This window comes from Xanthomonas sp. F4 (assembly GCF_011761895.1).
Genome location: NZ_JAASQX010000003.1, coordinates 343,358 through 457,283, shown reverse-complemented (window position 1 = coordinate 457,283; position 113,926 = coordinate 343,358). Strand labels below are relative to the sequence as shown.

The following is a 113,926-nucleotide window of genomic DNA, read 5'->3' as shown; positions in this document are numbered from 1 at the left end:
CCAACACCATGGATCTCGACCCATCCTCATTGACGATATTGATGCGTTTGACATCGATCTCGGAAAATACCTGCTTGCCGGCAGGGCTTCGGGCACCCATCAGCATTAGCCCCAAAGGAAGAGCGAACGCCACAGCCGAAAAGATCTTCAGAATTCTATTTTGCCTGCGCAACTGCGCGATGACGCCAGCGGCCCCCACATCACTATCCTTGCCTTCCATCATAGACACGCGAGCCTCCTGATTGGCGATAAGTGCACGACCCAGCATAAGTACTTAATTCTTCTTTCTACAAGCAAGACGGACATGAGCAAACCATCGTTCTTGCCAGAGAAAATGCCTCGGACTTCCTTTCGTTTCTTTAAGCAACAAACGGCCGACTGCCCGCAATGCGAGGTTGCGATAGCCCCAGGAACAATGCAGTCGCATTCGACGCGTGCAATCGTCCACGCGGCTGCGTCGCTCCGAATGCCGCCCCGCAGCGGCAACTCCTTCATTTCTGGAGCGATCCCTGCTCCACCTGGTCCATGCGGATGCGGTTGGCGAACAGCGAGAACGCCAGCATCCCGGCCAGGCCGCTCGCCCGTGCCACCCACGTCGGCAACCACCGCGGCGGCGACAGCACCCCGGACTCGAACAGCGGCGCGAACGCGGCTACATCCTCCAGCGCCATCTTGCCGGCGAACAGCCAGCGGCACAGCGGCAGCCGATCGCGCTGCAGCGCCTGGCGGAAGAAGGTATGCACCGACACCAGCCCGCGCAGGTACACGGTGTCCTTGGTGAAGGCAGCGCCGCCGGTGGTCGGCACGCCGCGGAACACCCGCTGCGCCGAGGAGAAACTCTCCGCCGGCGACTGGCCGGCCGCATCGAAATAGCGGAACACCTCGATGAAGTCGGCACCGTCGCGGGCCAGCGCGATCGCCTCGATGCGTAGGCTGATCCGCTTCATCCGCGCGATGTCGATGCTGCCGGTGATCTGCTCGGCGAACGTCGCCAGCCCCTCCTGCGTGGCGGTCGTGCGCGGCGAGGATAGCGCCAGGCTCGGCAACTGCGCCTGTTGCCGGCCGTTGAGCGCGGTCAGCGAATGCACCAGCGCCTCGTGGTGGAACAGTTGCGCGCGGTCGTAGTCGCTGAAGTGCGCGCCGGAGCGCAGGCGGATGCGCTGCGCGCCGGCGGCGGCCTTGGCCAGCAGGTCCGGATCCAGTTCCACCGTGATCACCCGCGTGCCGAAGAACTCATCCAGGTCGCGCTGCAGCAGCAGGCGCAACGCGGTGGCCGAGACCGGCACCTGTTCCTCGGCCGAGAACAGCTCGCGGTCCAGCTCTTGGGCGATGCGGATGAAGTGGCCGGCGGCCTCGCGGGTGGTGGGACCGTGACCAGGCATCGGGTCGTCCGGCACCCCGAACAACTGTGCCGAGTACGTGCCCACCGCCGGCGTGCCGAGCGCTTCCAGCAGGGCCGCGGCCAGATCCCAGCTGTGCACCGAGGCCTGCAGGTAGGCACCGAGCGGATGCGCCGGATCGGCGGCCTGGGCGATCGCCGCCAACTCGCGGCGGGTGTCGGTGAAATCCAGCCTGGGGTAGTCCACCTGCGGCAACTGCGGCTGCCCGCGCGCCACGCTCTCCAGGAACGGCGCCTGCAACGCCACCGGCCAACTGGCCAGGGCCAACAGCCGGATGCCGCGCACCGCCTTGACCAGCCGCACATCGAGCGCGGCGTGGTGGCGGATCTCGGTGGGCAGTGCGCGCTTGGCCACGACTGGCGTCAGCGGCGCAGGGTGCGTGGTGGCGGCCGCTTGCCACCTGGTTTGCCGCCACCCGGTTTGCCGCCGCTGGGCTTGCCGCTGCGGCCGGCGGCCGCGTTCTGCGCCTGGCGCTGCGCCAGCTTGCCGGCGGCGCCAGCGACCTCGTCGCGCAGCTTCAGGTAATTGGCCAACCGCGCCTCCTCGATCTCGCCGCGCTCGATCGCAGCCTGCACCGCACAGCCCGGTTCGGCCAGGTGCGCGCAGTCGTTGAAGCGGCACTGCGCGGCCAGCGCCTCGATGTCGGCGAAACCGCCTTCGGCCAGGTCTTCCTCGCCGGTGGGCTTGAGTTCGCGCATCCCGGGCGTGTCGATCAGGCAGGCGCCGGACGGCAGCGGCAGCAGCGCGCGATGGGTGGTGGTGTGGCGGCCGCGCGAGTCGGTGGCGCGCACCGCCGCAGTGCGCATCTTCTGCACGCCGAGCAAGGTGTTGGTGAGGGTGGACTTGCCGGCACCGGACGAGCCCACCAGCACCGCGGTCTGCCCTGGCCCCAGCCACGGCCGCAGCGCGTCGACGCTGTCGGCCTGGCGCGCGTTGACCGTGAGCAGCGGAATCGACTGCGCCGCCAGTTCCTCCAGCACCGCCAGCGCGTCGTCTGCGTATTCGGTGAGATCGGCCTTGGTCAGCACCACCACCGGCGCCGCACCGCCGCCGCCGACCAGCAGCAGATAGCGCTCGATCCGGCGCGGGTTGAAGTCCGCATCCAGGCCGCAGACGATGAAGACCGTATCGATGTTGGCCGCGATCACCTGCTGGTGGTAGTGCTCGCCGGCGGCGCCGCGCTTGATCGCGGTGCGCCGCGGCAGCAACGCGACGATGCGCGTGTCCTCCAGCAACACCCAGTCGCCGACCGCGGCGCGTTCGTGGCTGGGAAAGCGCGGCCGCTGCCAGTCCGGCAGCGATTCGACCTTGAAGCCGGTGTCCACCGCGTCGGCGACCACGTAGCCGGTGCGGTGCTGCTCCACCACCCGCGCCGGCCGCGCCTGCGGATGCGCGTCGAACAACGCGCGCCAGGCCGGCTCCTCGGGCATTCCGGGCCAGGGCCAGCCGATGGGGCGCAACGCGTCGAAGTCGATCGGGGAGGAGGTCATGCGCGGATTCTAGAGGGTGCGCCACGCTTGAGGTGAGCGCAGTGCGTCCGCCGGCAAACGCGCAGGGTGGCGCCTGGCGTGGCTGACCGCCTCGCCGCGACGATACGGCGCGCGGCAGGGTGGCTTCCCGGGATTGGCCAGCGACAGCGCAGGACCCGCGCGACACGTGTGTTGGCGCCACGCGGGCCAGCCACGCGCCGCGCCCGTTGCAGCGCCGAGCGTGGAGGCCAGTCGCCGTAGACGGCCCGCCACCACGGCGCCCCTCCGCCCCGCCGCGGTGTCACATTTCCGCTACCATGCAGGTCCCACGCCCCACCGGCCAATGCGATGCCCACCCTGCCGATCAAGCCGCTCGCGATCCGCGAACGCCTGTCCGAAGTCCGCTACGAGATCCGCGGCGAACTGGCACGGCGAGCCCGCGAGCTGGAGGCCCAGGGGCGCAAGCTGATCAAGCTCAACATCGGCAATCCCGGCGCGTTCGGCTTCCGTGCCCCGGAACATCTGCAGCGCGCGATCGCCGACGACATGGGTCGCACCGATCCCTACACCCACCAGCAGGGCCTGCCGGAGGCGCGCGAGGCGATCGCCGCGGCCTACGCCCGGCGCCAGCATCCGGACGCGCACCCGGACCGCATCTTCGTCGGCAACGGCGTCAGCGAGCTGATCGATCTGTCGCTGCGCGCGCTGCTCAACCCGGGCGACGAAGTGCTGGTGCCCTCGCCGGACTACCCGCTGTGGTCGGCCGCCACCATCCTCAACGACGGCCGCCCGGTGTACTACCGCTGCGCGCCGGAGAACGGCTTCCAGCCCGACCCGGTGGAGATCGAGACGCTGGTGTCCTCGCGCACCCGCGCCATCGTGCTGATCAACCCGAACAACCCCAGCGGCGCCAGCTATTCGCGCGCGTTGCTGGAGAAGATCGTCGCCATCGCGGTCAAGCACAACCTGCTGCTGATGGTCGACGAGATCTACGACCAGGTGCTGTACGACGCTGCGGAATTCGTGTCGGTGGCGCCGCTGGCCGGCGCGCATCCGTGCATCAGCTTCGGTGGCCTGAGCAAGGTGCACCGCGCCTGCGGCTGGCGCGTGGGCTGGGCGCTGCTGTCCGGCGACGCCGAGCGCGTCGGCGATTTCCGCAACGCCATGGACCTGCTGGGCGCGCTGCGCCTGTGCGCCAACGTCCCCGGCCAGTTCGCGATCGATGCCGCGGTCAACGGCCCGGACACGATTTCGCCGCTGTGCGCACCCGGCGGGCGCCTGTACGAAACCCGCCGCGCGGTGATCGAGGCCTGCGCGGCCAGTGAACACCTGTCGCTGGTGCAGCCGGCCGGCGCGCTGTACGCGTTCCCGGCCGTGGTCGGCGCCGCAGCGCGTGGGTTCGACGATCACGCCTTCGCCCTGGAACTGATGGAACAGGAAGGCGTGCTGGTGGTGCCCGGCTCCAGCTTCAACGTGCCCTACCGGCACCATTTCCGCGTCACCCTGCTGCCGGAGGCGGCCACGATGCGCGAGGTGTTCGCGCGCATCGACCGGGTGCTGGCGCGCCGTGCCGAGGATGCCACCAAGGTGGTGCCGCTGAAGCCGCGGGCGGCTGTGGGGCGGTGAATCGGAAATGGGGAAGCGGGAATGGGCAAGGCGCGCCGGTTGGCGCGGCTGAGCACATGAGCGGCCATGTTTCGACGGTCGCTGCGCGATGAACGCATCCATTTCGGCGCCCCAGCACCACGCGCACTTGCGTTACCTGGCGCTCGGCGATTCCTACACGATCGGCGAAGGCGTTGACGCCGACGGACGCTGGCCGATGCAACTGGCCGCGGCGCTGCGCCGCGACGGCATTGCCCTGGCCGATCCGCAGATCGTCGCCACTACCGGCTGGACCACCGACGAACTGGACGCCGGCATCGATGCAGCCGCGCCGCAGGGACCGTTCGACCTGGTGACGCTGCTGGTCGGCGTCAACAACCAGTACCGCGGCTATCCGCTCGACGACTACCGCGCGCAGTTCGACGCGCTGCTGCAGCGCGCGATTGCCTTCGCCGACGCGCGGCCGCAGCGGGTGCTGGCGGTGTCGATCCCGGACTGGGGCGTGACCGCCTTCGCACAGCCGCCCGCGCACGATCCGGCGCGCATCGCCGTGCAGATCGATGCCTTCAACGCTGCCGCGCAGGCCTGCTGCGCCGCACGCGCGGTGCGCTTCGTCGACATCACCGGTTGCAGCCGCGATGGCGGTGGCGCTCCGGCGATGCTGGCGGCCGACGGGCTGCATCCCTCGACGGCAATGTATGCGCGCTGGACCGCGCTGCTGTTGCCGGCGGCCCGCGATGCGTTAGCCTAACTAGCACACGACGCCCGCTGCCAAGGACCGACATTGCGCGACGCCAGCACCACCCAGCCCATGACCCGCCCGCAGGCCCTGGCCATCGCCCGTGCCTTCCTGCCCACGCATCCGCTGGGCAACCGCTACGACTACTACTACACGCGCACCAAGCTGCGCACCGATCCGCTGTATCCCGGTGTGCTCGCCGCGCTGCGCGGCACCGACGCGCCGGTGCTGGACCTGGGCTGCGGGTTGGGTCTGCTCGCGCACGCGCTGCGCGCCGACGGCCAGCGCCAGCGCTACCACGGCGTGGACATCGATGCGGCCAAGATCCGCCGCGCCGCGGCCATCGCCGCGCGCAACGGGCTGCAGGACACGCAGTTCGCGGTCGTCGACCTGGGCCAGTCCTGGCCCGAGCACCACGGCAGCGTCGCGATCCTGGACGTGCTGCAGTACCTGGACCGCGACATGCAGTCCAACCTGATCCGCAGCGTGGCGCGGATGCTCACGCCCGGCGCCAAGCTGGTGATCCGCAGCGGCCTGGGCGATGCCAGCGGCCGCGGCCGCACCAGCCGCATCACCGACGTGCTCGCGCACCTGGCCGGCTGGATGCAGGAGTTGCCCAAGGCCTACCCCACCCGCGACAGCCTGCAGGCCCAGCTCGACGACGCCGGCCTGCGCGCCAGCTTCGCGCCGCTGTACGGCAATACGCCGTTCAACAACTGGTTGATCGTGGCGGAGCCGCGCTGAGGCGGCCCCTGCCGCGCGCGCAAGCCGCCTCCCCACGCCTGCGCGCCTCGGCGGCGCGACGCTCCTCCCCCCCCACGGAATCCCCATGACATCCCCCACGCTTCCGCCCTATTCCGGGCTCGGCATCGCCGCGTTTGCGGTCAGCCTGATCGCTGCCGTTCTGACCCTGGCCTTGGTCGGCGTCTCCGCCGCGCTGGTGTATTACCAGCCCGCCAGCCTGGACGAAGACGCACCGCTGGCGATGCTGGTCGGCATGGCGATGATGGTCGGCGTGATCGCCGAACTGGCCGCCGCAGCGCTCGGCATCGGCTGCCTGTTCCAACGCGACCGCAGGAAACTGTACGGTGTGCTCGGCCTGGTCTTCGCGGTCGCGACCCTGGTCGGCATCACCGCGCTGATCGTTTTTGGGCTCGTCCAGGGCGGCTGAGTCCCGCGAACCGCACGCCGCGGGCGACGCGGCGCGGGCCTACCGGCATGGTCGGTCGGCGCTCGGCATGGCCATCGCGCCGACTGGCGGCGCTAGCCCGGCAATGCGCTGCCGAGGCCGCGCTCGCGCATCGCCTGCAACACGCCCTCCACGATCGCCGGGTTGTGCCCGTGCGCCGCGCCTTCGTGCAGCAGCACGATGGCGCCGGGCCGCAGGTCGCGGGCGATGCGCGCGACGGTGACCGCGGGGTCGCAGCGCACGCCATCGAATCCGCGCGCGCTCCAGGCCACCCGGGTCAGGCCATGCCGGCGCAGCGGTGCGGCGACGAAGGGATTGGTCATGCCCACCACCGAGCGGTACCAGCGTGGCGCGGTGCCGGCGATCGCCGCCAGCGTCTGCTGCGCCTGGCCGATTTCCTGCGCCATGCGCCGCGGCCCCAGGGCCCAGAACCAGGCTTGCGGATGGTGCTGGCTGTGGTTGCCGATGCCGTGGCCGCGGCGCAGGATCTCGCGCACCAGCTGCGGGCGCGCGGCGGCGCGGGCGCCGACCAGGAAAAAGGTGGCCTTGGCCTGATAGCGATCGAGCAGGTCCAGGATCGCCGCGGTGTCGTCGGAGGGGCCGTCGTCGATGGTCAGCCACACCTGCGGCGCGCTGCCGGGCAGGCGGTCCAGCACCGGCGCGTACAGCCGCGCCCGCGGCAGGAACACCGGCAGCACCAGCGCTGCGTGCGACAGCAGCAGCGCCGGCAGCCCGACCCGCCAACCGTAGGCCCACCACAGCGCCGCTACCAGCACCTGCGAGGCCAGCGCCCAGGGCAGCCAGCGATACGGGTGGCGCGGGATGCGATGCAGCGTTTCCGGAACTGTCATGCCCCATGATGCCATGCGGCGTAGAATGACCGGTCCGACTCTGCGACGACTGCCTGCCATGTCCCTCGACCCCGCCCTGCGCTCCCGTATCGAAACGCTGCTCAGCTCCAACCGCGTCGTGCTGTTCATGAAAGGCCAGCCGAGCATGCCGCAGTGCGGGTTCTCCGCCAAGGCGGTGGGCGCGCTGAACGAGCTCGGCGTCGACTTCGCCCACGTCAACGTGCTGGCCGACCAGGACATCCGCGAGGGCATCAAGGTCTATGGCGACTGGCCGACCATCCCGCAGCTGTACGTGGACGGCGAGCTGGTCGGCGGCAGCGACATCATCCTGCAGATGGCCGGCAGCGGCGAACTGAGCGAACTGCTGGGCGTGGCCGCGCCGGACCGCACTCCGCCCTCGATCACCATCACCGACGCCGCCGCCGAGATGCTGCGCGGCGCGCTGGCCGACGCTCCGGGCGCGAGCCTGGCGCTGGCGATCGACGCGCAGTTCCAGCCGAACTTCCAGCTGGCGCCGACCGATCCCAACGCCATCGCCGCCGAGTCCAACGGTCTGCGCGTGCAGTTCGACCTGGGCAGTGCGCGTCGCGCCGACGGCATCACCATCGACTGGGTGGACGACCTGCGCGGTCGCGGCCTGGCGATCGACAATCCCAACGCGCCCAAGCCGGTGCTGGACCTCAGCCCGCGCGACGCCGACGACCGGGTGCGCGCCGGTGGCCTGATCCTGGTGGATGTGCGCCCGCCGGAAGAGCGCGCGGCGGCGGCGGTCAACGTGCCGTTCCGCACCCTCGACGGCGAGCAGCGTGCGCAACTGGAAGCGCTGCCGAAGGACACCGCCCTGGCCTTCCTGTGCCACCACGGTGGCCGCAGCGGGCAGGCGGCCGAGCATTTCCGTTCGCTTGGCTTCACGAAGGTGCACAACGTGGTCGGCGGCATCGACGCCTGGACCGACCAGGTCGACGGCAGCGTGCCGAAGTACTGAGCCACGCACCTCGTGCTGGTTTGCGTCCAGTGTGGACGCGTCGAAAGGGCGATCGAACGATCGCCCTTTTTTGTGCCCGCGTGCCGCGATCGCCACAGCGCGCAAACACGCAAACACGCAAACACGCACACGCGCGCACGCGTAGGAGCGGCTTCAGCCGCGACCGAGCTTTACCGGTAAGGCCAGGTCGCGGCTGAAGCCGCTCCTACCCTGGGCACACACTCGCCTGGCGTCTTGCGCAAGTGCTGACGGCAGCACCGAAGTCCGGCGCTCCCTGTGGGAGGGACTTCAGTCCCGACTGCAGTGACACCCGACGCGCCATTGGCTTCGTCCGCATGAAGTGGCGAACGCGTAGGTCCTGCTCCCTCAACCAGCGAACCCACCCGCATCCAGGAACGCCTGCTCTTCCGGCGTCGTCATGCGCCCCAGCGCCGCATTGCGGTGCGGGAAGCGGCCGAAGCGCTGGATCACGTCCTCGTGCACCACCGCCCACTGCAGCGACTCCGCGTCGCCGAGCGCGCTGAACAGTTCCACCGCCTGGCGTTGCCGCGCGGCGTCCTCGGCATGTGTGTAGGGAAGATAGAAGAACATCCGCAGTTCCGCTTCGGTCTCCTGGTCGAACCCGGCCGCCAGCGCCCGGTCGGCGTAGCGGCAGGCCAGGCCGTCGGTAGCGAAGGCGTGCGCGCTGCCGCGGAACACGTTGCGCGGCACCTGGTCGAGCAACAGCAGCAGCGCCAGCGCGCCCTCGGCGTCGGCCAGCCAGTCGCCGCGTTCGCCGCGCGCGGCGGCGTGGTGCACCTCCAGCAGGTGTTGGCGGACGTTGGCGTCGAAGGAGTCGTTGGCGGCGAACCAGCGTTCGCGGCCGGCGCTGCGCCAGAAGTCCACGACGGTACGCGCAGGGGTGTCGGTCATCGCAATTTCCATGGGCGGCAATCGGCCTGCATAGCAGGTCCGGCGTCGCGGTCCGGTGCAGCCGGCCACGTCGATGCCGCAGCCGCACTTGGCAAGCGCGCCGGCTCGGGCTAGCGTGCGGGCACGGCCGCAACGGCCGCGTCCATCTTCCGGGGAAAATTCGATGCGTCATCTGTTGCTCGCCTGCCTGGGCGTGGCGTTGTGCGGCCCGGCCGCTGCCGCCTCGCGTTTCGTCGACGATCCCTATCCCAGCACCTACCGTGCGCTGCCCTCGGTGCCGGTGCTGATCGAACACGCCACCGTGCTCACCGGCACCGGCGAGCGCCTGGACGATGCCGACGTGCTGCTGCAGGACGGGCGCGTGCAGGCGGTCGGCCGCGCACTGACCGCGCCGGCCAACGCCACCCGCATCGACGGCCACGGCAAGTGGGTCACGCCCGGCATCATCGACGTGCATTCGCACCTGGGCGTGTATCCCAGCCCGGGCGTCAGCGCGCACAGCGACGGCAACGAGGCGACTGCGCCGGTAACCCCGAACGTATGGGCCGAACATTCGATCTGGCCGCAGGATCCGGGCTTCGGCACCGCGCTGGCCGGCGGCGTCACCGCGCTGCAGGTGCTGCCCGGCTCGGCCAACCTGGTCGGCGGCCGCGGCGTCACCCTCAAGAACGTGCCGGCCACCACCTACCAGGCGATGAAGTTCCCCGGCGCGCCGTGGGGCCTGAAGATGGCCTGCGGCGAGAACCCTAAGCGGGTGTACGGCGAGAAAGGCGGCCCGTCCACGCGCATGGGCAACGTCGCCGGCTACCGCGCGGCCTTCATCGACGCCAGCGAATACCTGCGCAAGAACGCGCCGAAGCAGAAGAGCCCGCCCAAGCGCCACTGGTGGAGCCGCGGCGCCGGCGACAACGACAGCAGCGGCGACAGCGGCGGCAAACGCGACCTGAAGCTGGACACGCTGGCCGGCGCCATCAACGGCGACATCCGCGTGCACATCCACTGCTACCGCGCCGACGAGATGACCACCATGCTCGACCTGGCCAAGGAGTTCGGCTTCAAGATCGCCGCGTTCCACCACGGCGTGGAGGCCTACAAGATCGCCGACCGCCTGGCCCAGGAGAATGTCTGCGGCGCACTGTGGGCCGACTGGTGGGGCTTCAAGATGGAGGCCTTCGACGGCATCCAGGAGAACATCGCCCTGGTCGACCGCCCCGCCAACGGCTGCGCGATCGTGCACTCGGACTCGGAGGAAGGCATCCAGCGGCTCAACCAGGAAGCGGCCAAGGCGGTGGCCGCGGGCCGCCGCGCCGGCATGGACATCCCGCCCGAACGCGCGATCCGCTGGCTGACCAGCAACCCGGCCAAGGCGCTGGGCATCGACAAGCAGACCGGTTCGCTGGAGCCGGGCAAGATGGCCGACGTGGTGGTGTGGAACGGCAACCCCTTCAGCTCCTACGCCCTGGCCGACAAGGTCTACATCGACGGCGCGCAGGTCTACGACCGCGCCGACCGCCGCCTGCAACCCACCTCCGATTTCATGCTCGGCCAGGAGGCTGCCCGATGAGCCGCGCCCTACCCTCGCCCCACCGCCTGGCGCAGCGCCTGGCCCTGGCCGCCTGCCTGCTGCTCGGCAGCGCGCCCGGCTTCGCCCAGGACGTGCTGATCCGCGGCGCCACCGTGCACACCGCCAGCGCCCGCGGCACCCTCGCCAATGCCGACGTGCTGGTCCAGGGCGGGGTGATCCGCGCGGTCGGCCCCGGCCTGAGCGCGCCGGCCGGCGTGGCCGTGGTGGAGGCCAGGGGCCGCCCGCTGACCCCGGCGCTGTTCGGCGGCATCACCGAGATCGGCATCGAGGAGGTCTCCGGCGAGGCCTCCACCGTCGACAGCACGCTGACCCTGCCGCACGACCAGCCGATGCGTCCGGAGTTCGACGTGACCCTGGCCTACAACCCCGAGTCGGTGCTGATTCCGGTCGCGCGGGTGGAAGGCATCGGCTTCACCGCGCTGGGCGCCAACACCGGCGGTGCCTTCGTCGCCGGCCAGGGCGCGGTGATGCGCCTGGACGGCGGCGCCGACCCGATCGGCCCGCGTGCGCTGTACCTGCACCTGGGCAGCGATGCGCTGGAACTGAGCGGCAAGTCGCGCGCGGCGCAGTGGATGCTGCTCGACCAGCTGGTGGCCGAAGCGCGTGGGCGCATGCCCGCCGATTCGCCGCATGCGCTGTTGACCCCGGCCGGACACGCGGTGCTGGCGCGCTACCTTGCCGGCCAGGGCCGCATCGTGGTGACGGTGAACCGGGCGGCCGACATCCGCCAGCTGCTGCGCTGGGCGCAGCGCGAGAAGGTGCGCATCGCCATCGCCGGCGGCGACGAGGCCTGGAAGCTGGCGCCGGAACTGGCAAAGGCGCAGGTACCGGTGTTCGTCAACGCACTGGACGACCTGCCGGCCAGCTTCGACCAGATCGGTGCCACCCTGGAGAACGCCGCACGCCTCAATGCCGCCGGCGTGGCGGTGAGCTTCACCCAGGGCGGCGACGGCGCGCACAACGCGCGCAAGCAGCGGCAGTTGGCCGGCAACGCGGTCGCCCACGGGCTGCCGTGGGATGCCGCCCTGGCCGGCCTGACTCGTGTCCCGGCCGAGGCCTTCGGCGTGGGTGACCGCCTGGGCAGCATCGCCCCCGGCAAGCTCGCCGACCTGGTGCTGTGGGAAGGCGATCCGCTGGACGTGGCGCACTACGCCGAGCAGGTCTGGCTGGGCGGCCGCGCCATCCCGATGCGCTCGCGGCAGACCGAACTGCGCGACCGCTACATGCAGCAGAGCGGCGCGCTGCCGAAGGCCTACAGCCACTAGCGTCGCCGGCGGCGCAGGTGCGGCATTGCCCAGGCGTGCCGCACGTCGCTGGCGACGACGTGCGCGAGCGGCGATGCGCCGTACCATGCCGCATACGCCTGCCGCGCGAAAGACGCACGCGCGACGCACCGACCGCGACAGGCCGCGACCAACCGATGCGCGGATCGATGCGTCGGTCGCGCGAGCGCCGACGCCGTGCGCTCAGTTGGCGCCGATGTTGGCCTGGATCCAGGCCCAGCCGTTGCCGCGCACCACCTCGAAGCCGGCCTCGACCACGTGCAGGTACATCGCGTTGCTGAAGCGCCCGTCCTTCGCGCGGTTGGTGTGCAGCCAGTTGAGGAACGGCTTGATGTCGATGTTGAGATTGCCGTTGCTCGGCAGGGTCGGCTGGCCGGCGGTGTTGTGCGGAATGAAGGTGTAGACGTAGTAGCCGGCGGCGCTGTTCATGCCTTCCCACAGATCGAAGGTGTAGCCGCCGGCGCTGATGACGTTGCTGGCGGTGAGCGTGCCGATCGGATACGAGTTGTGGCCGCCCCAGATCATCACTTCGGCCTGCGGGATCGCGCTGGAGGAGACCGTGCTGTCCCAGCGGAAGAACAGGTCGTAGGCGAAATCGCCGGCCAGGTTGCTGCCGCCGGACGAGTACGCGAAGGTCGCCGGCAAGGAGCGCAAGGCCGAGACCTGCCGCGGGAAAGTGCGGTCGGAGGTGGGATTGAAGCCGTAGTGCGAGCCGCGCAGGATCGCCGGATAGCCGTACAGGCTGGCGTTGGGGAAATTGAAGGTCACGGTCATGCTCGGCGTGCTGCCGCTGTGGAAGGTGCCCTGGATGACGTTGTTGGGATCGTTGAAGTTGTTCACCCAGGCGTACTGGTTGCCGTAGACCTGGTAGGGCCCGGCCAGCGCCATCGGCGCAGCGGCGAACAGGGCCGCGGCGAGCAGCGCGCGCACGGACCGCATGCGGCCGCGCAGTGACGGTGCAACGGTGGCGGGAAGGCGCGGCGAAGCGGCGGCGGCGCAAACGGGAGCGGAAGCGTGCATGGCGGTCTCTCCTGGGCGTGCAGGGGCAGCGAAGGTGCTGCCGCGGCGGACGCTAGCAAGGCATGCGCGCCACGAGCTATGACAAGACCCGCGCGCGCCATGCGCCAGCGCAATAGCGCTACCGCGATCCAGGCCGCGGGCGTGGGGCGCTTCACAGGTATCTCGTGCCGGCGAGATTTTCGCCAGGGCATCGTCTACGCAGCGCTGTCGTCGCGACGCCGAAGCGGCACCAGCATTCCGCACTGCACCATGCGCAGCGAGTCGCAGTGGGCACGACGTCGCGATAAGCTGATGGGTCATTGCGGAGAAGCACGATGACGTTGCGCTGGTACTTCGATTTCATCTCGCCGTTTTCCTATCTGCACTGGCAGCAGGTGAAAACGCTTCCGGAGTTCGACCGGATCCGGCCGGTGCCGATCGTGTTCGGCGCGGTGCTGGCGCAGCTGCAGGCGCGCGGGCCGGCCGAGGTGCCGCACAAGCGCGAGTTCACCTATCGCTTCGTGCAGTGGCAGGCGCAGCAGCAGGGCGTGCCGCTGCGCTTTCCGCCGGCGCACCCGTTCAATCCGCTGACCGCGCTGCGCCTGTGCATTGCTGCCGGGACCACGCCGCAAGCCATCGACGCGATCTTCGACTGGCTGTGGCGCGATGGCCACGCCGGCGACGACGCCACGGCGCTGGCGCCGGTCGGCCAGGCGCTGGGCATCGCCGACGTGGCCGCGGCCACCGCCGAGGCTCAGGTCAAGGCGCAACTGCGCGCCAACACCGAGCAGGCGCTGGCGGCCGGCGTATTCGGCGTGCCGACCCTGCAGATCGACGACACCCTGCTGTGGGGCAACGACGCACACGCGCTGATGCGCGCGGTGCTGGCCGACCCGCAGTTGCTGCAGCGCGGCGAGATGGCGCGCCTGGGCGCCCTGCCGGCCGCGGTGCAGCGCGGCGCCTGAGCCGTCTCCATGTCCATCGACATTTTCCCCTCCCGGAGATCCAGCGGATGCGCATCGGCATCGTCGTAGATTCCGCCTGCGATCTGCCGCAGGACTACATCGCCCGACACGACCTGGTGGTCCTGCCGATCAGCGTGCGTCTCGGCGGCACCGTGCTCGCCGATCGCCGCGACGAAGCAGCGACGCTGGAGTTCCTGCATGCGCAGGTCAGCGCGCACGGCGCCGACGCCGAAACCGTGCCGTACAGCGTGGCGCAGATCCGCGAGCTGTTCCTGGGCCGGCTGGTCATCGACTACGACCACGTGTTCTGCCTGACCATCGCCAAGACCCGCAGCCCGATCCACGACCACGCGCAGCAGGCCGGCTTCGCCATCCTCAACGACTACAAGCCGATTCGTCAGGCCGCCGGCCACGCCTCGCCGTTCGCGCTGCGGGTGATCGACACCCAGAACCTGTTCGCCGCACAGGCGGTGGTGGCGGTCGAGGCGGTGCGGTTGCGTGCCGATGGCGCGGGCGTGCAGGCCATCCGCGAGCGGCTGGAGACGCTGGCCGAACACACCCATGGCTACATGATCGCGCGCGACCTGTATTACCTGCGCAGCCGCGCGCGCAGCAAGGGCGACCGCAGCGTCGGCCTGCTCAGCGCCGCGCTCGGCTCGGCCCTGGACATCAAGCCGGTGCTGCACTGCCACCGCGGCGAGACCGCGCCGGTGGCCAAGCTCAAGGGCTTCGACCACGCCGTGCAGACGCTGTTAGGCCTGGCCGCCAAACGCGTGGCGGCCGGGCTGATGACGCCCACGCTGTGCCTGAGCTATGGCGGCGAGCTGGCGGAACTGCACGCCCTGCCCGGCTACGCGGCGCTGCGCCAGGCCTGCGACACCCACGGCGTGGAGCTGCTGGAAAGCGTGATGAGCCTGACCGGCATGGTCAACGTCGGCAAGGGCGCGCTGGTGCTGGGCTTCGCCGGCGAGGCGCTGCGCTTCGGCTGATCCGCGCGTCGGCCACGTCGACGGCGGCGCGCCGCCGGCTCTGCTAGGCTGCGCCGCTTCGTACCGCCCACAAGAGATGCCCATGGCCGTCACCTACTCGATCAGCCTGCCCGATCCCGCCCGTGCCCGCGGCAGCCAGCCGTCGCTGAGCTTCACCGCGCACGGCGCCGACGCCTTCGCCGAACAGTTGCAGGCCGCCCTGAGCGACCCGGCCTGGTTCGAGCGCTGGCGCGCGATGCAGCCGGAGCCGGACGAGGTGGATCCGGCCCTGGGCGTGACCGATCCGGCGGCACGGGTCAGCGGCCGCCAGGACGATCTGCGCATCGACCTGTCCGCCACCACCAGCATCCCCGGCGACATCCTCAAGCAGCGCCTGCGTCTGCTCGCCGGCAGCGGCTGGGAACTGCGCGACGTGCGCTGAGCCGAACGGCACGGCCGCCGCGCTGCGGTGGCCGACGCGAGCGCTGCGCCGCTAGGGTGCGGCGACCGCGCGGCGGGGCCAGGACCAGCGCAGATTGACCGCCAGCGTCCCCAGCACGATCAGCGCCAGGCCGAGCCACTGCACCGGCACCAGCCGGTGGCCGTACAGCAGGTAGTCCAGCAGCAGCGTCACCAGTGGGTAGACGAAGGCGACCACCGCGATCGCCGCCACGTGCAGGTGCCGGTAGGCGCTGTAGAACAGCACGTACACCACGCCGCTGTGGATCACGCCCAGGCCGACCAGCCAGAACCAGTGCCGTCCGGGATGCAGCGCCGCGCTGCTGGAGAAGCCGGCCAGCATCGCCGCACCGACCCAGCACTGCACCGTCACCACCGCCAACGGCCGCTCGCGGCTGATCCGCCGCGACATCAGCAACGACGCGCCGCACAGCAGCGCGCCGAGCAGGGTCAACGCGATGCCGACCAGGTAGCCGCGGTCGGCGCTGGACCACAGCCGCAGTGGATCGGCCGAACAGGCCACGCCGACGAAGGCCAGCAGCGTCCAGCCCAGGTCCGAGCGCCGGCTGCGCTCGCCCTGCAACAGCGCCGCCAGGATCAGCATGACGAACGGAAACACGTGGTAGACCATGGTCGCCACGCCGATCGACGAGCGCGCCATGCCGGCGAACAGCGCCACCCAGTTGAGCACCAGCAGCACGCCGCTGAGCGCAGCGTCGCGCAGCAACGCGCGCTCGCGCCACAGCCCGCGCAACTGTCCGCCGAGCAGGCCGCACACGGTCAGGAACAGCGCCCCGAACAGGCAGCGGTAGAACACCGCGGTCACCGGGTCCTGGCCGCTCTCGTGCACGAACACGCCGACCGAGCCGATCAGCACCTCGGCCAGCAGCAACTGCCACAGCGCGCGCCGTGCCGCGCCCGCAGGCGCTGCCTGCACCGCGCTCACAGCGCAATGGTCCCGTGCAGGTACTGCACGGCCGCGCCGCGCACCTGCACGTGGTCCGGCGTCACCCGGCAGTCCAGTTCGCCGCCACGCGCCGAGGCCTGCCACGCGCGCAGGTCCTGCTTGCCCAGGCGCTGCGCCCACAGCGGCGCCAGCGCGGCGTGGATCGAGCCGGTCACCGGATCCTCGACGCCGCCGTTGGCCGGCCAGAAATAGCGCGATACGAAATCGTGGAAGCGGCCGGGCGCGGTGACCGCGACATCGCGCGGCGCCAGCGCCAGCATCCGCGCCAGGTCCGGCACCACCGCACGCACCTGGGCTTCGTCCGCGTACACGGCGATGTAGGCCTGGGCGTTGCGGTACGCCGCCTGCGGCGCGATCGACAGCGCCTGCGCGAGTTCCTGCGGCACCGTCGCCAATGCGGTCGGCGCCTGGTTCGGGAAGCGCAGGACGAAACGCCCGTCGGCCTCGCGGTCCACCGCCAACTCGCCGACCGCCGCGGCGCGGAACCGCAAGGGCAGCGGCGCCAGGCCCTGGGTGGCGACGACGAAGGCGCTGGCCAGGGTGGCATGGCCACAGAACGCCACTTCGCGCAGCGGCGAGAACCAGCGGATCGCGAACGCGCCATCGGCCTCGCGCACGAAGAACGCGGTCTCCGACAGATTGTTCTCGCTGGCGATGGCCTGCATCAGCGCATCCGGCAGCCAGGCCTGCAGCGGCACCACCGCGGCCGGGTTGCCGCGGAACCGCACCGTGGTGAACGCATCGACGATGAACAGCGGCAGCTGCACGCGCGGCCTCGCGGGAATCGGAAAGGACGCGGCCAGTGTGCGCCCGGCTGGGCGACCAGCACAGAGTCAGATACGCTGCAAATCGACCGATACAGATGAGGCCCGCGCATGCGCCTGTACGAAGCCCTCGCCAGCCAGTTGCGCGACCAGATCGCGCAAGGCACGCTGCGCGCCGGCGAGCGCCTGCCGTCGATCCGGCAACTGGCCGCCGGCCACGGCATCAGCGCCGCCACCGCGGTGCAGGCCTGCCTGCAGCTGGAACGCGAAGGCCGGGTGCAGGCGCGGCCGCGTTCCGGCTACTTCGTGCGCGCCGCGACGACGCCGTTGCCGACCGGCGCCGGCCCGTCGCGACGACGCGCCCCGGGCACAGTCGCCAATCCCGCGTTGCAAGGCGTGCTGGACATGCTCGCGCGTTCGGACCTGGTGCCGCTGCACACCGCCACGCCGGCGGCGGCGCTGCTGCCCGGCGCGCACCTGGCCAGCGCACTGGCGCGGCAGCTGCGCCGCCAGCGCAGCGCCGCGCTCGACTACGCACCACCGCAGGGCCACGCCGCGCTGCGCCGGCAGATCGCGCAACGCTACGCGCACTGCGCCACCGCCGTGGCCGCCGACGAGGTGGTGGTGACCGCCGGCGCGATGGAGGCGATCAGCCTGGCGCTGCGCACCCTCACCGGGCCCGGCGACGTGGTGCTGGTCGAGACCCCGACCTACCACGGCATCCTGCAAGCGGTGGCGGCGCTGCGGCTGAAAGTGCTGGAGGTGCCCAACCGGCCCGGCCAGGGCATCGACGCCGCGCGCCTGGACGCGCTGCTGCAGCGCACGCCGGCGCGCGCCGCGGTGCTGGTGCCGAACTTCAACAATCCGCTCGGCAGCCTCACGCCCGACAGCGCCAAGCGCAGCCTGCTCGACAGTTGCGCACGCCACGGCACGGTGGTGATCGAGGACGACATCTACGGCGAACTCGACTGGTCGGGACAGCGCCCACGGCCGCTGCGCCATTTCGACACGCACGGCAACGTGATCACCTGCGGCGCCTTCTCCAAGGTGCTGGCGCCCGGCCTGCGCGTGGGCTGGCTGCTCGGCGGCGCCTGGACCGACGCGCTGGTGCGTGCCAAATACTTCTCCACCATCGGCGGCGCCAGCCTGCCGCAACTGGCCCTGGCCGACTACCTGGAGCGGCACGACCTGGAACGCCACCTGCGCAAGCTGCGCCGCACCCTGGCCGACAACGGCCAGCGCCTGCGCGAGGCAGTGCTGCGGCACTGGCCGGCCGGCACCCGCATCGGCGACCCGGCCGGCGGCCTGTCGCTGTGGCTGCAACTGGCCGACGCCGGCAGTGGCCAGGCGCTGTTCGAGGCCGCCCTGGCCGAGGGCATCGGCACCTCGCCCGGGCATCTGTTCTCCAGCCGCGGCGACTACGCCGACCACCTGCGGCTGAGCTGCGGCCAGCCGTGGAGCGAGACCCTGGAACACGCGATGCGGCGGCTGGGCGCGCTGGCTGCACGGCTGTCGCGCTGAACTCGGCGTCCAGCGCTGCGCCGCATTCCACACGCTAGGCACGCGCTGCCAGCGCTTGCCTCCCAATCGACTGCAAGGCGTCCTGCCCCGCCTCCGAGCGAGGCGATGCATCCGAATCCATGCACGAGCGCCGGCCGGTCGCGGCGATCGCCCGCGCAGTGGGACACGACCGTGGTGACGTCATCCGACGCAACGGCGCAACGCGATCGACGGCAGTCAGGAGCGGCTTGCGCTATGGCGTCGCCGCGCCGATCGCCAACGCCACGCAGGCACCAAACAGCGTGCAGGCAAGCATCGCCACCGCGCTGAGCGGGCTACGCCAGCGCTGCCAGGGGAGCAGCAAGATGCGACGGCAAGACATGGCGCGGCTCCGATCCAGGGACGTGGCGAGGGCGAACCCTGCGCAATCTAGCCAGCGCCCGTCTCAGCAGGCGCGAACGCGGTCGCACAACCGCGTGAAGGGCGATTCGCGCCCCCTGTTTGTTTACGAGACCGGCCACGCGGCGCCTGTCGTGGTCACCGGCCTGTCATCTGCGCGCCCGGCAAGGGGCCGGCGGCGCTGCTCGCGTGCCGTCGCGCCGGCACCGTGCAGCACGGCCAGAGGCGACGGCGCGGAAGGCCGGTGCGTCACCGACAGCCCCGCGCGCGGCACCCTGCCCGGCGGTCCGCGTCGTGCGCGACCGCCGGCGGAGCGCGCTCAGCCCTGCAGCGCGCGTGCGTGCAAGGCGATGTGCTCGCCGATGAAGCTGCCGATGAAGTAGTAGCTGTGGTCGTAGCCGGGCTGCACGCGCAGGGTCACCGGATAACCCGCTGCCTCGGCGGCGGCCTGCAGCAGCTGCGGACGCAACTGCTTCTCGAGGAACTCGTCGCCGCCGCCCTGGTCGATCAGCAGCGGCAGGCGCTCGCTGGCGCTGCCGATCAGCACGCTGGCGTCGTATGCCTGCCATTGCGCGCGGTCCTCGCCCAGGTAGGCGGTGAACGCCTTCTCGCCCCACGGCACCTGGGTCGGCGCCACGATCGGCGAGAACGCCGACACGCTGCGGTAGCGGCCGGGATTCTTCAGCGCGATGACCAACGCGCCGTGGCCGCCCATCGAATGCCCGCTGATCGCGCGGCGGCCGTTGTGCGGGAACTGCGCTTCGATCAGCGCCGGCAGTTCCTGCACCACGTAGTCGTACATGCGGTAGTGCGCAGCCCACGGCGCCTGCGTGGCGTTGACGTAGAAGCCGGCGCCCTTGCCCAGGTCGTAGCCCTCGGCATCGGCGACCTGCTCGCCACGCGGACTCGTGTCGGGCGCGACCAGGATCACCCCGTGCTCGGCCGCATAGCGCTGCGCGCCGGCCTTGGTGATGAAGTTCTGCTCGGTGCAGGTGAGGCCGCTGAGCCAGTACAGCACCGGCAGCGTGGCGTGCTCGGCCTGCGGCGGCAGGTACACGGCCACCTGCATGGGGCAGCCGAGCACGGCCGAATCGTGGCGATAGACGTCCTGCCAGCCGCCGCAGCAGGCGTGGTGTTCGATGCGTTCCATGGACAGTTCCGTAGAGAGAGCGCCTGCGGCCGCGACCGGCCGCAGGCGGGGATGCCGCGACGCGCCGAACGGCGACGCGCGCGGCAACGGGCTTCAGTGCAGCACGCCGTTCTTGCGCGCCACGTGGGTGGAGATCGCGTCCATCAGCGGCGGCGACAGGCAGTCGTACGGTTCCAGCTGCAGTTCGCGCAGGCGCTTGCGTACCCCGTCCATCGCCTCCGGGGGCGTGCCGCTCTCGATGATCGACGACACGAACGCGGCGAAGCCCGGTGCCGACCAGCCCTGCTGCGGCGACAGTTCGGTATGCACGAAATCCAGGCCGTAGAACGGATGCTCGGTGTTCTCGATGCGCCCGTACATGTGCACGCCACAGCCGGTGCAGGCGTGACGACGGATCGTCGCGCTCTCGTCCACCACCTTCAGCTTCTCCGGATGCGCGGTGACCTTGACCTTGTCGCGTGCCACCACCGCCACTACCGAGAAGGTCGCGCCCTTCGGCTTCCAGCACTTGGTACAGCCGCAGGCATGGTTGTGCGCGGTCTGCGCACCCACGTCCACCACCACCTTGTCGCTGGCGCAGTGGCATTCCAGGGTGCCGCCCTGGAACTGCTCCGCGCCGGCACGCACGCCGGCATCCACCGACGGATGAATCGTCACAGTACTCATCTTTCCCCCTCCCGGGTTCGTTGCGTCGCTGCAATGCGCGGAAACGGCCGCGCGCCGGACTGACCTTCGGGTCAGAAGTGGATGACGGTGCGGATCGACTTGCCCTCGTGCATCAGGTGGAAGGCTTCGTTGATCTCGTCCAGCGGCAGGGTGTGGGTGATGAACGGATCGAGGTCGATCTCGCCGTGCATCGCCTGCTCCACCATGCCGGGCAGCTGGGTGCGGCCCTTGACCCCGCCGAACGCGCTACCGCGCCAGACGCGGCCGGTGACCAGCTGGAACGGACGCGTGCTGATTTCCTGGCCGGCGCCGGCCACGCCGATGATGACGCTCTCGCCCCAGCCCTTGTGGCAGCACTCCAGCGCCGAACGCATCACGTGCACGTTGCCGATGCACTCGAAACTGAAGTCCACGCCGCCGTCGGTCAGCTCGACGATGACCTCCTGGATCGGCTTGCTGTAATCCTTCGGGTTGATGCAGTCGGTGGCGCCCATGCTGCGCGCCAGTTCGAACTTGCCCGGATTGGTGTCGATGGCCAGGATGCGCCCGGCCTTGGCCTGCACCGCGCCCTGGATCACCGCCAGGCCGATGCCGCCCAGGCCGAACACCGCGACGCTGTCGCCTTCCTTCACCTTGGCCGTGTTGTGCACCGCGCCGATGCCGGTGGTGACGCCGCAGCCGAGCAAGCACACCTTTTCCAGCGGCGCCTCGGGATTGACCACGGCGAGCGAGATCTCCGGCACCACCGTGTACTCGCTGAAGGTGCTGCAGCCCATGTAGTGGTAGATCGGCTGGCCGTTGTAGGAGAAGCGCGTGGTGCCGTCGGGCATCAGGCCCTTGCCCTGGGTGGCGCGCACCGCCTGGCACAGGTTGGTCTTGCCGGACAGGCAGAACTTGCACTTGCGGCATTCGGCCGTGTACAGCGGGATCACGTGGTCGCCGACCTTGACGCTGGTCACGCCCTCGCCCACCGCTTCGACGATGCCGCCGCCCTCGTGGCCGAGCACCGCCGGGAAGATGCCTTCCGGGTCGTCGCCGGACAGCGTGAACGCGTCGGTATGGCATACGCCGGTGTGGGTGATGCGCACCAGCACCTCGCCCTGGCGCGGCGGCTCGACATCGATCTCCACGATCTGCAGCGGCTGGCCGGCTTCGAAGGCAACGGCGGCTCGGGATTTCATGCGATTTCTCCTGGCTGAGGAAATGGGTGTGGGGTATGGATCACTTGAGATAGGAGCGGACCAGCATGCCCATCTCGCGCACGCGCGCGGCGCGCTGCGCGTCGGAGCTGGCGGGCTGGCCGAATTCTTCGCGAACGTGGGCTTCCATCACCTCGGACATGAGGCCGTTGACCGCACCGCGGATGGCGGCGATCTGCTGCAACACCGCCGCGCACTCGGCGCCGCCCTCGAGCGCGCGCTCCAACGCTTCGGTCTGGCCGCGCAGGCGGCGGATGCGGGCGAGGACGCGCTTCTTCTCGTGCGGGGTATGCGGCATGCGACGGGGAACCCGGGAACTATACTGGGGGATAGTATTCCCGCAGCCGGCAAAAGGGAACGCCCGGACCGCCCCGCAGCCCGTCGGCGCGTCCCCGGCCGCCGCCGGAGACCCCGCCAGCGCAGGTGCCGGCGCATGGCAACGCATGTCGGCACAGGACACGAACCGGCCATGTTCGCGCCCCTGGCGCTGCCTATGATGGCCATGCGTTCAAGCGCGGCCCCCGGCTCCGGCGGCCACGTCCCTGTCCGCCCCAGTTCCAGGCAGCCGCGGCCACGTCTAGACTGGGCGACTCCCCGTGTGGCCGCCCCTCAAGATCGTGGACATGAAATCCTTCATTCTGGTCGTCGACGACGATCCGGATCTGCGCCGACTCATCAGCGAGTTCCTGAGCGACCACGGATATCAGGTGGACACCGCCGAGACCGTGGCGGAAATGCGCCTGCGGATGGCCGAGCGCCAGCCGGACCTGGTGATCCTGGACGTGATGATGCCCGGCGAGGACGGCCTCAGCGCCGCCCGCCAGCTCGCCAGCGAGCGCGGCGCGCCGGCGGTGATCATGCTCAGCGCGCTGGGCAGCGACACCGACCGCATCATCGGCCTGGAAGTGGGCGCCGACGACTACCTGGCCAAGCCGTGCAACCCGCGCGAGCTGCTGGCGCGGGTGCGCGCCCTGCTGCGACGCAGCCAGGCGGCGACGCTGCCGCCGGAAGCGCGCGGCAACGTCTACGAATTCGCCGGCTGGCGGCTGGACGTGATCCGCCGCGACCTGCGCGACCCCACCGGCATCTTCATCAACCTTTCCGACGGCGAGTTCGCGCTGCTGCGCACCTTCGTCGAGCACCCGCAGCGTGTCCTCAGCCGCGACCAGTTGCTCGACTACGCGCGCGGCCGCGACACCGAGGTCTACGACCGCGCCATCGACAGCCAGATCAGCCGCCTGCGCCGCAAGATCAACGAGCGCGTGCAGACCGAACTGATCCGCACCGTACGTAACGAGGGCTACATGCTGCTGCCGAGCGTCGCCCGCCTGTGAGCGGGGCCACGCGCGCCCGCCGCGGCGTGCCGATCTTCGCCCGCGCCTTCCTGCTGCTGGTGGTGGCGCTGCTCACCGCGCAGCTGATCGGCATCGCCCTGGTGCTGCGCACGCCGGTCTACGAGATGCCGGTGCATCCGCCGGAAGTGATCGCCCTGCTCAGCACGCGCATGCCGGCCGGCACCCAGACCCTCAAGGTGCAGGACACGGCGCATGCGCCGCTGCCGGCGCGCGACCAGGTGCGCGACCGCAACGTCGAACGGCTGATGGCGCACTGGCTGGAAGTGGCGCCGGACCAGGTGCGCTTCTACCGCAACAGCGACGGCCGCCTGGAACGCCTGCGCCTGCGCCTGGGCGAACGCCCACCGCCGCCGCCGCATGCCGTCACCGCCGCCGACGACGCCCCCGCACCCGCGCCCGCCGCGATGGCACCGCCAGCCACCGCGCAGCAACCGCCACCGCTGGAGCCGCCGCACGCGCCGGGCGAGGCGCCGCGCAATGGCGCCTTTGGCGCGACCATGCGCGCGGTGGGCTGGCGCGAGCGCGGCTTCGCCCCGGCGGTGCCGCTGCTGGACGGCTTCACCGCAGCGCTGCGCCAGCCCGACGGGCACTGGCGCAGCGTGATGTCGCCGCCGCGGCGGTTCTCCAACGAATTCAAGACCCAGGTGGTGATGCTGTTCCTGGTCGGCATGCTGGCGATGCTGCCGCTGGCCTGGTGGTTCTCGCGGGCGCTGTCGGCACCGATCCGGCGTTTCGCCGAGGCGGCCGACCAGCTCGGCCGCAATCCCGACGCGCAACCACTGCGCCGTAGCGGTCCCAGCGAGATCGTGCAGGCGGCCGATTCGTTCAACGCCATGCAGGCGCGTCTGAACCGGCTGATCAACGAGCGCACGCACATGGTCGCGGCGATCGCCCACGACCTGCGCACGCCATTGGCGCGGCTGGCGTTCCGCCTGGAGACCCTGCAGCCACCGTTGCGCGAGAAGACAATGGCCGACATCGACGAGATGAAGGCGATGATCTCCGCAGCGCTGGACTTCATCCACAACGACAGCCGCCGCGGCACCCGCTCGCCGCTGGATTTCCGCCTGCTGGTGGAAAGCGTGGTCGACGACGCCAGCGACACCGGCGCCGACGTGGTGCTGCTGCTCGGCGAGGCCATCACCCTCGACGGCGACCCGCTGTCGCTGCGGCGCATGGTGATGAACCTGGTGGAGAACGCGCTGAAGTACGGCAAACGCGCGCGCCTGCAGTTGCGTCGCGAGGCCGGCGAGTGCGTGCTGTGGATCGACGACGACGGCCCCGGCATCGATCCCGCGCAGCGCGAGAAGCTGTTCCTGCCGTTCTTCCGCGGCGAGAACTCGCGCAACCGCGATACCGGCGGCATCGGCCTGGGCCTGTCGGTGGCGCACAGCATCGTGCTGGCGCATGGCGGCCAGATCGCCCTGGACAACCGCCCCGAGGGCGGCCTGCGGGTCAGCGTGCGGCTGCCGTGCCAGGCGGTCGGCGGCTGAGCCGGGCGCGCCGCCGTACCGCCTCATGCCGATCGGCTCAGCGCTGGTTCGGCTCGACCACCACCGCAGTGCCGTAACACAACACCTCGGTCAGGCCGGCCATCAACTCGGTGGCGTCGTAGCGCACCGCGACGATGGCATTGCCGCCCATCTGCCGTGCGTGCTGCAGCATGTCCCGGTAGGTCTCCAGGCGTGCCTGCTCGCACAGCTGGGTATAGATGGTGATATTGCCGCCGAAGATGGTCTGCAGCCCGCCGAGGAAATTGCCGACGATGGAGCGCGAGCGCACGGTGATGCCGCGCACGATGCCCAGATTGCGCACGATCCGGTAACCGGGAAGCTCCAGCGCGGTGGTCACCATCGCATCGTTCAGCGGCGAGGCCGCCGCACGCGGCGGCGAGGAATTGTACGGATCGCTCATCGATGTCCCCCTGGTGGCGTGGCCCGTGGCTCCGCGGACCGCAGACCCGGTGCGCGCGCACCGAGGCCGGCAGTGTTAGCACCGCAGGAAGAACGACGCAATCGCCAGGGCCAGGCCGCCACTCCACAGCAGCAGCATCGCCACCACGCCGGCCAGGACGATCGCCGCGCGCCGCCACCGGCGCAGCCCGCGCGAGCGCCGTATCACGTACACGCACAGCCAGCCGCCCAGCACCACGCCGCTGACGATCACGGCCCACCCGAGCAGATCGATGAGCGGATCCTTGGAACCGAACTCGGTGGGGCATTGACTCGTCGCATGCGCGGATGTCACGCATCCGAGCGACGCGGCCACAAGCGCAACTCGTTCGGGAAGACGCCATCGAATGTTCCTGCGCTCTGCGAGCGCCTGCGAACGCGTGCCTTGCGCCATCAAGGCGCGTGCTTGAGATTGGATTTGCGCAGGCCAAGCCCGTTCCAGAACGCCGGCGGATAGCTCAGATCCGGGCGGCCGACCCATCCCCGCACCAGATCGAGTTCGTAGCCATCGTCCAGCTTCCGGTACTGGACGGACGCAATGGCGATCTGGTCCCAATCGCCAGTGAAGGTGAGGTCGGCCAACGACGCGGGATAGGACCCGGTACGCAGCTTGTACAGCTCCACCAGCGATACCACCGTCTTGAAATGCTGGTCGCCGAACTTGGCGTCGGCCTGCTTCTGCACGCCGCAGGCACAGACGGCAAGGGCAACGAGCAACGCCATGCCAACGTTCTTCAGTTTCATGCATCCCCCATGATGATCTCTTCGCCGCCGCTGCACTGTCCGCTCGGACCGCAACGGCGACGCGGACATTCCGCAGCGACAACGGATGCGCAGGCTGCGCAGCTTACCTCGCCAACGGGGCCAGTCGGCTACGGCAAAAGCGGGCACCCGGCCGCGGTCCGGTCCTGCAACGACGCCGCAAGCGGCACGCACTCTCCTCGGCCAGCGCACCCAGATCGCACAGGAACACCGGATGCGCCGGTGCGGCCAGCGCGACCAGCACGCCCTGGCCGCCGCTGTCATCGCCGATCAGCACATGGCCCGCAGATCACGAGCGACCTCGAAGGTCGCATTGCGTTCGGCCAGATCGGCGGCGGCGTACGGCAGCAATCCATCCGTGCGCGGCTGCCCCGCCTGCGACGCAACCAGCGCGCGGATGGGCGGTGGCAAGGCGGCTAGCGCGAGCGGAATAGCCGTCGCCACCACGACGCCGTCTGCGCCGTTGCGGCTCCCGCGTGGCGCTGCGCCAGGGCCGCGGCGTGGCGAGCAAGCAACAGCGGCACGGCGGTCGCCCGCCAGAACGCCAGGCTGACGTACCCCGAGGACATGCCGCCATGGCTGAGGCGCGGCACGAAGACCGACTCCACCGAGGCGTCGTCCAGCGCCGTACCGACCAAGCGCGCGAAGGTCTCGGTGAGCAGCGCCTCGCACTGCGCCGCCGTCGCCGGCAGCGGCACACCGGCCAGGGTCGAGGCCATCTCCTGCCACAGATACGGATCGCCACGTCCGCCCCATCGCATCGGCTCGTCCTGGAACAGGCCCGCCATGTCCTCGATCGCGGTCATCGTCCTGCTGGCCTGGGGGCGTGCGGCGCGACGCTCAGTACGCGAACTCGCGGAACACACGGTCGATGTCGCCCTGCCACGCGCCGTGGTACAGCGCCAGCTTGCGCTCGGCCGCGGTCTCGCCGGCGTGCAGGATCTCCACCAGCGGTTCGAGGAAGCGCGATTCGTCCTGGCCGTCGCGGTTCAGGCGCGCGCGGCGGCGCAGGCCGTCCAGGGCGATCTTCACCGCCTCGGCGGCAAGGTCCTGCACGGTGCCGTTGCGGAACGGCAGCTTCAGCGCCTGCTTCGGCACGCCATCGCGCAGCGCGTGGCGTTCGGCCAGGCTGAAATCCTTGACCAGGTCCCAAGCCGCGTCCAATGCGGCATCGTCGTACAGCAGGCCGACCCAGAACGCCGACAGCGCACACAACCGGCCCCACGGACCGGCGTCGGCGCCGCGCATTTCCAGGTACTTCTTCAAGCGCACTTCCGGGAACGCGGTGGTCATGTGATCGGACCAGTCGCGCAGCGTCGGCAGCGCGCCCGGCAAGGCCGGCAACCTGCCCTGCATGAAATCGCGGAAGCTCTGCCCGCTGGCGTCGACGTAGGTGCCGTCGCGGTAGGAGAAGTACATCGGCACATCGAGCAGGTAGTCGACGTAGCGCTCGTAGCCGAAGCCGTCCTCGAACACGAAGTCGAGCATGCCGGTGCGGTCGGCGTCGGTGTCGGTCCAGATGTGCGAGCGGTAGCTGAGGTAGCCGTTGGGCTTGCCCTCGGCGAACGGCGAGTCAGCGAACAGCGCGGTGGCGATCGGCTGCAGGGCCAGCGACACGCGGAACTTCTTGATCATGTCCGCTTCGCTGGCGTAATCCAGGTTGACCTGTACCGTGCAGGTGCGGGTCATCATGTCCAGGCCGAGCGAACCGACCTTGGGCATGTAATTCTTCATGATCTGGTAGCGGCCCTTGGGCATCCACGGCATCTCGTCGCGGCGCCACTTGGGCTGGAAACCCATGCCGAGGAAGCCCAGGCCCAGCTCGTCGGCGACCTGCTTGACCTCGTTGAGGTGGCTGCCCACTTCCACGCAGGTGTCGTGGATGGTCGGCAGCGGCGCGCCGGACAGTTCCAGTTGCCCGGCCGGCTCCAGCGTCACCGAAGCGCCGTCGCGCAGCAGGGCGATGGTATGCCCGGCTTCGCGTACCGGCTCCCAGCCGAAACGGGTCAGGCCGAGCAGCAGCGCCTCGATGCCGCGCTCGCCCTCGAAGGTCGGCGGCCGCAGGTCGTCCAGACGGAAGCCGAACTTCTCGTGCTCGGTGCCGATGCGCCACTGCGCTTCGGGCTTCTCTCCGGAGGCGAGCACCTGGACCAGTTCGGCCCGGTCGGTGATCGGCGTCTCGGCAACGTAGCTGGGGCTCGACAAGGGCAGGACTCGCACGGCGGGTGAGGCGATGTGGGGACCATGTCCCGCCATCGCAAGGCCCGCACTATAGCGTGACGGGGGCGAGGCCCGTATCGCTACCGGCGGCACTGCAGCATTCCACGGTCGCGCCGCTGGCGGCGTCGAGAGTGAGACGCAGCAAGCGCTCGCGGCACTGACTCGGCTAGGCTGCGGTCTCCTTCCGCTACGCTGCAGGCAGCGCCATGCGCCAGACCCACGCCGAACGCCATCGCACCGACCGCGCCGGCTGGCTGCGCGCGGCCGTGCTCGGCGCCAACGACGGCATCCTCTCCGTCGCCGGCCTGGTGGTCGGCGTCGCCAGCAGCGGCGCGTCGGCGGCCACCGTGCTGACCACCGGCATCGCCGGCCTGGTCGCCGGTGCGATGTCGATGGCCGCCGGCGAATACGTGTCGGTGCAATCCCAGGCCGACACCGAACGCGCCGACCTGGCGCTGGAGCGTCGCGAACTGCACGAGGATCCGCAGAGCGAGCTGGACGAACTCACCGCGATCTATCGCCAGCGCGGGCTCGATCCCATGCTGGCCCGCCAGGTCGCCGAACAGTTGACCGCGCACGATGCGCTGGGCGCGCACGCGCGCGACGAACTCGGCATCACCGAGAGCCTGCGCGCGCGTCCGCTGCAGGCGGCGGCCGCGTCGGCGGCGGCGTTCTGCACTGGTGCGGCGCTACCGATCGTGGCCGCATGGCTGGCGCCGGACGGCCGGCAACTGTGGGTGACCGGCGCGGCGACCCTGGTCGGCCTGTCGCTGACCGGCGCGCTGGCCGCACGCGCCGGTGGCGCCCCGGGCCTGCGCGGCGCGGCGCGCGTGGTGTTCTGGGGCGCGGCGGCGATGCTCGCCAGCGGCGCGATCGGCCATGCGTTCGGCGTGCATGTCTGAGCGGGCGCGGCGCACGCCACGGTCGCATCGCGGTATGGCCGACACCCGATCTCCCGGAGGCTCGCGATCGGCAGGCTGGGCGCCTGACTGACGGCGCCAGGAGAGCGCTGGCCACCCCGACATTGCCGGTGCCTGCGCCTCGAAACCCCGAGGTGGCAGCGACAGGAGCGTCCAGTCCAGCGAGGCGCCATGGGTAGAACACAAGGCCACGACGCGCCTATCCTTCGAACAGAACGGGAAGCAGAGTGATGAATAGCAAGACCGATACCGTCGTCGTCGACCACGCCGGATTCTCCGTTTCCTCATTGGAGGAGGCGATCAAGTTCTGGACCGAGGCCATGGGCTTCGAACTTGTTCGCACGGGCGAAATGGGCGGCGATTTCCTGCAACAGGTGACGGGTGTCGAGGATCCGCGTTGCCGCATGGCACTGGTGGTCTCGCCCGCCGGGTTTCCCATCGAACTTCTCGAGTACTCGACAGCCAGCACGTTGGGCAAGGCACCCGAGAGCGCTGGCGCGATCGGCGCGACCCATCTGGCCGTCACCGTGGCGGATATCGACTTGGTTGTCGCCAGGATCCAGGCGCAGGGCTGGCACCTGAAAGGATCTCCCCGGCCGATCGAGGCCGGGCCACGCGCGGGAACCGTCGTTGCCTACGTCAGCGGGCCCGATGGGATCACGATCGAGGTCATGCAACCTCCCGCGTAGGCCTCATCCGGCGTGGTGCAAGCCGCCGCGGCTCTTTCGATCGCCGATGGCGAGCGCGTGTCGTGGGCGGTGAAGCGAGATGCGTCGGCGGTCCGCAGCGCATCACCGCGCTGTACCCGTTGCCCGGGCAGCGAGCCTGGGGCCACGGCGCACGCCTTGTCTCCCTGGCGCCGCCTCCGGTCTGCATGGCGGGTGCCGGTCCACGGCGCGGCGGCAATGCTGGCCAACAATGCGATCGGCCGGATCCTCGCGTGCAGGTCCGAGTCCGCGCGCAACGCGCTGCGGTAGCATCGGCAGCCATGGCCGACACCACCTCCCCCGACGCCCTGCTGCTGGCGCGCCTGGCCAGCCTGGCCGACTGCGCGCAGGCCGAAGGCTACGCCTGCATCAGCGCGCGCCGCGAACACGGTGCGCGCTCGGTGGAGATCCCGCGGCCGCAACTGGCGATCCTGCTGCAGGGACGCAAGCAGGTGCGCACCGCGACACAGACGCTGGCCTTCGTGCCGGGCGATCTGTTCCTGGTGACGCGGCGCTGCCGCATCGATGTGGTCAACATCCCGGATCCGAACAGCGGCGTGTATCTCAGCGTGCTGGTGCCACTGTGCGAGGAAGCGCTGAGCGCCGCGCGTGTGCTGTGGAACGAACCGCTGCCCGCCGCCGGCGCGGAGCTGGCGCGCCTGCGCGCCGAGGACGTCGGCGGCACCCTGCTGCAATGGCGACAGGCGCTGCAGGACGGCCGTTACACCGAGGCGCGGCTGGCGCTGGCGGCGTTGGTGGTGGCGCTGTGCCGGCGCGGCCATGGCGGCCTGCTGCTGCCGCCGGCGCCGAGCGTGGCCGCGCAGGTGCGCGACCTGGTCGCCGCGCAGCCGCAACGCGCCTGGCGTTCGCGCGACATCGAAGACAGCCTGGGTCTCAGCGGCGCGACCCTGCGCCGGCACCTGGCCAGCGAAGGCACCTCGTTGCGCGAACTGCTCGCCGATGCGCGCCTGGCGCATGCGATGCAGTTGCTCTACACCACGCGCTGGCCGTTGAAGACGGTCGCCGCGCACGCCGGCTACCGCTCGGTGCGCAGCTTCAGCCAACGCTTCCAGCAACGCTACGGCCTGGACCCGGCCAGCATCGGCAACTGAGCCGCGTCGGCATTGAGCGCCACGCGCAGCGGAATGAGCGAATCGCGCAGCGGCGCCGGGGCAGCATGCCGGTACCGCGGCGCCTGCCGCTCTGCCAGGAAGTCCCCATGTCCGTGTTCCCCTTGCGCGCGCTGTGCGCGCTGGCGCTGAGCGCCAGCGCAGCGCTGACGCTGCCGTCCCCCGCCCATGCCGCCGCACCGGAGGCGACCGCCGCGCAGGTGCCCGGCGTCTATCGCCAGGCAATCGGGCGGCTGCGCGTCACCGCCCTGTTCGATGGCACCGTGGCGCTGCCGCGCACGCAATTGCACAACGTTCCACCGGAGGCGATCGCGCGTCTGCTCGACCATCGCTACGTGCCGGAGAACGACAAGGGCCTGCAGACCGCGGTCAACGCCTATCTGATCCAGGACGGCACACACCTGACCCTGGTCGATACCGGCACCGCCACCTGTTTCGGCCCCGGGCTCGGCCAGGTGCTGGCCAACCTGCGCGCGGCCGGCTATGCGCCCGAGCAGGTCGACGACGTGCTGCTCACCCACGCCCATCCCGATCACCTGTGCGGCCTGCTCGACGCGCACGGCCAACCCGCCTATCCCAAGGCGACGGTGTGGCTGAGCAATGCCGACGCCGCGTACTGGCTGGACCCGGCCAGCGAGGCCGGCGCGCCGCAGGCACTGCGCTTCGCCTTCCCGCTGGCGCGTGCGGCGGTGGCGCCGTACCAGGCCACGCAGCGGCTACGCCGTTTCCGCCCCGGCGACGCACTGCCTGGCGGTGCGGTCGCGCTGGATACCCACGGGCACACGCCCGGGCACGTGTCGTACCGCTTCGATGGCAGCGATGGGCAGCACCTGCTGGTGTGGGGCGACCTTGTGCACTACCACGCGGTGCAGTTCGCGCAGCCGCAGGCATCGTATGAGGCAGACAGCGACCGTGATGCGGCGATCGCCGCGCGCAAGCGCATGCTGGCGCAGGCCGCGGACCACGGCTGGTGGGTGGCCGGTGCGCACCTGCCGTTCCCGGGGCTGGGCCACGTGCGCCGCGCGGACACCGCCTTCGCCTGGGTGCCTGCGGAGTTCTCGCCATTGCCGGCGACGCCTTGAGACCGGTCTTCTCCCGTTGGAAGAAAAGAGCCGCTAGCCCCTCTCCCCTCGGGAGAGGGGTTGGGGTGAGGGTACGGCGCGAAGCGTCTCGCAGAGTCCAAGCACACGAGGCTGCGCCCGTACCCTCATCCGCCCCTTCGGGGCACCTTCCCCCCAAAAGGGGGCCATGGTCCCGATGGGAGAAGGGAACGGCCGTAGCCCCTCTCCCTCCGGGAGAGGGGTTGGGGTGAGGGTACGGCGCAAAGCGTCTCGCAGAGTTCAAGCGCACGAGGCTACGCCCGGACCCTCATCCGCCCCTTCGGGGCACCTTCTCCCAAAAAGGGGGCCATGGTCCCGATGGGAGAAGGGAACGGCTGCTAGCCCCTCTCCCCTCGGGAGAGGGGTCGGGGTGAGGGTACGGCGCGAAGCGTCTCGCAGAGTTCAACCGCACGAGGCTACGCCCGGACCCTCATCCGCCCCTTCGGGGCACCTTCCCCCAAAAAGGGGGCCATGGTCCCGATGGGAGAAGGAACGGCCGCTAGCCCCTCTCCCCCCGGGAGAGGGGTTGGGGTGAGGGTACGGCGCGAAGCGTCTCGCAGAGTTCAGGCACGCGAGCTGCGCCCATACCCAGGCCCGCCGCCGCACTCACTCCGCGGCGGGCGGTTGGACGTCAAGCCCCAGCCAGCCGCCGACGATGCCGCGCGCCTCGTCCACGCCCTGGCGGGTCTCGCCGGAGAAGGTCTGCACGCTGACCGTGTCGCCGAACGCGCTGGTCAGTTCCTTGCGCACCTGCAGCAGCACCTGCCCCTGCTGGCCACGGCCGAGCTTGTCGGCCTTGGTCAGCAGCGCGTGCGCGGGCAGGCCGCGCTGGGCGGCGTAGCCGAGCATCTGCCGGTCGTAGTCCTTGAGCGGGTGGCGGATGTCCATCACCACCACCAGTCCGCGCAGGGCCTCGCGGGTGCGGAAATACCTGTCGATGAACGCCTGCCAGTGCGCCTGCAGCTCCTGCGGGACCTTGGCGTAGCCGTAGCCGGGCAGGTCCACCAGGTAGCGCTCGGGCTGGACCTGGAAGAACACCAGTTGCTGGGTGCGGCCGGGCGTCTTGGAGACGCGGGCCAGGGCGTTCTGCCGGGTCAGCGCGTTCAGCGCGCTGGACTTGCCGGCGTTGGAGCGGCCGGCGAACGCCACTTCCCAGCCACCGTCGTCGGGCAACTGGCGGGCGTTGTGGGCGGAAAGGAGATAGTGGGCACGTTCGAGGATCAGCGACATCCCGCTAGGATCGCACGTCCGCGGCCCCGGGCGGGCTTCGTTGACCGCCGGGCCGCGGCATGCCGATAATCGCGCGAGTGCGGTCGCCGTCCGGTAGCCGCGGGGTCGGGTCATACGGAGCTTCAGCTAATGCGCCACGCTCGCGTTCTTGCCTTTGCCGGTCTAGCGGTTTCCGTCGCCGCCGCGGTCGCGTTCGCGCAGACCTCGGTGGTTCCCATTCCCGACCACGCCCCGGTGCGCACCACGCCGCTGGAGGGCGACATCGGCAAGGCCGCCTGGGGCGACCCCAAGGCCGGCCAGGCCAAGGCCGCGGCCTGCGCCGCCTGCCATGGCGCCGACGGCAATCCCGCCATCGCCATGTACCCGCGCATCGCCGGCCAGGTGGAGCGCTACAGCGCGCGGCAGATGGCGCTGATCGCCCACGGCGAGCGCACCAGCGGCGCGGTCGCGGCGATGGTGCCGTTCGTGCAGCCGCTGAGCGCGCAGGACATGCGCGACATCGGCGCCTACTTCGCCACGCAGAAGGCCGGTGCCGGCATCGCCGACGACGCGGTGATCGCCGACGGCCCATACGCGGGCATGAAGTTCTACGAGGTCGGCCAGCAGTTGTATCGCGGCGGCGACGCGACCCGCGGCATCCCCGCCTGCATGGCCTGCCACGGCCCCGCCGGCGCCGGCAACCCAGGTCCGGCCTACCCGCACCTGGGCGGCCAGCACGCCGATTACGTGGCGCGGCGCCTGCAGGAATACCAGGCCGGCACCACCCAGGAGCGCGACCCGACGATGTTCAAGATCATGGCGCAGGTGGCCAAGCCGCTGACCGACCAGGAGATCAAGGCGCTGGGCAGCTATCTGCAGGGCCTGCACGACCGCGCCGACGACGCGGCCGCCGCGCAGGCGGCGCCGGCCACGGCAACGCCACAACAGCCGGCGCCCGCGCAACAATCCTGACCGTGCGCCGCTGCGGCGGCGCCGGCCCGTTTCCCCTTCGCGCCGGTCCAGACGACCGGCGTTCGTTTTTGCCATTGGAGATCGCATGAACCGTTTGCCCCGCCTGCTGTTGTGCCTGCTCGCCCTGCTGCCGTTGAGCGCCTGCGCGCAACCCAAGTCCGCGACCGCGGTGGAAGGCGAGGACTACACGCTGATCGCCGATCCCAAGCCGTTCGCGCCGCTGGCCGGCAAGATCGAGGTGGTGGAAGTGTTCGGCTACACCTGCCCGCACTGCGCGCACTTCGAGCCTCTGCTGGAGGAATGGGCCGGCAAGCAGGCCAAGGACGTGCGCCTGACCCTGGTGCCGGCGGCGTTCGGCGGTTACTGGGACAGCTTCGCCGCCGCCTTCTATGCCGCGCAGCAACTGGGCGTGCAGAGCCGCAGCCACCGCGCCATGTTCGAGGCCATCCACGACAAGCGCAGCGTGCCGGTGCAGAACGTGGCGCCGGAGGAACTGGCCGCGTTCTATGCCGGCTTCGGGGTCAAGCCGCAGGCCTTCATCGCTGCCTACCAGAGCCCGCAGGTCGCCGCGCAGGTGAAGACCGCACGCGATTTCGCCGTGCGCGCGGACATCTCCGGCACCCCGGCGCTGATCGTCAACGGCAAGTACTTGGTCAAGGGCAAGAACTTCGAGGACATGCTGCGCATCGCCGACGCGCTGATCGCCCGCGAGCGCGCAGGCAAGTAATCGGCGCACGGCGCTTCATCCGCGCCATGGCATCATGACGGGGTGGCCGGACCGCGCTTGCGGCGCGTCCGGCATTTTTCCCCCATCCTGCTGGAGATGTCGCCGATGAAGACCCGCTTCGCCCTGACCCTGATGGCCCTGCTGCCGATCCTGGTGGCATGTAAGGCCCAGGACGGCACTGCCGACGCCGTCGCCCCTGCCTCCGGCACCGCCGCGGCTCCGGCTGCCGCGCCCGCGGCCGGCAACGACGCTGCCGCTGCGCCCGCCGAGACGCCGGCCGCTCCCGCGGCCACCAGCGCCGATGCCGCCGCGCAGCCCGCCGCCGAAGGCGACAGCGCCGCCCCGGCCAAGCCGGTCGCGGCCAAGACCCCGAACGGTCCGGAGCCGGTCGCCGGCACCGACTATGTCGACATCGCGGGCGGCCAGCCGTTCCAGCCGACCAACGGCAAGATCGAGGTGGCCGAGGTGTTCGGCTACGTCTGCCCGGCCTGTGCGCGCTTCCAGCCGCTGATCGGCCCGTGGAAGGCCGGCCTGCCGTCCGACGTGCGCTTCGTCTACGTGCCGGCGATGTTCGGCGGCACCTGGGACGACTACGCCCGCGCGTTCTACGCCGCCGAGGCGCTGGGCGTGCAGGAGAAGACCCACGATGCGCTGTACAAGGCGATCCACGTCGACCAGACCCTGAAGGGCGAGCGCGGCCGCGACTCGGTGCAGGACATCGCCAACTTCTACGCCAAGTACGGCGTGGACCCGAAGCAGTTCGCCGACACCATGGGCAGCTTCGCGGTGGCCACCAAGACCAACCGCGCCAAGCAGTTCGCCACCCGCAGCGGCATCAGCGGCACGCCGTCGCTGATCATCAACGGCAAGTACCTGGTCAAGGGCAAGAGCTACGACGACATGCTGCGCATCGCCGATCACCTGATCGCGCGCGAACGCGCGGCGATGGCCAAGTAAGCCGTCCGCCCCGGGCCGCACCGCCGTGACCGCTCCCGCCACCCGCACCCTGCGCGTGCTCACCGCCAACATCCAGGCCGGTTCCAGCACGCGCCGCTACAGTGACTACGTGACCCGCAGCTGGTCGCATGCGCTGCCGGCCGGGCGCAAGCGCAGCAGCCTGGACGCGATCGCGCAGCTGGCCAGCGACCACGACATCGTCGGCCTGCAGGAGGCCGACCCCGGTAGCCTGCGCTCGGGCTTCACCAACCAGACCCACTACCTGGCCGAGCGCGCCGGCTTCAACTACTGGAGCCACCAGCCGAACCGGCGCGTGGGCGGCGTGGCCTCCAGCGCCAACGGCCTGCTCAGCCGGCTGGAGCCGGTGGAAGTGCAGGACCACGCCCTGCCCGGCCGGCTCGGCGGGCGCGGCGTGCTGCTGGCCAAGTTCGGAAACGGCGCCGAAGGCCTGGCGGTGGCGGTGGCGCATCTGTCGCTGGGCGCCAACTCGCGCGCGGCGCAGCTGGCCTTCATCGCCGAACTGCTGTCCGATCATCCCAACGTGGTGCTGATGGGCGACTTCAACTGCGTCGCCGATCGCCCGGAAATGCAGTTCCTCTACCAGCGCACCCGGCTGCAACCGCCGGGCTGCGTGGTCCCGACCTTCCCGAGCTGGCGCCCGCAGCGCGCCATCGACCACATCCTGGTCAGCGACGGCCTGCGCTGCAACGCGCAGCGTGCGGTACCCGCCGCCTTCTCCGACCACCTGGCCGTGGCCACCGAGATCGAAGTGCCGCAGCACTTGTTGCGCTGAGGCGGCGACACCGGTTCTTGCACCACGCGTAGGAGCGGCTTTAGCCGCGACGGGCGTTCCCAGGGAACATCCGTCGCGGCTCCTACAGCATCAAGGTTGCTTCGCCCCCGCATCAGCCGCGCCCTGCGAGAGCGAACGCTCGCTCTCGCAGGGTGCCATCGCGGGCAGCGCCTAGAACTTCAGATCCGCGCGCACGTACAGGTAGCGTCCACCGGGAATGCCGTAGGTGGAGGCGTCGTAGCCGTTGAGCGAGCACGACAGGCAGATCGGCGGGTCCTTGTCGAAGACGTTGTTGACGCCGCCGCTGAGGGTCAGGCCCTTGAGCCAGTCGAAGCGATAGCCGACCTGCAGGTCGTGGTAGGTGATCGCGTCCAGCGTGTTGGTGCCGGCCACCGGATTGCTGCACACCGGGAACGCGACCGCGTCGCCGCACTGTTCGGTCAGCTCGGAGATGTGCCGCAGCGTCCACGACGCATTCCAGCGGCCGCGCGACCAGTCCAGGCTCAGGTTGCTGGTCCACTCGGGAATGGAGCTGTCCACCACTTCCACGCCCGGGCGCTGCGGCTGCACCTGGCCGGCCGCGCCGGTGGCGACGTAGCGGGTGACGAAGGTGTTCTGCCAGCCGATCTTGAAGCGGCCGGCGGCGGTCTCCGGCGAGTTCCAGAACAGGTCCACGTCCCAGCCGTCGGTCTTGATCGAGCCGAGGTTGGTGAGCCGATTGTTGAAGCCGTTGATGCCGCCGGTGGAGGCGCGGGTGATGCCGTCGCAATAGGTGGGCGAGAGCGTGTCCACGCACAGGTCGAGCTGGGTCTGCGCGTTGATCGCCTGGATCGCGCCGTCGATGTCGTGGCGGTAGAAGGTCACCTCCACATCGAAGCGGTCCGACCACGGCACGTTGCTGGCGAACCACGGGCTCCAGACGAAGCCGGCGCTGAAGCTGCGCGCCTTCTCCGGTTCCAGCGCGCGGTTGCCGCCGGTGGTCACCGAGATCTGCGAGTTGGCCTGCTGGTAGCCGGCCGGCACGCCGAGCGTGGCGCAGTTGCTGGCGCTGCCGCGCGGCGCGGTGCCGCCCAGGCCGATCGAGCACGGGTCGGACAGGGTCAGGTCGGCGCGCGCGGCCGAGCCGTACAGTTCGCCGATGCTGGGCGCGCGGAAGCCTTCGGCATAGCTGGCGCGCAGCACGAAGTCCGGCGCCACCTGCCAGCGCAGGCCGTACTTCGGGGTGAACTTGCCGCCGAAGGTGGAGTAGTCGGAATAGCGGCCGGCCAGGCTCAGGTCGAGTTTGTCGCCCAGCGGCGAGTCGGCGAAGATCGGCACGCTCAGTTCGAGGTAGGCCTCCTTGACGTCGTAGCTGCCCTGCGTCGGCAGCGACGGCACGCCGTTGTAGTGGCCGATCACGGTCAGCGGATCGGGGCGATAGAAGCCCTCGTACTTGCGGTACTCGACGCCGGTGGCGAAGGACACCGCGCCGGCCGGCAGCCGGAACAGGTCGCTGCTGAGGTTGGCGGTGAACTGGGTCAGTTCGTTCTGGCTGCGGTCGTGCACCACCGGCTGGATCCAGCGCAGCATGTCCGGGGTGATGCTGCCGGCGCCGCCGAAGATGTTCAGCGGCACGCAGCCGGCCACCGCCGCGCACGCCGCTGGATCGCCCAGCGCCAGGTTGATGTTGTAGATGTTGTAGCTGCCGTAGTTGGTCTGCTCGGCCTTGTTCTTGCTGTAGGCGCCGTTGACGTCCCAGAACCAGGTGCGGTCGGCGCTCTCGAAGCTGCCGATGAAGCCGGTGCCGACGTACTGGGTGTCCACGCGCTGCTCGAACACGCGCGCGCCGCCTTCCACCGGGCGGCGCCCGATCATGATCAGGTTGCTGCCCGAATCCAGCGCGAAGCCGAACGGGTTGTACGGGTTGGCGGCGGAGATGACGATGTTGTCGGCCAGCGGATTGCCGGTGCCGGCATCGGGCCCGAGGAAGATCGGCTCCGGCGCGGCCTGGTTGGTCGATTCGCGGCGGTTGCCGAGCAGCTTCAGGTACCACTGCACGTCGTCGTTGAAGAAGAAGCGGAACTGGCCGAACACGCCCTTGCGCTCGGACGGCGTCAGCAGCAGGTTGGACGCGGCGAAGTTGTAGCGGTCGGCGGTGGTGAAGCAGTGGTAGTCGTCGCTGCGGCTGCAGCCGCCGGCGCCGTCGTAGCGGGGCGTGCCCACGCCACTGTTCGGGGTCAGGTTCTGCTCGGCGCCGGTATTGGGGTCGACGAAGATGAAACGCCCGTCCGGCGTGGCCGAGCTGCCGAAGCTCAGGCCGGTGCCGGGAATCGGATACAGCGACTGCGCGCGGTCGCGCGCGTAGATCGGATCCTGCTTGGTGTAGCTGGCGCCGAGGAACAGGCTGGTGCGCTCGGTGCTGTGGCCCCAGGCCAGGTCCACGCCCTTGCTGGCGCCGTCGCCCTTGTCGTACTCGCCGTAGTTCAGCGTGACCTGGCCGCCTTCGAAATTGCGCCGGGTGATGATGTTGACCACGCCGGCGATGGCGTCGGAGCCGTACAGCGAGGAGGCGCCGTCCTCCAGCACCTCGACGCGTTCGACGATGGCCAGCGGAATGGTGTTGAGGTCGGTGGCCGCGCCCACGCCCGAGGCCGAGGACTCGTTGACCCAGCGCATGCCGTCGACCAGCACCAGCACGCGCTTGGCGCCCAGGTGGCGCAGATCCACCTGCGCCGAGCCGGCGCCGACGCCGCTGCCGTCCGGCGGGAAGCCGAAATTGCCGGAGGAATTGAACTTGGCGTTCAAGGCCGAGCCGGAGGCGGTGAGTTCCTGCAGCACATCGCCGATGGAGGTGAGGCCGGTGCGTTCGATGTCGGCGCGGCTCAACGTCTGCACCGGCACCTGGCCCTCGACTTCGGCGCGGCGGATGCGGGTGCCGGTGACCTGCACGCTGTCCAGGGTCGTGGCATTGCCGGGAGCGGCCGGGGGCGTCTGTTGCTGGGCGCCGGCGATGGCGGGGACACCGCCGAGCAGGGCCAGGGATACCGCGAAGACCAAAGGATGGCGGTGCAGGAAATTCATCCGTCTCTCTCTCCAGAAAGGATGTGGGTCGGCCGCTGCGACCCCCTGCACCGCGACGGCGTGGAATTCTTTGTAAACAAATCGTAAACGGCCTGCAAGCATCCGGCGGGCAAAGCGCGGGCGATCGCGACGACTGGTCGATCTGGTAGACACGGGGGTGCGAGATGTCGTCAATCGGCGACGCAATGCCGAAGCCCCTCTCCCCTCGGGAGAGGGGTTGGGGTGAGGGTACGGAGGCGCAGCGCCCGCGCCGATTTGGCGACACGAGGCTTCGCCCAGACCCTCATCCGCCCCTGCGGGGCACTTCCCCCGAAGAGGGGGCCATGGTCCCGGAGGGAGAAGGGAGAAGCCGAAGCCCCTCTCCCACCGGGAGAGGGGTTGGGGTGAGGGTCCGGCACGCGAAGCGCCCGCGCCGATCTGGCGACACGAGGCTTCGCCCAGACCCTCATCCGCCCCTGCGGGGCACCTTCCCCCGAAAAGGGGGCCATGGTCCCGGAGGGAGAAGGGAGAAGCCGAAGCCCCTCTCCCACCGGGAGAGGGGTTGGGGTGAGGGTCCGGCGCGCGAAGCGCCCACTCCGATCTGGCGACACGAGGCTTCGCCCGCACCCTCATCCGCCCCTGCGGGGCACCTTCCCCCGAAAAGGGGGCCATGGTCCCGAGGGGAGAAGGGAGAAGCCAAAGCCCCTCTCCCACCGGGAGAGGGGTTGGGGTGAGGGTACGGCACGCGAAGCGCCCACGCCGATTCGTGTATCCAGTGCGATCGCCGGCGCGCCGGGACGACGCGGAACGACAGCGCCGCAGCCGCGATGCCGGAACGTACCACTGCGTGCGCCCTCGCCCGATGGCACGGCGATTCATCGGCGTTCGGTATAGTCCCGCGCATGATCCTGCGCACGTCTCTCCTGCTGTTCGCCGCCGCGTTGTGCGGCCCCGTTTCCGCCCTCGCCCAGTCCCTGGACGCGCAACGCCCGGCGATCCGCTCGGCGATCGACGATGCCGAGCAAGGCCGCTTCGATCCGGTCCGCGCGGCCGCGTTCAAGCAGCATCCGCTGTACGGCTGGCTGGAGTACGCCAACCTGCGCCGCAACATCGACAAGGTGTCCGATGCGCAGGCGCAGGACTTCCTCAAGCGCTATGCCGGGCAGCCGGTGGCCGAAAGCTTCCGTGCGCTGTGGCTGCCGGCGCTGGCGCGGCGCGAGGACTGGCCGGCGCTGCTGGCGAACTGGAAACCCACCGAGAACCTCGGCCTGCGCTGCGCCCAGCTCAATGCACGCCAGGCCACCGGCCGCGCCGACGCGCAGTGGGTAGACGAAGCGCAAGCGCTGTGGCGCAACGCCGGCAAGTCGCTGCCCGACGCCTGCGATCCGGTGTTCGCGGTGCTGCAGGCGCGCGGCGGCATGACCGATGCGTTGCGCTGGGCACGGGTGGAAGCGGCTGCGGACGCACAGCAGCCCGCGGTGATGCGCGCCGCCGCCCGCGGCCTGCCCGCGGCCGACCTGGCCCTGGCCAACGACTACGCCGCGTTCCTGGACGCGGTGCATGCGCGCGCGCTGAGCTGGCCCAAGACCGAGCGCAGCCGCAAGGTGGCGGTGGACGGGTTGGAGAAGCTGGCCAAGGCCGATCCCGACGCGGCCGAGCGGCAACTGCCGCAGTTCGCCCAGGCGCTGCAGTTCAGCGAGGCGCAGCGCAACGCGGTGCTGTACCAGATCGCGCTGTGGACGGTGGCCTCGTACGGCCCCGATTCGGCGCGCCGGCTCAACGCCGTGCCCGAGTCCGCCTACGACGAACGCCTGCACGAGTGGCGTGCACGCGAGGCGATGGCGCGCGGCGACTGGCCGGCGGCGCTTGCCGCGATCCGCAAGATGCCGCCGACGCAGCGCAGCGATTCGCGCTGGCAGTACTTCGAAGCGCGGCTGGCGGAGAAGACCGGCAATGCCAGCGAGGCGCAGCGGCTGTACCGCGAAGCTGCCACCTCCGCCACCTTCCACGGCTTCCTGGCCGCCGACCGGCTCAAGCAACCGTACGCGCTGTGCCCGTGGGAACCGAACGACAGCGCGCAGGCGCAGGCGGCGGTGGCACGCGATCCGGCGCTGATCCGCGCGCTGGAGCTGTTCAAGATCGACCGCGCCGGCTGGGCGGTGGCCGAGTGGAACGATGCGCTGAGCCGCTTCGACGACACCCAGCGGCGCCTGGCGGTGGAAGTGGCCAGCGCCAACGGTTGGTTCGACCGCGCGGTGTTCTCGCTGGGCAAGCGCCCGGAGGAACAGCGTCTGTACACGCTGCGCTTCCCGCTGCACCACGATGCCACCATTCGCCGCGAAGCCGGCAAGAACGCCATCGATCCGGCCTGGGTGGCCGCCGAGATCCGCGCCGAGAGCGTGTTCAATCCGAACGCGCGCTCGCCGGCCAACGCGATGGGCCTGATGCAGGTGGTGCCGGCCACCGGCGCCAGCGTCGCCCGCAACCTCGGCCTGGCCGGCTACGGCGGCGCCGCCAGCCTGTACGACCCGGACACCAACATCGCCATCGGCACCGCCTACCTGCGCCAATTGCTCAACACCTACGGCCTGCCTTACCTGACCATCGCCGCCTACAACGCCGGCCCCGGCCCGGCCGCACGCTGGCAGAGCCAGCGCCCGGGCCACGATGCCGACTTCTGGATCGAGACGGTGAGCTACAAGGAAACCCGCGAGTACGTGGCGCGCGTCCTGGCCTTCAGCGTGATCTACGACTGGCGCCTCAACGGCGACGCCCTGCCGCTCAGCGACCGCATGCTCGGCAAGCTGGATGCGCCGCGCAAGAAGTTTGTGTGTGAGGCGGGGAATCGGGATTAGGGATTGGGGATTGGTAAAAGCGCAACGCATCCGTATGCGGTTAGCATTCCTGGAACAGGCCACGGCGGCATCCATTCGCGCGATGTCGCCCTGACCAATCCCCAATCCCCACTCCCGAATCCCCGCCCATGAACACCTACCTCGTCGGCGGCGCCGTCCGCGACGCCCTGCTCGGGCAGCCGCCCGGCGACCGCGACTGGGTGGTGGTCGGCGCCACCCCGCAGCAGATGCTCGACCTGGGCTACAAACAGGTCGGGCGCGATTTCCCGGTGTTCCTGCATCCACACAGCGGCGAGGAATACGCGCTGGCGCGCACCGAGCGCAAGTCGGGGCGTGGCTACCACGGCTTCGTGGTCGATGCCGATCCGTCGGTGACGCTGGAGGAAGACCTGCAGCGCCGCGACTTCACCATCAACGCGATCGCCCGCGACGAGGACAGTGGCGCGCTGGTCGATCCCTACGGCGGCGCGCGCGACATCGAACGCCGCGTGCTGCGCCACATCGGCCCGGCGTTCGGCGAAGACCCGCTGCGCGTACTGCGCGCGGCGCGCTTCATGGCACGACTGGCGCCGCTCGGCTTCAGCGTGGCGCCGGAGACCATGGCCTTGATGCGCGAGATGGCGGCCAGTGGCGAACTGGACACGCTGGTGCCCGAGCGCGTGTGGCAGGAACTGCGCCGCAGCCTCGCCTCGGCGCAACCGTCGGCGTTCCTGCGCACCCTGTACGACGCGGGCGCGCTGCGCAGCGTGCTACCTGAGCTGGACGCGCTGTACGGCGTGCCGCAGCGCGCCGAGTACCACCCCGAGATCGACACCGGCCGCCACCAGGAACTGGTCAGCGACATGGCCGCGCGACTGGCACCGGGCGATGCGCTGATCGGCTTCGCTGCGCTCACTCACGACCTGGGCAAGGCGCTGACGCCACCGGAGGAATGGCCGCGCCACCTGATGCACGAGCAACGCGGCCTGGCGCCGCTGCGCGCACTGTGCGAACGCCTGAAGGTGCCGCAGGAGCACCGGCAACTGGCCGAGATCGCCTGCCGCGAGCATCTGAACGTGCATCGCCTGGACGAGCTGCGCGACCGCACCGTGCACGAACTGCTGCAGCGCTGCGACGGCTTTCGCAAGCCCGAACGCATCGCGCAGCTGGCAACGGTGTGCGAGGCCGACAAACGCGGCCGACTCGGCAGCGAGGATGCCGACTACCCGCAGGGCCGCGCGTTGCAGCGCCTGCACGCAGCGGCCCTGGCGGTCAACGCCCGCGATCTGGCCGCGCAAGGCCTGAGCGGCCCGCAGATCGGCGAGGCCCTGGCCAAGGCGCGGATCGCGGCGATCGCCGCGGCGCGCCGCGCATCCGCAGACTGACGCGGCCGGGCCTTGCGCCGCATGCCGTTCCGCAGGTACGGCGCGGTTTTCGCCTGATGAACGGCGGTTCGAAGCGGCTGCGGGGACGCGAAGCGCTGCGTTTGCAGCGGCTGGCCGAACGCGGCTCGCGCACCTCGACCACTGCGGCTGTTCCAGGCCGCGGGCCTCTGCCCTTGGTCAACGGCCCAGCCCTGACTGACCGGGAAACTGGATCACCACGTCGTTGAGCGGCAACTGCGACCGGCGATCTTCGATGGGCGAGGCGTGCCATGGCTCGCCCTGCCCAAACAGCTGGGCTTCGGATTCGGTGCCGAGATAGCCGAAGCGCTCGAACGCGTACGGCACGCCTTCGGAACCTTCGAACGTAACGGCATTGGACAGCTGAAAGTGCAGATGCGGCGCCGCGGAATTGCCGGACTGTCCCAACTGCGCGAGCACTTGTCCCCGCTGCACCCGCTCGCCCGCTTTCACCTTGAGGCTGCCCCGGCGCAGATGCGCATAGCTTGCGAACGTGCCAGGTGCGATTTCCAGCACCACGTAGTTGCCGAACAGGCCGTCACTGGTGAGCGAGGCGGGTTCCGGTTGCGCACTGAGCGGCTGGTGTTCGGCCTCGCCATCGCGCGCGCTGCGCACGACGCCGTCGGCCACGGCAAGCACGTCCGCGCCGTAGCCGATCCAGTCGGCGTAGCTGGATTTGCGGAGGTCCTTCACGCCGGCTCTCAGCACGTGCCCGGCATCGTCGACACCCACCAGATCCAGGGCGTAGCGCTGCGGAATGGTCAGTTGCCCGTTCACCGCCACCAGGCTGCCCCAATGGTGCGACTGGGCGGCACCGGGGCCTTCGTGGGCCAACCAGCGGCCGCCGCGCAACGGCGCGCCGATGACCATGGGCTGCGCATCGCCGACCTGGACGGTGGCGCCGTCGAGCATGCTGCTCGCATGGGCGTCCGCGGTGAAGTGGATGCGGTGACGCAAGCGGTGCGGCACCGGCACCCCCGCCGGCAGGGTCAACCAGACGAAGAACACCGCGCGCTTGCCGGGGAGGATCGCCACCGGCTCCTGCGCCGCCGGCGCAGGCTTCACCACGTGCGACAGCTGCTTCGCATCCAGTACCAGCAGGGGCGTGGCCGCATCGTCACCGAACACGTCCAGCCCCTGCGGCGCCAGCGCGCCGGAATCGCCATAGAAATTGGTGACGTGCAGCTCATAGGCCAGATGCGTGCGTCCGTCGCTGCCGGTGAACGCAGCGGGCGCGAACGGGACGCGCGCTTCCACCGGCGCCAAGGCGTCCTCGGCACGGGCGGCGGAAATGCCGGCGATTCCTGCAAGCAGGAGCACCAGTGCAGCGCTGCGAGTCATTCGATGCACACTCCTGGCAGATGCATGGAGCGCGGCGAGGACCGTGCGTCCCTGCGCCATCGCTGCGTGGAAACCGATGACCAAGCTTGCCGACGACCCAGGCCGGCCGCAAGGTGTCCTTCGGCATGCCTACCCAAAGCGGGACAGCACCCGCTCCACGCCAGGCAGCGCTTGCACCTGCACGATGCAGCAGCGGCTTCTGCGAGGACTCGCTCGCGCTGCCACTCCCACGAGCGCGCTTCCCGGAGCGAGCAGAGGCGCCTTTCCGCCCCGACCCGCTGGCCATCACCGCCGCCGCAGCCGACATCGCACATCCGGATGACCGGCGCATCGCCGGAAAACGCGGCAACGGCAACTTCGCTGCCGTCGATCGGCGCACCGCCGGCCCAACGACCGCTACGGCACCTGGATCGCCTCTCCGCTGGCCACGACCACCGTGGCGATCTGCGACGCGGCATCGCGGCTGTCCACATCGGCCAGCGTCCCCAACAGCGTGCTGTTTTCCTGCATCTCCAGGGCGTCCCGGTAGCGCGCGTTGGCCACATCGACCAGTTGCAGGCCGAGCTCGCTGGTACGCAGCGCTGCCGCGTCCAGCACACCGTCCAGCAGCTGCGCGCCCTGCAGGGCGACGCGCGCGGCGCGCGCGTTGGCGGTATCGCCCAGGTCGACGACGCCGGTGAATCCCTCCAGCGTGCCCGCCGCGTCGATCACCTCATCCATCAACTCGCCATACACGAGCGACACGCGCTGGGCCGACGCCGACAGCGCGCCGCCGGCGTTCGCGCTGCGCCGCACGCGCAGTTCGGCGCTGGCATCGCGCGCGTCGACCAGGTCCAGCAGTTCATCGACCAGTTCGCCCTCGACAATGTCCAGCGCCTGGACCCGGGCGTTGCCGGCATCGGTCATGTCCAGGCGCAGGTCCGCCTGCGCGAGCAGGCCCTGCAGGTCGAGTGCTTCGTCGATCAGTTCGCCATGGGCGATGGTCAGGGCGTCGCCGGTGACATTGCCGCTGTCCGCGAACGCGATGGTGAGCGTACCGCCGTCGAAGGAGGCGGCATCGATCGCCTCGTCGATCAATTCGCCCTCCTCGATCCGCGCCGTCATCGCATCCAGATTGCCGGCATCCTCGAACCGCACCGCCAAGGCCGCGTCCTGCACCGCACCGACGTCGATCGCTTCGTCGATCAGCTCCCCATCGACGATCAGCGCATCGGCGGCGACGGCGTTGCCGCTGCGCAGCAGCGTCACCGCGACGTCGGAGGCGAGCAGATCGGCGGCATCCAGCGGCTCATCGATGAGCCCGCCATCGCGGATGCGTACGGCGCCGGCGAGGCTGGCATTGCCGGCATCGGTCAGGCGCAGGTCGATCGCCGCGTTCTCCACGCGCTCGGCGTCGACCAGTTCGTCGACCAGCACCGCGTCCTGGATCTCCAGCGCGCGCGCATCGACATTGGCGACGTTGGCCAGCCCGATCGCGATCTGCCCACCCAGCCACGGCCCGGCTTGTAGCGTCTCGTCCAGCAACTGGCCGGCGAACAGACGCACCTCGGTCGCCGCCACGTTGGCCATGTCGTCGGCCTGCACGGCGACGCGGCTGCCGCGCAGCGGATGCGCGACCAGCACGCCCTGCAGGCGGCCACCGCCGATCGTCAGCGTGCCGCGGCCACCGAGGACCCGGTCGCTGCGCTCCACGGCGACCGCGAGACAGGCGCCGTCGGCGGCCGCGACCGCCGCATCGCGTGGCGCGATCAGCCGTTCGCTCAAGCTGCCGCCGCCCAGATGCAGGTGGCTCTGCGGCGTCTGCAGGCTGACGTTGGCCGCATCGCGCAGTTGCAGATCGATACGCGCGCCGGCCGCGATGGGGCCGTCGATCAGCGTGCCGATCAGCGCGGCCTGCACCGGCCCCACCGGCGCGCGCAGCGTGCCATCGGCGGCGAGCGTGTCCTCGCCCAGGGTCAGGCGCCCGTCCAGCGCCACATTGGCGCTGTCCTGCACCAGGATCGCCAGCGTGGCGTCCGCGCCGACGCTATGGACCAGCGTCGGCAACAGCGATGGCTGTGCCAGCCAATGCGCATCCTGCACGGTCTGGTTGGCCTGTCCGCAGATCGCGATGGCCAGGGCCTGCCCTGCCGGCACGTCGAGCGGCTCGGCGAACGCGTAGGGCTGCCAAGGGCCGGCATTGCGGGCGACGAAGCGCCCGACCGCGGTCGGGGCGGCGCAGACCACCGGCAACGCCGGCCGCCGGCACGCTGCCGGTGTCGTCGCGGCCCAGGCCGGCCAGACCGCGGCCCACAGCAGCAGCGCCAACCCGGCTCCGCTGCTGCCAGCACCGAACGGAGTCGGCCCGTTCCTGTGCGAGTGCCGATGCAGCAACTGGCGTGCGCCACGCGGCACGTCGGCGACAGTTCCCCTCCAGCGCAGGCGACAGGCCAAGACAACGCGCGATACCCCGCTGCACCCCTGTTCGCCGCTGCCGCGAAAACGCGGCACGATCGTACGTACGATCCGCATGACGATCCCCCCCTGTGGCGATCGCCTACGAGCCTACCCCATGCAGGCGAGAACATCGCGCCAGGGGAGCAGAAGACTTTTAATCTTTTGGCTGGCAGTACCGCCGCGCGGAGAACCCCGCAGTCGCGCCGACGCACCGCGCCTGGCGCTCAATCCTCGGCGACGAAGAATGCGAAGAAGTCGCGCTTGTGTCGGCGAAGGCGCTGACCAGCTTGCCTGAGAGAATGCGCTCGGCGCCGGCAGGGACTCGGCACAGCGCAGCGCAGCCGCCATCGCTGCGCTGCGCGATGCCGCCTACTCCATCGCGCCGGCGATCCAGGTGTGGCGGACCTGCAGCGCCTCATCCAGCAGCACCAGGTCGGCCTGGTAGCCGGGCGCGATGTGGCCGTAGCGGTGGTCCAGGCCCACGCACTGCGCGGGGTAAAGCGAGGCCATGCGCGCGGCTTCTTCCAACGGCACGCCCAACCACTGCACGCTGTTGCGTACCGCGCTGGCCATGTCCAGCGCCGAGCCGGCCAGGGCGCCGGCGGCATTGCGCACCACGCCGTCGATGGCGGTGATGGTTTCGCCGTACAGGTCGAACGCGGGGCTGTCGGCGCCGACCATCGGCATCGCGTCGGTGACCAGGAACACGGTGCCGCGCGGCTTGGCCGCCAGCGCCACGCGCAGGCTGGCCGGATGCACGTGCACGCCGTCGACGATGACGCCGCACCAGGCGTTGCGGTCTTCCAGCGCCGCGCCGACCACGCCGGGATCGCGCCCCTGCAGCGGGGTCATGGCGTTGTACAGATGGGTGAAGCCGCAGATGCCGGCGTCCAGCCCGGCACGGGTCTCTTCGTAGCTGGCGGCGGTGTGGCCGGCGAACACGCGCGCGCCGGCCGCGGCCAGGGTGTGGATGCTGGCCGGCGGCACGCGTTCCGGTGCCAGGGTGATCAGGGTGACGCCGTTGTCCAGCGAGGTGGCCAGCGCCAGTTCCTCGGCGTCGGGCACGCGGAACTTGTCGGCGTTGTGGGTGCCCTTGCGCGCCGGCGCCAGGTACGGCCCTTCCAGATGGATGCCGAGCACGCCCGGCACGCCGTCGGCGATGGCCTGGCGGGTGGCGGCGATCGCCGCGCGCATCACCTCCAGGTCGTCGCTGATCAGCGTCGGCAGGTAGCCGGTGGTGCCGTAGCGGCGATGGCCCTGGCCGATGCAGCGCAGCGCCTCGACGTCGGTGCGGTTGTTGAACAGCACGCCGCCGCCGCCGTTGACCTGCAGGTCGATGAAGCCCGGCAGCAGGCTGCCGCCGCCCAGGTCGTGCTGCACCGGCGCTGCCGCCACGCGCGGGTCGGCGTCGTCCAGCAGGGCGAGGATGCGCCCGCCCTCCAGCAGCACGCTGACGCCGTCGAGGAAACCGTCCTCGCCGAGCACGCGGGCATTGCGCAGCGCCACCGTGGTCATCAGACGGTCTCCGTCACTTTGTTCAGATGCGGCGGCAGGTCCGGGTTGTAGCCACGGCGCAGCGCCAGGGCGTTGATCGCGCGGTAGAAGCTCTGGATCGCCAGCAGCGGCGCACAGGCCGGATGCGGCGCGGCCACCAGCGGCAGATCGCCGCCGGCGCTGGCCAGCCACACCTGCGCGCCACGGCCGCGGAACTCCTCGGCCAGGCGCCGGGTGCCCTCGCCGGCCTCGTCCGGCTGGTCGAAGGCCAGCACCGGGAAGCCCGGACCCACCAGCGCCATCGGACCGTGCTTCACTTCCGCCGAGCTGTAGGCCTCGGCATGCAGGCCGCAGGTTTCCTTGAACTTCAGTGCCGCTTCCTGCGCCGCCGCCAGGCCCAGGCCGCGGTCGAGCACGAACAGGTTGTGGGCATCGACCAGGCCGTCGGTGAGCGAGCGCCAGTCGGCCTGCCAGGCCGCGCGCAGCGCCTGCGGCAACTCCTGCAGCGCGCCCAGCAGCGCCGGGTCGTTCTTCCAGTGCGCACCGAGCTGCAGGATCGCCGCCAGCGAGGCCAGGTAGCTCTTGGTCGCGGCCACGCTCTTCTCGGGGCCGGCGCCGAGCGGGATCACTGTGTCGGCCAGTTGCGCCAGCGGCGAATCCTCGACGTTGACCAGGGCCACCACGCGCGCGCCGGCATCCTTGGCGGCCTGCGCATTGCGCAGCAGGTCCGGGCTCTTGCCCGATTGCGAGATCACCAGGTACAGCGCCCCGCGCAACTGCAGCGGTGCCTCGTAGACCGAGCCCACCGAGGGCGAGGCCGAGGCGGTGACCACGCCGAGCTGGGTCTCGAACAGGTACTTGGCGTAGGTGGCGGCGTGGTCGGAACTGCCGCGCGCGCAGGTCACCACGAACGGCGGCGGATCGGCGCGCAGCGAGGCGGCCAGTGCGGCCACCGTGGCGTGGTTGCGCTCGAACTGCGCAGCGACGACCGCGGCGGCTTCCGCGGCTTCGCGGAACATCAGGGTTTCGGTTTCGGAGGGCAGCGCCATGGGCAGGGTCATGTGGGGTCGGGGGAGGAGGAACGGCGGGAATGCGGCTGGGAATGCGGCTGCATGGGCGCAGTCGAGCCGCGCACCACCAATTGCGGCACGAAGCCCTGGTTGTGCACCGGCGCCGGATGGTCTTCGTAGGCATCGCTGCGCAACTGGCTGATCAGCAAGCGCGCGGCATGGCGGGCGATGTCCTCGGTGGCCTGCTTGGCGGTGGTCAGCGGCGGCCACGACTGACGCGAGAACGGGCTGTCCTCGAAGCCGGCGATGGACAGGTCGTAGGGCACGTTCATGCCCGCCGACTTGGCCGCCGCCAGCACGCCGGCGGCGATCTCGTCGTTGGAGCCGAAGATCGCCGTCGGCGGTTCGCGCAGCGCCAGCAGGCGCCGCGCGCCGCGGAAGCCGTCGTCGAAGGTGTAGTCGCCGGGGATCACCAGGTGCTTGTCCAGGGTGATGCCGTAGTCCTTCAGCGCCGCCTCGTAGCCGGCATAGCGCTCGCCGCTGGAGCGGTGCGAGGTGCCGCCCCACAGAAAGCCGATGCGCTGGTGGCCGAGCTGGATCAGGTGTTCGGTGATCGCGTAGGCGGCGTCGCGGTCGTCGACGTAGACGCACGGGCCGTCCTGCGGATCCTCGGTGGCGGCGATGATGCGCACGGTCTTGATCCCACGCGCGGCCAGCGCCGCGACCAGGTCGGCGCGCTCGGACATCGGCGCGGTCAGCACCAGCCCGGCCAGGCGCGAGCGCTGGGTCCACTCGGCCAGTTCCTCGGCGAGCATCGGCGCGGTGGAATCGCAGGGGTGGATCTGCAGGCCGAAGCCGGTCTCGCGGCAGGCGGCGAGCACGCCGTTCTGCACGCCGATGATGTGGTACGGATTGGGGTTGTCGTACACCAGCCCGATCACGAACGGGGTGCCGCTGCGCAGGTTGCGCGCCGACGGATCCGGCTCGTAGTCCAGTTCGGCGATGGCATGCAATACGCGCGAGCGCGTGGCCTGCATCACCGACGGTTCGTTGTTGATGACCCGCGAGACGGTCTTCAGCGACACCCGCGCCCGTTCGGCGACGTCTTTGATGGTGGGTCTGCGCATTGGATAGTTTGCCGAGTTGGGGAAAAGCGCGTCAGCTCGCCGCGCCCTGGCCGACGCGGTGACCGCGCAGCGCAAAGAACAAGATGTAGAGGTAGCAGGCGATCATCAAGCCGGCGAAGACCACCTGGAAATCGAAGAACTCCTTCAAATGGGCGAACAGCTGCGGAACCGCGGCGCCGCCCACGATGCCCATGATCAACAATGCAGCGCCCTTTTCGGTGAACTTGCCCAGGCCCTTGATGGCCAGGGGGAAAATGGCCGGCCACATGATGGCATTGGCGAATCCGAGCGCTGCCACGAATGCCACCGACACGTAGCCGCTGGTCAACATGGCACACAGCGAGAAGACGATGCCCAGGCAGGCCGAGAAGGACAGGTACTTTTCCTGGGAGATGTACTTCGGGATCAGCACCAGGCCGAGCAGGTAGCCCGCCAACATGCAGGCGAGCGTGCCGATCGTGAAATATTTCGCGTAGTCGAGCGACAGACCGAGGCTCTTGCCATAGATGCCGATCGCATCGCCCGCCATCACCTCCGCACCGACGTACACGAAGATGCACAACGCGCCCAGCCACACATGCGGAAACGCAAAGATGCTGTCGCGGTTGCGCTCGTCCGATGCCGACGCGTTCGCCTTCTCGGGGCTGATCTCGGGCAAGGGCGAAAACAGGAGGGCGACAGACAGCACGGCGAGGACGCCGGCGATCGCCATGTACGGGCCGTGGATTCGGCCAGCGAACTCCTGCAGCAGGATTTCCTTCTGCGCAGGCAGCACCTGTTCGATCTGGGTCGAAAAATCCTCCATGCCGTGCAGGACCACTTTCGCCAGGCCATAGGTGGCCAGCGCTCCGGCCACCTTGTTGCAGATGCCCATCAGCGCGATACGACGCGCAGCGCCGTCGATCGGCCCGAGAATGCTGATGTACGGATTGACCGCGGTCTGCAGCAAGGCCAGGCCGCCGCCGATGATGAAGATGCCGCTCACTGCGCCCACGTAGGAACGGTCATTGGTGAACTGGCCGAAGATGGCGGCACCGATCGCCATGATCAGCAGGCTCAGGGCCAAGCCCTTCTTCATCCCGGTCAGCTTCAGGATGAACGAAGAAGGCAGCGCCAGGCAGAAGTAGGAAATGTAGAACGCGCTCGGGATGAGGAACGCGAACGCGTCGCTGACGTTGAAGGCGACCTTGGCGAACAGGATCAACGGCCCGTTGATCCAGGTAAAGAAGCCCATGATGAAGAACAACAGGCCGACGATGGCGATGGAGGCGTAGGGACTGGCGGGCCGTGCGGTGGTCATGGGCGGGCGTGCTCCGGGAGGGCGCGGGGTTCGGCGATCAGCGTCGCAGTTCGGCGACGAAGTCGTAGTAGTCGTTGTGGCAATAGGTGTCGGTCAGTTCGATCGCGCTGCCGTCGCGGGTGTAGCCGACCCGCACCACGTGCAGGATCGCCTCGCCTTCCTTCATGCCCAGATGACCGGCCAGCCGCGCCGGCAGGTTGATGGCGCGGAAGTACTGCAGCGCCCGCACCACCGGGGTGCCGCGCTCGTCCAGGTAGGTGTAGAGCGAATCGGCGATGGCGTGCGGATCGGGCACCACGTGCTGCGGCAACACCGCCTTCTCGTAGGCCATCACCCGGCCGTCGGCACTGCGCAGGCGCGTCAGCGCCGCGACCACCGTGTCCGGCGATAGGCCCAGGCGCAGGATTTCCTCGCCGTGCGCCGGGCGCGTGCGCCGCTCCAGCCAGCGCGTGCCCGGCTCCAGCCCCTTCATGCGCAGGGTCTCGCTGAAGCTGGCCAGGCCGCTGAGCTGATGCTGGATGTGCGAAGTGACGAAGGTGCCGGCGCCCTGGCGGCGCGACACCAGGCCTTGTTCGACCAGCGCATCCACGGCCTGGCGCAGGGTCACTCGCGACACCTGCAGGTACTCGCACAGTTGCCGCTCGGCCGGCAGCGCCTCGCCCGGCTTCCACTGCCCGCCCTTGATCGCCTCCACCAGCTTGCTGGCCAGTTGCAGGTACAGCGGGGTCGGCGCGTCCGGATCCACGGCCAGCGCTTGCAGGCGGGGATCGGCCTGCGGCTTGGGCTTGGTCATGGCGCGCTCTCCAGTCCGCATGAATTCGTTATGTCCAATATAGTACCAATTCGCGGTCCGTGCACGCCGGGCTACAGCCGCAGGTACAGCCGCCGTCGATCCATCCACCAGCCCATTCCCCAGCACAGCAAGGTGTAGGCCAGCGCGCAAGCCAGGCTGCCCCAGGGGCCGGGCAGCAGCCGCTGGAACACCTCCACGCCCAGCCACTGGTACAGGTCCATGCCGCTCGCACCGGCCGGGATCAGCCGCAGGCAGACCACGAACAGCTCGGAAAACAGGTAGATCGCCAGCGGATTGCGCCCGAGCACGGTGAAGAAGCCGCTGCCGGCCCGCCAATGGCGCACCTCGATGGCCCACAGCAGTGCGCCCAGCAACAGCAGGTCCAGGCCCACGGTCAGCAGCACGAACGAGCCGGTCCACAGCTTCTTGGCCAGTGGGAACCACGGCTGCCAGGCCAGGGCCAGCAACGTCAGCGCGATCCCGGCCAGCAGCAGCCAGCGCACCGTGCGCGCCTGCTTGCCGGCGTGGCGCACGTACAGCCCGGTCAGGTAGCCGGCGATGACGTTGACCGTGGCCGGCAGCGTGCCGAGCAGGCCTTCCGGATCGAATCCGCCGTCCTTGCGATACAGCTGCGCCGGGTCCAGCAGCCACAGGTCCAGGCGCGTGCCGGCGTTGCCGAGCTTGCTCAGCTCCGCGCCCGGCTGTCCCCACAGGTACAGCGCGCCCCAGTAGCCGAGCAGCAGCGCGACGCAGGCGCCCAGCAGGGCGCGCGGCGACAGCCAGCGGCACAGCAGCGCGGCCAGCGCGTAGCACAAAGCGATGCGCTGCAGCACGCCCGGCACCCGGGTCTGGTCGATCGCGGTGAAGCTCCAGTGGCCGTCGGCGCCCTGGTGCACGAACGGAAACCAGTACATCAGGAAGCCGAGCAGGAAGATCAGCGCGCTGCGCTTGCCGACCCGGCGCAGGAAGGCGCCGAGCGGCTGGCCACGATCCAGCGCGAAGCTCATCGCGTTGCCGACCGCGAACAGGAACGACGGGAACACCAGGTCGGCCGCGGTGAAGCCGAACCACGGCGTGTGCCGCAACTGCACGAAGGCATCGGCGCCGGCGCCCGGCGTGTTGACCAGGATCATCAGGAAGATGGTCAGGCCGCGGAACACGTCCAGCGACAGGAAGCGCTCGCGCGACGGCGCCGCGGCGGAAAGACCAACGGGCACGGCGCTCATGGCGCATCCACCTGTTGCAGCAGCGTGCGCACCGCGGCGACCGGATCGGCCGGCGCCTGCCGCGCGTAGGCCGTGTCGCGCGCCACCCAGTCGCGCTCCCAGGCGCGCAGGCGCTGCTGCAGCTGCGCCTCGTCCACGCTGCCGCCGGCGACCGCCGCGTCACGCAGCATCTGCAGCGCCAACGTCCAGCGCGGCAGGTAGTAGTCGGCGTACATGCCCTGCCAGGCCTTGGACGCGTAGTCGCCGAGATTGCCCTCGCCGCCCCACACGCTGACCTGCGCCTTGGCGTCGCGCCGGTAGTACGCGGCATCCTGCGGCGTCTTGGCATAGTCAGCCGCGGCGTCGAGCCAGCTCGACAGGGTTTCCTGCTGGCCGCCGACCAGACGGTCGAGTTGCGTCACCGCCTCTCGCACCCGCGCCGCCGCGGCGTCGCCGGCCGCGACATCGCCGCGTCGGTAGGCGGCCACCGCCTGCTGCAACTGCGCGTCCACGCGGCCGGTGGCGTAGTGGCGGGCGAAGTCGACCAGGTCGTAGCGATACAACGGCGCGTCGGCGTATTCCGGCGCCAGCGCCAGCAATTGCTGCAGGGCGCGGCGCAACCGTGGCGGATCGCCGGGGCCCCCGTCGAAGTCGCCGATGTCCAGCGTCGGCCGCTTGAACAACAGGTAGGCGCCGGCCCGGCTGCGCCACCAGCGCGGCGTCCAGTAGCGGGTCGACAGCACCGAGGCCTGCAGATCGTCCCAGGCCGCGCGCAAGGCCGGCGAGGTGTGTCCGTAGCGGGCGCGGGTGTAGTCGTCGAGCCAGTCCTGCAACGGGCGCTGCTGTGCGCCCCAGGCCAGCGCGTACATGTATTCGTAGACCACCGAATTGGTGTGCAGCCCTTCCGGGAACGCGCCGAAGCCGACCAGTTGCTGCTTGTCGTTATCGGCGAGCAGTGCGCGCAGGTCCTGCCGGTAGAACGCCAGGTCGCCGTATACCGGATTGCTGCCGCCGTAGTTGTGCACGTAGCCGTAGATCCATTGCTTGCCGTCGAACGCGTCGGAGAGCTTCCAGGTCCCCGGGTAGCGGTCGTTGCCGATGTCCAGCACCAGCAGCTTGTCGTTGGGCACCTCGCGCAGGAACGCGGCGATCGCCTGCGGCGTCCAGAAGTGGCGGTCGGCACCGAACAGCCAGCCCTGCATCACCCACACCGCATCCGGATTGGCGCGATGGATCGAGGCGTACAGCGCGCGGCCGTATTCGGCCAGGCGCTTGTCGCGCTGCGCCGGCGGCACCTCCGGCGGCTGCGCCTTGGCCGTGTTGGCGGTGCTGTCGCCATAGCTGGCCAGGCGCGCGTCGCTGCCGTCGGCGGCGATCGGCGGCAGCATCTCGTTGAACGCATCGGCCAGATAGTAGGTGCCCTTGCCGTAGGTGCGGTCGTAGAGCTGGATGAAGCGTTGCGCGATCTGTGCGAACAGCGGATCGGCCGGATCCAGCCAATAGGTCTCGTGGAAGCCCTCCCACGCGCGCATGCGGTAGATGCGTGCCTGCGGATGCGCCTGCGCAAACGCCTTCGGCACGTAACCGGCGAAGGCCGGCAGCACCGGCTTCATGCCCAGTGCGCGCATGCGCTGCAGGATGCGCAACTGCAGCGCATGCTTGTCCTCGATCCATTGCTGCGGCAGCGGCGCGTCGTAGCCCTCGATGTTGCCCATGCGCTGCCACGGCGCGAACGCCGGGCCGGAGAAGTACTGCGCCAACTCCGCATCGGCCACCCCGAACTCGCGCCACAGCGCCTGCCACACGTACTCCTGGCCTTCCATCGCCAGCGGCATGTCGATGCCGTGCAGGGCCATCCAGTCGATCTCGCGCTCCCAGCGCGCCCAGTCCCACCACGGCGTGGTGTAGCCGTAGGTGCAGACGTTGAGGTAGGCGCGGTGCGCGAACGGGGTGGCCGTCCGCTGCCCGCGGAAGTCCGCATAGGCCGCAGGCAAGGCGATCCGGCTGCCTTCCCAACTCACCGATGCCGCGCCGATCGACTGCAGATAGCTGTAGGCGCCATGCGCCAGCGCCACTTCGGACGACCCGGACACGCGCAGCGCGCCGGCCTCGGCGGCGACCTGGTACCAGTCGTTGCCGCGGCCGCGCGGCTGCCGTTGCAGCTGTAGCTCGGCCGCGCGCGGGCCGAGCGTGCGCAGCAGCACGCCGCGCGCGGCATCGCCCTGCGCGTCCTGCACGTCCTGCGCCGCCGCGGCGGACGCGACCGGCACCAGCAGCGCACAGGCCAGCAGCAACAGCACAGCATGCGTGCGCATCGACAGCGCCTGGACGCGGCGCAGCCCGACATGGCCATGCGGGAAGATCTGGCGGAAAGCACGTTTCATTGGCTCAATACTCCACTGTCGCGACATCGTCGAAGCCGAACGGCGTTCCGGCCGTCACCTGCATCACCACGGCCAGCACGCGTTCGCCGGACGCCGGCGGCAACCGAAGGGACACCGGCTGCCCCGCGGCCACGCTGGCGACCCGCTGCCGGTCCAGATACACCTGGACCGCGCCGGTCGCGCGGCCCAGCCGCAGCCGGCCGCCGCGCTGCTGGATCCCGGCCCAGGGCGTGAACGCGGTCCGATACAGCACGTAGCCGTCGCGCTCGGCGCGCGTCTCCAGGTTGCCCGGCTGGCAGAAGCTCCAGCTATTGTTGTCGTTGGGCGCGCGCGGCAGCGCCGGATCCGGCGGCGCGGCGAACGGCAGGGTATGCCGCCAGCCGCCCACCACCATCGCCGCGGCAGCCGGCGGCAACGACAGCGGCGGCGGCGCCGCCTCCAGCGCGATGCTCGCCTGCGCCGCCCGCAGGCCCGGCGCGCTTGCCTCGATGCGCAGCCGGCGGCGATCGCTGCCGGCCTCGACGATGGCCTGCGCCAGGCCGTTGAACAACTGCACCTGCGGCACGTTGTCGGGCGCATGCCGGTTCGGGTCGCCGTTGCCGACGCCGAGCAGGCGCCCGCCCTCGATCTGCAGCGTGATCTGCGCGTCGGCGAACGGCACGTGGCGGCCTTGCGCGTCCACCGCCTCCAGGGTGATCGGCTGCACGTCGCGGCCATCGCCGCGCATGCGCAGGCGGTCCGGGGTCAGCCGCAGCGCGACCGGCGCGCCGACCGTCTGCACCCGCTGCCGCGCGACCTCGCGCCCGTCGCGGTACGCCACCGCTTCCAGCACGCCGGGCGCGTACACGACCTGCCAGGTGTTCATCGCGATCCGGTCCACCGCCTGCCGCCCCTGCGAGCGGCCGTTGAGCCACAGCTCCACCTGCTGCGCGTTGCAGAACGCCATCACCTTGATCCGGGTGCCCTCGCGGCCCGGCCAGTTCCAGTGCGGCAGCAGCTGCAGCACCGGCGCATCGTCGATCCACTGCGCCTGGCGCAGCCAGTAAGCGCCCTTCGGGAAACCGCACAGGTCCATGATGCCGAAGAACGAGGACACCGAGGGCCATTCGAACGGGGTCGGCTCGCCGCGATAGTCGAAGCCGGTCCACACGAAGCCGCCGGCCAGGTACGGCCGCTCGTCGATCAGTTTCCAAGACTGGCGATGGGTGTTGCCCCAGGGCGCGGCGACCGAATCGTCCTCGGCGATGACGTGCGCCTCCATGTCGGTGAACCAGGCGCCGCGGGTCTGGAATGCGCTGGTGTCCTCGCTGGACAGCAGCGGCGTGTGCGGCATCGCCGCATGCACCCGGTCGTAGTTGAACTGGCGGTAGTTGAAGCCGACCACGTCCACCGCATGGGACGCGTTGCGCTGGGTCAGCATGCCATCGTTCATCGCCGCGGTCACCGGGCGGCTGTCGTCCAAGGTGCGCACCAGCGCCACCGCGCGGCGCACCATCTCGTAGCCGGCGGCGGTGCCCTGCATCGGCTCTTCGTTGAACACCGACCACAGGAACACGCAAGCGCGGTTGCGATCGCGGCGCACCAGCCAGCGCAGTTGCGCCGCATAGTCGGGCGCGGGATTGAACACGCGGTTCTCGGCCATCACCAGCATGCCCAGCCGGTCGCACACGTCGAGCAGTTCGGCGGCCACCGCGTGGTGCAGGCGGATCGCGTTGCAGCCCAGCGCCTTGAGCCGGCGGATGCGGAATTCCAGCAGGCTGTCCGGCACCGCCACGCCGACCCCGGCATGGTCCTGGTGCAGGCAGGCGCCCTTGATCTTGAGCGGCCGCTCGTTGAGGAAGAAGCCTTGCTGCGCATCGAAGCGCAGCGTGCGAAAGCCGATCGCGCATTCGCGGCGGTCGCGCTCGCGGCCTTCGCTGCGCAGCACCGTCGCGAGCCGGTACAGGTGCGGCGCGGCCACGTCCCAGCGCTGCGGCCGCTCTACCTGCAACACCACCTGCGCCTCCGCCTGCGCCAGTGCGCCGGCCTGCAGCGCGGTACTGCCCTGCGCCACCACCGTGCCCCGCGCGTCGTACAGCGTGGTTTCCAGCCGCGCCGCATCGGCCTGTTCACCGACATTGGCGACGGTGACCGTCACCGGCAGCGTCCAGCGATCGTCGGCCCCGGCGCGCGGCACCGCATGCACGCCGTCGCCGACGATATGCAGGGCATCGCGCACCGCCAGCCAGGTATGTCGGTAGAGCCCGGCGCCCTCGTACCACCACCCGTCCATCGCCTCGGCGTCCACGCGCACCGCGATGGTGTTGAGATCCTGGCCATAGCGTGCGATCGCACTGATATCGATGGCGAGGCCGTCGTAGCCGCTCCAGCCGCGCGCCATCAGCAGGCCGTTGACCCACACCGTGGCGCGGCTGGCGATGCCGTCCAGGCGCAGTTCCAGCGCCTTGCCGCGCTGCGCCTCGTCCAGCCGCAGGCTGCGCCGGTACCAGGCGATGCCACGGCGGCGATAGCCCTGCGCCACGTTGGCGCTGGCCTCGATCGGCTGCTCGATGGCGAAATCGTGCGGCAGCCGCAGTTGCCGCCACTGGCTGTCGTCGAAATCGCCGGCGGCCGCACCCCAGGCCTTGCCGGCCTTGGCGTTGTCGTAGCTGGCGTCCTGCCCGGTGATCGGCGGAAACGGGATGTCGCCTTCGTGGAAACGCCAGCCCTCGTCCAGGCAGAACAAGCCGGGATCGGCCGCCAGCGTCAGCCCCGGCACGGCCGCCACCGCGGCGGCGCCGTTGCCGGCGATGCCGGCCGCCGCCGGCGTGCCGGCCCAGCTTCCGCGCGGCAGCGCCAGCAGCAGGCCGGCGCCGGCGCTGCCGGCCAGGAACGTTCTTCGTTGCATGCGCTTGTCCTCATCGGATCGAGCGCCCGGCGCCACCGCGGCGCCGGGCCAGGGTCGCGCTAGCCCGCAGGCGCGTGCGCCGCCGTCACAGGATGTCCCACTGCATCGACACGTAGAAGCTGCGGCCGGTGACCCCGGTCATCTGCCAGCGGCTGCTGATGTCCTTGTACGCCTCTTCCTTCTTGTTGGTCAGGTTGAGCGCGCCGAGTTGGAAGCTGAGTTTGTCGGTGGCTTGGTAGCCGAGCACCGCGTCGACCTGGGTGCGCGCCTTCATGGTATGGCCTTCGCGGGCGAAGAAGCTGTCGCTGCTGTCCTGCTCGTACTCGCTACGGTGGTTCAGCGACAGGCGTGCGGAGAACATCGCGTTCTCCCAGTAGCCGGTGGCGTTCCAGGTCTTCTCCGACAGGTTGCGGATCTTGAAGTCGGTGTCGCGCTGCGGGATCACCCGGGTGAAGTTGGCGGTCAGGCCGAAGCCGGGGATCGGCAGCCAGGCATCGAACGATTGCGTCCAGCCCAGTTCGTATCCCTTGATCTTGACCTTGCTCGGATCGTTGCGGGTGGCGGTGATCTCGTAGATGTTGCCGCCGCCGTCCACGCAGTCGCCGGCGCCATTGGTGGACAGCGCCGTGCCGTTGAACGTGGCCGGGCAGACGATGCTGTTGAAGGTGCCGTTCTTGACGTTCTTCCAGAAGCCGGCCAGGGTCAACCCGCCGCCTTGCCCGTAGTACCACTCCAGGCTGAGGTCGGCCTGGTCGGCGGTCAGCGCCTTCAGGTCGGTCTGGCCCAGCGACACGTCGTAGGTGGTGGTGCCGCCGGTGTTGCTGCCGGAAGAGATGGTCGTGGCGATGGCGGTGTTGCTGTCCAGGATCGGCCGCACCAGCACCTTGCCGGCGGCCAGGCGCAGCAGCAGGTCCTCGCGCATGTCCAGCACCAGGTTCAGGCTGGGCAGCCAGTTGTGGTAGTCGTACGGCGCGCGCTCGGTGCCGACCACCTCGTTGGCATCCTCGCTGTACTGCGAGGCGGTGGTCAGGTAGGTGTCGGTGGTGCGCTTGGTGTTCTCGTAGCGCACGCCGACGTTGCCGCGCAGGCGCATGCTGCCCAGGTCGGTGTCGATCTTGGCCAGCGCATACGCGGAGAAGATGTCGTTGCGGATGTGGTAGCTGGCCTGCGGCGCGAACAGCACCGGCACGGTGATGCCGGAAGCGGCCAACGCCCTGGCGTAGGCGTAGACGTCCGGTGCCACCCAGTCGCTCTGCGAGGCCAGGTTGCCGTCGAGGAAGTTGCTGACGTTGGAACTGGCCGCCGACAGCTCCGGGAACATGCCGTAGCCGGACACCGCGCCGGAGTTGATCAGGTACAGGAAGTCGCGGCGCCAGACGTTGCGGTCGAAGGTCTCGCGGCGGAACTTGGTGCCGACCTTGACCGCGTCGAGAAAGCCGTTGCCGACGTAGCGCTCGGCATCGAATTGCAGCGACCATTCCTTGTTGCGCAGCGCGTTGATCGCACCGTTCGGGTACTCGTCGCGGACCAGGTTGGCCTTGTTCCAGGCGCTGGCGTCGGTGGCGTCGGCATCGGTGGTCAGCGAGATCGCGCCGGGGTTGGACATGTCGAACAGCGTCGCGGTCGGCTTGCGGCCGAGGATCGCCGCGCGCTCGTCCTCGTCGGTCTTGCCTTCGGTGTAGTTGGCCACGCCGCTGAAGGTCCATGCGTCGCCCTTCCAGCGCGCGTCCCAGGTCAGCAGTTGCGAGGTCAGGTCGTGGCGCTCGAGCTGGCGGTTGTTCTCCAGCCAGTAGTTGGACGCCGACACCTTGGTCGCGGTCAGGCCGTCGGTCTGCAGCACGCTCAGGTAATTGCGTTCGAAGGAGTAGACCAACTGGTTCATGTCGTTGTCGGTCTTGTCCTGCGAGTACAGCGCCGTCAGGTTCATCTCCAGCCGGTCGTTGGGTTTCCACTGCAGCCCGGCGGTGAGCATCTTGCGGTCGGTCTCGCGCTCGATCGAGCGGTAGCGCGGACGGCGCGGGATGTACAGCGTGCCGTCCCCGGTGTCCTGGGTGTACCAGCGGTCGATCCACAGGTAGTCGGCGCGATCCTTGAGCTTCTGGTAGCCGGCGTTGACGAACACGCCCAGTTCGCCGCCGTCGGCCAGATGGAACTGGTCGATGTAGGTCAGCACGCCCTTCGGCGTCGGCGCGCCGCCGGCGAATTCGGAATACTGCTCCTTCGCCGAAAAGATCAGCTTGCGCGCCTTGTAGTCCAGCGGCTTGGTGGTCTCGATGTTGACCGTGCCCGACAGCCCGCCGGCGTCCATGTCCGCCGAGGGCGACTTGATCACTTCGATCGCCGCGGCCACTTCCGGCTGGATAATGTCGTAGCGGAAGCCGTCGGTGAAATCGGCGCTCTTGATGGTCTGGCCGTTGATCGTGGTGGCCGAATACTGCGGACCCAGGCCGCGGATGCTGATGGTCGAGCCGCGTCCGTTGATGGTGGAGATCTGCACGCCGGGAATGCGCTGGATCGCCTCGGCGATGTTCTCGGCCGGGAACTTGCCGATGTCCTCCGACGAGATGCCGTCGGTCATGCGCGCGTCTGCGCGTTTGTTGTCCAGCGCGGTGATCAGGCTCTTCTGGTAGGAACTGGTGACGGTCACCGTATCGAGCTGGGAAATCGAATCGGACGCTGGCGCTTCCTGCGCCTGCGCACCGGCGCTGAGCAGGCCGAACGCGATGGCGCTGGCGAGGACGGACAGGGGACAACAATGCGAACGGGAGCGGGCGACATGTGGCATTGGGCTATCCTGGTTGATGGCTGATCGGCACGACGACGGCTGACATCCAGGGCGGCGATCGGCAGGCAGCACCCTCCATCGCGCCCCACGCGACGCGCAGGGCGATGCCGTCCGTGCGGACACGGAATCGATGAAGCGTTCTGTCTGTTTCCTGCGCCCTGTCTTGCGGGAGGCGCGTCCCCGTCCCTTCCCCGGAACGGGCGACTGCATGTGCTGCTGGACGGATCGAGCCCGAATTGGCAAGGACCAATTCCAGGCGCCTCGATTCTTATGGTCTTAGAAAGATTGTGTCAACGCCGTGCCGCACGAAATCGCACAATGACGCCTGGACTCGCGCGCGGATCCCAGTTAATTTCTTATTTATCAATTACATGCGCGGATAAAATATTTCCGGCGCGGCATTTTCCACGCATCGTTGTCACGATACCTATGCCGCACCAATTGTGACAACGAGACCAATTTTGTGCGATGCCACATAACCGCACTGCATTCTCATCTGTGCACGGTTGCGAACCCGCCCGACCGCTCGCACAACCACTTGATAAGTATGCATTTCTCCCCAGCCGCAACATTCTTTCCGGGATCCACTTCCGATTTTTTGTGGCAAAACCAGAACCAGACAAATTTTCCTGCCAAGACTTGACATCGTTGTCATAGCCTCGTAAGAATCGGCGCACACGGGGGTGTAGCCGCGCATGTGCGGCGCGAAAGCGGGGCCAGGGGAGGCATGTGATCGCAATGATCCGGATGCGCGTACCGCGTGTCGCACGCGGCACTTCGTGGCATGAGCAGAGACAGCGGCCCGCCCTGCCCGGCTTGCGGCCGTCGGCGCATGCCGCGCCAAGCCCCCTGTCGCGATGGCTGCGGCATCTCGCTGTCGGTGCGTGGTCCGATCGACCGCCACGGGCGGCGTCGCCGTCATCCGCACCCGATTCACGCCATCTCGCCCTGAACACGCCGGAGCCCTTGAGGAACGCGCGTCTGCGCGACACAGGCAGCACCCGCCGTCCTGCGCAACGCGACACGGCCTCCGCGTTCCGCATCACCCGGCACTCCAGCCCGCTTCCGCACCACAGGCAGTAAGGCAACAGGCAACTCCGGCACGCGGCCCGACGTCCGCGCAATCGCGTTGATTCATTGAATGATGAGGGAGAGACATCATGCAATATCGCCATTCCGTCTTGTCTGCGGCCATCGCCGCCAGCGTCCTCGCCTTCGCCGCGCAGGCGCAGCAGGCCGATTCCGCTGCCACCGACCTGGACGCGGTCCAGGTGGTCGGCATTCGCGCCAGCCTGGAGAAGTCGCTGGACACCAAGCGCAACAACGTCACCGTGTCCGAGGCGATCACCGCCGAGGACATCGGCAAGTTCCCCAGCACCAACGTCGCCGAAGCGTTCGCGCAGGTCCCCGGCGTCACCATCGACCGCCGCTTCGGCCAGGGCGAGCGGGTCAGCATCGACGGCACCGATCCCAGCCTCAACCTGTCGTTCCTGGACGGCCACCCGGTGGCGCAGGCGATCTGGCTGTACGGCGAGCAGCCCAACCGCGGCTTCGACTACACCCTGCTGTCGCCGCAGATCCTGGGCCGCGCGGAGATCGTCAAGTCCACCGAGGCGCGGCTGACCGAGGGCAGCCTCGGCGGCACCGTGCTGATGCACAGCCGCCAGCCGCTGGACCTGAAGGCCAACGAGATCGCCGGCTCGGTGGGTTACAGCTACAGCCAGCAGGCCAGCGAGGGCAAGCCCAACGCCTCGCTGCTGTACAGCTGGAAGAATCCGCAGGAAACCTTCGGCGTCGCGGTCTCCGCGCAGCACTACGAAGAGCGCGTGGACCGCCAAGGCCTGGAGGTATTCGGCTACGCCAAGGCCAGCACCTTCGCCAACGCCGCTGGCGCGCCCGCCGATGCCGACGTGCCCAACTCGATCAACGCCGCCTGGTTCCAGCAGGACCGCAAGCGCGACAGCGCGGTGCTGAACCTGCAGCTCAAGCCCAGCGACGCGCTGGAGTTCAACCTCAGCGGCCTGTACATCAAGGAAGACTTCGACAACTACAACCAGTCGATGTACAGCTTCCTGACCTGGAACCCGGGCACCGTGGCCGCGGTCGACGCGCTGGGCGACGTGCGCAACGGCGTGGTCAACAGCGGCCATTCCAGCGCCAACGCCAGCGCGGGCGGCGGCACGGTGATCTACGACAACAACGTGCGCCAGTCGCAGGTGACCACCAAGGGCCTGGACCTGCGCGGCGCCTACCGCGGCGAACGCTGGACCTTGCGCGGCCAGGTCGGCCAGAGCAAGTCCGACAACGACCACCTGGCACAGTATTTCATCGAGCCGTTCTACAACGGCGGCTTCCGCTGGGACCTGGATCGCGGCATCCGCTTCGACGATGCGGCGGCCGCGCGCAATCCGGCCAACTGGGGTTCGGCCGGCGGCTGGATCGGCAACAACGGCGTGTTCTCCACCCAGAGCAAGGACCGCTACGGCCAACTCGATCTGGACCTGCAGTTCGACGGCGTGTTCAACCAGTTGCTGGTCGGCGTGCGCCAGGGCAAGCACGACGAAGACTTCGCGCTCAACGTGTACGGCGGCGTCACCCCCGCCACGCTGGCCGACATCGGCACCATCGGCCTGACCGACATCCGCGGGTTCTATCCCGATCAGGGCCAGCACGTGCAGGCCGGGCGCGGCAACGTGATCGACTGGATCCGCAACAGCCCGGTCGACTACGCCAATCCCGACCCGTCCAGCTACCTCAACAACACCTGGGCGCTGCAGCAGACCAACAACGCCGCCTACGTGCAGCTGAACTTCTCCAACGCCGGCCTGCGCGGCAACCTGGGCCTGCGCTACGTGAGCTCCAAGACCGAAGGCAGCGGTTTCGTCTACAGCGGCACGCCGACCCTGCAGGATCTGGACAGCAAGTGGCAGACCCGCTCGCAGACCGAGCATTTCCTGCTGCCGTCGCTGAACCTGGCCTACGACACCGACAACGACTGGGTGTTCCGCTTCGGCGCCGGCAAGGTGATCGCCTGGGCGCCGTACAACCAGATGGTCAACAACACCTTCCTCAACGACACCACGCTCACCGGCAGCGGCGGCAATGCCGGGCTCTCGCCCTACGAATCGTGGAACTTCAATCTCTCGGCCGAGTACTACTTCGCGCCGCAGGCGGTGGTGGCGTGGTCCATCTTCTACAAGAAGATCGACAACTACATCGACACCTCGGCCACCATCGAGCGCCAGTACAACGCGATCCGCGACACTTCGCCGCAGACCTGGGCGCAGATGCTCGGCAGCAACGGCTGCACCGCCGACGGCTATTGCGACTACAGCATCCAGCGCCCGCGCAACGCCGGCGACGGCAAGGTCAAGGGCTTCACCCTCGCCTACCAGCAGCCGTTCGGCGAGAGCGGCTTCGGCCTGTCCGCCAACTACACCTACGCCAGCGGCGAGAACAACAGCGGCAACCCGCTGCCATACCAGTCGCGCAACAGCGTCGCGTTCAGCCCGTACTACGAAAAGGGACCATGGAACGCGCGGATCAGCCTGAACTGGCGCGACAGCTACCTGGCCGGCGGCTACGTCGCCGGCGCCGCACCGGCCAGCGTCGACGCCTACACCGACCTGGGCGCGAGCGTGGGCTACGCGATCAATGCGCAGTGGTCGCTGCAGCTGGACGCGCAGAACCTGCTGGACGAGGAATACCTGCAGTACCTGGGCGACAAGGATCACCCGGTCGGGCGCTACCACAACGGCCGCCGCTACATGGCGACGGTGCACTTCAAGTTCTGAGCCAGCAACGCGCCTGCACCGCGGAGCCATCTCCGCGACGCAGGCGCGCGTCTACCGATAGCGCATGCGCGACCGTGCTTCAGCGCGGAAACTGCACGTGCCCGTCGGCGAAGTACACGTCCTTGTCGCCCTGGCTGGGCAGCGCGGCGAGCGTATCGGTGACCACCTGGCCGCGGATGTCGGTGAGGCGGATTTCCAGCAGTTGCGCGCCCATCTGCTCGCCGACGAAATGGTTGTACGCGGTCTTGGGCAGGCTGATCCAGTCGCCGTTCTTCTTGTATTCGAACTTCACCACCGGATAGCGGTGGTTGCGCACCTGGATCGCCGCCCAGTATTGCGAGCTGCCCTCCTTGATCCGGTACACCACGTTGCCGCTGACCGGCGCGGCCACCACCTGCCAGCGGATCGGGATGCGCCCGGCGCTGGTGTCGCCGATCGCGGCGAAGGCATTGGGCGACAGATCCAGCCCGCAGTCGGCGCCTTCCGGATACAGGTCGGTGACGTAGACGGTGACCGTACCCCGCGGTCCCTGCACCTGCAGGTAGGCGCCGGCCAGCGCCGCCTGGATTCCGCCGTAGTTGAGCTGCGTCGGATTCAACGCGGTGATCGGCGCGGTGGGATCGATGGGATCCAGCAGCAGGGCGCCGCCGGAATAGCCGGAGCTGGTGTAGGTGGCGGTGCCGCTGCAGACATCGTTCCAGGCCGCGCTGGCGGGGGTGGCGCTGGCGGCCAGGCACAGCGCGGCGAACAGGCCGGCGCCGCGCGCGGCACGGGGGGAGTGGCGTGCTTGCATGCGTGTTCTCCTGCACAGGCGCGCGGAGTCGCCGCGCGGCGACCGGGCAGTCTGCCCGGCGCCGGCACTCTAGGCTGCCGCGCGCCTGCCGCGCCTTGCGCGCGGCCGGGAATTCCACAACTTGGCCGACGCCGTAGACCGCGCGGCGACCTCGGTCAGCGACGGCGCAGGCTGCCGCGCTCCAGCCGCCACAGCAGATCGCGCCACGGCGTGGCCGCGGTGGCCATGCCGGCGGCCACGCCCAAGGCATCGGCCAGCGCATCCAGCGGATCGGCCGAGCGCGTGGTGGTCCAGGCGCCCTGCGCGAACTCGATGCCCACGCCCAGCGCCAGCAGACCCAGCGCAGCCCAGGCCCAGGCGCGTGGCCCGGCATAGACCTGCACCGCCGCGGCGGCCAGCAGCAGGTAGGCGATGAAGTGCTCGGCCTTGTCGCTGTCGGGCAGGTCCGACAATTGCGGCGGGTGCGGCATCATGCACACGTAGATCAGCACCGCGATGCCCAGCCACCACAGGCCCAGCCACAACCAGGGCCAACGGAAGGCGCGCACCGCCGCCATCAAAGCCGCCAGGTCAGGTCGCCGGACAGGAACGCCGGTGCCAGCGACACGTCGCGCTCGAAGCCCATCACCTGGAAGCGCTCGCCCATCTCGCTGGGCAGGGTCAGCCGCTTCACCTGCTGGCGCAGACGCAGTTGCGCGGCTTCGTCGCCGCGCGCCTCGGCCTCGGCCAGCAGCGCGTCCAGGCCGTTGCCGAGCAGGAAGCTGGCCTGGTTGCAGTAACCGGCCAGATCGAAGCCGGCCCCGGTGCCGGCCTCGGCCAGCGCGGTGAAGTCCACCGACGCGGTCAGGTCCTGCAGGCCCGGCCAGCGGTACGGGTCGGCGTGCGTGCGGTGCCGGTAAAACGCGCGCAAGGTGCCGTCGTCGCGCTCGGGCAGATAGAACTCGCGGCGCGGATAGCCGTAGTCCACGAACAGCATCGCGCCGCTGCGCAGGCCGCCGGCCACCGCCTGGATCCAGTACGGCAACTGCGGCAGCAGCTCGGAGCGGTAGCCGTCGGCGAACGGCACCTGCAGATAGCGCTCGATGTGCCGCACCGCCGCCGCCAGCAGCGGGTCGGCCGGCTGTTCGCCGCGGCGGAAGCGGCCCTCGCCGTCCAGGGTCACGGTCTCCTCGAACACTTCGCCGTCGCGCAGCGCGAAGCGCGGCGTCGGCAAGGCATCGATCACCTCGTTGGCGAACAGCACGCCGTTCCAGTCGTCGTCGAACGGCCGGTCCAGCCACTCCACCAGGTCGAACACCGGCGGGATCAGCGTGCGCGCCAGGCGCTCGCGCTGGCGTTCGCGCAGGTCAGCACTGGGTTCCAGGATCGCGTAGCGCTCGGGCAACGCATCCAGCGCCAGCAGGCGCTTGAGCATGACCTCGGCGAAGGCGCCGCTGCCGCCGCCCACCTCCAGCATGCGTGCCTGCGGCCCCAGTTGTTGCAGCACAGGCGCCAATGCATTGGACACGGTCGCGGCGAACAGCGGCCCCAGTTCCGGCGCCGTGACGAAATCGCCCTCTTCGCCGAACTTGCTGCTGCCGGCGCTGTAGTAGCCGAGGCCGGGCGCGTACAGCGCCAGCTCCATGAAACGCGAGAAGGGAATGGCCCCGCCGGCGGCGGCGATCTCGGCGCGCACATGCGCGGCCAGGCGCTCGCTGTGGGCCAATGCGGTGGCATCGGGCAAAGGAAGGTCGGTGGGCATGCGGTGCCGGATTGCGTGGACAATGCACAGCATAGCCGAGCATGGAACCCGTACATGACCCAGACCAAAGTCGCCCTGATCACCGGCAGCGCGCGGCGCATCGGCGCCGGCATTGCCCGGTGCCTGCATGCGGCCGGCTACGACGTCGCCTTGCATGCGCACACCTCGCAGGCCGAGCTGCACGCACTGGCGCAGGAACTGGAAACCGTGCGCGCCGGCAGCACATTGACCCTGCAGGCCGATCTGCGCGACACCGCACGCCTGCCCGAGCTGGTGACGCAATGCGTGGCACGCTTTGGCCGGCTCGATGCGCTGGTCAACAACGCCTCCAACTTCTATCCCACGCCATTGCATGACGCCACGCCAGCGCAGTGGGACGACCTGTTCGCGGTCAACGCGCGCGCCCCGCTGTTCCTGGCGCAGGCCGCGGCCCCGCAGCTGCGCCAGCATGGCGGCGCGATCGTCAACCTCACCGACCTGCACGCCGAACAGCCGCTGCGCGCGCATCCGCTGTACAGCGCGGCCAAGGCCGCCCTGGCGATGCTGACCCGCTCGCTGGCACTGGAACTGGCACCGCAGGTGCGGGTCAACGCCATCGCCCCCGGCGCGATCCTGTGGCCCGACGCCGGCAAGGACGCCGCCGCGCAACAGGCACTGCTGGCACGCACCCCGCTGGCGCGCACCGGCCAGGTCGAGGAAATCGCCGAGGCCGTGCGTTGGCTGCTCGACGACGCCAGCTTCGTCACCGGACAGACCTTGCGGCTGGATGGGGGGCGCGGGCTGACGTGACGAGCCGGGATTGGGGAGTCGGGATTGGGGATTCGCTGTGAAGCAGGGATTCGGGATGTAGGGATTCGGGATTCGCTTCAGGCAGCAGCAACGGCGAGAGCGCATCGGGTATCCGCTTTTGCGAATCCCCAATCCCGAATCCCCAATCCCCACTACTCAACCAACTCCACCACCTCGAACGCCTTGCCATGCTCCGCATGCGCCTGCCACAGCGCACCAAGGCGTTGGCCGCTGACCGGGTCGACGAAGTCCGCGGCGATGTCGGCCAGCGGCTTGAGCACGAAGGCGTGGCGCAGCTCGGGGCGGGGGATGCGCAGGTGGCCGGGCCCTTCGACGATGCGATCGCCGTAGAACACCACGTCGATGTCCAGGGTGCGGTCGCTGAAGCGCGGGCCGCTGCGGTCGCGGCCGTGCGCATCCTCCAACGCGTGCAGCCAGGCATCCAGCGGCGCCAGCTCCCAATGGGTCTGCAGTGCCACTGCGTTGTTGAGGAACGCCGGCCCATCGAAACCGACCGCTGCGGTGCGATAGGTCGGCGACACGACGATCGCGCCGAACTGCCGGCGCAGCGCCGCGATCGCCGCGGCCAGGTGGTGATGCGGGCGCAGGTTGCTGCCCAGGCTCAGAAGCACAATGGTCATGCACTATTCGCGCATGCCGCGGCCGCGAGCGTCAACCGGCAAATGCGCTCGCCACCACTGCGCCGGGTCGCTGCCGACTGCTTCGCCCGTTGCGCGCGATAGAAGATTCATCGGATGCGCGCTGCGAACATGACGATGCATGCGAAGCGCAGGCCTTCGGACGGTAAAGACGACACGCCCGTCGTCTCACCCTAGAGAACGTCACCCCGGATCGACCGTTCCCGGCGCCAGCACCGACGCTCGCGCCTGTGACCACGCGACAACACGCCCGAGAGTTCAGCGCGCGACCGCGCGTCACGCCGGAACGGATGGCCCGGCCTCGATGCCGAGCGGAATCCTCATCGCCCGTCGCGGCTCCAACGCAGGTCGCGCAGGGCGGGCCTGTCTTCTGCTGCAGCGAATGACCCCACGGGACAGCCCGCGACCATGCCATGGCGTAACCGCGCGGGGCCGATACCCACGCGCTGCAGGTCGCATCACCGACCTCGGCTCATGCCCAACCAGACCAGCGTGCTATCGCAAAACGACACCCTGGCAGCCCATCACACCTTGCTCACAACAGCCCTAAAGGTCTCTGCTTACCCGCCGATACGTGAAGAGTTCGTCAAAAATTGACCTCATTTTGTAAACAAATTGGCTTTACTTCACTAGTGTTTCAGATTTGTTCATAAATGCAGTCAGTCGGCAACTTGTTCATTCAAATCAAACACCTCCATCCTCCCAAGGACCCGTAATGGCACTCGTGAAACATTCCCAGAAGCAAGCCACCAGGGCGTCCGACGGCCCGCGTGCGACCACCACCCGCGATGCCGAAGCGCAACGCAAGCGCGCCCGCACCCTGGCCAAGCAGCAGCAGGCCGCCGAGCGCATCGCCGCGGCGACGACGCAACTGGCCTCGGGAATCAACGAGGCCGCCGCGGCGGCCGAAGAACTGAAGCGGGCCTCCGATCAGATCGCCGCCGGCGCGGAAGAGGCGAGCAGCGGCGCGCAGGAATCATTGGCCGCCTTCAAGCTGATGGACGACGCCATCGCCCGCCAGCGCCACAACGCGGACCTGAGCCAGGCGCGGGTGGAATCCACGCAGGCGCTGGTGGCACGCGCCAACACCGACATCATCAGTCTGGTCGCCAACGTCGGCTTCGTCGCGCAACGCCAGGCCGCCTCGGTGCAGCGGGTGCAGGAACTGGAGCAGCAGGCCGCCAACATCGGCGACATCGTCAAGGCGGTGGTACGCATCGCCGACCAGACCAACCTGCTGGCGCTCAACGCCGCGATCGAGGCGGCCCGTGCCGGCAAGCATGGCAAGGGCTTTGCCGTGGTCGCCGACGAGGTGCGCACGCTGGCCGAGACCTCGGAGAAGAGCGCCAAGCAGATCCAGGACCTGGTCGGACAGATCCAGCAGGAAGTGAAGGTGGTGGCCGAGGGCATCAACACCTCCGCGACCTCCATCGAAAGCGAAGTGGCCAAGGGCCGCACGATCACCGAACAGCTCGAGCAGATCCGCAAGGACGCCATCGAGGTCGCCGCCGGCGCCACCGAGATCGCCAATGGCGCGCAGCAGTCCGCCAGCGCCACCCAGCAGGCGCTGAAGGGGTCGGAGAACATCGCCGCGGCGGCCGAGGAGCAGTCGGCGGCGGCCGAGGAATCGGCCAAGACCGTGGCCGAACAGTCGCGTGCCCTGAGCGAGTGCGAGCAGACCACGCAGGCGCTGTCGGAACTGTCCGAGGACCTGAAGAGTTCCACCGATGTGGCCAAGAGCGCCGAGGAAGTGGCCTCGGCCGCAGAAGAGCTGTCCTCGGCGGTGCAGGAGATCAACCGTTCCAGCGCGCAGATCCTGACCGCGATCGACCAGATCCGCCGCGGTGCGCAGGTGCAGGCGGCCAGCGTCGAAGAAGCGGCCACGGCGGTCGCGCAGATCGAAAGCGGTCTGACGATCGCGCAGAACCGCGCGCAGACCAGCAACGAGCGCGTGATCGCGATCAAGGCGCTGATGGCGGTCAACAAGAGCGCGGTCGATACGCTCATCGCCGGCATCGGCCAGTCGGCCGAAGCCACCCGCATCAGCATCCGCCAGATCACCGAACTGGAGCTGGTGTCGCGGCGCATCGACAAGATCGTCGACGCCATCACCACCGTCTCGATCCAGACCAACATGCTGGCGGTCAACGGTGCGATCGAAGCCGCACGTGCCGGCGAGTTCGGCAAGGGCTTCGTGGTCGTGGCCACCGACATCCGCAACCTGGCCCACGATTCGGCCGAGAACGCCGACCGCATCAAGGACCTGGTGAAGGCGGTGCAGGACCAGATCGGCGTGGTCGGCCGCGACCTCAACGAGATCGTCACCACCACCTTCAACGAAGCCGAAAAGGCCAAGGTCAGCACCGCCAACCTGATCCAGATCGAGACCGACATCACCGCCGCGGAAGCCGGCATCGCCGAGGTGCTGGCCAGCGCCAACGACATCGCCACCGCGATCTCCCAGGTGCGGACCGGCATGACCCAGATCTCGGCGGCGGCGCAGCAGGCCGAAAAAGCCGCCAGCGAGTCCGCCGCCGCCGCCCAGCAGCAGTCGCAAGGCACCGAAGAACTGGCCGCCGCCATCGAGGAGATTTCCTCGCTGGCCGACGAACTGCAAAGCGCGTGAGCGCCAGCGAGGGTCTTATGAGCAACGATCCTTCTTCGCAAGCCGCCGCGGCTGCGCGAATGGACGACGACGCGTCGGACGCCGAGGGCGCCGGCACGTCCAGCGGGCGCCTGTTCGTCACCTTCCTGGTCGGCAGCGAGGTCTTCGCGGTGGACATGGCGCCGGTGCAGGAAATCATCCGCGTCCCGGACATGGTCCGCGTGCCGCTGGCGCCGCCGGCGCTGGACGGCCTGGCCAACCTGCGCGGCCGGGTGCTGCCGATCATCAGCCTGGCGCGCGTGTTCGGTCTGCCCGAACGCCCGGCGGACGACAGCTCGCGCGCGGTGGTGATCGACCTGGGGCAGCCGCTGGGCTTCGTGGTCGACCGCGTCGCCAGCGTGGTGGAGGTGCAGCCGGATTCCATCCAGGACATCGGCGAGATCAGCGCCACCGTCAACAGCGAGCTGCTGTCGGGCCTGCTCAAGGACGTGGGCGGGCACCAGATGGTGATGGTGCTGGATTTCGCCCGCCTGATCGCCAGCCAGTTCGGCACCATCGGCGCGCTGGTCCGGCATGCCGGCAGCGCCGGCTTCGTCGAGGACGCGCGCGACGAGGAAGACGACGCCAGCAACGATCAACTGCAGTTGGTCAGCTTCGAGGTCGCCGGGCAGGAATACGCCATCGGCATCGAGCAGGTGCAGGAAATCGTGCAGGTCCCGGAACACCTGGTCCAGGTCCCGCACTCGCAGCAGCACGTGCTTGGCGTGATGACGCTGCGCCAGCGGCTGCTGCCACTGGTGTCGCTGCGCAGCCTGTTCGGCCTGCCCAGGCAGGGCGTCAACGAACGCAGCCGCATCGTGGTGATCAACAGCGGGCACCTGTCCGTCGGCGTGGTGATGGACAGCGTCAAGGAAGTCCTGCGCGTGCACCGGAGCGCGGTGGACCAGGTCCCGGCGCTGCTGGCGCGCGGCGGCGACATGGCCGAGATCAGCCAGATCTGTCGCCTGGACCAGGGACAGCGCCTGGTGTCGATCATCGAAGCGAGCAAGTTGTTCGACCACTCGAAGATAAAGGAAGCCCTGCACATGGATCTTTCCCGCCAGAACGACGCCGCCGACGAACTGCTCGACGAGGAGATCGACGACGAAGAGCAGGTGGTGGTGTTCCACCTGGACGCGGAAGAGTTCGCCGTGCCGATCGCCAGCGTGCAGGAGATCGTGCGCGTGCCGGCGGAACTGACCCGGGTTCCGCGGACGCCGGCCTTCGTCGAAGGCGTGATCAACCTGCGCGGCGCCGTGCTGCCGGTGATCGACCAGCGCCGGCGGCTGGGCCTGGCCCGCGTGGACCGTGACGACCGGCAGCGGATCATGGTGTTCCTGCTCGGCGGCGTGCGCACCGGCTTCATCGTCGATGCCGTCACCGAAGTGCTGAAGCTGCCGCGCCAGGCGATCGAACCGGCGCCGCAGCTGAGCGAGGAGCAGGCCAACCTGATCACCCGCGTCGCCAACCTGGAGAAGCAGCGCCGCCTGATCCTGCTGATCGAGCCGGAGCGGCTGCTGCCGCACAGCGACCTGCAAGCGCTGGAACACCTGAGCGAGGCGGCGTGATCAAGCTGCTCATCGTCGACGACTCGGCGCTGATGCGGCGCAAGTTGTCCACCCTGTTCGAGCAGGCCGGCGGCTTCGAGATCCGCCTGGCGCGCAACGGCAGGGAAGCGGTCGAGGAAAACCGTGCGTTCCTGCCGGACGTGGTGACCCTGGACATCAACATGCCGGAAATGGACGGACTTACCGCCCTGTCGCTGGTGATGGCCGAGCGCCCCACGCCGGTGGTGATGCTCTCCTCGTTGACGGTGAAAAGCGCGCTGGCCACCTTCGAGGCATTCGCGCTGGGTGCGGTGGACTGCGTCGCCAAGCCGGACGGCACCATTTCGCTGCACCTGGAGCGGATCGAAGAAGAACTGCTGAGCAAGGTCAAGCAGGCCGCGCGCGCGCGGCCGCGGACAGCGCGCGCCACGCCGGCGCCCAAGCCGAAAGCGGCGATGCCGGTGCCCAAGCCGGCCGCCGCACCGCGGCGCGAAGGCGGCCTGGTGCTGATCGGGGTGTCCACCGGCGGGCCGCGCACGCTGGAAGACATCCTGCCGCTGCTGCCGGCGGACTTCCCCTGGCCGGTGCTGATCGCACAGCACATGCCGGCGGCGTTCACTGGCCTGTTCGCGCAACGCCTGGATCGCATCTGCGCACTGCAGGTACACGAAGTGGCCGAACCGATGCCGCTGGTGCCCGGCAACGTCTATATCGCCCGCGGCGGTGGCGATGTAGTGGTGAGCAAGCGCCGCGACCAGCGCGTGGCCCTGCCGCAGCCGGCGCATCCGCAGCACCTGTGGCATCCATCGGTGGAACTGCTCGCGCGCTCAGCCCTGCAGCACTACCCGGCGCGCGAATTGGTCGCGGTGATGCTCACCGGCATGGGCCACGACGGCGCCGAGGCGTTCGCCGAGATCCATCGCGGCGGCGGGCTCACGGTCGCCGAATCGGAGGAGTCGGCCGTCGTGTTCGGGATGCCGGAACGGCTGATCCAGCAAGGCGGCGCCGATCGGGTGCTGCCGGCCAACCGGATCGCCAAGCAACTCGTCGAATGGCTTCACTAACAGGATTCCCCCGATGCCGCTGATTCCTTCCCGCGCCGCCCTCCCCACCGACAGCGGAACCGACTACGCCGACCTGCTGGCGCAACTCGCTGCCGACTCGGCAGCACAGCGCCGTACTGCCGCCCGTGAATTGCAGGCGCACCCCGATGCCGCCGCAGCGCTGGTCGCGCAGTTGCAGAACGAGAGCAGCCCCAGCGTACGCGAAGCGATCCTGCTGACGCTGGCACACCTGCGCGATTCGGTTGCGCTGCAGGGTCTGGTGGACTGCCTGCGCAGCGAAGACGCCGCGCTGCGCAACGAAGCCATCGCGGCGATGCAGCAGTTGCCGGAGGAAGTGGCGCCGCTGATGAGCCAATTGCTGACCGACCCCGATTCGGACGTGCGCATCTTCGCGGTGAACATCCTCGAATCCTTGCGCCATCCGGAGATCGAGGGGTGGCTGCTGCAGGTCATCGAGCAGGACGCGCACAGCAACGTCTGCGCCACCGCGGTCGACCTGCTCGGCGAAGTCGGCAGCGCGCGTGCGCGCGGGCCGCTGCAGCGGCTGAAGCAACGCTTTCCGGACGACCCGTTCATCCGCTTCGCGGCCGACCTCGCCCTGCAACGCCTGGAAGCCCCGTGACATGAGCATGTCGCTGAGCGACGCGGACTTCCACAAGTTCCGCGAATTCTTCTACCGCAAGACCGGCATCCGCTTCGACGACAGCAAGCGCTACTTCGTCGACAAGCGCCTGCTGGACCGTATCCGCGACACCGACAGCGGCGATTTCCGCAACTATTTCGTGACCCTGCGCTTCGAAGCCTCCGGGCAGGAGCTGCAGACGCTGACCAACCTGATGACGGTCAACGAAACGTACTTCTTTCGCGAGGAGTATCAGTTCCGCTGCCTGGTCCGGTCGCTGATGGAGGAGATCGTCGCGCGCAAGACCGATCGCAAGCCGATCCGGATCTGGTCGCTGCCGTCCTCGTCCGGCGAGGAGCCCTACTCCATCGCGCTGTACCTGCTCGAGTACTGGAACCGCATCAACGACTGGGACGTGGAAATCATCGCATCGGACATCGACACCGCGATCCTGCGCCAGGCGCAGCAGGGCCTGTTCAGCGCACGCTCCATCCAGCATCTGCCCCCCAGCGTCCTGCAGCGGTATTTCGAGAAACAGGCCGACGGCTTCCAGCTCTGCGACGACGTGCGCGATGCGGTCCGCTTCACCCGCGTCAACCTGATGGATGCGGACGACGTGCGCGGCCACGACAGCTTCGACGTGGTGTTCTGCCGCAACCTGCTGATCTATTTCGACGACCTGTCGCGACGCCGGGCCGCGGAGACCTTCTACGAGGCGCTGGTGCCGGGCGGCTTCGTCTGCCTGGGGCATTCGGAGTCGATGAGCCGCATCTCGTCCTTGTTCCGCGTTCGCAAGTTCCCCGAAGCGATCGTCTACCAGAAGCCCTTGGAGGACCGGTGAAACGCATCCTGATCATCGACGACGCCGCGACCGTGCGGCTGTATCACCGCAGCATTCTGGAAAGCGCCGGGCACGGCGTGGAAGAAGCGATCAACGGCATCGAGGCGCTGGAGAAGGCCTTGTGTGCGCCCTACGACCTCTACCTGGTCGACGTCAACATGCCCAAGCTCGACGGCTACGGCTTCCTGCGCGAACTGCGCGACCAACCGATTCCGCAGGCGCCGGCGCTGATGATCTCCACCGAGTCCGATCCGATCGACGAGCGCAAGGCCTACGCCGCGGGCGCCAACTTCTATCTGGTCAAGCCGGCCAAGCCGGAAGAACTGCTGATCTATGCCGGCCTGCTGCTCGGGGAGATCGCCGCGTGAATCCCCTGCTCGCCCAGTTCATCGCCGAGTCGCGCGACCTGCTGCAATCGATCGGCCATCATCTGATCGAGATGGAGCTGGCGCCGGACGACGACGCCCTGATGAACGAACTGTTCCGCATGGTGCATACCCTCAAGGGCAACAGCGGCCTGTTCGAACTGCCCGGCATGACCTGGCTGCTGCACGCGGCCGAGGATCTGATGGATGCGGTGCGCCACGGGCGCGTGGCCTACTCGCGCGACCTCGCCGATACGCTGCTCGAGGCGATGGACGAGGTCGCGGCGCAACTGGACCTGCTCGAAGAGGGCGCCGAACGCATCGCCGAGTCCGCGGCCACCCGGCAGCTGGCGGCGGGACTGCGGGCCCTGATGGACACCGACACCGCCCACGCCCGGGTGACGACGGCGCACGACGCGCCACACGTGCAGGGCGCACAGGACACCGAGCCGAGCGTCGATACGCAGCTTCAGGCCGAACTGCAGCAGATGCCCGAAACGCTGCGCATGCAGCTGTTCCGCGAGGCCGGCGCCGGCGCGACGCTGCACTGGGTGGTGTACCAGCCCGAACCGGATTGCTTCTTCAAGGGCGAGGATCCGCTGCACCTGATGCGGCAGATCCCGGACACGCACTGGACGCGCGTGCAGCCGCTGGCGCCCTGGGCGCCGCCGACCGAACTGGACATCTATCGCTGCCAGGTGGTGTTCCAAGCGCTCAGCAGCGCCAGCGCCGAGGCGTTGGACCACCTGTTCCGCTATGTCACCGAGCAAGTCGTGCGGCACCCGGTGCCGGCAGCGGCGCTGGTCGTGGCGCAGGGACAGCCTGGCGCCTGGGCCGACGATGCGGCATTCCAGCAGGACGCGCTGGCGGTGCTGGAGGGCGGCGACCTGTCCGCGTTGCGCCAGCACGTGCAGGCACGCCTGGAGCAGTGCCCGGAAACCTCGTGCAGCGCCTCGGCGTTGCGCTGGCTGGACCTGCTGCTGGACTGCGCCGTGCCCGATGTGGCGCTGTTGCGGCGGGTGCTGCAGCAAGACGATACGGTCGCGCAGAGCGCTGCCGCTGCCGTCGCCCTGTCGCCCGCGCAGCAGGTCGCCTTGCGCAACCTGATCCAGGCGCAACGCCAGATCCTGGGCCAGGCCGATCCGCTGTCGCCGGGCAGTCTGCTCGGCGTCGGCGCGACGCTGTCGGCCTGCTGCGCCGCCAGCGGCCAGACCGCACTGCAGCCGGCGCTGACCGATGCCCTGGACATGAGCCTGGTCAGCCACTCGGCACAACCGCTGCTGGACTGGCTGGAGCGCCATGCCCGGCAGTTGCCCACAGCCGCCGCGGCGACGCAACCCGACACGCCACCCGCTGTGGACGCAACGCCCGTCGTCACCCGCGACGCGACGCCCGCGCTGCCTGCAACGACGACGCAACCCGCCGATACGATCGCCGCGCCAACGGCGCCATCATCGGGTGCCGACGCCGGCGCACGGCGCAGCGAAGAAGGCGGCCAGGGCTCGCGCATCCTGAAAGTCGACCAGGCCCGCATCGATCGGCTGATGGACCTGATCGGCGAGATCGTGGTCGCCAAGAACGGGCTGCCCTACCTGGCATCGCGTGCCGAGGAGCACTACCGCGTGCGCGAACTCGGCCGCGAGATCAAGGCGCAGTACGCGGTCATCAACCGGATCGCCGAGGAGTTGCAGGACGCGATCATGCAGGTGCGCATGCTGCCGCTGTCGTTCATCTTCCAGCGCTTTCCGCGCCTGGTGCGCGACATCTCGCGCAAGCTGGGCAAGGAGGTGGAACTGGTGATCGAGGGCGAAGACACCGAGGCCGACAAGAACATCGTCGAAGCGCTGGCCGATCCGTTGATCCACATCCTGCGCAACAGCCTCGATCATGGACTGGAAACGCCCGAGCAGCGTCGCGCCGCCGGCAAGCCGGCGGTCGGGCGCCTGTTGATCCGCGCCCAGCAGGAAGCCGACCGCGTGCTCATCGAGATCAGCGACGACGGCCGCGGCATCGACCCGCACGTCATCAAGCGCAAGGCGTATGCCAAGGGCCTGATCAGCGAAGCGGCGCTGGACAACCTCAGCGACGTGGACGCGCAACGGCTGATCTTCACACCGGGCTTTTCCACCGCCGAGACGGTGTCCGACCTGTCGGGCCGCGGCGTGGGCATGGACGCGGTCCGCTCGGCGATCGAGAAGGTCAACGGCAGCATCGGCCTGGACAGCACCCCGGGCAAGGGCACGCGCCTGCGCCTGACGCTGCCGCTGTCGATGGCGGTCAGCAACGTGATGGTGATCGAGACCGCCGGACAGATCTTCGGTATCCCCATGGACCAGGTCGTGGAGACCGTGCGCGTGCCGCAGTCGTCGGTGCGCACCATCAAGCAACAGCGCACCGCCACGCTGCGCGACCGCATCGTGCCGTTGGTGGCCCTCAACGACCTGCTGGCGCTGGACGCGCCGCCACGCCCGAACGCCGATGACGCGCTGGCCACCCTGGTGGTGCGCGTGGAAGGCGAAAACGTCGGCATCCTCGTCGACGACTTCCGCGCCACCACCGACATCCTCCTCAAGCCGATGAGCGGCGTGCTTGCCGGACTCGGCGGCTACGCCGGCTCGGCCCTGCTCGGCGACGGCTCGGTGCTGATGGTCCTCAATCCCAAGGAGCTGCTCTGATGCCCATCGCGTATCGCAAGCGCTCCGCCACCCTGGCCGGCGTGGTCAGCGTGGAAGACGCCGAAACGCTGCTGGCGTGGCTACAGGCCAACCGCAATGCCAAGCTCAATTGCGCCGACTGCGAACACCTGCATACCGCGGTGCTGCAGGCGTTGATGGCGACGCAGGCCGGCGTGTCCGCCTGGCCCAAGGACTCCCAATTGCGGCAATGGCTGCATTCCGCCCTCCATCCCTGATTCAAGGAACCCCCACCCAATGTCCAAATCCATCCTCCTTGTCGACGATTCAGCCACGATGCTCATGAGCCTGCGCAGCAGCCTAGAGCTCTCCGGCGGATTGACCGTGGAGACCGCCAGCGACGGCGTGCAGGCGCTCAAGCGCCTGCGCAGCGGGCCGCGCCCGGACCTGATCATCACCGATATCAACATGCCCAACATGGACGGCCTGGAACTGATCCGCCAGGCACGCCAACTGCCTGGCTTGCGCTTCACGCCGCTGCTGGTACTTAGCACGGAAAGCCAGCAGACTCGGCGTGACGAAGCCAAGACCCTGGGCGCGACCGGCTGGCTGGTCAAGCCGGTCGCCCCCACCGAGCTTCTGCAGGTGATCAAACAGGTGCTGCCCGGCGCATAGCCGAAAGGACGCTTCTCCCATGCTAGCTCCCGCTTCCTCTCCCGATCCGCTGGCGCGCTTCCGACGGCACCTGCTGTGCGGCCTCGCCGTGCTGGTGCCCTGGCAATGGCTTGGCTGCTGGCTCCTGCTCGGCCATGCCAGCGGCCGTCCGCTGCTGCAGGCCACGCTCGCCGCCAGCATCGCCGTGCTCGGCGCCGCCGTACTGGCGCTGTGGCTGTTCCGGCTGCCCTTCGCAGGCTGGCGCGAACTGAAAGCGAGCGCGTCGCAAGGCCGCGTGTTGGCGCACAACCAGCGCGTCGACGCCGAGGCCGGGGCGAAACTGGATGTGGCGATGCACGAGCGCCTGCAGGACGTGATCCAGGAAACCGAGCATTCGGCCTTGAACATCCTTCGCAAGCTGGAGTCGCTGCGCAAGCATTCCGATGAACTGCTGCAATACCTGCACAACTCGGCGCACAACAACGTGAGCCTGCAGGACGATATCGTCGCCAGCACCAAGCTGATCGAGGAAACCGGCGAGTTTCTTCTGGCGCTGCCGCAAATGCTGTCCAACGAGTACGCCAATGTGCATCGGCTGGTGGACGAGATCGGCGCGCTCGGCGATCTGGTCAAACTGGTGCGCGAAATCAGTGCGCAGACCAACCTGCTCGCGCTCAACGCGTCGATCGAGGCGGCCCGGGCCGGCGAAGCCGGGCGCGGCTTCGCGGTCGTCGCCGAGGAGGTCCGCAACCTCGCCAACCGCTCGGCCAACGCGGCGCAGTTGGTGCAGAAGAACATCGAGCAGGCACAACGCCTGGCGATGGACAGCTTCGCCCTGGAAAGCCAACTGAAGGAAAGCGTGCCGCTGCGCAACGCCTGCAAGCTGGCGAGCACCGTCGCGGAACTGCGGGCCAGCTATGTCGACCTGCGGTCGTTCCACAACACCCTGACCGCCAACGCCACAACGCACAACCAGGAGCTGGCCAACGGCATCGTCGATCTGCTGGGCGACATCCAGTACCAGGATGTGGTCCGGCAGCGGCTGGAGCGCATCCAGACGGTGCTGCAGCAGCGCAGCAGCGGCGACGTCGGCGACCCCAGCGCCCTGGTCGCGCAGTACCTCAGCCAGGACGGCCACCACGCGCGCTACGGCCAGGCCGGGGTGCAACGCATCGAGCTGTTCTGATGGATGTACAGGGCGCCCTCAGCCCGCTCCGGGCCGCCCGGTTGCCGCCAGCAACGGTAGCCAAGTCAGAGCCACCCCGCATAGAATCGGGACGTACCTGGTTTTTGGCAGCGCCATGACATATTGCGTCGGCATCGAAGTGGACGAAGGCCTGGTCTTCGCCGCTGACACGCGTACCAACGCCTCGCTGGACGACGTCCGCGTGCACCGCAAGCTGCACGTGTTCGAGTATCCGGGCCAGGCGGTGTTCGCCCTGATGTCGGCCGGCAACCTGGCGACCACGCAACTGACCCTCTCGCGCCTGCAGCGCGACGCCGACGATCCCGACGCGCCGCGCAGCCTGCGCACCTTCCGGCATCTGTTCGAGGTCGCCGAGTACGTCGGCGAAGTGCTGGCGTCAAGCCAGATCAAGCTCTCCGAGCAGTCGCAGAACAGCGGCGTCAACGTGCAGTCGACGCTGATCCTGGGCGGGCAGATCGCCGGCGAACGGCCCGGGCTGTACATGATCTATCCGCTCGGCAACGCCATCGCCACCTCGCCGGAGACGCCGTATCTGCAGATCGGCGAATCCAAGTACGGCAAGCCGATCCTGGACCGCATCATCCGCTCGGAAATGCAGTTGGAGGACGCCGCGCGCACTGCGCTGGTGTCGCTGGACTCGACGATCCGTTCCAACCTGTCGGTGGGCATGCCGATCGATGTGGCGCTGATCCGCCGCAACGACCTGCGTGTCACCGAGCGCATGCGCCTGGAAGCCGACACCCCGCTGTACGCCGAGATCCACGACACCTGGTCGCGCAAGCTGGAAAACGCCGTGCGCACCCTGCCGCGCTTCCCCTGGGAACCGGCGCTGGCCGCCGACCACGACGACACCGCCCGCGACACCCTGCCGCCCCTGCCCCCGCGCCGCGCCCCGGCCCGCCGCGACCCGGAAGACCAGTCGGCGCAGCAGTGAAAGGCCGGGAGTCGGGAATCGGGATTGGGGAATCGTAAGCGGAGCGCGACGCCTCCGTTCCGATGTACGGAGTATGCCGGCGCTCATGTCATTGCAAGTTGCAATGCACGGCGGCTGCCTTTCGGCTCGCGGTCCCAACGTCTCGGCCATGAATAGGCAATGAGAAAATCGGGACTCGAGCCCCGACATCCTAGCCCTTGCGCGGGAAGCGCAATGGCCACCGAGGCGACGGCCGCTTGCTGTTGCCTTCCTATTCCCGATTTCTCAGCAACAGCGGGCCACAGTTGCTGTTGCCTTTCCCATTCCCCATTCCCGCATCCCCAATCCCAGCTCCTCAACCGCTTTCAAGGGCATGCGCCACCGCACGGAACACGCGCTGCATTTCCAGCGGCTTGCGTAGGACGTGCACGGCGATGTCGGTGGGGAAGTGGTCGCGTTCCAGGTGGGTGCCGGTGTCCTCAAGCACGATCGCCGGGCCCTGGTAGCCCAGGTCCTGCAGCGCCAGCAGCAGGCGCACCGCCGACAGCAGGATGATGTCGCTGTCGACGATCATCAGATCCGGCAGGCCATGCTCCTCGACGTCGCGCAGCGCGGCGGCGCCGTCGGACGCCAATTGCGGACGATAGCCCTGGCTGGACAGCGCATTGCCGAGCAGCGACAGCCGCGTGGCCTCGCCGTCGACCAGCAGCACGCGCTGGCCCTTGCCCATCGGCAACGACAACTCCGGTTCGGCCGATGGCGCCGTCGCGCGCAGCGGCATCAGCATTTCGAAGCAGGTGCCCTCGCCCGGCGTGCTGTCCACGCCGATCTGGCCGCCGTAGCTCTCGACGATGCGCTTGCACGAGATCAGGCCCAGGCCGGTGCCGTCCGGCTTGGTGGTGAAGAACGGGCTGAACAGCCGCGCCTGAGTCTCCGCGTCCATGCCGATGCCGCTGTCGCGGACCAGGATGCGCACCTGCTCGCTGCCGTCGGCGCCGATCGCCGGCGTCGCCGACAAGCTCAGCTGGCCGCCGTCGGGCATCGCCTGGATCGCGTTGAGGCCGAGGTTGAGCAGGCACTGCTGCAGCTCGGTGTAGTTGGCCTCGATCGACAGTGTCGGATCGGCCACATCCACCTTCAGCGTCACCCGCTCCGGCAGGCTGCTCTTGAGCAGCATCTGCACCGCCTGGAACAGCTCGGCCAGGCGCACCGGCTCGCTGGGCGTGCGCGAGCCGCGCACGAACGACAGCATCGACTCGGCCATCTCATGGCCGCGCCGGCCGCACTCGGCGATGACGTCGGCCAGGTGCCGCAATTGCGGATCGTCGCTGCGCCCGACGATCAGTTCCGGCACGATCAGCAGCGGCTGCAGGATGTTGCGCAGGTCGTGACTGAGACCGGCGGCGAGCAGGGCCAGGCTCTCGAGCCGCTGCGCGCGCATCAGTTCGCGCTCCACCCGCTGCCGCTCGCGTTCGGTGCGGGCCTCGCGGATCGCGCGCGCCACCGCCGACGGCAGACGCGTGGGGTTGTGCTTGATGATGTAGTCGTTGGCGCCGTCGCGCAGCGCCTCCACCGCGGTCTCCTCGCCGATGGTGCCGGAGACGAAGATGAAGGGCACCGCGTTGCCGTCCTCGCGCACCACCCGCAGCGCCTCGTGCCCGGAGAAACCGGGCATGCTCAGGTCCGACAGCACGATGTCCGGGGCGAACTCGCCGAGCGCCTCGCGCAGCGCCGGCTCGCTTTCCACGCGGCGGAACACCGCCTCCAGGCCGGCCTCCAGCAGCTGATCGGACAGCAGCTCGGCATCCTCCGGCGAATCCTCCACCATGAGGATCCGGATCGGGCCAAGCCTGGGGCCGGTGGTGGGCATGCGCGCTTACTCTTTGTCCGGCGCCTGGTTGATCAGCGCCCAGAAGGTCCCCAGGGTCTTCACAGCGGTGAAGAACTGGTCCACGTCCACCGGCTTGACCACATACGCATTCACGCCCAGGTCCCAACTGCGGGCCAGGTCGCTTTCCTCGCGCGAGGACGACAGGATCACCACCGGCAAGCGCTTGAGCGACTCCTCGCTGCGCACCAGCTTGAGCACTTCCAGGCCATCCATGCGCGGCATCTTGATGTCCAGCAGCAGCACCGCCGGCAGGCCTTCCTCGCGGTCGGCGTAGGCGCCGCGGCGCAGCAGGTAGTCCATCGCCTCCACGCCGTCCTCGACGTGCACGATGGGATTGGCCAGGCGCGCGTCGCGCAACGCATCCACCGCCATTTCGGCGTCGGCGGGACTGTCTTCGGCAAGCAGGATGGTGCGGATGGCGGTCATGCGATGAACTCGGTAGTGGGCGCTTCGGGCGCCGGAGGCAGGACGAAATGGAAGGTGGCGCCCTGTTCGGGGGCGGACTCGGCCCAGATATGGCCGCCATGGCGGGTCAGCACGCGACGCACGCTGGCCAGGCCAATGCCGGTACCGGAATACTCGCTGGCCTTGTGCAGGCGCTGGAACACGCCGAACAGCTTGGCCGCGTAGGTCATGTCGAAGCCGGCGCCATTATCGCGCACGCTGAAGTGATGGCTGCCGTCCGGCTGCACCTGATAGTCGACCTGGATCTGCGCGACCTCGCGCTTGGCGCTGTACTTGACCGCATTGCCGAGCAGGTTCAGCCACAGCTGCCGCATCATGTTCTCGTCGGCGACCAGGATCGGCAACGGCGCGATGGTCCACTCGATGCGGTGGCCGCTGTCGCCGTGGTCGGACTGGTAGTTGGCGTCGAGCACCGAGCGCGTCTCCGCCACCAGCGACTGCATGTCCACCGCCTGCAGGCGCAGCGCGCTGCGGCCCAGGCGCGAGTACACCAGCAGGTCGTCGATCAGCGAGGCCATGCGCCGCGCCGAAGTGCCGATCACCTCCAGGTAGTGCCGGCTCTTCTCGTCGGCGCCGTCGCCCAGGTGGCGGGCCAGCTTGTCGGCGAAGCCGGCGACGTGGCGCAACGGCGCGCGCAGGTCGTGCGAGACCGAGTAGCTGAACGCCTCCAGTTCGCGGTTGACTTCCGACACCTGCTCGACCTTGCCCTCCAGCTGCCGGTTCAGCTCCTGGATGCGCTGCTGCGCGGTTTTCTGCAGGGTGATGTCGCTGACCGTCATCAAGACCACTTCGTCCTCGCTGTCCGGCAGCGGCATGCGCCGCGCATTCAGCAGCATGGTCCTTGGTACGCCGTCGGCGCCGACTTGTTCGTGCTCGAAATCCCACAATTCGCGTCCGCGCAACAGCACGTCGGCCAATCGCTGCACGATCACCGGATCTTGCCAGACGCCGTCGCCGACGTCGGCGAGCAGCTTCGGCGGATCCGCCAGGTCCATGCCGTACAGTTCGGCGAAGGCGGTGTTGTGCATCAGCATCCGCTGCCCATTGTCCAGGAGCACGATCGGCTCGCGCACGGTCTGCAGCACCGCCGCGGCGCGGCCGTTGGCGCGCAGCATGTGGCGCTCGGCGTCCAGGCGCCGGCCGATCTGCCGTTGCAGCAGCCAGATCACCAGGCCCAGCAGCAGGAGCTGCACCACCAGCGAGGTCCAGCTCATCATCGAGGCGAGCATCCGACGCTGCTCGGCGTCGGCGGTGCGCTCGCTCAGCAGTTCGTCCTCGCGCCGCTGCAGCTCGGCGATCAGGCCGCGCACCGGATTGTCGGCGGTCATGTCCTGGATCAGCGCGCGGATCCGCTCCGGATCGCGCGCCTGGGCGATGCGCTCGGCCAGCAGGGCGCGCCGTTCCAGCGTGCTCTGCAGGCGGCCGATGCGGATCTGCTGGTCGGGATTGTCGCGGGTCAGTTCGGCCAGGTGGGCCATGGTCGGCTGCAACGACGCGCGCGCCTCCTTGAAGCGCGCGGTCAGGATCGGCGACTGCACGCCATGCGACATCGCCATCGCCGCCGACTCCATGTCGCGCATGTCCGCTTCCATCGCGTTCAGCGTGGCGGTCACCTCCTGGCTGTGGCCGACCCAGTCGGCAGCGCGCAGGGTGCTGGCATTCATTTGCCGCAGCAGCAGCGAGGGCAGGATGACGATCAGGACGACGGCCAGGGCCAGCAGCGGCAGGCGCCAGCGGTCCCAAGCATCGTGTTTGGCGATGGTCTGCATAGCGGTGCGTCAGAAGAAGGAACGGCTGCGGCCATCGCGGGCGCGCATTGTCGCCCATCTTCCCCGGCAGCAGATAAATTGTTCAGCGAGCGCGCGATACCCCGATCGCGCCAGCGGCGTGGACGCGATCCCAGCCAGCACGCACGGCGGTACCGGCGGCAGGCCGCCGCCGAAGCGCCACCCGCGCGCGCCGCTCAGGGCTGGCGCGCCAGTGTAGGGGCGGCGCCGTGGGTGCCGGCCAGGGTCCAGGCCGGCATGCCGGCGCGGACCAGCAGGAAATCGGCGTGGCCACGCAGGCGGCGGCGCTCGGACTGGCTCAGGCCATGATCCAGTTCCTGCATCAGCGTCGTGAACGCCGGCCAGAAACCGGCATCGTCATGGAAAGTCGTCAACAACATGCTCAACTGCACTTCGAGCCTGCGCACCGCGGACAGCAGCGGCGACGTCTGCGTGTCACGGCTGGACAGCGCAGCGCCCAGCGCTTCGGCAGCCGAAGCCGCATACCCCGCGGCCGGGTGGGGTTGGGTGTCCAACATTGCGCGCGATCCGTTGACGAACATGAAGGCATGATGTCTGAGCGGGTGTCAAAACGGCGCGAAATGCGATGCAGGTCGCGAATTTACGCCACTTCGCCCAAAAAAAAACGCACCCCGCAGGGTGCGCCATTGGCCGGTGTCGCGAGTGGGGCGCCTCGTCGCACCCCACCCGCGGCCGCGGATCGCAATGCTTACTTCTTGGCAGCGGCGCTGACCGTCAGGTCGGCCGCATCCACCTTCTTGACTCCCTTGATCTTCTTGGCAACCGCCACGGCCTTGTCCTTCTCCGCCTTGGTCGCGACCGTGCCGGACAGCTTCACCGTGCCGTTGACGGTATCGACCTTGATTTCGGTGCCCGACACGTTCTTGGTGGCCAGCAGATCGGCCTTCACCTTGGTGGTGATCCAGGTGTCGGTGACCGGCTCGTTGGAGTCGTGGTGGCTGGCGTCATGGGCAGTGGTGTCGTGCTGCATCGTGTCCTGCTGGCCCATGGTGCCGTGGTCCTTGGCGCTGGTGGCCTGGCCGGCTGCGAACGCCTGGCCCGCGCCGAACGCGAAACCGGCCACCAGGGTGGCGCCAAGCAGGGTGCGTGCATTGATCGTTTTCATCGTGTCTTCCTCCGCTGAAGGTGTGCGTGCAGTCTCCCCTAGTCCGTTGTACAGGCAACGTGACCGCCGAATCGCCGTAGCGTGAATACGCAAGCCGCCGACGCAGGGCGGGCGATACTGGCGTCCCGTCGCTTCCCGCCCGCGCCCATGTCCGACTTCAATCTCGCCCTGCTCGGCTTCGGCTACGTCGGCCGCACCTTCCATGCGCCGTTGATCGCACACACGCCCGGTCTACGCCTGCATACCGTGGTCTCGCGCCAGGCCGAGGCAGTGAGCGCAGACTGGCCGCAGGCGCGCGTGGTCGCCGATGCAACGCAGGCCTTCGCCGATCCGCAGATCGACGCGGTGGTGATCGCCACGCCCAACCAGACCCACGCGCCGCTGGCGCTGGCCGCGCTGGCGCAGGGCAAGCACGTGCTGGTGGACAAGCCGTTCACCCTGGACGTGGCCGAAGCGCAACAGGTGCTCGCGCAGGCGCAGCGCGTCGGCCGCGTCGTCAGCGTGTTCCAGAACCGGCGCTGGGACGGCGACTTCCTCGGCGTGCGCGCCTTGTTGGAGGCCGGCACCCTGGGCGAGATCGCCGAGTTCCATTCCCATTTCGATCGCCATCGTCCGCAGGTGGGCGACCGCTGGCGCGAGCACGCCTTGCCAGGCTCGGGGCTGTGGTTCGACCTGGGGCCGCATCTGCTCGACCAGGCGCTGCAACTGTTCGGACCACCGCAGGCGCTGCAGGCCGACCTGGCGCTGCAGCGCCCCGGCGCGCAGGCGGTGGACTACGTGCATGCGGTGCTGCGCTATCCGCGATTGCGGGTGGTGCTGCATGCCGGTTCGCTGGTCGCGGCCAACGGCCTGCGCTTCGCGGTGCACGGCACCGGCGGCAGCTACCTCAAGCACGGCCTGGATACGCAGGAAGCGCAGTTGCGCGCCGGCGTCGCGCCGGGCGCGCCCGACTGGGGCGCCGATCCCCTGCCCGGCCAGTTGCGCCTGGTCGGCACCGATGGCACGCACGCGCTGCAGACCTTGCCCGCGCATCGCGGCGACTACCGCGAATGCTACGCGGCCTTTCGCGAGGCGATGGCCGGGCGCGCGCCCGCGCCGGTGGATGCGGCGCAGGCGCTGGCGGTGATGCGCCTGCTGGAGGCGGGCGTGCGCAGCGCCGCCTCCGGGTGCAGCGTGACGCTGGACTGAGGCGTCAGGCTGGACGCGTGCCGCCCGGCGCGGGCGTGTCGCCGCCCTCGTGCTTGATCGCATGGCCGCCGAACTGGTTGCGCATCGCCGCCAGCAACTTGTCGGCGAACGAATCGTCGTCGCGCGAGCGCAACCGCTCCAGCAACGACAGGGTGATCACCGGCGCCGGCACGTCCAGGTCGATCGCCTCGGCGACGGTCCAGCGGCCTTCGCCGGAGTCCTGGACGAACGGCGCGATCCCGGCCAGGGTCGGATTGGCGCCCAGCGCATCCGCGCACAGGTCCAGCAGCCACGAACGCACCACGCTGCCCTGGCGCCAGACCTCGGCCACCTGGTGCAGGTCCAGCGCGAATTCCTGCTTGCGCCCCATCAGCGCGAAGCCCTCGGCATAGGCCTGCATCATTCCGTACTCGATGCCGTTGTGGACCATCTTGGTGAAGTGGCCGGCACCGCTGGGGCCGACATGTCCCCAGCCGGCATCGGCGGCCGGCGCCAGGGTGGCGAACACGTCGTGCAGGCGCTGTACCGCGGCGGTGTCGCCACCGATCATCAGGCTGTAGCCCTCGCGCAATCCCCACACCCCGCCGCTGGTGCCGCAATCGACATAGGCGATGCCGTGCGCGGCCAGTTCGCCGGCGCGGCGCATCGAATCCTTGTAGTAGGAATTGCCGCCGTCGATCACCACATCGCCCTTGTCCAGCAGCGGCAGCAACGCGGCCAGGGTGTCGTCGACGACCTTGCCGGCGGGCACCATCAGCCACACCGCGCGCGGCGCCGGCAACGCCGCGATCAGCGCGGCCATGCTGTCGACCGCTTCCACCCCGCGCTGCTGCGCCGAGTTGCGCGCGGCCTCGCCCAGGTCGAAACCGACCACGCGATGCCCGCCGCGCACCAGCCGCTCGGCCATGTTGGCGCCCATCCGGCCCAAGCCTACAAGTCCCAGTTCCATGCGTCGTTCCCGGTTCGAAAAAAGGAGGATTAGGGTCTCACGAAGCGACGGCGCCGACGTGACGCGCAGCTAAGGCGCTGGTGCGGCGGCGGGCGCCGGCGCTGGCGCCTGCGCGCAATCGCGCAGTTGCAGGTCGCGCCAGCGTTGGTACAGCGTGGTGTGCAGATTGTGCAGGGTCAGCTCGACCGCGAACGGCGTGCGCGGATTGCGATCCAGCAACCGCACCACGTGATAGCCGATCGGCTTGACGCCCTTGGGATGCACATAGACCTGGAAGCCGCGGTAGAACGGATCGTCGAGCAGGGCGTCGAGTTGCGCGAGCGCCGCCTTCTGCGCCGGATCCAGGCGCGCGCGCAGCGCCGGGTCGCGCGCGTACAGCAGCCGTTCGAAGCGTTCGCGGCCCGGGCCGCGCAGCGTCTTCGCCAGTTCCCAGATGCGCCGGTTCTGTGCGTCGTAGTACGCGAAGCCGCCGTGCGCGCGCAGCGCCGCCGCCGCCTCGGCGCTGACCGCGGCGACCACGAAGTTCTCCGCCTGGTTGTTGATGTCGTCCAGATAGCGGCGCTCGAACACATGCACGATGTAGCCCGGCGCGCCGAGGAAGGCGGCACGGCCGCGCTGCGACGTCTTGACCGCCTTGCCGTCGGCGAAGAAGGTGCCGGCATGCGCGCCGAGCAGGATGCTGTCGGTGTCGTGCAGGGTCAGGAAGGTGCCGATCGACAGCTCGTCGGCACTGAACGCACGATCGAATGCGGCATCGCCGTACAGCTCGCGCTGCGTGGCCAATTGCGCGATCTGCCGGCCGACGCCGCATTCCGAGCGCACGTGGCCGCTGTAGAACGCCTCGATCGCCTGCGCATTGCCGCCTGCCGGACGATAGCCGCGGCCGAAGCTGCGGAAGCGCTCCCAGCCCTGCGCCTGCGTCCCGCGCAGGCCGAAGCCGATCCAGCCCAGTTGCAGCGCCGAGAAGCGATAGCCGGGATTGTCCTGCAGCCGTGCGACCGCGCGCGTGGTGGCCGCGCCCAGCTGCAGGAAATAACCGCACTGCGTCGCCGGCGCGTCCAGCAAGGCACGCAGCGCCTGCTGCCGTTGCGCGGCATTCCAGGTCGCGGGCAAGGCCGCCTGCAGATCGCCGTGCGCCTGCGCCTCGGCCAGCGAACCGCGTTCGCATGGCGCGCCGGCCGCAATCTGCGGTTGCGCGGCGGCGGTGCTACCGAGGCGCCAGCCCAACCGCTCCAGCAGTGCCGCCAGGCAAGCCGCGCTGGCCTGGTCGGCCGGCGCGGCCGTGGCCGTGGCCGTGGCCGCGGCACTGGCGAGCAGTGTGGCCAGCATCAGGCCAACGCTGCGGCGCAGACGCGGCATGCGAGCGAAGCGGGGTGGCTGGATCATGGAGCGGGCATCGCGAGCAGGAACGTCCGTTGGCCGCGCCGCGGCGGCGCCCGCGCAGCGTGCCGCATGGCCCGTGCAGGCATCGCGAAACCACCCCGCCGCACCGACGGCCCCGGTATTCACTCTTCCGCCATGCCCAGCGCCCCTACACTGCGGCTCCCTTGGCGCAAGCGACCCCCTGCATGCACGTGCTCGTTACCGGAGGCACCGGATTCATCGGCCGCGCGCTGTGCCCGGCCCTGCTCGCCGCCGGGTACCAGGTCAGCGTGCTCACCCGCGACCCCCCACGCGCGGCGCGGCTGTTGCCGGCGGTGCAGGTGCTGGACGACCTGCAGCGCGCCGCACCGGCCGACGCGGTGATCAACCTGGCTGGCGAACCGCTGGGCGAGGGCCGCTGGAGCGCCACGCGCAAGCGCCGCTTCCGCACCTCACGCATCGGTACCACCCGTGCGCTGATCGACTGGATAGGCAAGCTCGACGCCGCGCAGCGTCCGGGCTGCCTGATCTCCGGCTCGGCGATCGGCTACTACGGCGACCGCGGCGACGAGGTCCTGGATGAAACCAGCACGCCCGGCGACGACTTTTCCGCACAGCTGTGCCGCGACTGGGAAGCCGAGGCGCTGCGCGCGCAGGAACTGGGCGTGCGCACCAGCCTGGTCCGCACCGGCGTGGTGCTGGGCCGCGACGGCGGTGCGCTGGCGCGGATGCTGCTGCCGTTCCGTTTCGGCATGGGCGGGCGCATGGGCGATGGCCGCCAATGGATGAGCTGGATTCACCGCGACGATCAGGTCGGGCTGCTGATGTGGCTGCTGCAGCAAGGCGGCGAAGGCGCCTATGACGCCACGGCGCCGGCGCCGGTGACCAACGCCGCATTCGCGCAGCAGCTCGCCGCGACGCTGCATCGCCCCGCGCTGTTGCCGATGCCGGCGGCGGCGCTGCGCCTGGCCTTCGGCGAGATGGCCGACCTGTTGCTGGGCAGCCAGCGTGTCCTGCCGGCACGCGCGCAGCGCGAGGGCTATGTGTTCCGCTATCCGCAACTGGACATGGCACTGCGCGCCTTGCTTGCCGACTGAGGCACCGCGTCGCCACATCGCGCAACGTCGCACCGCACACCAAAACGAAAACGCCCCGGCGGAGGCCTCCGCCGGGGCGAGCTGCATCAGGTTGCCGCGTCGGCGTCAGGCGCCGATCGGCACGCTGCGGTCGCGCGGCTCAATAGCGCTTGCAGACGGTCTCGACCACGCGATTGCCATTGGCCTGCTGACGCTGACCCTGGATGTAGCGGCCGGTGGCACCGCCGGCCACCGCGCCGCCGACCGTGGCCAGCTTGCGGCCATCGCCCTTGCCGATCTGGTTGCCGAGCAGGCCGCCGATCGCTGCACCCGCCACGGTGCCGCCGATGCGGTCGGGGTCGGTGCTGTTCTTGCGCACCGCGACCTTCTTGCAGTGCACGCGGGTGCCGTCGCTGAAGCGGCGGCCGGCGTCCTCGGGACCGTAGTGGCGTTGCGCCTCGGCCAGCGGCGCAGCGGCCGTGGCGATGGCGAGCACGGAAAGACACAAGGCGGACTTGAGAGTGTTCATGCTGATTGCTCCTGGGTGGCGGAGCCGATGCGCAAGCACCGCGCTCTCGACGGGCGCCACCTTCTCACCGGCTTCGCGAATGGTTCGTGAAGCGAAATTTGCCGCATTCAGCTTCTACAGCTGCACCTGAATCAGTCGGCGCCGCCGGGACCGCTGCTCGGCGGCGCCGTGGTGACCGGCGGCTGCACCGCGGTGGTGGCCGCGGGTGCCGGCGGCGGCGTGGGCGCCGCTGCGGGCGTCGGAGTCGGCGCGGGTGCCGGTGCGGACGGCGTCGGGGCCGGCGCCGTCACGGCCGCGGCCGCGGGCGGATGCGCAGGCGGCTCCGGTGCCGGCTTGCTCTTGGGCAGGTACTCGGTCATCAGCTGGAAGAAGCGCTTGTAGAAGTCGCCGTCCTGCACCGTGCTGCTGGCCACGCGCACCATCGAGTCGTCGCTGCTGCCGATCGGCAGCGACACCGAGCCGAGCACGCCGACGCCGACGCTGGCCGAGGTCGGGCTCTTCTTCAACGCATAGCGGTCCTGCAATGCACTGACGAACACCCAGGACTCGTCCTGCCCGTGCGCCACGCAGGACACGCGCAACTCGAGTTGCTCGTGCAGATCGTCGCTGGGCTGGAAGTTCTTGGTGCCCTCCACCGCATCGGCGGTGGCCTTGGACACCACGTAGCCCTGGCTGAGCAGCGCGCGGCGCGCCGATTCGCAAGCCTGCGCCGGCTGCACCGGGTAGTTGCGCGAATAGGTGTTGTCGGAATTGAAGGTCTCTTTCACCAGGCCGTCCTGCTTGCGGGCGAAGCAGCCGCTCAGGCCGATCGCGATCAGCGCGAGCGCGGGAATGGCGAGAACCTTGGAGGTAGCGGACATAGGCCGTTGACCGAAGAGAGGGAACCGCGGCAAAGGATAGCCGCAAGCGCGTCGGCACGGCCTTGACGCCGCCGCGGCCGCTCATCCCGCGGTTAGCGAGGTGCGCGGCGTGGGGTGCCGCCGCGTCAGGCGGCGGCGGACTCCAGCGCCAGGTCCACGCGCAGCAGGCCGCCGTCGCGGTCGCGGCGTTCGGCGCGCAGGTAATGATGGGCGTCGAGCAGTGCCAGGGTCGGCGGCGTCGCCAGCGGCTCGCCCCACAGGCTCAGCAGGAATCCACGTGCGCGCAGCCAGTCGAGCAGCCGCAGCAGCCTGTCCAGGTCGCGCGGCAGCAGCAGGTCGACGTCGCCGGGCAGGCGCGCCGCCGCCGCCGGATCGGCCAGCCAGCATGCATAACTGCCGTGCACCGCGAAGGCAAACCCGTCGGCACGCAGGGCCGCCAGCAATTGCGCCGTGCCCGGCAGGTCGATGGGCTGGCGCCGGTACTGGAAGATCAGCGCGTACTCGTGGCTGCGGTCGCTGCGGGGATCGCCGGGTGTCAGCGGCTGCGCCGTCTCGCGCGGGTAGCACAGCACGCGCTCGGGACAAGGCGCGAACAGGCTGCCGAGGATCCGCGCCAGGTCCCAGGCCTGCGGCAGCGTGGCCTCGCCGAGTTGCACGTTCTCCACCATCGCGATGCAGAAGCCGTCCTCGCGCAGCAGGCGGCGCACGCCATGGAACACGGCGCGCAGGCCCTGCAGATAAGCGGCGTAGTCGGCGCTGGCGTAGAGCTGGCCAGGCGCCGCCGCGGCCGCGGCCGGCCAGGCGCAGCCGAAATACGGCACGTTGGTCAGGCACAGATCCACCGGTGCGTCGGGCACGCACAGCGGCAAGCCGCCGTCCAGCACTTCGGCCTGTAGCCCGAGCCGTTGCAGCCGTGCGCGCGCCAGCAGCGCGCGCGCCGCGTCGATCTCCAGGCCGATGCCGTGGCGGCCTTCCACTTCGGCCGCGAGCAAGGTGCTGCCGAAGCCGCAGAACGGATCCAGCACGCGCTCGCCTGGCGCGCTGAAGTGACGCACGAACGGACGCATCTGCCCGACCCAGCCGCAGTCGCGCGCGCCCAGCGGATCGCGCTGGCGCAGGTCATCAGGCAAGCGATGCTCCGGCGGATCCTGCACCGGCGTCCACCAACTGCGGCTATCCATGCTCCGCCCGCCACAGCAGATCGCGGTCCGGCTGCCAGCCGGCGCACAGCCGGCCGTCGGCGAAGAACACCAGCTTGTAGATGTCGCCGCTGTCGTGGCGCGCCTGCATCGCGCCGTAATCGGAGGTCTCGAACACCACCTCCATGCCGTCGGCGGTGGCCAGGCGCAGGTTCCAGAAGTAGTAGCCCTCGGTGATCTGCAGCGGCTGCAGGTCGCGCCACCATGGCGCGGCCATGCAGGCGCCGAGCACCTGTTCCACCGCGACCCGTGCCTGGGTCAGATAGCGCGCGGTTCCGCCGTCGCGGTAGCCGTCGCCGAGCCGGGAGAACTCGCGGAAGATCACCGTACGCGCCCCGCAGGCGCGCGCCCAGTCCAGATAGGCCGCGACGCCGTCGGCATCGGCGATGCCGCCGTGCTGCAGGATGCACACCAGGCGCAGCGGCAGCGCGTCGGCGATGCGCTTCGCGGTGGCGACGAAGACACCCGCATCGGCGATCGCCTCGCCGGGGCGAAAACGCATGATCGCGTCGTTGCGCGCCTGTTGCGGATGGTGCCGCGACAACTCCAGCCACGACAGGCCGAAACGCTGCAGCGCCTGCAGCAGCGTCTCGCCCTGGCCGCGGGCGAAGCCGGCGCCATTGCTGTACAGCACCCGCTGTTCGACCAGCAGGCCCTCGCGCTCGGCCGCGCCCAGGGTCTGCAGCAGTTCCACGAACCAGTCTTCGTCGTCGGTCATCTCCAGCCCGGACAGCGAATGCGACAGCGGCAGCCCGCGCAGCTGCGCCAACGCCTGGCGCAACTGCGGGAAGTAGTCCGGCGGCGGCCGCAGGCTGGCCGCGGCGGTGCCGCCGGCCTGCGGCCGCAGGGTTTCCGAGCAGAAGCGGCAGCGCGCCGAACACGGCCGCACCGACGCGTAGGGAGTGAAAGTCACCGGTTGCGCGACGCGGTAGTCGCGCGCACCGATGCGCTGCTGTCGCCAGCGCGACGCATCCGCCGCGGCCGGCACCCGCCATTCCAGATGCGGGGTGCTGGCGCGCAGTGCGGAGAACAGCGGCGAGCCGCCGCTCAACGGCGGCGGACTCGGCAGGGACGCATCCATGGGCGCCTCCTACAGGCGCGCGGCGTTCGCGCGCTCGCGCACCTCGGCGAAGGTCCAGTCGTGCACCAGGCGGCCGTTCTCCCACACGGTGACCATCGCATCGTCGTAGCCGGCCGGACCGGCGACCGCCTCGGCCGACACCGCGTCTGGCGCCACCGGCTCGGTGCGGTAGCTGCCGTACTCGCGGTGCCGCAGCAGGCGCATGCGGCCGCGCTTGCTGAGCTTGCCCTTGTCGGTGACCGGGTCCTTGTAGACGTCGATCCAACGCCCATCGACGCGGGCGGCCGAGCACTTCAACGCGAACTTCTGCGTATCGCGATCGAGCCGCTGCAGCAACGCACCGCCCATGCCGAAGGCCAGGTTGTCGGTGGCGTAGCCGGCGCTGGTGACGCGCTCCAGGATCGCGCGAATGCTGGTCGGGTTGACCCCGTCGCCCTGGATCACCCGCACATGGTTGAGCACCTTGTAGCCCTTGCCGTTGACGGTGTGGCCGAAGGCCTCGTCGAGCAGTTCCAGGCACTGGTGCACCACCGCCACCGGATCGCCGGAGTCGGGGCGGATCACCACGGTGGCGCCGGAGGCGATCACCTCGTCGCGCAGCGTGGTGCCCCAATGCTCGCGGATCGCATGGAAGATGTCGTAGCTGTCCGACACCACCGCGACCACGCCGCCGGGCTTGCCGAACTGCTTGAGCATGTTGCGGTACGCATCGACCTCGCGCTCGCGGCCCCAGCTGGTGATGGTGCTGTGCTCGGCGGCGGGAATCGAATAGCCGGCCATCGGCTCATGGTAGTGCGCGCGCGCCAGCAACAGCCCGGACACGGTGTCGGTGCCGAGGAAGTTGACCAGGTGCGAGGCACCGCCGATCGCCGCCGATTCCAGGCTGGATACGCCGCGCGCGCCGAAGTCGTGCAGCTTGAACGGCAACTGCCCATCCGGATCGTCGCTGGTGCGCTCCAGGAACTGGCGCAGGGTCTGCTTGGCGTGCCAGCTCACCGTGGCCACCGTCACCGGGTACCAGATGCGCAGCAGCAGCGTCTCCAGGTACGACGGCACCCAGTAGGCCTGCGCGTCGGTGGATTCGATGGTCATCAGTGCGTTGTGGGTCGGCACCACGCTGCCCTCGGGCACGGCACGGATGCGGATCGGCAGCTGGCCGCCGAGGCGGTCGACGATGTCGCGCCAGCCGGCCTCGTTGAACGGCTCGCCGTGCGCGGCGAACAGGTCGCGCGCCTCGTCGATGTCGGCATGGGTGACGGGGCGGCCCAGCGCCTCCTTGAGGATCGACTGCAGGCCGAAGAACACGGTCCGGTCATAGACGCCGCCGCGCGATTCCACGTAGAAGAACGTAGCGTCGGTGCCGGGCGGGTACTGCAGCCAGTGGCTGGCTTTGTAGCTATCGGTGTTGAGCAGCAGGTTGTTCAGGCATTGCATGACGGAAGCTCCTTCGCGTCTGGGAAAGCCGGCGGTCTGTCCGCCGGCCGGGAGGCCGCATCAACCGCGGCCCAGGAAGAATTCGAGCAGGTGCAGATGGTCTTCGAACAGTTTCGGGCCCATGCCCAGCATTTCGCTGACCGGCACCCAACGCGCCTTGTCGGCGTCGTCGCCGCCGCGCACCTCGGGCAGTTCGCCGAACACGAACTCGAAGTGGAAGGCGTGGGTGATGGTGCGCCCGCGCAGGCTGCGCTCGGGATGGTCGAACACGTGGCGGTTCTTCAGCGAGCCCTTGAGCACCGGCACCGGGATCTTCAGCCGGGTCTCCTCACGCAGCTCGCGCAGGCAGGCGTCGAGAATGCTCTCGTGCTGGCCGACGAAGCCGCCCGGCAGCGCCCACAGGCCCTTGCCCGGGGCCGCACGGCGGCGCACCAGCAGCACGTGCCCGGAATGCACCACCACCGCGTCGGCGGTGACGAAGGTGGGCGGATACGGCGCCTCCTTCCAGGCGGCGCGGTACTGCTCGATGAACTGGTATTCGGCGAGCAGCTCGGCATACGAGGGCGAGTTCTTGCGGAACGCCTCGAGCATGTCGAACACCGGCGTCGGCACGTTGCCGCGCAGCATCAGCAGCGCGCCGTGGAAATCGATGCTGCCGGCCTCGAACAGGTAACGGCGCAGCTCGGTCGCCGACAGCGTCTCGGTGTGCTGCACGTCGACCAGCGGCCACTGCGGGAACTCGCGCAGGTAATAGCTGCTGGCGTCCTTGTCCATGCCGATCAGGCCGATCCGCGCCTCGGCGCTGCCGCCGTCGCTGCGTACCGCCTCGGCCACCGTTGTCTGCACCGCGGCGATCCACTGGCTTTCGTTGTACAGGTGGTCGCGCAACGGACGCAGGATCAAGCGCTCGCCGGCGCCTTCCAGCGCGGCCTGGATCATCACGCTGCGCTCGGCAACGGTCCAGGGATTGCGGATGGTGCGAGGGGTCTCGGCCGAGCCGATCAGGAAGATGAGTTTCTGTCCACGCGCCAGGGCGTGGCGGGCAACGGCGGCGTGGCCGTTGTGGAAGGGCTCGAAGCGCCCGATGAACACGAGATAGTCGAATTCCATGAGCATCCCTCACGGTTGGGTGGATCGCCGCGGGTCTGTCCCTTGGCGTGAGCGGAATGCTACGCCGATGCGGCATCGCGTCAAGTGACGCACCGCGCAGATTCATCGGCCGTCCAGACAGCGCTTGCGGATGCCGCGCCGGAGCCCCGCTGCAGTGCAGCGCGCGTCGCCACGACGATCGCGCTAGCCTCGTGCGCGCCGCGGCCGCGGGGACGGCCCGGCACGTCCTGCGGGCCGCCGCTCAGGGCCACGCGACGCCCTCCCTCCCCGTTCCCACATCACCGCGAGAATCGCATGAACCGATCGAGCAAGCGCATGTCCGCCTGGCTGCTGTTGTTGCTTGCGTGCCTGTGTGCGCCGGCCATGGCGCAGAGCTTCGCCAAGGGCGCCGATGTCAGTTGGATCGACCAGCAGGAGAGCAGCGGCCGCGTGTTCCGCAACGCCTCCGGTGCCACCACCGACTTCTTCGCGCTGCTCAAGGGCACCGGGGTCAATGCGATCCGGCTGCGCGTGTGGGTCAATCCGCAGGGTGGCTGGAACGACGGCGCCGACACGCTGAACATGGCCAAGCGGGCCAAGGCGCAGGGCATGCGCATCATGATCGACTTCCACTACAGCGACAGCTGGGCCGATCCCGGCAAGCAGACCAAGCCGGCGGCCTGGAACGGCCACGACTTCGCCACGCTGGTCAAGGACGTGTACGCGCACACCAGCGGCATCCTCTCCTATCTCAAGTCCAACGGCATCGACGTGAGCTGGGTGCAGGTAGGCAACGAGATCAACAGCGGCATGCTGTGGCCGGACGGCAAGACGCCCAACTTCGGCAACCTCGCGCAACTGATCGACAGCGGCTACAACGCCAGCAAGTCGGTCTACCCCAATGCCAAGGTGATCGTGCACCTGGCCAACGGCTACGACAACGCGACCTTCCGCTGGTTCTTCGACAGCCTCAAGTCGGCCGGCGGCAAGTGGGACGTGGTCGGCATGTCGCACTATCCCTCCACCAATGCCTGGCAGAGCGCCAACACCCAGATCGCCAGCAACATGCAGGACATGGTGACGCGCTACGGGTCGGACGTGATCGTCAGCGAGGTCGGCATGGACTGGCAGCAGGCCGCCACCACCCGCGCGATGCTGGCCGACCTGCTCACCAAGACCCGCGCGCTCGGCAGCCGCGGCCTGGGCGTGTTCTATTGGGAACCAGACGCGTACCCGGGCTGGCAGGGCTACACGATGGGTGCGGTCGACAACAACGGGAAACTCACCCAGGCGTTGTCGGCGTTCAACTGATCGCCGCTCGGCGGGAGCGCCACGCGGTGGTCACCGACACCACCGCCATGCCACCATCGCGTGCTCCGCTCCTGTCGAGATCTGCCATGTCGCTGTCGCTGTCGTCCGCGCGCAAGCTCGCGCTTCCTCTGCTGCTGGTGTTGGGCGTGTGCATCGCGCCGGCGCAAGCGCGCAAGCCGGCGTCGCCCGCCGCACCGGCCCCGCTCAAGGTGATGAGCTTCAACGTGCGCGTGCCGGTCGACACCGACGGCGACAAGCGCTGGGACGTGCGCCGCAGCGCGATGGCCGCGCTGATCCGCGCGCAGCACCCGGATGTATTCGGCACCCAGGAACTGGTCAAGCGCCAGGCCGACTACCTGGCCGCGCAATTGCCGGAGTACCGCTGGTTCGGCCCCAGCCGCGACGGCAAGGACGACGGCGAACGCATGGGTGTGTTCTACGACAGCCAAAAACTGAAGCTGGTGGAATCGGGACACTTCTGGTTGTCGGACACGCCGGAAGTCATGGGTAGCATCAGCTGGGGCCATCCGCTGCCGCGCATGGTCAACTGGGGGCTGTTCGAGCGCGTCGGCGATGGCCGCCGCTTCTATCTGTTCGACACCCACCTGCCCTATCGCGACGAGGACGAAGCGGCACGCGCCAAGGGCGCGGCGCTGATCGTGTCGCGCCTGAAAGGCCTGCCGGCGGACGTGCCGGTGGTGCTGACCGGCGATTTCAACACGGCGCCGGACTCGCCGACCTACCGCACCCTCACCGCCAGCCTGGCCGATGCGCGCACGCAGGTCGCACAGCCGCAGGGCCCGGAAGCGACCTTCCACGATTTCACCGGCCACCCGGACCGGCGCATCGACTGGATCCTCTCGCGTGGGTTGCAGGCCACCCACTACGCCACGCTCGACGCGCGGCCGCAAGGTCACTGGCCGTCGGACCATTTCCCGGTGATCGCCACATTCGCCTGGCCGCAGTGACGGGATGACGCCTGCGGCATGGACCGCAGGCGCGCGTGCAGGAGCGGCTTCAGTTGCGAAGAGGCGCTAGCGGTAACGCCTGTCGCGGCTGAAGCCGCTCCTACGAGGCAAGATGATGCCAGGCGAAGCAGGCCTTAGCGGTGTTCTGGCCTCCTTCCCAGGGGAGCATGTACGCCTACGAAGGGCCGCTCGTCGTAGGAGCGGCTTCAGCCGCGACGCGCATGACCAGGAAACAGCCATTGCGGGTGATCCGAACAGGCGACACGAACCGCTTCCGCAAGGTAACGACACGTTCCGCCGCACCGCTGAGAAGCACGTCGTCAGAGCCATCCGCAACGCGCCAGCCTGCGGACTTTCACGCCACCGGCGAAGCATGCGCACACAGCCAGTCCAGCACCTGCTGCACCGGCGGCGACGGCACCGGTGTCGGACGCCAGACGATCGACAACTGGCGCAGCGCCCACGGCTCCTGCAGCGGTACCGCGACCAGTTGCGCGCGCACGCTGACCCGCTCCAGCGCCGCCTGCGGCAGGATCGCCACACCGGCGCCACGCGCCAGCATGCGACACAGCGGTTCGATGCCGTGCACCTGCGCGCGGATGCGCAGCTGCCCGCCTGCACGCGTCGCCTGCGTGCGCAGGTGTTGCTGCAGGGCGCTGTCCTCGGCCAGGCCGAGGAACTGCGCATGCCACACCTGCGCGAACCGCAGCTGCGGCGCCTGCGCCAGCGGATGCGCGGCCGCGGCCACCAGTACCAGTCGATCCTGCCGGAACGGATGCGCCTGCAGACCCTGCAGATCGGCATGGTCGGCGATCACCGCCAGATCGGCGCGTTGCTCGCGCAGCGCATCGGCCGCGGCGACGCTGCCCTGCTCGCGCAGCGCCAGATCGATGCGCGGATGCGCCACCAGGAACTCGGCCAGCAGCTCCGGCAGCCATTCCGACAGCGCCGCGGTATTGGCCAGCAGGCGCACGCTGGCCTGGTGGCCGTCGGCGTAGTCGCCCAGTTCGCTGCGCATCGCCTCGGCCTGGCGCAGCAACTGCCGCGCGTGCCGCAACAGCGCGGTGCCGGCCGCAGTGAGGCCGACGCCGCGTGGACCGCGCTCGAACAGCGCGACGCCGAGCTGCGTCTCCAGCGCGCGGATGCGTGCACTGGCGGCGGCCAGCGACAGCGCCGCGCGATCGGCGCCGGCGGTGATGCTGCCGGCCTCGGCCACCGCCAGGAACAGCCGCAGATCGGTAAAATCCAGATGCATCGGCGCTCCCGCCTTCGTCGTTGCCGAAGTCTGCCTGAAGCATTCGCGCATTGTCCGGCCGCCGCGACGCGCCGATGCTCGTCGCCATGGACACGCTCGCACCGCACCTGCTGCCGATCGCCCTGGTCTTCCTGCTCGCCGGCGGCGTCAAGGGCGTGGCCGGCATGGGCCTGCCCACGGTGGCGATGGGCCTGCTGGGGCTGTGGCTGACGCCGACCGAGGCCGCCGCGCTGCTGGCACTGCCTTCGCTGCTGACCAACCTGCAACAGGCCTGGGGCGCGGGCACGGGCGCGCTGTTGCGGCGGCTGTGGCCGTTGCTGGCGTGCATCGTCGTCGGCACCTGGTTCAGCGCTGGCATCCTCGCCGGCGCCGACCCACGGCTGGCGCGCGCCGGCCTGGGCGCGCTGCTGGCGCTGTACGCCACGCTCGGCCTGAGCCAGTGGCAGGCGCGTCTGTCGCCCTCGCAGGCGCGCTGGGCAGGGCCACCGGTGGGCCTGGCGACCGGTCTGCTGACCGGCGCCACCGGCGTGTTCGTGCTGCCGGTGCTGCCCTACCTGGTGGCGTTGGACCTGCCGCGAGACACGCTGATGCGCGCCCTGGGCAGTTGCTTCGCCGCAGCCACCCTGGCGCTGGCTGCGGCACTGGTCGCGCACGGCGCCTTCCCCGCGCAAGCGCTGGGTCCGTCATTGCTGGCGTTGCTGCCCACGGCCGTGGGCATGTGGCTGGGCGCACGGCTGCGCCAGCGCATTTCCGCCAGCGCGTTCCGCCGCGTGTTCTTCCTGACCCTGCTGGGACTGGGCTTGCACCAACTGTGGCAGGCGCTGGGCTGAAGATGTGATCCCGCCACAACCGCTCGGCCGTAGGAGCGGCTTCAGTCGCGACGGGCGTTACCGGGAATGCCTGTCGCGGCTGAAGCCACTCCTACAATCGCGATGACACACCATGCCGAGCTGCGGCAACGAGGCATTACGAGAGTGTCCTGAAGCCGCTCCTACGACGACACGCATCAAGCGCGCGGCAGACCAAACGCCACGCCCGCGGTTCTCACCAATCACCCAAAAACTGCAGGCCGGCCCCTCAGTCCGCCCAACCCTCCGCAAGCATCGACACGGCGGACGATCGACGGGCGCACGGCGATGGCGCACGCCTGCCCTGCAAAGCCCGAACCTGAAATGAAAAACGCGCCATCGCTGGGCGATGGCGCGTTCGGTGTTCGCGACGGTGGAGCGCGAGCTCAGTCGGCCCAGCGCCCCGGGCCGGTGGACTGCGGCAGGACCTGCACCGACAGCGGATGGTCCTTCTCCAGCAGATTGACCGCATCGCTGAGGATCGAGGCCGATTCACGCAGCAGCGGATCCGGGCGCTTGTCGACCAGCTTCTCGCGCGCGGCATCCTTGACGATGTCGCGCTCGTTGCCGGTCAGGCCGTCGTCGCTGCTGTCGTCGGCCAGCGGATCCAGCGGCAGGCCGAGCTGCTTGCGGATCTCCTGGCGCTGCTTGCGCTGCGCGTCCTGCTTCTCACGCTCGGCGCGGCGCTCGGCCTCGTTGAGCACCACGTACTTCTTCGCCGCCTCGTCGCGGAACTGGCGCACGTCCTCTTCCCACCACTGGAACTCCTTGTCGCTGGCGATGCGGCTGTTGTGCAGCGCCTCCAGCTTCGGCAGCAGCGGCGCGAAATTGCCGTACTGGGTGTGCGGCACCGCGGCGATGCGGCTCCACGGCAGCGCGTTGTCGTAGGTGCTTTCGCCGAACTCGGTGGCATCGACGCTAGCCGGGAAGGCGATATCCGGCACCACGCCCTTGTGCTGGGTGCTGCTGCCGCTGACGCGGAAGAACTGGGCGATGGTCAGCTTGACCTGGCCGAAGCGGTCGGTCTCGTTGGCCGGCCAGCGGTCCAGGTCGACGATGTTTTGCACCGTGCCCTTGCCGAAGCTGGTCTCGCCGATGATCAGGCCGCGGCCGTAGTCCTGGATGGCGCCGGCGAAGATCTCCGAGGCCGAGGCCGAGCCGCGGTTGATCAGCACCGCCAGCGGGCCGTCCCAGGCCACGCCCGGGTTCTGGTCGCTGTTGACGGTGACGCGGCCGCCGGATTCACGCACCTGGACCACCGGACCCTGCTCGATGAACAGGCCGGTCAGTTCGATCGCCTCGTCCAGCGAACCGCCGCCGTTGTTGCGCAGGTCCAGCACCACGCCGTCGACCTTGTCGGTCTTGAACCCGGCCAGCAGCTTGGCCACGTCGCGCGTCGCCGAGGCATAGTCCTTGGCGTTGCGGCGACGGCCTTCGAAGTCCTGGTAGAACGCCGGCAGCTTGATCACGCCGATGCGCCGCGCCGGCTCGCCGTCCTTCGCCGGCAGTTCGATGGTCTCGCCCTTGGCGGCCTGTTCGGCCAGGCGCACCTTCTGCCGGGTCAGCAGCACCTGGCGGTGCTTGCCGTCCACGCCGGCTTCGGCCGGGATGTATTCCAGGCGCACCTGGGTGTCCTTGTCGCCGCGGATCTTGGCGACCACGTCGTCGATGCGCCAGCCGATCACGTCCTCGACCGGCCCGGTCTTGCCCTGGCCGACGCCGACGATGCGGTCGCCCGGCTTGAGCGTGCCGTCCAGCGCGGCCGGGCCGCCCGGGATCACCTCGCGGATCACCACCAGGTCGTCCTGCTTCTGCAGCTGCGCGCCGATGCCTTCCAGCGACAGCGACATCTGCTGGTTGAAGTTCTCGGCGGTGCGCGGGGTGAAATAGTCGGTGTGCGGGTCGACGGTGTTGGTGTAGGCATTCATGAAGAACTGAAACACGTCCTCGCTCTTCAGTTCCTTCACCGAGTCGTCGAGATTGGCGTAGCGCCGATCCAGGGTCTTGCGGATGTCTTCCGGCTTCTTGCCGGCCAGCTTGAGCCGCAGCCAGTCGTTCATCACCGACTTGCGCCACAGCGCATCCAGTTCCTGGTCGTCCTTGGCCCACGGCGCGTTCTTGCGGTCGTACTCGAACTTCTCGTCGCCGTCGAAGTTGAAGTCCTGCTTGAGCAGCTTGCGCGCATAGGCGATGCGCTCGCCCACGCGCTGCCGGTACACGGCGAAGATCTGGAACGCCGGTTCCAGCTGGCCGGAGGAGATGTTGGCGCCGAGGTTGTTCTGGAACCCGGCGAACTTGTCGACGTCGGCCTGGGTGAAGAACTGCTTGCTGCCGTCCAGGGTCTCCAGATATTTCTTGAAGACCTCCTTCGAGGTCGCCTCGTCGAGGGCGCGCGGCCGGTAGGCGTAGCGGCTGTCGGAAAGCAGGCCGTACACCAGCTTGGCGGTGGTGGCCTGGTCGGCGGTGGCAGCGGCCGGCAGCGCGGGCGCATCGGTACGGGCGAACAGCGCCAGCGGTGCGGTCAGCGCAAACGCCAGCAGGAAGGCGGAAGCTTTGAATTTCATCTGGGAACTCTCGGCACCAGGCCGTCAGGGGGGCAGCACATCGCGTGAGACAACACGACAGTGACGCAAGTTGCAGGCCGTGTCACCTGTTCATGAAGCAGACTAGCGGCCGACATGCGCAGAAGTGTGAACGTTGCCGGTGCGAGCCGTGTGGACGGTCGCTGTGCGGCGACGAACGTGCGTCGCCGCCGCGGCCATGCGCGATGCGCGCGGGCCATGTGCGCGGAGAAGGATCAGGCGGCGACGCCGGCGCCGGCAGCCTGGCGATCGGCGTGGTAGGACGAGCGCACCATCGGGCCGGAGGCGACGTGGCTGAAGCCCAGCGCGTTGCCGTACTCCTCCAGCGCCTTGTATTCGTCCGGCGTCCAGTAGCGCATCACCGGGTGATGGTGCGCGGTCGGCTGCAGGTACTGGCCGATGGTGACCATGTCCACGTCGTGCGCGCGCAGGTCGCGCAGGGTCGCCTGCACCTGCTCCAGGGTCTCGCCCAGGCCGAGCATGATGCCGGACTTGGTGGCGATGGCCGGATGCTGCGCCTTGAACTTCTTCAGCAGGGTCAGCGACCACTGGTAGTCGGCGCCGGGACGCACGTTGGGATACAGGTCCGGCACGGTCTCGATGTTGTGATTGAACACGTCCGGCGGATTGGTCGCCAGGATCTCCAGCGCGCGGTCCATGCGGCCCTTGCCGCGGAAGTCCGGGGTCAGGATCTCGATGCGGGTGGTCGGCGCGGCGGCGCGGATCGCGCCGATGCAGTCGGCGAAATGCTGGGCGCCACCATCGCGCAGGTCGTCACGGTCGACGCTGGTCACCACCACGTACTTCAGGCCCATGTCGGCCACGGTCTGCGCCAGGCTGGCCGGCTCGCCGGCGTCCGGCGGCTTGGGCCGGCCGTGGGCGACATCGCAGAACGAGCAACGCCGGGTGCAGACCTCGCCCAGGATCATGAAGGTGGCGGTGCCGTGGCCGAAGCACTCGTGGATGTTCGGGCAGCTGGCCTCTTCGCAGACGGTGACCAGACGGTTCTCGCGCAGCTTGGCCTTGAGGGTCTGCACCGCATTGCCGGAGGGAATGCGCACGCGGATCCACGAGGGTTTGCGCAGCACCGGCGCGTCGGCGAACTGCACCGGCGAGCGCGCGATCTTGTCGCCGCCCAACTGCTTGACGCCGGTCTGCAGCGGCGCGGAGGCGCTGTCGCCGGAAAGGACCTGCAAGGGAATGGAGCGTGCGCTGGGCTGGGTCATGGCGTGGTCGGCGGGCAGGCGGTCAGGCCGCGTGCGTGAGCGAGAGGTCGGGCAAGGCGTCGAGCGGCTGCAGGGTCAGCCCGAACTGGCGCGCCAGTTGGGCCAGCAGGACCGGAGTGACCGCCTGCATGCCGGAGGGACCGCCCAAGTCTAGCACCGCGGTCACCTGCAGGCCCTGGTAGCCGCAGGGATTGATCCGGTGGAACGGCTCCAGGTCCATCGCCACGTTGAACGACAGGCCGTGGAAGGTGCAGCCGCGGCGCACGCGGATGCCGAGCGCGGCGACCTTGGCGCCGCCGACGTAGACACCCGGCGCGCCCTCGCGGCGCTGGCCGAGGATGTTCCATTCGTCGAGGGTGTCGATGATCGCCTGCTCGATGCGGCACACGTAGTCGCGCACGCCGATGTGCAGCCGGCGCAGGTCCAGCAACGGATACACCACCAACTGGCCGGGGCCGTGGTAGGTGACCTGGCCGCCGCGGTCGACCTGCAGCACCGGGATGTCGCCTGGCGCCAGCACGTGTTCCGGCTTGCCGGCCTGGCCGAGGGTGAATACCGGGTCGTGTTCGACCACCCACAACTCGTCGGGGGTCGCCTCGTCGCGCGTATCGGTGAAGCGCTGCATCGCCCGCCACACCGGCTCGTAGGGCTGGCGGCCGAGCTGGCGGACGCGGCACGGCGTCAGCGTCGTTGCCGGCGCCACTGGCGCGTCCGCGGCTACAGCGTCCACTTCACTTCCGGGTGTTCCCGCAGCGCCTGGTGCGCGGCGTCGTACTGGGCGCGGTCCGCGGCACGGAAGGCGATGCGCACCGACACGTATTTGCCGTTGGACGAATGCTTCCAGCTGATGCGCTCGTCCATCACCTCCACGCCGGCGGCGGCGAGCAGGCGCGGCAGCTCGGCCTCCAGGCCGGTGTCGGCGGTGCCCATGGCGCTCAGTTCGAACACGCCGGGGAACTGGAAACCGTGATCGGGGTTGTCGGAAGTGATGTCCATGCCCGCATTATCGGGCCGGCGCCGGACAAACCCAAGGCCGCGCCCGAGTGGGCCGGCAGTGCTCCGGCACCCGGAGCCGCGCAGGACAGGGTACCGACCGACTGACCAGGCGTCGCCGTGGCGTGGCCTCCTGCCGGGGGCAGTGCCTCCCTGCCCCCGCACGGTGCACCGTCGCCTTCACACGGCAAGAGGGCAAATGGGACGGACAAACCCAAACGGACGAATTTGTCCGCTACGCCACATTTGCCTATCCTTGTCGCACGGGCTGCGTTCATGGTCCGGGGTGTTCGCCGGCATCGGCTGCCGCAGGCGCGCATCGCCGCTCACTCCCCTTCCCGACCAGAGACGCCGTCCATGCCGTCATCGCGCCCGTTTCTCCCCCTTGCCGCCGCGCTCGCCCTCGCCGCAGCGCCGGCCGCCGCCACCGAATGCCCACGCGAGACGCGGGAGGCGACCCCGCCCACGGTCAACTTCCGCCTCGACAACGATCTGTTTGGCGGTGCCGGCCAGGATCAGGGCTATACCAACGGCTTCGGCCTGATCCTGGTCTCGCCGAACCTGCGCGACTACACCGACGACCCCTGCCTGCCGCGGCTGGCGCGGGCGGTGAACCGCTCTCTGACCTGGCTGCAGCCGAACAGCGACTTCACCCAGCGCAACATGACCTTCGCGATCGGGCAGGCGCTGTTCACCCCCACCGACAAGACCCGCCGCGACCTGATCGAGGACGACCGTCCCTACGCCGGCCTGTTGCTGATGAACATCGGCTACAACGCGCGCAACGACGACCGCCTGCGCACCACGCAACTGACCCTGGGACTGATCGGCCCTTCGGCACAGGGCAAGCAGGTGCAGGATGCGGTGCACGAGGTGCTCGGCGACGCCAAGTTCCAGGGCTGGGACAACCAGTTGCACGACGAACCGGTGTTCCGCGTGCTGCACGAACGCATGCGCCGCTGGTCCGGCGAGGGCAGCCGCGACGGCTGGGGCTGGGACGCGATCAGCCACTGGGGCGGCGCGCTGGGCACGCTGGACACCCACGCCAATGCCGGCATGGAACTGCGCCTGGGCTGGAAGCTGCCGGACGATTTCGGCAGTTCGCCGCTGCGTCCCGCCGGCGAGAACGTCGCCCCGCCCGCCAGCAGCGTCGGCAGCGGCTGGTCGGCGCATCTGTTCGTGACCAGCGACGGCCGCTGGGTACTGCGCGACATCACCCTGGACGGCAACACCTTCCGCGACAGCCACAGCGTGAAGAAGCGCCCCTTCGTCGGCGACGCCGGTGTCGGCCTGGCGGTGACGCGCGGCAAGTGGAAATTCGCGCTCGCCCGCTACTGGCGCACCCGCGAATTCGACCTGCAGCGACAGACGCCGGTATTCGGGAGTTTCACGATCAGCTATCGGCTTTAGCCGCCGGGATTGGGGAGCCGGGATTGGTGATTCGCAAGTCTTCGCGAGCGCGCAGTGCCGTACGAGAACGAGAGGCAGCACGCGTTGTCGCCACCAATCCCGAATCCCCACTCCCGAATCCCCAAGAAAAAAGCCGGCATCAGCCGGCTTTTTTCGAGAGGAGAGGAACTTACTCCGATTCCCACCACATCCAGAAGCTGTCCCACAGACGCTTGAAGAAGCCGGCCTCGTCGACCGCCTTCAGCGCCACCAGCGGGGCCTGCGCCACCACCTTGCCGTCCAGGCTCACCTTGACCATGCCGATCTGCTGGCCCTGCTTGATCGGCGCTTCCAGGGTCTTGGGCACTTCGATCGCCGGCTTCAGCTCGTTGTAGCGGCCGCGCGGCACGCTGACCAGCAGCGGCTGCGCCACGCCCAGCAGCACCTGCTTCTCGGTGCCCTTCCACACGCGCTGCTGCGCGACCTGCTTGCCCGGCTCGTACAGGCTGTGGGTCTCGAAGAAGCGGAAACCCCAGTTCAACAGCGCCAGGCTGTCCTCGGCACGCTGCTTCTCGGAGCTGTCGCCCATCACCACCGCGATCAGGCGCTGGTCGCCGCGCTTGGCCGAGCTGAGCAGGCAGTAGCCGGCCTCGGAGGTGTGACCGGTCTTGATGCCGTCCACGCTGGGGTCGCGCCACAGCAGCAGGTTGCGGTTCGGCTGGGTGATGTCGCCGACGCGGAATTCCTTGATCTTGTTGTAGGCGTAGGTTTCCGGGTAGTCGCGCACCATCGCCCGGCCCAGCAGCGCCAGATCGTAGGCGGTGGTGTAGTGGCCTTCGGCCGACAAGCCGTGGGCGTTGACGAAGTGCGAGCCGGTCATGCCGATCTTCTTCGCGTACTCGTTCATCAGCGACGCGAAGGCTTCCTCGCTGCCGGCGGTATGTTCGGCCAACGCGATCGCCGCGTCGTTGCCGGACTGGATCGCCATGCCCTTTTCCATGTCTTCCAGGCGCGCGGTCTTGTTGACCGGGAAGCCGCTGTAGCTGCCGTCGGTACCGGCACCGCCCTCGCGCCAGGCGCGCTCGCTGAGCATGACCTGGTCGTCGCGGGTGATCTTGCCCAGCTTCAGTTCGGCCGCGATCACGTACGAGGTCATCACCTTGGTGATGCTGGCCGGGGCCACGCGTGCGTGTTCGTTCTCGCCGGCCAGCACCTGGCCGGTGGCGTAGTCCATCAGCACCCAGGACTTGGACACGGCCGGCTTCGGCGCGGGCGGGATCGCCACGGTGGCCGGAGCGGCGGCAGCAGCGGGCGGCGGCGCGGGAACCGGGCCGGGCGTCTGCGCGGAAACCAGGCCGACGGCGAACGTGGCCACGGCAGCGACGGCGAAGCGGAATTTCATCTAAAACGACTCCTGGCGGGCCCGAAGGCCGATGGAAAACGCGACATTGTAGGCCGAGCCGGCGCCCTGGCAGGCGCGGCGCGGACCCGCGCGCGAACCGGCGTTAAGCCATCGGCGCGGCGCAGGCCCGCAACGGCGGGCGCGACGCCTCAATCCTTGACGATCTGCGGCCGGCCGAAACCCAGGCCAGCGATGCGGGTGGCCAGCTCCGCGGCGCGGCCATGGTCTTCGGCCGCCACCCGCAGCCGCCACAGGGTGCGGCCGCCGGAGACGATGTCGCTGATGCTGGCGCCGACGATGCCGGCCGAAGCGAGCCGCGACAGCGCGCGGTTGGCGTTCTCGCGACTGGCGAAGCTGGCCACCTGCAGCAGGATGCCGAGCGGCCCGCGCGCGCTGTCGGCCTCGGCGCGCGGCGCGGTGGTGGCGACCGGCGCGGGCGGAGTCGCCGGCGTCGCCACGGCGACGGTCGGCGCTGCCGCGGCGGCCGCAGGCGCGGCAGTGGGCTTGGCCGTCGCGCCGCCACGGGATCCGCGTGCCGGCGCACTCGCCGCGGCCACGCTGGGCGCGGGCGTGGTCGGCTTGCCGGTGGCCACGCGCACGCCGCGCGACTTCATCCAGGCATCGAAGCGATCGGCATCGCCGACCCGGCCCGGCGCGTCCTGCACGCGGTAGCGCCAGCGCTCGCCTTCCGGCAGCGCCGCGGCCGTCGCGGTCGCCGCCGCGGCGGTCGGCGCGGCAACCGCGGCCACCGGAACCGCGCGCGCCGGCACGGTCGCGGCGGCGGCCACGGTGCCGCCGGCCGATCCACTCGATTTCGCCGGCAGGGTCTTCACCAGGTCGTCCATCTGCGCGGCGCGCCGCACCGCGGCCGGATCGCGCGTGGTGGCGTCGCTGCGCGCGCTGGCCAGCAGCGTCGCGGGCTGGCGGCCGGTACGGCGACGCGCCAGCAGATCACCGTTGTCGGCCGGGGTCAGTCCGCGCACTTCCACGCGGCCGGTGCCCTTGCCGGTGATGCCGAGCTTGACCGCCGCCGCGTAGCTCAGGTCGATCAGCCGGTCGTCGTGGAACGGGCCGCGGTCGTTGATCCGCACCACCACCGATTCGCCGTTGTCCAGGTTGGTGACCAGGGCGAAGCTGGGCAGCGGCAGGGTCTTGTGCGCGGCGGTGAACGCGTACATGTCGTAGACCTCGCGGTTGGAGGTCAGCCGGCCATGGAACTTGCCGCCGTAGTAGGAGGCGGTACCGCGCTCGACGTAGCTGTGCGGATCGTCGATGACCACGTACTCGCGGCCCAGCACCGTGTACGGCGAGCGGTTGCCGATCGCCGAACGCGGTTCGTCGGTGACCAGCGGCTCGGGGATGCAGGCGACGTTGGGCACGTAGTCCGGGGTGGTATCGCGCACGCCGGGCGCGTACAGGCCGCCGGCGGTGTAGTTGCCGCGCTTGGACGGGTCTTCCTTGGCCGGCGCGTAGGGCGAGGTCGACGGGCAGCCGGTGGCGACGTGCGCCGGTCCCTTGCCCTCGACGCGGATGCCAGGGCTGGCGCCGCCGGCGGTCTTCTTCGGAGCGCTGCTGCAGGCGGCCAGCGCCAGCACAGCGACGACGGGAGCGATCCGGAGCAGCGCGTTCGGGTTCATGCCGGGGGTAACTCCTTGCCGGCGATGGCCTGGGACAGTTGGTAGACGGCCATCGCGTACATCTTGGAATTGTTGTAGCGGGTGATCGCGTAGTAGTTCTGGAAGCCCAGCCAGTACTGCTTGCCGGCGCTGCCGTCGAGCGTGATCGGGGTGGCGCCGCCGGCGGTCGCCGGCACCGGCGCGGTCGGCGTGTAGCCGCGCGCGGCCAGGTCGGCCAGGGTGTAGGTCGGGGTCCAGTCGCTGGGATTGAATTCCTCGGCGCCCGGACGCAGCGTCGCCGGCACCGCGACCACGCCGTCGCGCACCCAGCCGCCCTTCTTGACGAAGTAGTTGGCGATGGACGAGAACGCGTCGTCGTAGTCGGTGAACAGGTTGCGCTTGCCGTCGCCATCGCCATCGACGGCGAACTGGCGGTAGCTGGAGGGCATGAACTGGCCCAGGCCCATCGCGCCGGCATAGCTGCCGATCAGGGTGGTGATGTCCAGGTTCTCCTCGCGGCCCAGCGCGAACAACTGGCCGAGTTCGTCGCGGAAGAACAGTTCGCGGCGCACCTCGCGCTCGAGCTTGGCCGGATCGCCGCTGCGCGGATAGCGGAACGCCAGCGTGTACAGCGCGTCCAGCACGCGGTAGGAGCCGGCGTTCTTGCCGTAGCTGGTCTCCACGCCAATGATCGCCACGATGACTTCGGCCGGCACGCCGGTGCGCGCCTGCACCCGCTGCAGTTCGTCGCGATGCGTGGCCAGGAAGGCACGGCCGCCATCGATCCGCGCCTGGCTGATGAACATCGGTCGGTATTCGCTCCACGGCTTGACCCGCTCGGCCGGGCGCGACATCGCCGCAACGATCGCATCCTTGAATTGGGCCTGTGCCAGGGTCGCCTCGATCTGTGCCGGCTCCATGCCGTACTTGGCCGCGGTATCGCGGACGAAGTTGGCGCGGGCGACCTCGAACGGCACCGGGGTCAGGTCCACCGGCGGTGCCTGCACCACTTCCGGGGCGGCCTCGGCCGGTGGTGCCGGGCGCGGCGCAGGCGGCGGCGCGCTGGCCTGCGGCGGCGACGGTGGCGCCTTGGGCTGGGTCGCGCATGCGACCAGGCCAAGCGTGAGCAGGCAAATCA

98 protein-coding genes and 2 pseudogenes (2 of these 100 cut by a window edge) are annotated in these 113,926 nt (G+C 69.5%); 44 read left to right on the top strand and 56 right to left on the bottom strand.

The annotated features are described in order from the left end of the window. The 3 genes from FHR66_RS14230 to rsgA form a co-directional block, all read right to left on the bottom strand. A protein-coding gene (locus FHR66_RS14230; protein ID WP_160966900.1) for a hypothetical protein crosses the window boundary here: on the bottom strand, positions 1-229 show its beginning. The gene continues 554 nt to the left of window position 1, outside the view; the window shows 229 of its 783 coding nt (coding positions 1-229); it begins with the start codon at positions 227-229; its stop codon lies off the left edge, out of view. A 262-nt stretch (positions 230-491) separates the two neighbouring features. Beyond that, a complete protein-coding gene (locus FHR66_RS14225; protein WP_160966898.1) occupies positions 492-1,754 on the bottom strand; it encodes a flavohemoglobin expression-modulating QEGLA motif protein in 1,263 nt (420 codons plus the stop codon). Positions 1,755-1,762: 8 nt separating this feature from the next. Continuing rightward, a complete protein-coding gene (gene rsgA / locus FHR66_RS14220) occupies positions 1,763-2,890 on the bottom strand; it encodes a ribosome small subunit-dependent GTPase A (protein WP_160966897.1) in 1,128 nt (375 codons plus the stop codon). A 327-nt stretch (positions 2,891-3,217) separates the two neighbouring features. Between rsgA and FHR66_RS14215 the strand changes: the two genes are divergently transcribed. The 4 genes from FHR66_RS14215 to FHR66_RS14200 all read left to right on the top strand — a co-directional run bounded on the left by FHR66_RS14215 (position 3,218) and on the right by FHR66_RS14200 (position 6,384). Then, positions 3,218-4,495, top strand: a complete 1,278-nt coding sequence (locus FHR66_RS14215; protein ID WP_160966896.1) for a pyridoxal phosphate-dependent aminotransferase — start codon at positions 3,218-3,220, stop codon at positions 4,493-4,495. 88 nt (positions 4,496-4,583) lie between these two features. Next, a complete protein-coding gene (locus FHR66_RS14210) occupies positions 4,584-5,225 on the top strand; it encodes an SGNH/GDSL hydrolase family protein (RefSeq protein ID WP_160966895.1) in 642 nt (213 codons plus the stop codon). Between the two features lie 60 nt (positions 5,226-5,285). Then, a complete protein-coding gene (locus tag FHR66_RS14205; protein WP_160966912.1) occupies positions 5,286-5,957 on the top strand; it encodes a methyltransferase domain-containing protein in 672 nt (223 codons plus the stop codon). Between the two features lie 85 nt (positions 5,958-6,042). Then, complete coding sequence (locus FHR66_RS14200; protein WP_160966894.1) at positions 6,043-6,384, top strand: hypothetical protein; 342 nt, start codon at positions 6,043-6,045, stop codon at positions 6,382-6,384. Positions 6,385-6,476: 92 nt separating this feature from the next. On the opposite strand, the gene FHR66_RS14195 is transcribed toward FHR66_RS14200, so the two are convergent. Beyond that, entirely contained in the window at positions 6,477-7,268 is a 792-nt protein-coding gene (locus FHR66_RS14195) for a polysaccharide deacetylase family protein (protein ID WP_184447133.1), read from the bottom strand. Between the two features lie 43 nt (positions 7,269-7,311). Here FHR66_RS14195 and grxD point away from each other — a divergent pair, with 43 nt between their 5' ends. Then, positions 7,312-8,238, top strand: a complete 927-nt coding sequence (grxD, locus tag FHR66_RS14190; protein WP_160966892.1) for a Grx4 family monothiol glutaredoxin — start codon at positions 7,312-7,314, stop codon at positions 8,236-8,238. A gap of 366 nt (positions 8,239-8,604) precedes the next feature. On the opposite strand, the gene FHR66_RS14185 is transcribed toward grxD, so the two are convergent. Further along, on the bottom strand, positions 8,605-9,150 hold the full coding sequence (locus FHR66_RS14185) for a DUF924 family protein (RefSeq protein WP_160966891.1): 546 nt from the start codon (positions 9,148-9,150) through the stop codon (positions 8,605-8,607). A 163-nt stretch (positions 9,151-9,313) separates the two neighbouring features. Between FHR66_RS14185 and FHR66_RS14180 the strand changes: the two genes are divergently transcribed. Both FHR66_RS14180 and FHR66_RS14175 read left to right on the top strand, forming a co-directional pair. After that, entirely contained in the window at positions 9,314-10,714 is a 1,401-nt protein-coding gene (locus FHR66_RS14180; protein WP_160966890.1) for an amidohydrolase, read from the top strand. Further along, positions 10,711-12,000, top strand: a complete 1,290-nt coding sequence (locus FHR66_RS14175) for an amidohydrolase family protein (protein WP_160966889.1) — start codon at positions 10,711-10,713, stop codon at positions 11,998-12,000. Before FHR66_RS14180 ends, FHR66_RS14175 begins: the two co-directional genes overlap by 4 nt. Before the next feature lie 201 nt (positions 12,001-12,201). On the opposite strand, the gene FHR66_RS14170 is transcribed toward FHR66_RS14175, so the two are convergent. Next, a complete protein-coding gene (locus FHR66_RS14170) occupies positions 12,202-13,038 on the bottom strand; it encodes a GH12 family glycosyl hydrolase domain-containing protein (protein WP_160966887.1) in 837 nt (278 codons plus the stop codon). 314 nt (positions 13,039-13,352) lie between these two features. On the opposite strand from FHR66_RS14170, the gene FHR66_RS14165 reads away from it, so the two are divergent. From FHR66_RS14165 to FHR66_RS14155, 3 genes are all read left to right on the top strand, one after another. Then, positions 13,353-13,982, top strand: coding sequence for a 2-hydroxychromene-2-carboxylate isomerase (locus FHR66_RS14165; RefSeq protein ID WP_160966885.1), 630 nt, complete (start codon positions 13,353-13,355; stop codon positions 13,980-13,982). 47 nt (positions 13,983-14,029) lie between these two features. Beyond that, the gene (locus FHR66_RS14160; RefSeq protein WP_160966883.1) at positions 14,030-14,971 is read left to right on the top strand and encodes a DegV family protein; all 942 of its coding nucleotides are present in this window, start codon (positions 14,030-14,032) and stop codon (positions 14,969-14,971) included. Positions 14,972-15,053: 82 nt separating this feature from the next. Then, positions 15,054-15,392 (top strand): hypothetical protein, encoded by a 339-nt coding sequence (locus FHR66_RS14155; protein WP_160966881.1) that lies wholly within the window; start codon positions 15,054-15,056, stop codon positions 15,390-15,392. A gap of 51 nt (positions 15,393-15,443) precedes the next feature. Here the strand turns inward: FHR66_RS14155 and FHR66_RS14150 are convergent, their stop codons facing one another. Together FHR66_RS14150 and FHR66_RS14145 are read right to left on the bottom strand one after the other, a co-directional pair. Continuing rightward, positions 15,444-16,355 (bottom strand): DMT family transporter, encoded by a 912-nt coding sequence (locus FHR66_RS14150; protein ID WP_160966879.1) that lies wholly within the window; start codon positions 16,353-16,355, stop codon positions 15,444-15,446. Beyond that, positions 16,352-17,143: a PhzF family phenazine biosynthesis isomerase gene (locus FHR66_RS14145; protein WP_160966877.1), complete on the bottom strand. Its 792-nt coding sequence runs from the start codon at positions 17,141-17,143 to the stop codon at positions 16,352-16,354. Before FHR66_RS14145 ends, FHR66_RS14150 begins: the two co-directional genes overlap by 4 nt. Positions 17,144-17,251: 108 nt before the next feature. On the opposite strand from FHR66_RS14145, the gene FHR66_RS14140 reads away from it, so the two are divergent. Then, a complete protein-coding gene (locus FHR66_RS14140; protein WP_160966875.1) occupies positions 17,252-18,661 on the top strand; it encodes an aminotransferase-like domain-containing protein in 1,410 nt (469 codons plus the stop codon). A gap of 697 nt (positions 18,662-19,358) precedes the next feature. Here FHR66_RS14140 and fghA read toward each other — a convergent pair. The 4 genes from fghA to FHR66_RS14120 form a co-directional block, all read right to left on the bottom strand. After that, complete coding sequence (fghA, locus tag FHR66_RS14135) at positions 19,359-20,189, bottom strand: S-formylglutathione hydrolase (RefSeq protein ID WP_160966873.1); 831 nt, start codon at positions 20,187-20,189, stop codon at positions 19,359-19,361. Positions 20,190-20,282: 93 nt separating this feature from the next. Continuing rightward, positions 20,283-20,855 carry an S-(hydroxymethyl)glutathione synthase gene (gfa, locus tag FHR66_RS14130; RefSeq protein ID WP_160966871.1) on the bottom strand — a complete coding sequence of 191 codons (573 nt, stop codon included), beginning with the start codon at positions 20,853-20,855 and terminating at the stop codon, positions 20,283-20,285. Positions 20,856-20,926: 71 nt separating this feature from the next. Then, positions 20,927-22,036, bottom strand: coding sequence for an S-(hydroxymethyl)glutathione dehydrogenase/class III alcohol dehydrogenase (locus FHR66_RS14125; RefSeq protein ID WP_048490914.1), 1,110 nt, complete (start codon positions 22,034-22,036; stop codon positions 20,927-20,929). 40 nt (positions 22,037-22,076) lie between these two features. Further along, positions 22,077-22,352 (bottom strand): metal/formaldehyde-sensitive transcriptional repressor, encoded by a 276-nt coding sequence (locus FHR66_RS14120; protein WP_048490915.1) that lies wholly within the window; start codon positions 22,350-22,352, stop codon positions 22,077-22,079. Positions 22,353-22,677: 325 nt separating this feature from the next. Between FHR66_RS14120 and FHR66_RS14115 the strand changes: the two genes are divergently transcribed. The 3 genes and pseudogenes from FHR66_RS14115 to FHR66_RS14110 form a co-directional block, all read left to right on the top strand. Further along, on the top strand, positions 22,678-23,388 hold the full coding sequence (locus FHR66_RS14115; RefSeq protein WP_153750682.1) for a response regulator: 711 nt from the start codon (positions 22,678-22,680) through the stop codon (positions 23,386-23,388). Beyond that, positions 23,385-23,712 (top strand): annotated as a pseudogene (locus tag FHR66_RS21120) (two-component sensor histidine kinase); the annotation flags it as partial. The gene FHR66_RS14115 and the pseudogene FHR66_RS21120, both read left to right, overlap by 4 nt. 230 nt (positions 23,713-23,942) lie before the next feature. Beyond that, positions 23,943-24,902 (top strand): annotated as a pseudogene (locus FHR66_RS14110) (ATP-binding protein); the annotation flags it as partial. A 37-nt stretch (positions 24,903-24,939) separates the two neighbouring features. Here the strand turns inward: FHR66_RS14110 and FHR66_RS14105 are convergent. The 6 genes from FHR66_RS14105 to FHR66_RS14080 form a co-directional block, all read right to left on the bottom strand. After that, positions 24,940-25,323 carry a YbjQ family protein gene (locus FHR66_RS14105; RefSeq protein ID WP_160966867.1) on the bottom strand — a complete coding sequence of 128 codons (384 nt, stop codon included), beginning with the start codon at positions 25,321-25,323 and terminating at the stop codon, positions 24,940-24,942. Positions 25,324-25,398: 75 nt separating this feature from the next. After that, positions 25,399-25,677: a hypothetical protein gene (locus tag FHR66_RS14100; protein ID WP_160966865.1), complete on the bottom strand. Its 279-nt coding sequence runs from the start codon at positions 25,675-25,677 to the stop codon at positions 25,399-25,401. Positions 25,678-25,754: 77 nt separating this feature from the next. Continuing rightward, the gene (locus FHR66_RS14095) at positions 25,755-26,105 is read right to left on the bottom strand and encodes a hypothetical protein (RefSeq protein WP_160966863.1); all 351 of its coding nucleotides are present in this window, start codon (positions 26,103-26,105) and stop codon (positions 25,755-25,757) included. Positions 26,106-26,393: 288 nt separating this feature from the next. Next, entirely contained in the window at positions 26,394-26,534 is a 141-nt protein-coding gene (locus FHR66_RS14090) for a hypothetical protein (RefSeq protein WP_167087879.1), read from the bottom strand. Positions 26,535-26,539: 5 nt separating this feature from the next. Then, a complete protein-coding gene (locus FHR66_RS14085) occupies positions 26,540-26,929 on the bottom strand; it encodes a hypothetical protein (RefSeq protein WP_160966861.1) in 390 nt (129 codons plus the stop codon). A gap of 34 nt (positions 26,930-26,963) precedes the next feature. Further along, a complete protein-coding gene (locus FHR66_RS14080) occupies positions 26,964-28,328 on the bottom strand; it encodes a glutamate--cysteine ligase (RefSeq protein ID WP_160966859.1) in 1,365 nt (454 codons plus the stop codon). A 221-nt stretch (positions 28,329-28,549) separates the two neighbouring features. Between FHR66_RS14080 and FHR66_RS14075 the strand changes: the two genes are divergently transcribed. From FHR66_RS14075 to FHR66_RS14060, 4 genes are all read left to right on the top strand, one after another. Then, complete coding sequence (locus tag FHR66_RS14075; RefSeq protein ID WP_160966857.1) at positions 28,550-29,245, top strand: VIT1/CCC1 transporter family protein; 696 nt, start codon at positions 28,550-28,552, stop codon at positions 29,243-29,245. A 248-nt stretch (positions 29,246-29,493) separates the two neighbouring features. Beyond that, the gene (locus tag FHR66_RS14070) at positions 29,494-29,952 is read left to right on the top strand and encodes a VOC family protein (RefSeq protein WP_160966855.1); all 459 of its coding nucleotides are present in this window, start codon (positions 29,494-29,496) and stop codon (positions 29,950-29,952) included. Positions 29,953-30,251: 299 nt separating this feature from the next. After that, positions 30,252-31,082, top strand: coding sequence for a helix-turn-helix transcriptional regulator (locus FHR66_RS14065; RefSeq protein ID WP_160966853.1), 831 nt, complete (start codon positions 30,252-30,254; stop codon positions 31,080-31,082). A 107-nt stretch (positions 31,083-31,189) separates the two neighbouring features. Next, a complete protein-coding gene (locus FHR66_RS14060; protein WP_160966852.1) occupies positions 31,190-32,182 on the top strand; it encodes an MBL fold metallo-hydrolase in 993 nt (330 codons plus the stop codon). Between the two features lie 624 nt (positions 32,183-32,806). On the opposite strand, the gene yihA is transcribed toward FHR66_RS14060, so the two are convergent. Then, complete coding sequence (yihA, locus tag FHR66_RS14055; protein WP_160966850.1) at positions 32,807-33,430, bottom strand: ribosome biogenesis GTP-binding protein YihA/YsxC; 624 nt, start codon at positions 33,428-33,430, stop codon at positions 32,807-32,809. A 129-nt stretch (positions 33,431-33,559) separates the two neighbouring features. Here yihA and FHR66_RS14050 point away from each other — a divergent pair, with 129 nt between their 5' ends. The 4 genes from FHR66_RS14050 to FHR66_RS14035 all read left to right on the top strand — a co-directional run bounded on the left by FHR66_RS14050 (position 33,560) and on the right by FHR66_RS14035 (position 36,858). After that, positions 33,560-34,381 (top strand): c-type cytochrome, encoded by an 822-nt coding sequence (locus tag FHR66_RS14050; protein WP_160966848.1) that lies wholly within the window; start codon positions 33,560-33,562, stop codon positions 34,379-34,381. 85 nt (positions 34,382-34,466) lie between these two features. Continuing rightward, positions 34,467-35,108, top strand: a complete 642-nt coding sequence (locus FHR66_RS14045) for a thiol:disulfide interchange protein DsbA/DsbL (protein WP_160966846.1) — start codon at positions 34,467-34,469, stop codon at positions 35,106-35,108. A gap of 105 nt (positions 35,109-35,213) precedes the next feature. Then, positions 35,214-36,065 (top strand): thiol:disulfide interchange protein DsbA/DsbL, encoded by an 852-nt coding sequence (locus tag FHR66_RS14040; protein ID WP_160966844.1) that lies wholly within the window; start codon positions 35,214-35,216, stop codon positions 36,063-36,065. A gap of 25 nt (positions 36,066-36,090) precedes the next feature. Next, positions 36,091-36,858: an endonuclease/exonuclease/phosphatase family protein gene (locus tag FHR66_RS14035; RefSeq protein ID WP_152237554.1), complete on the top strand. Its 768-nt coding sequence runs from the start codon at positions 36,091-36,093 to the stop codon at positions 36,856-36,858. A 171-nt stretch (positions 36,859-37,029) separates the two neighbouring features. Here FHR66_RS14035 and FHR66_RS14030 read toward each other — a convergent pair whose 3' ends face one another. Then, positions 37,030-39,918 (bottom strand): TonB-dependent receptor, encoded by a 2,889-nt coding sequence (locus tag FHR66_RS14030; RefSeq protein ID WP_167087877.1) that lies wholly within the window; start codon positions 39,916-39,918, stop codon positions 37,030-37,032. A gap of 881 nt (positions 39,919-40,799) precedes the next feature. Between FHR66_RS14030 and FHR66_RS14025 the strand changes: the two genes are divergently transcribed. Together FHR66_RS14025 and FHR66_RS14020 are read left to right on the top strand one after the other, a co-directional pair. Next, positions 40,800-42,752 carry a transglycosylase SLT domain-containing protein gene (locus FHR66_RS14025; RefSeq protein WP_160966840.1) on the top strand — a complete coding sequence of 651 codons (1,953 nt, stop codon included), beginning with the start codon at positions 40,800-40,802 and terminating at the stop codon, positions 42,750-42,752. A gap of 128 nt (positions 42,753-42,880) precedes the next feature. Then, positions 42,881-44,116 (top strand): multifunctional CCA addition/repair protein, encoded by a 1,236-nt coding sequence (locus FHR66_RS14020; RefSeq protein WP_160966838.1) that lies wholly within the window; start codon positions 42,881-42,883, stop codon positions 44,114-44,116. A 177-nt stretch (positions 44,117-44,293) separates the two neighbouring features. Here FHR66_RS14020 and FHR66_RS14015 read toward each other — a convergent pair whose 3' ends face one another. The 11 genes from FHR66_RS14015 to FHR66_RS13965 all read right to left on the bottom strand — a co-directional run bounded on the left by FHR66_RS14015 (position 44,294) and on the right by FHR66_RS13965 (position 62,896). Further along, on the bottom strand, positions 44,294-45,559 hold the full coding sequence (locus FHR66_RS14015; protein ID WP_160966836.1) for a M23 family metallopeptidase: 1,266 nt from the start codon (positions 45,557-45,559) through the stop codon (positions 44,294-44,296). Positions 45,560-45,871: 312 nt separating this feature from the next. Further along, on the bottom strand, positions 45,872-47,782 hold the full coding sequence (locus FHR66_RS14010; protein WP_160966834.1) for a hypothetical protein: 1,911 nt from the start codon (positions 47,780-47,782) through the stop codon (positions 45,872-45,874). Positions 47,783-48,280: 498 nt separating this feature from the next. Beyond that, positions 48,281-49,426, bottom strand: a complete 1,146-nt coding sequence (gene nagA, locus FHR66_RS14005) for an N-acetylglucosamine-6-phosphate deacetylase (protein ID WP_160966832.1) — start codon at positions 49,424-49,426, stop codon at positions 48,281-48,283. Beyond that, a complete protein-coding gene (locus FHR66_RS14000) occupies positions 49,426-50,454 on the bottom strand; it encodes an SIS domain-containing protein (protein WP_160966910.1) in 1,029 nt (342 codons plus the stop codon). The genes nagA and FHR66_RS14000 overlap by 1 nt, the downstream gene beginning before the upstream one ends. Positions 50,455-50,462: 8 nt before the next feature. Continuing rightward, positions 50,463-51,542 (bottom strand): LacI family DNA-binding transcriptional regulator, encoded by a 1,080-nt coding sequence (locus FHR66_RS13995; protein WP_160966830.1) that lies wholly within the window; start codon positions 51,540-51,542, stop codon positions 50,463-50,465. Positions 51,543-51,573: 31 nt separating this feature from the next. After that, the gene (locus tag FHR66_RS13990; RefSeq protein ID WP_160966828.1) at positions 51,574-52,842 is read right to left on the bottom strand and encodes a sugar MFS transporter; all 1,269 of its coding nucleotides are present in this window, start codon (positions 52,840-52,842) and stop codon (positions 51,574-51,576) included. 37 nt (positions 52,843-52,879) lie between these two features. Further along, complete coding sequence (locus FHR66_RS13985; protein ID WP_160966826.1) at positions 52,880-53,635, bottom strand: GntR family transcriptional regulator; 756 nt, start codon at positions 53,633-53,635, stop codon at positions 52,880-52,882. Between the two features lie 71 nt (positions 53,636-53,706). Next, positions 53,707-54,861: an acyltransferase family protein gene (locus tag FHR66_RS13980; RefSeq protein ID WP_160966824.1), complete on the bottom strand. Its 1,155-nt coding sequence runs from the start codon at positions 54,859-54,861 to the stop codon at positions 53,707-53,709. Further along, positions 54,858-57,155, bottom strand: coding sequence for an alpha-N-acetylglucosaminidase (locus FHR66_RS13975; protein ID WP_456361764.1), 2,298 nt, complete (start codon positions 57,153-57,155; stop codon positions 54,858-54,860). The genes FHR66_RS13980 and FHR66_RS13975 overlap by 4 nt, the downstream gene beginning before the upstream one ends. 73 nt (positions 57,156-57,228) lie before the next feature. Continuing rightward, positions 57,229-60,111, bottom strand: coding sequence for a beta-galactosidase GalA (gene galA / locus FHR66_RS13970; protein WP_160966819.1), 2,883 nt, complete (start codon positions 60,109-60,111; stop codon positions 57,229-57,231). An 85-nt stretch (positions 60,112-60,196) separates the two neighbouring features. Continuing rightward, positions 60,197-62,896 carry a TonB-dependent receptor gene (locus tag FHR66_RS13965; protein ID WP_160966817.1) on the bottom strand — a complete coding sequence of 900 codons (2,700 nt, stop codon included), beginning with the start codon at positions 62,894-62,896 and terminating at the stop codon, positions 60,197-60,199. A gap of 1,160 nt (positions 62,897-64,056) precedes the next feature. On the opposite strand from FHR66_RS13965, the gene FHR66_RS13960 reads away from it, so the two are divergent. Next, a complete protein-coding gene (locus FHR66_RS13960; RefSeq protein ID WP_160966815.1) occupies positions 64,057-66,690 on the top strand; it encodes a TonB-dependent receptor in 2,634 nt (877 codons plus the stop codon). A gap of 79 nt (positions 66,691-66,769) precedes the next feature. Here FHR66_RS13960 and FHR66_RS13955 read toward each other — a convergent pair whose 3' ends face one another. From FHR66_RS13955 to FHR66_RS13945, 3 genes are all read right to left on the bottom strand, one after another. Further along, the gene (locus FHR66_RS13955) at positions 66,770-67,483 is read right to left on the bottom strand and encodes an expansin EXLX1 family cellulose-binding protein (protein ID WP_160966813.1); all 714 of its coding nucleotides are present in this window, start codon (positions 67,481-67,483) and stop codon (positions 66,770-66,772) included. A gap of 155 nt (positions 67,484-67,638) precedes the next feature. Beyond that, positions 67,639-68,040, bottom strand: coding sequence for a VanZ family protein (locus FHR66_RS13950; RefSeq protein ID WP_160966811.1), 402 nt, complete (start codon positions 68,038-68,040; stop codon positions 67,639-67,641). Next, entirely contained in the window at positions 68,040-69,224 is a 1,185-nt protein-coding gene (locus FHR66_RS13945) for a class I SAM-dependent methyltransferase (RefSeq protein WP_160966809.1), read from the bottom strand. The genes FHR66_RS13950 and FHR66_RS13945 overlap by 1 nt, the downstream gene beginning before the upstream one ends. Before the next feature lie 54 nt (positions 69,225-69,278). Between FHR66_RS13945 and FHR66_RS13940 the strand changes: the two genes are divergently transcribed. Continuing rightward, on the top strand, positions 69,279-70,013 hold the full coding sequence (locus FHR66_RS13940) for a pteridine reductase (protein WP_160966807.1): 735 nt from the start codon (positions 69,279-69,281) through the stop codon (positions 70,011-70,013). Between the two features lie 152 nt (positions 70,014-70,165). Here FHR66_RS13940 and folK read toward each other — a convergent pair whose 3' ends face one another. Beyond that, positions 70,166-70,654, bottom strand: a complete 489-nt coding sequence (folK, locus tag FHR66_RS13935; protein ID WP_160966806.1) for a 2-amino-4-hydroxy-6-hydroxymethyldihydropteridine diphosphokinase — start codon at positions 70,652-70,654, stop codon at positions 70,166-70,168. A 492-nt stretch (positions 70,655-71,146) separates the two neighbouring features. Between folK and FHR66_RS21115 the strand changes: the two genes are divergently transcribed. The 12 genes from FHR66_RS21115 to FHR66_RS13880 all read left to right on the top strand — a co-directional run bounded on the left by FHR66_RS21115 (position 71,147) and on the right by FHR66_RS13880 (position 83,183). Further along, a complete protein-coding gene (locus tag FHR66_RS21115; RefSeq protein ID WP_456361763.1) occupies positions 71,147-71,269 on the top strand; it encodes a hypothetical protein in 123 nt (40 codons plus the stop codon). Positions 71,270-71,396: 127 nt separating this feature from the next. Then, positions 71,397-73,298, top strand: coding sequence for a methyl-accepting chemotaxis protein (locus tag FHR66_RS13930; RefSeq protein WP_202394655.1), 1,902 nt, complete (start codon positions 71,397-71,399; stop codon positions 73,296-73,298). Between the two features lie 59 nt (positions 73,299-73,357). After that, the gene (locus FHR66_RS13925; protein WP_202394654.1) at positions 73,358-74,884 is read left to right on the top strand and encodes a chemotaxis protein CheW; all 1,527 of its coding nucleotides are present in this window, start codon (positions 73,358-73,360) and stop codon (positions 74,882-74,884) included. Beyond that, positions 74,881-75,927 (top strand): chemotaxis-specific protein-glutamate methyltransferase CheB, encoded by a 1,047-nt coding sequence (gene cheB, locus FHR66_RS13920; protein ID WP_160966803.1) that lies wholly within the window; start codon positions 74,881-74,883, stop codon positions 75,925-75,927. The genes FHR66_RS13925 and cheB overlap by 4 nt, the downstream gene beginning before the upstream one ends. A 13-nt stretch (positions 75,928-75,940) precedes the next feature. Beyond that, positions 75,941-76,549 carry a HEAT repeat domain-containing protein gene (locus FHR66_RS13915; RefSeq protein ID WP_160966802.1) on the top strand — a complete coding sequence of 203 codons (609 nt, stop codon included), beginning with the start codon at positions 75,941-75,943 and terminating at the stop codon, positions 76,547-76,549. 1 nt (position 76,550) lies between these two features. Then, complete coding sequence (locus FHR66_RS13910) at positions 76,551-77,390, top strand: CheR family methyltransferase (protein WP_160966801.1); 840 nt, start codon at positions 76,551-76,553, stop codon at positions 77,388-77,390. Beyond that, on the top strand, positions 77,387-77,758 hold the full coding sequence (locus FHR66_RS13905; RefSeq protein WP_160966800.1) for a response regulator: 372 nt from the start codon (positions 77,387-77,389) through the stop codon (positions 77,756-77,758). Before FHR66_RS13910 ends, FHR66_RS13905 begins: the two co-directional genes overlap by 4 nt. Continuing rightward, entirely contained in the window at positions 77,755-80,430 is a 2,676-nt protein-coding gene (locus FHR66_RS13900; protein ID WP_160966799.1) for a chemotaxis protein CheW, read from the top strand. Before FHR66_RS13905 ends, FHR66_RS13900 begins: the two co-directional genes overlap by 4 nt. After that, positions 80,430-80,666 (top strand): hypothetical protein, encoded by a 237-nt coding sequence (locus FHR66_RS13895; protein WP_160966798.1) that lies wholly within the window; start codon positions 80,430-80,432, stop codon positions 80,664-80,666. Before FHR66_RS13900 ends, FHR66_RS13895 begins: the two co-directional genes overlap by 1 nt. Positions 80,667-80,685: 19 nt before the next feature. Then, positions 80,686-81,063, top strand: coding sequence for a response regulator (locus tag FHR66_RS13890; protein WP_160966797.1), 378 nt, complete (start codon positions 80,686-80,688; stop codon positions 81,061-81,063). Between the two features lie 19 nt (positions 81,064-81,082). Then, positions 81,083-82,228 carry a methyl-accepting chemotaxis protein gene (locus FHR66_RS13885; protein ID WP_160966795.1) on the top strand — a complete coding sequence of 382 codons (1,146 nt, stop codon included), beginning with the start codon at positions 81,083-81,085 and terminating at the stop codon, positions 82,226-82,228. Positions 82,229-82,343: 115 nt separating this feature from the next. Then, positions 82,344-83,183 (top strand): 20S proteasome subunit A/B, encoded by an 840-nt coding sequence (locus FHR66_RS13880; protein WP_160966793.1) that lies wholly within the window; start codon positions 82,344-82,346, stop codon positions 83,181-83,183. 334 nt (positions 83,184-83,517) lie between these two features. Here the strand turns inward: FHR66_RS13880 and FHR66_RS13875 are convergent, their stop codons facing one another. The 5 genes from FHR66_RS13875 to FHR66_RS13855 all read right to left on the bottom strand — a co-directional run bounded on the left by FHR66_RS13875 (position 83,518) and on the right by FHR66_RS13855 (position 88,431). After that, entirely contained in the window at positions 83,518-85,032 is a 1,515-nt protein-coding gene (locus tag FHR66_RS13875) for an ATP-binding response regulator (protein ID WP_160966791.1), read from the bottom strand. Between the two features lie 6 nt (positions 85,033-85,038). Further along, complete coding sequence (locus FHR66_RS13870) at positions 85,039-85,479, bottom strand: response regulator (protein WP_010343137.1); 441 nt, start codon at positions 85,477-85,479, stop codon at positions 85,039-85,041. Continuing rightward, positions 85,476-87,287: a sensor histidine kinase gene (locus tag FHR66_RS13865; RefSeq protein WP_160966789.1), complete on the bottom strand. Its 1,812-nt coding sequence runs from the start codon at positions 87,285-87,287 to the stop codon at positions 85,476-85,478. The genes FHR66_RS13870 and FHR66_RS13865 overlap by 4 nt, the downstream gene beginning before the upstream one ends. Positions 87,288-87,481: 194 nt before the next feature. After that, complete coding sequence (locus tag FHR66_RS13860; RefSeq protein ID WP_237475305.1) at positions 87,482-87,823, bottom strand: hypothetical protein; 342 nt, start codon at positions 87,821-87,823, stop codon at positions 87,482-87,484. A gap of 191 nt (positions 87,824-88,014) precedes the next feature. After that, positions 88,015-88,431: a BON domain-containing protein gene (locus FHR66_RS13855; protein ID WP_160966785.1), complete on the bottom strand. Its 417-nt coding sequence runs from the start codon at positions 88,429-88,431 to the stop codon at positions 88,015-88,017. Positions 88,432-88,578: 147 nt separating this feature from the next. Here FHR66_RS13855 and FHR66_RS13850 point away from each other — a divergent pair, with 147 nt between their 5' ends. After that, positions 88,579-89,619: an oxidoreductase gene (locus FHR66_RS13850; protein ID WP_160966783.1), complete on the top strand. Its 1,041-nt coding sequence runs from the start codon at positions 88,579-88,581 to the stop codon at positions 89,617-89,619. 4 nt (positions 89,620-89,623) lie between these two features. Here the strand turns inward: FHR66_RS13850 and gnd are convergent, their stop codons facing one another. Both gnd and FHR66_RS13840 read right to left on the bottom strand, forming a co-directional pair. After that, positions 89,624-90,568, bottom strand: coding sequence for a phosphogluconate dehydrogenase (NAD(+)-dependent, decarboxylating) (gene gnd / locus FHR66_RS13845; protein ID WP_160966781.1), 945 nt, complete (start codon positions 90,566-90,568; stop codon positions 89,624-89,626). Positions 90,569-90,637: 69 nt separating this feature from the next. Then, entirely contained in the window at positions 90,638-91,927 is a 1,290-nt protein-coding gene (locus tag FHR66_RS13840; RefSeq protein WP_456361762.1) for a hypothetical protein, read from the bottom strand. A 209-nt stretch (positions 91,928-92,136) separates the two neighbouring features. Here FHR66_RS13840 and FHR66_RS13835 point away from each other — a divergent pair, with 209 nt between their 5' ends. Beyond that, positions 92,137-93,027 (top strand): TIGR01777 family oxidoreductase, encoded by an 891-nt coding sequence (locus FHR66_RS13835; protein WP_160966779.1) that lies wholly within the window; start codon positions 92,137-92,139, stop codon positions 93,025-93,027. A gap of 139 nt (positions 93,028-93,166) precedes the next feature. Here the strand turns inward: FHR66_RS13835 and FHR66_RS13830 are convergent, their stop codons facing one another. The 6 genes from FHR66_RS13830 to FHR66_RS13805 all read right to left on the bottom strand — a co-directional run bounded on the left by FHR66_RS13830 (position 93,167) and on the right by FHR66_RS13805 (position 99,225). After that, the gene (locus tag FHR66_RS13830) at positions 93,167-93,535 is read right to left on the bottom strand and encodes a glycine zipper 2TM domain-containing protein (RefSeq protein ID WP_160966777.1); all 369 of its coding nucleotides are present in this window, start codon (positions 93,533-93,535) and stop codon (positions 93,167-93,169) included. A gap of 131 nt (positions 93,536-93,666) precedes the next feature. Then, a complete protein-coding gene (locus FHR66_RS13825) occupies positions 93,667-94,395 on the bottom strand; it encodes a DUF2242 domain-containing protein (protein ID WP_160966775.1) in 729 nt (242 codons plus the stop codon). Positions 94,396-94,520: 125 nt separating this feature from the next. Continuing rightward, on the bottom strand, positions 94,521-95,576 hold the full coding sequence (locus tag FHR66_RS13820; protein WP_160966773.1) for a DNA methyltransferase: 1,056 nt from the start codon (positions 95,574-95,576) through the stop codon (positions 94,521-94,523). Continuing rightward, positions 95,569-96,645, bottom strand: coding sequence for a hypothetical protein (locus FHR66_RS13815; protein WP_167087888.1), 1,077 nt, complete (start codon positions 96,643-96,645; stop codon positions 95,569-95,571). The genes FHR66_RS13820 and FHR66_RS13815 overlap by 8 nt, the downstream gene beginning before the upstream one ends. 39 nt (positions 96,646-96,684) lie before the next feature. Further along, positions 96,685-98,109 (bottom strand): nicotinate phosphoribosyltransferase, encoded by a 1,425-nt coding sequence (locus FHR66_RS13810; RefSeq protein ID WP_160966769.1) that lies wholly within the window; start codon positions 98,107-98,109, stop codon positions 96,685-96,687. A 60-nt stretch (positions 98,110-98,169) separates the two neighbouring features. Further along, on the bottom strand, positions 98,170-99,225 hold the full coding sequence (locus tag FHR66_RS13805) for a bifunctional nicotinamide-nucleotide adenylyltransferase/Nudix hydroxylase (RefSeq protein WP_160966767.1): 1,056 nt from the start codon (positions 99,223-99,225) through the stop codon (positions 98,170-98,172). Positions 99,226-99,513: 288 nt separating this feature from the next. Here FHR66_RS13805 and FHR66_RS13800 point away from each other — a divergent pair, with 288 nt between their 5' ends. Both FHR66_RS13800 and FHR66_RS13795 read left to right on the top strand, forming a co-directional pair. Then, positions 99,514-100,509 (top strand): glycosyl hydrolase 53 family protein, encoded by a 996-nt coding sequence (locus tag FHR66_RS13800; protein WP_160966765.1) that lies wholly within the window; start codon positions 99,514-99,516, stop codon positions 100,507-100,509. A gap of 86 nt (positions 100,510-100,595) precedes the next feature. Further along, a complete protein-coding gene (locus FHR66_RS13795; RefSeq protein ID WP_160966763.1) occupies positions 100,596-101,477 on the top strand; it encodes an endonuclease/exonuclease/phosphatase family protein in 882 nt (293 codons plus the stop codon). A gap of 355 nt (positions 101,478-101,832) precedes the next feature. Here the strand turns inward: FHR66_RS13795 and FHR66_RS13790 are convergent, their stop codons facing one another. Then, complete coding sequence (locus FHR66_RS13790; RefSeq protein WP_160966761.1) at positions 101,833-102,732, bottom strand: LysR substrate-binding domain-containing protein; 900 nt, start codon at positions 102,730-102,732, stop codon at positions 101,833-101,835. An 86-nt stretch (positions 102,733-102,818) separates the two neighbouring features. Here FHR66_RS13790 and FHR66_RS13785 point away from each other — a divergent pair, with 86 nt between their 5' ends. Continuing rightward, positions 102,819-103,562, top strand: a complete 744-nt coding sequence (locus FHR66_RS13785; protein WP_160966759.1) for a sulfite exporter TauE/SafE family protein — start codon at positions 102,819-102,821, stop codon at positions 103,560-103,562. 404 nt (positions 103,563-103,966) lie between these two features. Here FHR66_RS13785 and FHR66_RS13780 read toward each other — a convergent pair whose 3' ends face one another. The 4 genes from FHR66_RS13780 to FHR66_RS13765 all read right to left on the bottom strand — a co-directional run bounded on the left by FHR66_RS13780 (position 103,967) and on the right by FHR66_RS13765 (position 108,384). Then, positions 103,967-106,144 (bottom strand): carboxy terminal-processing peptidase, encoded by a 2,178-nt coding sequence (locus FHR66_RS13780; protein WP_160966757.1) that lies wholly within the window; start codon positions 106,142-106,144, stop codon positions 103,967-103,969. 233 nt (positions 106,145-106,377) lie between these two features. Then, positions 106,378-107,388 carry a lipoyl synthase gene (gene lipA, locus FHR66_RS13775; protein WP_160966755.1) on the bottom strand — a complete coding sequence of 337 codons (1,011 nt, stop codon included), beginning with the start codon at positions 107,386-107,388 and terminating at the stop codon, positions 106,378-106,380. Between the two features lie 22 nt (positions 107,389-107,410). Then, the gene (gene lipB, locus FHR66_RS13770; protein ID WP_160966753.1) at positions 107,411-108,118 is read right to left on the bottom strand and encodes a lipoyl(octanoyl) transferase LipB; all 708 of its coding nucleotides are present in this window, start codon (positions 108,116-108,118) and stop codon (positions 107,411-107,413) included. Then, entirely contained in the window at positions 108,106-108,384 is a 279-nt protein-coding gene (locus FHR66_RS13765) for a YbeD family protein (RefSeq protein WP_160966751.1), read from the bottom strand. Before FHR66_RS13765 ends, lipB begins: the two co-directional genes overlap by 13 nt. Before the next feature lie 354 nt (positions 108,385-108,738). Here FHR66_RS13765 and FHR66_RS13760 point away from each other — a divergent pair, with 354 nt between their 5' ends. Beyond that, the gene (locus FHR66_RS13760) at positions 108,739-109,791 is read left to right on the top strand and encodes a lipid A deacylase LpxR family protein (RefSeq protein ID WP_160966749.1); all 1,053 of its coding nucleotides are present in this window, start codon (positions 108,739-108,741) and stop codon (positions 109,789-109,791) included. Positions 109,792-109,960: 169 nt separating this feature from the next. Here the strand turns inward: FHR66_RS13760 and FHR66_RS13755 are convergent, their stop codons facing one another. The 3 genes from FHR66_RS13755 to mltB form a co-directional block, all read right to left on the bottom strand. Then, entirely contained in the window at positions 109,961-111,172 is a 1,212-nt protein-coding gene (locus FHR66_RS13755) for a D-alanyl-D-alanine carboxypeptidase family protein (protein ID WP_160966747.1), read from the bottom strand. A gap of 149 nt (positions 111,173-111,321) precedes the next feature. Continuing rightward, positions 111,322-112,809, bottom strand: coding sequence for a septal ring lytic transglycosylase RlpA family protein (locus tag FHR66_RS13750; protein ID WP_160966745.1), 1,488 nt, complete (start codon positions 112,807-112,809; stop codon positions 111,322-111,324). Further along, on the bottom strand, positions 112,806-113,926 hold the 3' portion of the coding sequence (gene mltB / locus FHR66_RS13745; protein ID WP_160966743.1) for a lytic murein transglycosylase B. Its footprint extends 16 nt past the window's final position; 1,121 of the gene's 1,137 nt are visible here — the last part of the coding sequence; its start codon lies beyond the right edge, outside the window — the gene reads right to left on this strand; its stop codon occupies positions 112,806-112,808. The genes FHR66_RS13750 and mltB overlap by 4 nt, the downstream gene beginning before the upstream one ends.

What these genes read in the sequence shown, in the direction of transcription:
- FHR66_RS13765 (WP_160966751.1), bottom strand. Translation starts at nt 108,384, where the DNA reads ATGGACATCACTTCCGACAACCCCGATCACGGTTTCCAGTTCCCCGGC.
- FHR66_RS14040 (WP_160966844.1), top strand. Translation starts at nt 35,214, where the DNA reads ATGAAGACCCGCTTCGCCCTGACCCTGATGGCCCTGCTGCCGATCCTG.
- FHR66_RS14030 (WP_167087877.1), bottom strand. Translation starts at nt 39,918, where the DNA reads ATGAATTTCCTGCACCGCCATCCTTTGGTCTTCGCGGTATCCCTGGCC.
- FHR66_RS14205 (WP_160966912.1), top strand. Translation starts at nt 5,286, where the DNA reads ATGACCCGCCCGCAGGCCCTGGCCATCGCCCGTGCCTTCCTGCCCACG.
- FHR66_RS14045 (WP_160966846.1), top strand. Translation starts at nt 34,467, where the DNA reads ATGAACCGTTTGCCCCGCCTGCTGTTGTGCCTGCTCGCCCTGCTGCCG.
- FHR66_RS14000 (WP_160966910.1), bottom strand. Translation starts at nt 50,454, where the DNA reads ATGGCGCTGCCCTCCGAAACCGAAACCCTGATGTTCCGCGAAGCCGCG.
- FHR66_RS13940 (WP_160966807.1), top strand. Translation starts at nt 69,279, where the DNA reads ATGACCCAGACCAAAGTCGCCCTGATCACCGGCAGCGCGCGGCGCATC.
- FHR66_RS13990 (WP_160966828.1), bottom strand. Translation starts at nt 52,842, where the DNA reads ATGACCACCGCACGGCCCGCCAGTCCCTACGCCTCCATCGCCATCGTC.
- lipA (WP_160966755.1), bottom strand. Translation starts at nt 107,388, where the DNA reads ATGACCCAGCCCAGCGCACGCTCCATTCCCTTGCAGGTCCTTTCCGGC.
- FHR66_RS14075 (WP_160966857.1), top strand. Translation starts at nt 28,550, where the DNA reads ATGCGCCAGACCCACGCCGAACGCCATCGCACCGACCGCGCCGGCTGG.
- FHR66_RS13840 (WP_456361762.1), bottom strand. Translation starts at nt 91,927, where the DNA reads ATGCCGCGTCTGCGCCGCAGCGTTGGCCTGATGCTGGCCACACTGCTC.
- rsgA (WP_160966897.1), bottom strand. Translation starts at nt 2,890, where the DNA reads ATGACCTCCTCCCCGATCGACTTCGACGCGTTGCGCCCCATCGGCTGG.
- FHR66_RS14140 (WP_160966875.1), top strand. Translation starts at nt 17,252, where the DNA reads ATGCGCCTGTACGAAGCCCTCGCCAGCCAGTTGCGCGACCAGATCGCG.
- FHR66_RS13875 (WP_160966791.1), bottom strand. Translation starts at nt 85,032, where the DNA reads ATGCCCACCACCGGCCCCAGGCTTGGCCCGATCCGGATCCTCATGGTG.
- FHR66_RS13870 (WP_010343137.1), bottom strand. Translation starts at nt 85,479, where the DNA reads ATGACCGCCATCCGCACCATCCTGCTTGCCGAAGACAGTCCCGCCGAC.
- FHR66_RS14200 (WP_160966894.1), top strand. Translation starts at nt 6,043, where the DNA reads ATGACATCCCCCACGCTTCCGCCCTATTCCGGGCTCGGCATCGCCGCG.
- FHR66_RS13965 (WP_160966817.1), bottom strand. Translation starts at nt 62,896, where the DNA reads ATGCCACATGTCGCCCGCTCCCGTTCGCATTGTTGTCCCCTGTCCGTC.
- FHR66_RS13800 (WP_160966765.1), top strand. Translation starts at nt 99,514, where the DNA reads ATGAACCGATCGAGCAAGCGCATGTCCGCCTGGCTGCTGTTGTTGCTT.
- FHR66_RS13790 (WP_160966761.1), bottom strand. Translation starts at nt 102,732, where the DNA reads ATGCATCTGGATTTTACCGATCTGCGGCTGTTCCTGGCGGTGGCCGAG.
- FHR66_RS13835 (WP_160966779.1), top strand. Translation starts at nt 92,137, where the DNA reads ATGCACGTGCTCGTTACCGGAGGCACCGGATTCATCGGCCGCGCGCTG.
- FHR66_RS13955 (WP_160966813.1), bottom strand. Translation starts at nt 67,483, where the DNA reads ATGCAAGCACGCCACTCCCCCCGTGCCGCGCGCGGCGCCGGCCTGTTC.
- FHR66_RS14175 (WP_160966889.1), top strand. Translation starts at nt 10,711, where the DNA reads ATGAGCCGCGCCCTACCCTCGCCCCACCGCCTGGCGCAGCGCCTGGCC.
- FHR66_RS13995 (WP_160966830.1), bottom strand. Translation starts at nt 51,542, where the DNA reads ATGCGCAGACCCACCATCAAAGACGTCGCCGAACGGGCGCGGGTGTCG.
- FHR66_RS13785 (WP_160966759.1), top strand. Translation starts at nt 102,819, where the DNA reads ATGGACACGCTCGCACCGCACCTGCTGCCGATCGCCCTGGTCTTCCTG.
- FHR66_RS13885 (WP_160966795.1), top strand. Translation starts at nt 81,083, where the DNA reads ATGCTAGCTCCCGCTTCCTCTCCCGATCCGCTGGCGCGCTTCCGACGG.
- FHR66_RS13830 (WP_160966777.1), bottom strand. Translation starts at nt 93,535, where the DNA reads ATGAACACTCTCAAGTCCGCCTTGTGTCTTTCCGTGCTCGCCATCGCC.
- FHR66_RS13915 (WP_160966802.1), top strand. Translation starts at nt 75,941, where the DNA reads ATGCCGCTGATTCCTTCCCGCGCCGCCCTCCCCACCGACAGCGGAACC.
- FHR66_RS13860 (WP_237475305.1), bottom strand. Translation starts at nt 87,823, where the DNA reads ATGTTGGACACCCAACCCCACCCGGCCGCGGGGTATGCGGCTTCGGCT.
- FHR66_RS13880 (WP_160966793.1), top strand. Translation starts at nt 82,344, where the DNA reads ATGACATATTGCGTCGGCATCGAAGTGGACGAAGGCCTGGTCTTCGCC.
- FHR66_RS14185 (WP_160966891.1), bottom strand. Translation starts at nt 9,150, where the DNA reads ATGACCGACACCCCTGCGCGTACCGTCGTGGACTTCTGGCGCAGCGCC.
- FHR66_RS14170 (WP_160966887.1), bottom strand. Translation starts at nt 13,038, where the DNA reads ATGCACGCTTCCGCTCCCGTTTGCGCCGCCGCCGCTTCGCCGCGCCTT.
- FHR66_RS13980 (WP_160966824.1), bottom strand. Translation starts at nt 54,861, where the DNA reads ATGAGCGCCGTGCCCGTTGGTCTTTCCGCCGCGGCGCCGTCGCGCGAG.
- FHR66_RS14215 (WP_160966896.1), top strand. Translation starts at nt 3,218, where the DNA reads ATGCCCACCCTGCCGATCAAGCCGCTCGCGATCCGCGAACGCCTGTCC.
- FHR66_RS13795 (WP_160966763.1), top strand. Translation starts at nt 100,596, where the DNA reads ATGTCGCTGTCGCTGTCGTCCGCGCGCAAGCTCGCGCTTCCTCTGCTG.
- FHR66_RS14060 (WP_160966852.1), top strand. Translation starts at nt 31,190, where the DNA reads ATGTCCGTGTTCCCCTTGCGCGCGCTGTGCGCGCTGGCGCTGAGCGCC.
- FHR66_RS14085 (WP_160966861.1), bottom strand. Translation starts at nt 26,929, where the DNA reads ATGACCGCGATCGAGGACATGGCGGGCCTGTTCCAGGACGAGCCGATG.
- FHR66_RS13755 (WP_160966747.1), bottom strand. Translation starts at nt 111,172, where the DNA reads ATGAAATTCCGCTTCGCCGTCGCTGCCGTGGCCACGTTCGCCGTCGGC.
- folK (WP_160966806.1), bottom strand. Translation starts at nt 70,654, where the DNA reads ATGACCATTGTGCTTCTGAGCCTGGGCAGCAACCTGCGCCCGCATCAC.
- FHR66_RS13945 (WP_160966809.1), bottom strand. Translation starts at nt 69,224, where the DNA reads ATGCCCACCGACCTTCCTTTGCCCGATGCCACCGCATTGGCCCACAGC.
- nagA (WP_160966832.1), bottom strand. Translation starts at nt 49,426, where the DNA reads ATGACCACGGTGGCGCTGCGCAATGCCCGCGTGCTCGGCGAGGACGGT.
- FHR66_RS13760 (WP_160966749.1), top strand. Translation starts at nt 108,739, where the DNA reads ATGCCGTCATCGCGCCCGTTTCTCCCCCTTGCCGCCGCGCTCGCCCTC.
- gnd (WP_160966781.1), bottom strand. Translation starts at nt 90,568, where the DNA reads ATGGAACTGGGACTTGTAGGCTTGGGCCGGATGGGCGCCAACATGGCC.
- FHR66_RS14095 (WP_160966863.1), bottom strand. Translation starts at nt 26,105, where the DNA reads ATGAAACTGAAGAACGTTGGCATGGCGTTGCTCGTTGCCCTTGCCGTC.
- FHR66_RS13910 (WP_160966801.1), top strand. Translation starts at nt 76,551, where the DNA reads ATGAGCATGTCGCTGAGCGACGCGGACTTCCACAAGTTCCGCGAATTC.
- FHR66_RS14115 (WP_153750682.1), top strand. Translation starts at nt 22,678, where the DNA reads ATGAAATCCTTCATTCTGGTCGTCGACGACGATCCGGATCTGCGCCGA.
- fghA (WP_160966873.1), bottom strand. Translation starts at nt 20,189, where the DNA reads ATGGAACGCATCGAACACCACGCCTGCTGCGGCGGCTGGCAGGACGTC.
- FHR66_RS13895 (WP_160966798.1), top strand. Translation starts at nt 80,430, where the DNA reads ATGCCCATCGCGTATCGCAAGCGCTCCGCCACCCTGGCCGGCGTGGTC.
- FHR66_RS14025 (WP_160966840.1), top strand. Translation starts at nt 40,800, where the DNA reads ATGATCCTGCGCACGTCTCTCCTGCTGTTCGCCGCCGCGTTGTGCGGC.
- FHR66_RS13855 (WP_160966785.1), bottom strand. Translation starts at nt 88,431, where the DNA reads ATGAAAACGATCAATGCACGCACCCTGCTTGGCGCCACCCTGGTGGCC.
- FHR66_RS13810 (WP_160966769.1), bottom strand. Translation starts at nt 98,109, where the DNA reads ATGCAATGCCTGAACAACCTGCTGCTCAACACCGATAGCTACAAAGCC.
- FHR66_RS14125 (WP_048490914.1), bottom strand. Translation starts at nt 22,036, where the DNA reads ATGAAATCCCGAGCCGCCGTTGCCTTCGAAGCCGGCCAGCCGCTGCAG.
- FHR66_RS13975 (WP_456361764.1), bottom strand. Translation starts at nt 57,155, where the DNA reads ATGCGCACGCATGCTGTGCTGTTGCTGCTGGCCTGTGCGCTGCTGGTG.
- FHR66_RS13890 (WP_160966797.1), top strand. Translation starts at nt 80,686, where the DNA reads ATGTCCAAATCCATCCTCCTTGTCGACGATTCAGCCACGATGCTCATG.
- FHR66_RS14050 (WP_160966848.1), top strand. Translation starts at nt 33,560, where the DNA reads ATGCGCCACGCTCGCGTTCTTGCCTTTGCCGGTCTAGCGGTTTCCGTC.
- FHR66_RS14165 (WP_160966885.1), top strand. Translation starts at nt 13,353, where the DNA reads ATGACGTTGCGCTGGTACTTCGATTTCATCTCGCCGTTTTCCTATCTG.
- FHR66_RS13865 (WP_160966789.1), bottom strand. Translation starts at nt 87,287, where the DNA reads ATGCAGACCATCGCCAAACACGATGCTTGGGACCGCTGGCGCCTGCCG.
- yihA (WP_160966850.1), bottom strand. Translation starts at nt 33,430, where the DNA reads ATGTCGCTGATCCTCGAACGTGCCCACTATCTCCTTTCCGCCCACAAC.
- FHR66_RS14195 (WP_184447133.1), bottom strand. Translation starts at nt 7,268, where the DNA reads ATGGCATCATGGGGCATGACAGTTCCGGAAACGCTGCATCGCATCCCG.
- FHR66_RS13850 (WP_160966783.1), top strand. Translation starts at nt 88,579, where the DNA reads ATGTCCGACTTCAATCTCGCCCTGCTCGGCTTCGGCTACGTCGGCCGC.
- FHR66_RS14210 (WP_160966895.1), top strand. Translation starts at nt 4,584, where the DNA reads ATGAACGCATCCATTTCGGCGCCCCAGCACCACGCGCACTTGCGTTAC.
- grxD (WP_160966892.1), top strand. Translation starts at nt 7,312, where the DNA reads ATGTCCCTCGACCCCGCCCTGCGCTCCCGTATCGAAACGCTGCTCAGC.
- galA (WP_160966819.1), bottom strand. Translation starts at nt 60,111, where the DNA reads ATGCAACGAAGAACGTTCCTGGCCGGCAGCGCCGGCGCCGGCCTGCTG.
- FHR66_RS13780 (WP_160966757.1), bottom strand. Translation starts at nt 106,144, where the DNA reads ATGAAATTCAAAGCTTCCGCCTTCCTGCTGGCGTTTGCGCTGACCGCA.
- FHR66_RS21115 (WP_456361763.1), top strand. Translation starts at nt 71,147, where the DNA reads ATGCCCAACCAGACCAGCGTGCTATCGCAAAACGACACCCTGGCAGCC.
- FHR66_RS14160 (WP_160966883.1), top strand. Translation starts at nt 14,030, where the DNA reads ATGCGCATCGGCATCGTCGTAGATTCCGCCTGCGATCTGCCGCAGGAC.
- gfa (WP_160966871.1), bottom strand. Translation starts at nt 20,855, where the DNA reads ATGAGTACTGTGACGATTCATCCGTCGGTGGATGCCGGCGTGCGTGCC.
- FHR66_RS14020 (WP_160966838.1), top strand. Translation starts at nt 42,881, where the DNA reads ATGAACACCTACCTCGTCGGCGGCGCCGTCCGCGACGCCCTGCTCGGG.
- FHR66_RS13925 (WP_202394654.1), top strand. Translation starts at nt 73,358, where the DNA reads ATGGACGACGACGCGTCGGACGCCGAGGGCGCCGGCACGTCCAGCGGG.
- FHR66_RS14065 (WP_160966853.1), top strand. Translation starts at nt 30,252, where the DNA reads ATGGCCGACACCACCTCCCCCGACGCCCTGCTGCTGGCGCGCCTGGCC.
- FHR66_RS13950 (WP_160966811.1), bottom strand. Translation starts at nt 68,040, where the DNA reads ATGGCGGCGGTGCGCGCCTTCCGTTGGCCCTGGTTGTGGCTGGGCCTG.
- FHR66_RS14180 (WP_160966890.1), top strand. Translation starts at nt 9,314, where the DNA reads ATGCGTCATCTGTTGCTCGCCTGCCTGGGCGTGGCGTTGTGCGGCCCG.
- FHR66_RS14155 (WP_160966881.1), top strand. Translation starts at nt 15,054, where the DNA reads ATGGCCGTCACCTACTCGATCAGCCTGCCCGATCCCGCCCGTGCCCGC.
- FHR66_RS14070 (WP_160966855.1), top strand. Translation starts at nt 29,494, where the DNA reads ATGAATAGCAAGACCGATACCGTCGTCGTCGACCACGCCGGATTCTCC.
- FHR66_RS13820 (WP_160966773.1), bottom strand. Translation starts at nt 95,576, where the DNA reads ATGGATAGCCGCAGTTGGTGGACGCCGGTGCAGGATCCGCCGGAGCAT.
- FHR66_RS13960 (WP_160966815.1), top strand. Translation starts at nt 64,057, where the DNA reads ATGCAATATCGCCATTCCGTCTTGTCTGCGGCCATCGCCGCCAGCGTC.
- FHR66_RS13825 (WP_160966775.1), bottom strand. Translation starts at nt 94,395, where the DNA reads ATGTCCGCTACCTCCAAGGTTCTCGCCATTCCCGCGCTCGCGCTGATC.
- FHR66_RS13985 (WP_160966826.1), bottom strand. Translation starts at nt 53,635, where the DNA reads ATGACCAAGCCCAAGCCGCAGGCCGATCCCCGCCTGCAAGCGCTGGCC.
- FHR66_RS13805 (WP_160966767.1), bottom strand. Translation starts at nt 99,225, where the DNA reads ATGCTCATGGAATTCGACTATCTCGTGTTCATCGGGCGCTTCGAGCCC.
- FHR66_RS13750 (WP_160966745.1), bottom strand. Translation starts at nt 112,809, where the DNA reads ATGAACCCGAACGCGCTGCTCCGGATCGCTCCCGTCGTCGCTGTGCTG.
- FHR66_RS14105 (WP_160966867.1), bottom strand. Translation starts at nt 25,323, where the DNA reads ATGAGCGATCCGTACAATTCCTCGCCGCCGCGTGCGGCGGCCTCGCCG.
- FHR66_RS14120 (WP_048490915.1), bottom strand. Translation starts at nt 22,352, where the DNA reads ATGCCGCATACCCCGCACGAGAAGAAGCGCGTCCTCGCCCGCATCCGC.